Consider the following 115343-nt stretch of genomic DNA (forward strand, 5'->3'; position numbering starts at 1 on the left):
GCTTCACCGGAGCCATCTATCCAGACGGTCATAAAACCGGCCTCTTTTTCGTGGAGGCGCTTCATCCGTTCGAGGTCCTCGTATCCGCCGGCTTCGAAGTGGATCTTGCATCCGAAACCGGCACTTTCGGATTCGACTACAACTCCCTGCAGCCTCCCTTCCTCTCCGGAAGCGACAAGGCCGTCTATAACAACCCCGACCATCCCTTCATGGCTAAACTAGCAAAGCTGAATAAGGCCAAGGATATAAAGCTGGGAGAGTACGGTGTTTTCTTTGCGTCAGCAGGCCACGCAGCGCTTTATGACTATCCGACCGCAAAGAGCTTGCAAGCAATCGCTGCGGACGTCTGGAATCGCGGAGGCATCGTCGGTACTGTGTGCCATGGCCCAGCAATCTTGCCGGGAATCATCGACTCCAAGACCGGCAAGTCGATCGCTGAAGGCAAGACGGTGACAGGATTCATGATCGAGGGTGAGCTCGTCTTCAACATCCTCGACAAGATGAGGCACGATAAGGTCGTTCCGGTTGTCGAGGCGGTTACCACAGCTGGCGGCTATTACAGCACTGCGATGAGTGCTTTCGATGACTATTCCGTTACGTCGGGTCGCCTTGTGTCGGGGACAAATCCGGAGAGCGGTCGCAGTACCGCAGAAAGGATAGTGAGACTGTTCGATAATGGGATGCATCCGTAAATTCTTTGCTCTTTTTCTTTTCGATTTCCCTTAGAGACGAGAGGAGCTAGCTCATCGAATTCCTGTTGCGTTCTGATGGCTTTCGGCATTCACGTGCGCTGAAGGCGAGAGAATGTCACCACCGAAGATGCTCACCTTGCCATTATTGCTCTCCTGGATATCAACCAGCGACTTGCCGGACTGAGCAAGCGTGGCTAGGTAGGACGTCTCCTTGTAGAACGACCCTGCGGTCAGTGCGCCGGGTTCATAATTCAGCCAATAGAACGGGGAATGCACATGGGGATAAGAGAGTATCTGAAGAACGGTCCGCTCGGGTTTGGCGCAGCGCCGTTAGGCAATATGTTTCGCAATATCCCTGATGCCGAGGCGGCGGCTACAGTGCGCGCCGCATGGACAGCTGGAACGCGCTTCTTCGATACAGCGCCCTTTTACGGCGCTGGCCTCTCTGAGATCCGCCTCGGTAAGGAGCTGGGCAAACATAAACGCTCTGATTATGTCCTGAGCAGCAAAGTGGGTCGTCTCATACTCGACGAACTCGAGCAGGACGCGCAGAGCTTCGGCGAGAAGGGCGATCTTTTCAAACATGGTCATCGCAACAAAGTCGTGTATGACTACACAGAACAAGGTACTGTACGATCCATCGAGGACAGTCTCAAGCGTCTCGGAGTTGACCACCTCGACATCGTTTGGATTCACGATGTAGCGCGTGATTTCTACGGAGATGACTGGGTTCGCGTGTTTGAAGTGGCTCATCGCGGCGCGATGGTAGCTTTGACAAAGCTGCGAGATCAGAAGGTGATTAAGGCCTGGGGTCTCGGCGTGAACCGTGTGGAATCCTGCGAGCTTGCCATCGACATGACTGAGATCCACCCTGATGCTTTTCTGCTCGCCGGTCGCTATACGCTCCTCGACCACGAGCTTGCTTTGCAGCGACTGATGCCCGCCTGCGAGGCGAAGAAAGTGGACATCGTTGTAGGCGGCCCGTACTCCTCCGGCGTTCTCGCAGGAGGTAAGCACTTCGAGTATGCTCCCGCCTCTCGGGAGATTCTCGCGAAGGTCGACAAGATCGAAAGCCTTTGCAAGAAGTTCGAAATTCCAATCAAAGCTGCGGCTCTTCATTTCTCACTAGCGCACCCAGCAAGCGCCGCCGTCATTCCAGGCGCGAGCAAACCAGAACGGATCTCCGAGGATCACGCAGCGATGAACACAGCGATCCCTGGCGAATTCTGGGAGGAGTTACGGAAGCAAAAACTCGTCTCACCGCTTGCTCCCCTCCCGACTGACCACAAATGAGGAGACCGTCGAATGCGTTTTTTTCGTCGGTGAACTGGGTCAGTTCGGCGAAATCGAGAGCGCCTTTAAGGCATCCTCCCACGGGCTCAACCGGTTGGAGGAACAGCTTGCGGGCGGTAAATCAGCATAGTTTGCGACTATATAAGTGGTCTTTCACCATAATCTTTCACCCAAGATAGGAGGATTACCCATGGCAAAACGGACACAACAGGAGTTGGAGGAGCGTCAGTTGGCGGCTCACTCGCAACACACAGATATCGCTGCAGAATCGGTCAAAGAGATTGCTGCTGCCCTCACTGCGCTGCTAGCAGATGTATTCGCGCTTTACGTCAAGACAAAGAACTTCCATTGGCATATGAGCGGTCCGCACTTCCGTGACTATCACCTTCTACTCGATGATCATGGCGACCAACTCTTCACAATGACCGACGATATTGCGGAGCGCGCTCGCAAAATCGGAGGGACTACCCTACGGTCCATCGGCCACATCGCGCGCACCAAACGGATCGCTGATAACGATGCTGACTATGTTACCCCACAAGATATGCTCAGCGAACTCTGGGAAGACAACAAATCGCTCGTCCTCTCTATGAGAAGTCTGCATAATCTCTGCGACGATGCCGGCGATGTCGCTACGACAAGCGTACTTGAGAACTGGATCGATGAAACCCAAAGGCGATCGTGGTTTCTGTACGAGATAGCTAGAAGTTGATCTGCCAAACGTCTACTAGTCTCCCTCCCCTCATCAAAAAAGGTGGTGAACACTTGTCTTCGGTTTGGGTGGCCCGTTATTGGGCCCCCGCTTGAGATCTGCTCGCACTGGGCATGATGGAGCATAAGATGACTCAGCAATGCACGCACCTTGATACGATTCGAGATGTCAGGCCTAACGCTCAGGGCTGTGAGGAGTGCTTAAAGACTGGCGACACTTGGGTTCATCTGCGCATGTGTCTCCACTGCGGCCACGTTGGCTGCTGCAACAGCTCCAAGAACAAGCACGCGACCAAACACTTCCATTCGACGAAGCACCCCATAGCGCGCTCGATCGAACCGGGGGAGACCTGGGCCTGGTGCTATGTGGATGAACTCTTACTCGCTATCGAAGAACCAAGATGAGCAGACGTCGGGTTCGGCAACTCACATTAGCACCCAACGTGGTATGAAATCGGAACTGCTGTCGGCATCGCCTAGGGTAGCCTCATCCCATCAGGCCAGCCGTCTAAATACATGTCCGAGGGATGACTCCAATCTTTGGCGAGCGCGCAGCGAACGAGACTTCCCCGCTGCTAGCGATATTCCCAAAGAGGATGCTACCTGCTCGTGAGAAAGTTCCTCAAGATAGCGTCTGCTCGCATTGTTGCAGGTTAGCAGGCAGAGCACGATCACCAGCTTTGCATTGCGCCACGAGTACCTATTCTGAAATCGCTTTGATCATAAAGTTCCTGCCCGTCATAGGAAGTTAGTTCCATCCTTCGATCGCTACCTCCCCAGATTTCGATATCGCTCAGAACCCTCCGGACGGAGCGAAAGCACCAAACCTGGTGTTCAAGTCCCCGTGAAACGCTGTGCGCCTGAGCATCGGTTTCTTATGAACTTGCGCCGTCGGCGAGATATGTGCCACCGGAGCTTGAGTTTTTACTTCACGACCTTCCTTACGGATCGATTTGAGCTTCATGGACATCCGCACAAGATCGGCCAGAGAATTTGCATGCATCTTCCTCATCACCCGGCCGCGATGAACCTGATACGTGTTCTCCGCGACGCCGAGTTCTGCCGCAGCCTGCTTGTTAAGCAACCCTGCCACTGTGTGGTGAAATACTTCCGTCTCTCGGGGGGTGAGGGTTCGCCAGCGGGTAAGTAAAGACACGCGCTCCAGACGTTCGCGGCGGGATCTCTGATCCCGTGCGAAAGCAAGTTCAACAGAGGCGAATAATTCCGCGGGATCGACTGGCTCGAGCAACACATCAATCGCTCCATCCTTGACCGCACGAACGCACGATGCTAAATCGCCATGTGCCGTTACAAAAATGACGGGAGGAGCGCCGGTGTGCGCTAAGCTCCTCTGGAACTCCAGGCCGCTAATGTCGGAAAGGTTCAGATCGACAATAAGACATGCCATTTGATCGGCCCTCTTCGCCCTGGTATACGCGGCCGCAGAATCGTAGGAGACAACATCCACACCGTGTGAGCGGATAAGCTCCGTGAGGTTCTGCTCTTTTGTTAGATCGCTGCTGACAACATATACAACTGTTCCTGTGGATTGCATCGAAGCACCACCTGTCGTAATTTAGTCACGTCTCGTTTCTAAAAAGAGCCTTCTGCGCGGGCATTGCTCTCAAACATCTCTTCGAAGCGCGGCACCGCCTACACGAACTTCCAAACACAATTGCTTGTGGCCATTTCAGTTAGTAAGCGAATGACGCGATGGGGATACCTACAGAGCGTCAAGCCATTCAGCAACCACCCAAAGCTGGCGTCGCCCTAAACCGGAACTCTTTGCGAACTGTACTGAACATAGCCGGACAGTCCTCGAATGCAAACCTTCCCATGAGGGTTAATTTCTTTCCTCTTTCGTAGAGGGCCGCAATTCCACTTTAGTGAACGCCTCTGTTGCACTCGTCGGCGTGTTTTGGAGCTGGCCGAGTCCGAGAGCAGATCGTAATTCCGTCTCAGAACATTGAAATCGGCGTCACTAAGAAGAGAGTGATGCATACCGCAGTGTCACCTGCGGCTCTATCAAGAGTCAGAACCGAGCACTATAGAGTCATCGCGATACTACTTTTGGATAGTTTTTTCATCCTCGTTTTTGGGCTCGCAATCCCTCCACCGATGGCGTTTATGCTGTCATTCCTCGATGCAGAGTAGACAACCATCTTTCTAGGGGTCGAGGTAAACTCGATCGCGCACTACTGTTGCTGGTCTCTATCTGGAGTTCCGCAAGGGACGGAGCTTATACCGCAGTTCGACGCTGACGCTTTATATATGGTGTATCTACAGGTATCGAATAGATCTCCGGTTCGTAGCGAAAGTTTGCGCGACCAAACAGACTGCCGTCTGCTTGATTGTTTACTGTGCCGCATGCCGGCAACCTACCGCATTTGCGAGAGGCTTGTATATTTGTCCCCTGATACTCGTAGCACCGTCAACAACTCGCCCTGTGATGAGCTTGGACTAGCCGAGTCCCTAATGTCTGCATTCAACAAACATGGAATAGTAAGTTCATTATTGCAAAGGTAAAAAGAACCCAGAGGTAGAAAAAACCGTGAGCGATACAAATACGACACCAAGCAATCTGAAGGGCAATATGGCTGGACTCGCGCAGCTCGCACAGGAAGAACAGACTGTTGCCACAGAGCACCATGATGGTTATCAAGACGCGGTCCTCCTCAGGAATATCCAATCCGAAATTGAGGATCTGAACACCGAGGTTTGGCACGAACGAGAGCAACTGAAAGCGTCCGGTTCGTAAGTTATCCCGAGAAGGATTGGCTATGTCTGACTCCCGTAGATTGAGACGCAGCGATCATGCATCATCGTTACCCGTCCGAACGATTTGCGGATCAACGATTCGGAACGCTTCTATCACTAGCTCTTGGGCAACGATCCGACGACAACCTTGTACTGTAGGTATCGCGCCGTAGCGCACTGAATCAGTAACCGAACAAGAGCATCGCAAAAAAGGAGAACACATGACTTCAGCATCTACGTTTGCCACGATAAACCCGGCAACTGAAGAGCCCATCGAGAGTTTTTCCTACTTCACACCGAAGGAAACAGAAGACGTTGTGGCGCGCGCTGAGAAGAGTTATCAATCCTTTAGAAAAGGATCCGTGTATCAACGCGCGCAACTCTTCTCAAACCTCGCAGCGTCCTTGAGGAAGAAGAAAGATCGGATTGCAACAGTGATCACAACCGAGATGGGGAAAATCCCCGTTGATGCCAAAGCGGAAATTGAGAAGTGCGCTTTGGAAGCAGACTGGTATGCCGAGCATGGGCCACGGATGTTTGCGGATGCACCCGCTGCAACAGGTAAAGCGGAAGCATACGTTTCGTATCTGCCACTCGGACCGATACTTGCGATCATGCCGTGGAATCTTCCGATATGGCAGTTGACGCGCATGGCAGTTCCGACGATCTTGGCGGGCAACGTCGTCCTGGTCAAGCACTCACCCAATACGCAAAGGAGTTCGCTCGAGTTCGAACACGCAATGCTCGAGGCAGGCTTCCCAGAAGGGGTATTTCAGAATCTGATTTTGAAAACTGAAGATATCGTCAACGTCATCAATGACTCGCGTGTCCGGGGAGCTTCCGTCACTGGGAGCGTGCGAGCAGGTTCTGCAGTCGCCTCAGAAGCCGGGAAGGTGATCAAGTCAACCATCATGGAATTAGGTGGCTCTGACGCCTTCATCGTCTGTAAGGATGCCGATATTCCGAAAGCCGTCGTGGCGGGCATCACGAGCCGGTTCAGTAACGCAGGTCAGGTGTGCCTGGCTGCGAAGCGATTCATCTTGGTAGAAGAGATCGCAGACAAGTTTGAGAAGTTATTTGTAGAGGCTGCAAAAAAGATCAAGGTCGGAGATCCAACAGACCCGTCAACCCAAATGGGTCCGATGGCACGCGTCGATCTTCGGAACTCTCTTCACAAGCAGGTGGAGGAGAGTGTTGCAAAAGGCGCGCAGGTGCTTTGCGGGGGCAAGCTTCCGGAAGGCAAGGGAGCGTTTTATACGCCCACAGTACTCAGCGGAGTGGCTCCTGGAATGCCGGCGTTCGACGAGGAAACATTTGGTCCCGTCGCCGCCATCGTCCGCGTTCCCAACATTGAGGCGGCAGTTGACGCGGCGAACGCCAGCGAATTCGGTCTGAGCGGAAATATATGGACCAGTGACATTGCTGCGGCCCGGAAAATCGCTCGTGATCTTGATACCGGTGGAGTCTTCATCAATGGCTTCACCGCGACCAATCCTCGGGTTCCCGTTGGCGGCGTCAAGAACAGTGGATACGGCCGAGAGCTTTCTCACTTCGGAGCCCATGCTTTTGTCAATCCGCAGACTGTCTGGATCGAGAGTTTGTAAGCCCGATTGGAAGTCCAACGTTACGGAGCTACAAGCGGCTGTCGCTGAGGGGGTCGCTGCAGGGAGTGTAACTATGAGCAAGGCAGCATTCATAGGACTGGGCGCGATGGGTTCGCGCATGGCAGCGAACCTGCTCAAGGCGGGTCACGAGATCACTGTTTCCGACCTGGCTCCGGAAGCGGTAAAACGCTTGGCTGACTCTGGCGCGAAGACCGCGGCTTCCGCGCGAGAAGCGGCGGAAGGCAACGATTTCGTCCTCACCATGGTTCGTGACGATGACATTTCGCGGAAGGTATGGTTGGATCCAAACACCGGTGCACTGGCAGGCATGAAGCCGGGAGCTATCGCGATTGAGTGCTCGACAATAACCCCTGCGTGGGCTCGTGAGCTTGGCGATGCTATCGGCAAAACTGGAATCAAAATGCTGGAAGCTCCGGTATCTGGCAGTACTCCGCAGGCACAAGATGCCCAATTAGTTTTCATGGTCGGAGGTGACGCGGACACGCTGAAGCTGGCGGTGCCGCTGCTCAAGAGCATGGGGTCTGCCGTTCAACACGCGGGACCGGCGGGCGCCGGAGCGCTGGCAAAATTGGTAACAAACACTCTGATGGGATCTCAGTTAGCCACCTTGGCGGAGATGATTGGGATGCTCCGTAAGCAGGGCGTCGATCCGAAGGAAGTTCTGAATGCGGTGGCCGCTACGTCGTTGTGGAACCCGCACCTCACCAGCGATACGGAGTCCATGCTGAGTGGCAATTTTGAGTCGCGCTTTCCGGTGAAGCTTCTCTTGAAGGACCTCAATTACACGGTGAAGACGGCGGGAGGAGATTTGTCCGTGCCAACAGTGAGTGCCGTTCGGGATGTGTTCCAAAGAGCCCTGGACGAACAGCTTGGAGATATGAACATGACTGCTGTTGTGAAGTTATTCGATAAGAAACCTGAGTTTTCTGCTGGTTCTATTCCATAGCTAAGAAACGACGTTCGTCGACATCAACGCAAGATTTTCAACACACTAACTTCTCGCTCCCCGGTTCTCCGCTGAGAGCCGCGTCAGCGGAACTGTGTCTGCCAATGAGAGCCCCGATCCACTGCGATACAGGGACCTACTAAATCAAGAACAGGAGAATGTTATGAAAAAGGTATTGATTACAGGAGCGGGCACTGGCTTTGGACATGAAGCTGCGATCCGTTTAGCGGAAAAAGGCTTCGATGTCATCGCCTCTGTGGAGATTTGGGCGCAGAAGGAAGCCGTAGAGCGAGCTGCGAAGACCCGGGGAGTAAAACTGCAGGTCGAGAAACTCGACGTTACGAATGCCGGTGACCGGAAGAAAGCGCTGGATTGGGACATCGAAATTTTAGTGAACAACGCCGGTGTCTTAGAGGGCGGAAGTGTTTTAGACATTCCCGGATCTAACATGCGCAATGAGTTTGAAGTCAATGTGATTGGGCCTTTGTTGCTGACGCAAGGAATTGTGAAGCAGATGGTAAAACGCAAAAAGGGTCGAGTGGTTTGGGTGTCATCGAGAGAGGGTTTGAACGTCAATCCCTTTACCGGGATCTATTCAGCCTCTAAGCACGCTGTTGAAGCCGTCGCACAAACGATGGCTCTGGAACTCCAGGAGTTCGGTATCGAGGTCGCAACCGTCAACCCAGGTCCTTTCCTTACGGGTTTCAACGACCGTGGTTTTGAGACCTGGAGGAGCTGGGAAGATGATTCTTCTACAAGGCTGTTTGACTACTCAAAGTTGGCGTTTCCGCGTGCGCAGTTTGATCCAGAACCGGTCTACGCACGCTGACGGCGGTCGCCGCGGGCGAGGTGGATACTTTTCGCAATCTGGAGCCGAAGTCCATGCTCGAAGAGACAAAGAGCCTTATCGAAGCTCCCTGGGGCAAGAAGATTCGAGACGGTCTTGGAACGCGGCCACCGGCCCTTCAGAAGTCCTTCGAGATGAAGCCTGAGACCCCCGTCTAGTTACGGGGTGCTAGACCGGGCGTAGCACGAAAGCAAACAACATAAACGAAGGTGGATTTGGTGGAGGAAAGTCTCGCAGATCAGATCCGCCACCTCTACAAGGTGAACCTATGGCTTACGTCGAAGACACACAAATTAGTGATGGTCATTACAAAGTGGGCACGGTTCTGGACGAAGGCAAGTGGCGCGTCGAGACTGACTCGATGGGCCAAGTCAAAGTGCCGGCGGATCGACTGTGGGGCGCTCAGACGCAACGCTCACTGATCCACTTCTCCATTGGGAACGACCACATGCCCATCGAGGTGTACCACGCATACGGTTATGTGAAGAAGGCGGCGGCAATCGTCAATGAGAGCCTTGGCAAACTATCAAAGGAAAACGCCGACCTCATCGTAAAGGCCGCCGATGAGGTGATTGCTGGCAAGCTGGATGAAAACTTTCCGTTGTACGTTTGGCAAACTGGCAGCGGCACACAAAGCAACATGAACGTGAACGAAGTCATCTCCAATCGTGCGATCCAGATCGCAAATGGAACGCTCGGGACAAAGCAGCCGGTGCATCCGAATGACCACGTCAATATGTCGCAGTCGTCGAACGACACCTTTCCGACAGCGATGAACATAGCAGCAGTCAAAGAGATTAGAGACGGTCTCTTGCCAAAAGTGAATGCACTTGTGGTTGCGATGGAGAACAAAGCTAATCAGTGGCAGCATGTCGTAAAGATCGGTCGCACACATCTAGAAGATGCCGTTCCGCTGACCGTTGGCCAGGAGTGGTCCGGTTATGTCACTCAGGTAAAGTACGCGCTCCAACGGATTGAGCATTCCCTTGGCGGGCTTTATCAACTTGCTTGCGGCGGAACGGCTGTTGGCACTGGCCTGAACTCGCCCCCGGGATTTGACGTTGCCATCGCGAAGCAAATCGCTGAGCTCACGAACGAAACCTTTATCACGGCACCTAATAAGTTCGAAGCTCAAGGATCGCTCGATAGTATGGTGGCTGCTCACGCAGCCCTGCGCGGTCTGGCAGTGTCATTGATGAAAATCGCCAATGATATGCGTTGGCTTGCTTCTGGACCCCGATGTGGTCTTGGTGAATTGATTCTCCCTCCAAATGAGCCTGGATCTTCGATCATGCCCGGCAAGGTCAATCCAACACAGTGCGAGGCCATCGTGATGATCTGCATTCAGGTTATCGGTGATGATGCGGCGGTGGCGTTCGCTGGTTCGCAGGGGAACTTTGAGTTGAATGCCATGCGACCGATCATCATCAATAACTTTCTACACTCCGCGCGCATTCTCGCCGACGGGTGCGAGAAGTTCCGCATTTACTCAGTGGAAGGCACTCAGGTCAATGAGAAGAAGGTTGCTGGGTATGTACAAAATTCGTTGATGCTTGTAACGGCCCTAAGCCCTGTAATCGGCTACGACAAGGCTTCGCAGATCGCGCACTACGCGACGGACAACGACCTCACCCTGAAACAAGCCGCCCTGAAGCTGGCATTTGTCACGGAAGCTGACTTCGATCGGATTGTGGATCCGTCGACCATGGTCCACCCCCAACGCCGCCCCAGCCAGCTGATGAAATCGGGGCTTCAACTCAAGACAATCTTTGGATAAAAGGAGAAACAAAATGGCGACCGCTAAACACGGGATAGAAGTGCTGCATGATCCGGCGCTGAACAAGTCAACTGCTTTTACCGAGGCCGAGAAGCAATCACTCGGAATAATCGGCCTGGTCCCCGACGTAGCCGAAACCGAGGATACACAGTTGAGCCGGGTCTTGATGCAGCTCGGTCATAAGAGCACAGACCTCGAGCGCTATATCTACCTGGTGAACTTGCTCGATCACAATGAGATTCTGTTCTATCGGACCGTCATGTCCGACCCGGTAAGATTCCTACCAATCGTCTACGACCCAACCATTGGGGAAGCGTGCCTAAAGTTTGGGCACATCTATCGGCAGACGCGCGGCATGTATCTGTCGATCACACGCCGCGGCAAAGTTAGAGAAATCTTGAAGAACTGGCCGCAGAAAGATGTGCGATTTATCTGTGTGACGGACGCCGGCCGCATTCTAGGGCTGGGAGATCTTGGCGCGAACGGGGCAGGAATTCCAATCGGCAAACTGCAGTTATACACCGCCTGCGCTGGAGTGCCGCCACAATACCTTCTGCCAATGTATCTCGATGCAGGCACGAACAATGAACAGTATTTGAAGGACCCCTTGTACCTCGGTATGCGCAAGACCCGTCCGTCAACGGAGGATCTGTTCTCCTTCGTGGATGAGTTCGTCGAGGCCGTGCAGGAGGTGTTCCCTAAGTGCTGCATTCACTTCGAAGATTGGACCGGTGTCGATGCGGTGCACCTTCTCGAACGTTACCGCGACAAGTACTGTGTCTACAACGACGATGTCCAAGGTACCGCCGGGATCACTCTTGCAGGGATGATCAACGCGACGAAACTGAAGGGCACACAGCTGAAGGACGAAAAGTATCTGTTTCTCGGTGCTGGCTCAGCTGCTATTGGCCTTGCAAATCTGCTTTGCACCGCGCTTGTTGCCCAAGGTCTAACGCTCGCACAGGCCCAGGCACAGGTTTACATGTTCGACGTCCACGGGTTGCTGGACTCAACACGCAAAGATCTTGTGGATTTCCAGCAACCTTACGCCCATCAGCATGAACCGACAAAGGACTTTGTCGCCGCTATCGAGGGCATAAAGCCAACTACGATCATCGGCGTGAGCACGATTGGGGGAGCCTTCAGTCAAAAGGTCATCGAGGCAATATCAAGAGTTACTGAGCGGCCAGTGGTCCTTGCTCTTTCTAATCCAACCGAGCATGCGGAGTGCACGCCAGAGCAGGCTTATACATGGTCAAAGGGTAAAGCGATCTATGCTGCTGGAGTGCAGTTTGCCCCGGTTCACTTCAACGGGCAGACACTCCTCCCTGGGCAAGCAAACAACTTTTACATATTCCCGGCTGTTGGTATGGCGATCTTCGCCACCCAGGCGAAGCGTGTCACAGATGAGATGTTCATCGAAGCGGGTCAAGCCGTGGCGGACCAGGTACCACCGGAACTACTTAAACAAGGTCTGCTCTATCCACAGCAATCGAACATTCTGGAGATCGAGATTCAGACAGCCGCGCGTGTGGCGAAGTTGGTCTTCGATGCAGGATTAGCTCGCGTCCCCCGTCCGAACGATATGGTGGCTTTTATCCGCCAACATGTCTACACGCCGAAATACAACAGTCTGGAAGCTTAGCCGGATATACCGCCGTGGGGAGGTGAGCAGCAGATGACGATGGATAGGTACGCCCGACCGGAGGACTGGCTACCCTTCGAACTCGCCTTCGTTGGGGGATATCGCGATGAAGGCAGTTTCATTCCGCGCTTCCGCAGTCGTAAGCCGTGGAGTCTTGGCTTCCACAGTTTTATTGCGGTTTTGCTATATCTCTCAGGGCTTAGTGCTGGGGCCCAAAGCACGACACACGAGCAGACGAGTCCATCCGTTGAGGGGCCGAATCACACCTACCTGTCCGCCTTCCCCTCCCCCGAAGCGTTGAGTGCCTCGTCTCTCGACGCACAGTACGCGCTGGGAAGTTGGGGTGGGTTGAGGAGTGAACTTGGACGGCGAGGCGTGGTGCCAACTGTCCTTCTCATCAGCGATCCCTTTGGGAACGTGCATGGCGGCGAGCGGACTGGCACTTCAGCTTATAACCTCTTCGGTGTTGACGTACGTTTTGATACTGCGCCTCTTCTGGGATGGAAGGGAGGTCAATTCGACATTGGAGGGGCAGTAAACTGGGGCACGAGCTTGTCACGCAGTTACATCGGCAACAGCTTTCAGGTCCAGTTGGCCGACTGTGCAGGAAGTCAGCCGCGACTTACGTACCTGTCGTTTACGCAAACGCTGCTCGAGAATCGGATGAGCGTCCGCGTTGGGAGGCTAACCCTCAATTCGGTCTTTGGCGAAGAATTTTTGGGGTCTGAATACTTCAAAAGCTTTGCCTCGATCGGCTTCAATTTAATTCCCGAGGGTGTGTTCTTTAATGTGTCGGGCGCGGCCGGTTACCCGCGGACAACTTGGGGAACGAGGTTAAGATACTCGCCGACACCCGGATTCTACGCTCAGGCGGCTGCTTACAACTCAGACTCCAATCAGCTAAATGGGGCTCAGCATGGCATTGATTTCTCATTACATGGTCCACTGTTCGCGATCGGCGAGATCGGTTTCAGGCACTTCGCACTAGGCAATGCTTCCAAACCGACCGGCAACATCAAAGCTGGGGGATTCTACACAGGCGGTACCCAGTACACCGTCTCCAGCGGCGTTTTGAAACCAGTACATGGTCTCTATGGCTTTTACGCGCTGGGTGATCATCAACTGTGGCGACTAAAGACACCATCAGGGTCGCCTAGGGCTGAGGCCGAGCTCTCACGATGGGGAGATGCAGAGCATCAGCGCCATGTAGGCGTATTCGCGTCCGTCGTCGTAGTGCCTGAGCCGCGCACAAACGTCATGCCCTATTTCTTCAACGTGGGCGCAGTGAGCTACGGACTGAACCCAAGGCGGCCGAGAGACTTCTTCAGTGTGGGACTCGCTTACGGATCGAACAGCCGAGGTCCGGTGTCCTTAACTCCGATTTCCACCAGCGGGCAAACCACTTTTCCTGTTCCGCCGAATGAACAAACTCTGGAAGTAAATTATGGATTCGCAGTGAGACCGGGTGTGATTTTGCAACCGAGTCTGCAGTACATCCTGCATCCGAAAGGACTTGTTTCGATCCCGAATGCGCTTCCTTCGGGTGTACCGGTGCCCAATGCCTTAGCCTTGGGTATCAACACAGTGATCAATTTTTAGCTACAGACTAAATCTGGACAAAGCCAAAGGAGAAAGAAGATGCCAAAACTGTTTGTTCATGCACCGCAAGGAACCTTTACGGCCGAAGCTCGTTCTCGGGTGGCTGCCGCGCTCACTGATTTAGGTATTACTTGTGAGCGCCTTGCTGATACAGCGAAAGTTCGTGCTGGGGTTTGGGTGTTTTTCACAGAGCATGCTCCCGACGCCGTATTTAGCGGCGGTCAGATCGCGCAGAACCCGCTGATTGCATTGATCGCTAACACGCTGGAAGGCGGCCTCGATGACCATTCTAAGAAGAAGCTGATCGCGGACGCGACCGCCATTCTTCGCGAACATGCCGGAGCAAACGGCGATCAGCTGCCAGTGTACGTGGTCATTCACGAGGTCCCCGAACTTGACTGGGGCATGTATGGACAACAGGTCTCGCTTGCAGCACTGCGCTAGCGCCCGCTCACCGTTGCTCACTTCCGTAGGGATGTTCAAGGGGTATTGTTCGGATGATCTCAGGGGAGGCGCGTAGATGAGGTGGGAGCTCCGTTGTCATTCCGTGGAAGAGCGAAGACGCAGCCTGAAGAAGGCATTTGTTGCGGCAATTTTTTCAGGCGTGGTGATGTGCGTTTTTGCTGGGGGTTTTGGCAAAAACGGGTGTTTTTTTGTGGTGTTTTGGTGGTGAAAACGTGGTGGATTGCGTGGTGAACGTGGTGTTTTGGCGGCCGGTTTTTGGGGCTGGAAAAAATGCGCCAGGTTTTGGGGATTTATTTTCGGTTGTTCCCTTTTTGGGAATGAGGTTGGGGTGGGCTACTGTTCTTTTCCTGGTTTCCTGTCGGAGGCCCTTTGGTGATGGGGAATGCCCGAGGAGAACTTCGATGAGCGGCAACGATCCGTCGCACCCCAGTTTCAAGCAGAAGATCAAACATGAGCTGATCGAGTTCTGGGTGATCGCTTTGTACCTGATGTTCTTCTTCTGTGCGCTGGTGGCGTACACGATGCTGCTGAAGAAGTATGGGTCAGCAACGACGCTATGAAATTCGGCTTCGCGATCGTCAATGCGCTGGTGATCGGCAAGGTGATTCTGGTGGGGGAGATGATGCACCTGGGCAGGGGCTATGAGAAGAGGCCGCTGTGGCAGTCTGTGCTGTTGAAGTCGGTTGTCTTCTTGGTGCTGGTGCCGGTGTTTCACATCGTTGAAGGGATGGTGAAGCGGATTATTCACGGGCAGCCGCGTGGGGCGGTCTGGCACCATCTGCAGATGGAGGATATGGTGGCGCGGACGCTGGTTGTCTTCTGCGCATTCATTCCCCCTGTTTGGGTTCAGGGAGCTTCGCAGAGTGATGGATGAGCAAGCTCTATGCGCTGGTGCGCGGACGCGAAGTTGCTGAGAGTTCGGAGTCGCCTTGGTCACCGTTAGCTCCCCACCGTTCGTAGGATTGGCCGTTCGACATGGTATTTTATTGATGAAGTCAGGGTGACTGTTGAGTCACCGAGTTTGGGCAGGCAGATTAGCGCCAGCGTTCACGGCACTTTTCGAGATTCGATGATTAAAAATAAAACTTGATTTGTCGATTGTTAGGTCATATTATGACCTACATGAAGCCACTCCCCATCTTCAACCTCCCAAACCCTCACGATGAGTTGTCTGTTGCGGCTCATAAGACAGCCGTCTTGGATTTCTATGATGATCTGTTCAAAGATGTCGATGCGGCTCTTAGAGATGCGCTTCCCAAGGTCCTGAGTATTTTCGGCCTTTACGAAGGGCCGGTAGATTTGGCGGTTCACGCTCCCAACACGCGTTATCTTGTGCGTCAGTCATTGGAGAAGAAAAGTGGCATAGCTCGCGATGAGGATGAGGTTTTCTTCGACATGATGCGAGTGTCAAACTGCGGACTCTGCGTCAAGACAGCATACGGCGAGATACGCGTGCTGAAAGCTCCCAGTGACGGACTTCCAAAAGCGACCAGCGACGCTCGCGTCCGCTTCATAACCAACAATCAGATGGCCTTTTCGTTCGCGGAAGACGCAGCCTCAAAGCCGCCGAGTCTCAATATCTTTATTTTGTGGAGAATGGATGCGGAGTTCAAATATATAGGCATGGATATTGCGTGTCCTCGTCGAACGCATGACAAGGGTGATATTGACTGCTATTGGATTACCAAATGGAATGGCGAAAACACCATTCAGCTGGTCGAACCGATTCGGACAGTAACTGCGGATCTAGACGAGATCACTGCGCTCCCCATCGATGAGACAAAGTCAAAGAACTGAAAGAAGTGATTTATGCAGGATTCTCTCTTTGAGATTAAGCTGCCGCTCGTAAACGGTTCGCGGGTTAAGCAAGCTCGCGAACTGCTCGGCTTGACCCAGGCGAGCTTAGCTGAAGCTGTTTACGTTGATCAAACAATGATCGCTCACATAGAACGAGGAAATAAGCAGCCGACCGCAGACTTGCTTGACACGATGGCCGAACTGCTCGGTTTCCCTCCTGCATTTTTCAGGCAGCAAGATTGCGTGGAGATGTCAAAGGGAAGTCTCTTGTTTAGATCCAAGGCTGTCATAGGTAAGAAAGTAATTGCACAGGCTCATGAGTACAGCCGTCTCAGCTTAGAACTAGCCCTACGACTCGCAAACTACGCGAAGTTGATCCCGGTAAATGTGCCATCTTTTCGAGACCCCATAGAGGCGGCTCGTGAACTAAGGATCAGCTTGAATCTTCCTATGGGTCCGGTTGAAGAAGTGATCCGAGGTATCGAGCGACTCGGGGTTCTGGTGCTTCCTCTACCAGAGATAAGAGACTGCGATGCTTTCGCGACTTGGGCGGGACCCGAGAGAGCCATTCCGGTGATTGCTATATCAGCTGGTCGCCCTGTAGACCGACTGCGACTTAGCGCCGCCCATGAGTTGGGGCACCTCACACTGCACCGCACTTTACACATAGCATCAAAGGAAAACGAAGAAGAAGCCTACGCGTTCGCCGCAGAGTTTTTAATGCCTGCCGCAGATATATACTCAGATTTTACTGCGCAAAAAATTAGCCTCTTTCGCCTTGCAGAACTCAAAGCAAAGTGGCGGATATCCATGCAGGCCTTACTAAGGCGATCGCGGCAATTGCAAATTACTAATGATCGTCAATATCGCTATCTTATGATGCAAATTTCTCAACGCGGATGGCGATTAGAAGAACCTTCTTTCAACGCAATCGCAGAACGCCCGAGAGCGCTCAGGAAAATTTCCGAAGTCGCATTTGGTGGGAGCGACAGCTGGGAGCGGTTGGCCAAAGAATTTAATCTCAGCACCTCGCTAGTATCTGCAATCTTGGGTGCATGCGACCCTCCGAAAGAGAAGGTGGGGCAGCCAGCTGAGGAAAGAAGATCGAACGCCAATAATTTGGTGACTTTTGAGCGGCGGGCAATTTAACGCATCTAGGCCGGGTAGTTCTACTTTGGTTTCCCTAGATAAAGAGAGCCATTGTTGATACTGCGCTGGGATCCACATCTTCGATAGCTCTGCTAAGACGGTTTACTAGTCGATACCGCGGCTGTTGACGATATGATCCGATCTTTCATTCCATCGACTAAACGATCTGACGAATTAATTGTTTCTTTCTCCCTATTTTTCTCTCTTCTCGCAAGACGTCTATGATCTGTGACCGACCATAGTAGATCCTTTGTCTTAGCATCGTAGATGTGAACAGATAGTTGCGGATCTACTAACCGGCTACTGACGATTTGAGTTTGACCAGTGTAACTATTCGTATAGCTAGAAACACGCGTGCCATCGTCTTCGACGAAATATCGCAACTCAATGACTATGTCGGCCGACACAGGTGATCCGACAATCTCGAACCGCCCCCAGTCTTTGATCTTTGCATAGAACTCATCGAAGGCGAGAGCGCTCCCTCCTCCGTTGGTCACGAAAACCTTTTTCGCAGAGACTACCGAAGCTGGTAGAGGCGCTTCAGGAACATCCTTCCGGTGTTTATCCGAAGCGTAGGTGGCCATCGGCAAAAGAAAAGGAATGGCTAATAGAACTTTCGATAGGAATTTTCGCACGGAATTACCTCGGTCTATATAAAGGGGCGCAGCAATCGCCGCGGACTGTGCAGATTTTCGAAGGGGGATTGCCAAATCCAGAAAGAACCAAGAAGAGTGAAGCAAGAGGGTAGCGCATTTTTCGTACGACCTAATCTCAGCAAGTTAGAAGTCAATACGAAAGCTACGCTGTCTCCATTCATAAGACAAGTAACACCTTCGTAACTTTGCTACGAAAGTCGCAGACGATCCCCTTTCGGTCTGCGTGCGTCATGACTTCCGCATCTAACTTGAGGTACGCGAAAAGAGGAGTGAATTAATGTCTCATCCAGATCCCGCACGGCCGCATGAACATGAAGAGGTTGAGAAGTCCAAAGTTCGCACCGCTCATGCGGAGCACGTCGAGCCAGAGAAAGGCCCGCATGATCCGAAGGAGATTAATCCGAAGATGTCGTCCGATATTCATTACTGGGCGAAGGAGTTTGGTGTGACGGGCGATCAGCTGCATGAGGCGATCCGCGTGCATGGTACGCATGTGGAGAAGGTTCGCGCGGCGCTGAATCATCACAAGAGCTAACTGATACCGAGATGACCGCTTTCGTGACTGCTTATCGCCACGGAGGCGGGCATTGTTTCTGCGTATTCGAAGCAGGAACGGCCAATTTTATTATTGGTTTATTTTTCATGTACTTGCGACGAAAGTGCACCAGGTATGAGGCGGTGCAGGCTGGCGGGATTGAGTCGCTTAGGCGAATATAAAGCGAACATCCTATGGCTGCCGCTCATGCAATTCGTCTTCAGATCGAAGCCAAGCTGGCTCAGCGTGTGCCTGCTGCGCTGACGCTCAAGATCAAGCATGCCCCGGAGCTGTTCGCCACGGGTGTGACTGCAGTCGATGAGATGCTGGGCGGCGGTGTTCCGCGTGGGTGCATCACGGAGGTCAGCGGAGCAGCCTCGACCGGGAAGACTTCCTTTGGTCTGTCGACGATCGCTTCGATTACGCAAGTTGGCAACGCCTGTGCGTGGGTGGATGTGAGTGATGCGCTCTCGCCGGAGGCCGCGGCTGCGGCGGGCGTGGAGCTGAGGCGTTTGCTGTGGCTCCGTGTGTCTGCCGAGCGTGGAAAGAGAGTGGCAGACAAGCCCTGGTCGCGGCTGGAGCAAGCGTTGAAAGCGACTGATCTGTTACTGCAAACGGGAGGCTTCGGAGCCGTCGTGCTCGATATGAGCGATGTGCTGCCTGAACATGCAAGACGCATTCCGCTAGCTACCTGGTATCGCTTTCGGCTGGCCGCAGAGCAGGCACGCACCGCATTGATCTTTCTGACGCAGTCGCCTTGCGCTAGTAGTTGCGCGTCGTTGGCGCTGCGTTGCGAGCCAGGTGAGGCGGTGCCGTTCAGCAGCAATGGCGAGACGGCGCTGTTTGAGCGACAACAGTACGAGCTAGTACGTGAGCGCAACCGCAATGACGCCACAGCTTTTATGCAGCGGAAGCCTGTGCAGCGCGTGAACTGGCGGGCAGAGACGCTTTGGTCAAGGGTGCGATGATGTATGCCGTTCTCCATCCACCGAATTTTTTCGCACAGGCTGCGGTGCATCAGCGCCCGGAGCTGCGCAAGAGACCGTTTGTGGTGCTCGATGGTGAGGCACCGACGGAGATGGTCTTTGCGGCAAATAAGGCGGCGTGCTCATTAGGCGTCGAGATTGCGATGACTCGGCTGCAGGTTGAGGCATTCACCGGAGTGGTCGTGCTCCGTCGTGTGATTGAGCATGAGCTTGCCGCGCATGCGTCTCTTCACCATGTCGCGTGCATGTTTTCGCCACGCATTGAGTTGGTGGAGGATCGGCCTGGTACGTATGCGTTGGACATTCGCGGGATGGATCTTTTGTACGGTGATGCAGGGCAACTCGCGGATAAATTGCGACGGAGTGCCATGGCAGCGGGCTTTCTCGTCAATGTCGCTGTTGCAGAAAACTTCCATGCGGCGGTGTCAGTTGCATGTGGTAGGACTGGCGTCTCCGTTGTGCCGCCCGGTTGCGAGGCGCACGCCATCGGGGAGCTTCCGCTCGCGACGCTGCGACTTCTGCCGGAGCATGAAGCTACCTTTGCGGCCTGGGGTATTCGCACCTGTGCGGAGCTGGCGGCGCTGTCTGAGACAGATTTGATCGCGCGTTTCGGACAGGGCGGGAAGAAGCTCCATTCTCTTGCGTGTGGCACATGGCCACACCTGATGTTCCCGATGGAGCCGAGCTTCGAGGCTAGTCTGGTGGAACGCATGGAACTGGACTTTCCGGTAGAGGAATTGGAGCGTCTGCTCTTCCTGCTCTCCCGCATGACGACGGCACTGTTGGAGCGGGTTCGTAGTAAAGCGCGGGCCATAGCGGCACTCCGCGTCGTACTTCGTCTCGACGGCGAAGTACAGCATGAGCGCACGGTGCGTCCCGCATTGCCATTGCAGGATACGCCGACATTGCTCAAGCTCATTCAACTCGATTTGGAGACTCATCCTCCGAGCGCGGCGATTGTGGGCTTGGAGTTACGCGCGCAGTCTGCCATGCCGTACCGAGCGCAGCATGGTCTCTTTCTCCCGCAAGCGCCGGAGCCAGGGCGGCTCGAAGTGATGCTCGCCCGAATGCGGAAGCTGTTGGGCGATCAGCGTGTCGGCTCGCCTGAGTTGACTGACGACCATCGACCGAATGCTTTCCGCGTGGTGCCGTTCGAGCCGTCGCCGCCACGACAAAGTGAGAGGCCATCGTTATCGACGCCTCTCGCTCTGCGCGTCTTTCGTCCACCACAAATGGTTGGCGTTACACTCGCGAACCATGCCCCCGTGCGGGTCTTCTGGAGTGGGGCGGGATATGTTGTTCGTGAGGCGGCCGGCCCAGTCAAGGTAGGCGGACTGTGGTGGTCCGAGGGTCACTGGTGCCGCGAAGAGTGGGATGTCCGACTGGAGAACAGCGGTGCCGAACGGCTTTGCCGCATTGCTTTCGATCCACGTGCTCGCTGCTGGTATGTGCAAGGAACGTATGACTGACTATGTGGAGTTGCACGCCCGGTCCGCTTTTAGTTTCCTCGAAGGCTCATCGATGCCGGAGTTCCTGATCCAACAAGCGGCGCGTTTGGAGATGCCTGCAATGGCGTTGCTCGATCGAAACGGATTGTATGGCTCTGCGCGGTTTCACATGGAGGGACAGCGATGCGGCGTACAGTCGCACATAGGTGCGGAGCTTTCAGTAAGCGACCTAGGCCAAAGTCTCCCGATTGCCTCTTATCTACCGCATCAGCATCCGCCCGAGCCTGTGCGCTTGCCGCTCCTGGTGGAGTCACGCATTGGATACCAAAATCTCTCTCGGCTAATTACGCAGTTCAAACTTCGGGAAAATACGAAGGCTGAAGGTGCTGCTGTCATCGCCGACGTGGAAGAGTACGGTAACGGCCTGGTTTGTCTGACGGGTGGTATAGAAGGCCCGCTTGCGGCAGCATTGGCACAGGGTGGCTATGATGCCGCATATGAGACTGTCGAGAAATTAGTACGGCTCTTTGGTTCCCGGAATGTGTATGTTGAACTGCAACGCCACTTCGACCGTGAGGAAGAACATCGCAACCGTGCGGCGGTTCGCATTGCACGTTCGCTGAACCTACCATTACTGGCGACGGGAGGTGTGAGCTACGGTACTCCGTATGAACGCGAAGTGCTCGATATCTTCACTTGCATCCGTCATCATACGACGCTTGATACTGCGGGTCGCCTTCTGAATCGCAACGCAGAACGGCATCTGCATACGGCGTCCGAGATGCACAAACTCTTCTATGACTACCCCGAGGCCATCGCCAATACCTGCGAGTTATCTGCCAGGTTAGGGTTTCAGTTGACTGGACTTGGATACGAGTTCCCGGCGTACTTGGTGCCGGATGGGGACACAATGGATTCGTTTCTCCGCAAGCGCGTGGACGAAGGTGTGCGCCGACGCTATCTTCCCAAAAATGATTCAGCTCTTTACGAGAAGGCAAAGCTACAAGCGGAGCGGGAACTCCGGTTGGTTGAGAGATTGGGGCTGGCAGGCTACTTTCTGATCGTGTGGGACATTGTTTGCTTTTGCAAGGACAACGGCATTCTCATTCAGGGACGCGGCTCTGCTGCCAATAGTGTGATCTGCTACGCGCTCGGAATTACCATCGTTGATTCAGTTGGCCTCGACCTGCTCTTTGAGAGGTTTCTTTCGGAAGAACGTGGCGAGTGGCCCGATATTGACCTTGATCTACCCAGCAAGACAGATCGTGAGCGCGCTATTCAATATGTGTATCAGCGTTACGGCGAGCTAGGCGCCGCTATGACCGCGAACGTCATCACCTTCCGAAATCGGTCTTCTTCGCGAGAGGTTGGTAAAGCATTTGGCTTCGATCAAAGGACGGTGGCAGAACTCGCCGGCTTGATGAGTGCGTGGGAGTGGAAGGCTCCAAGCGATACGCTGGAGAACAGCTTCAAGGCGGCGGGCCTCGATATGAAGCATCGGCGCATTGCGCATTATCTTCAGAAGTGCGGCGACGTGCTGAACCTTCCCCGCAATCTCGGCCAGCACTCCGGGGGCATGGTTATCTGTCAGGGACATCTGGATTCGGTTGTGCCCATCGAACGAGCTTCAATGCCAGGCCGTACGGTCGTTCAGTGGGATAAAGACGACTGCTCCGATATGGGGATCATCAAGGTGGATCTTCTCGGCCTTGGGATGCTGGCGGTGCTTAAGGATACTGCCTACCTTGTCCCACAGCATTATGGTGAACAACTCGATTATGCCCAGCTACCGCAGGACGATGCGGTATACGAGACCATCGAGCAGGCCGATACCGTGGGTCTCTTTCAGATCGAAAGCCGCGCTCAAATGTCTGCTCTGCCACGTACGAAACCGAAGTGCTTCGCTGATCTGTCGATGCAAGTTGCGATCATCCGCCCTGGGCCTGTGACAGGAAAGTTCGTTAATCCCTATATCGCACGGAGGCTTGGGCGAGAGCCCATTACCTATCTCCATTCGTCCTTTAAGCCATTTCTGGAGCGCACACTTGGTGTGCCGTTGTTTCAGGAACAGGTAATGAAGATTGGTATGGTTGCCGCAAATCTTTCAGGTGGAGAAGCCGAGGAGCTACGTAAGGCGATGGGTGGCAAACGGTCGGAATCTATCATCGCCGGACTGAAGACTCGACTGCATGAAGGTATGACCGCGAACGGATTTGACGCGTCCACGCAGGAAGAAGTGATGCGGGTACTCTCCACTGTGAAAGAGTTCATGTTCCCTGAATCGCATGCCCACAGCTTCGCCTCCATTGCGTATTCGAGTGCCTACACTCGCTATCACTACACTGCTGCCTATACCTGTGCCCTCTTTAACAATCAGCCAATGGGATTTTATTCGCCAGCGACGATAGCGAACGATGCAAAACGGCATCGCGTCAAGATCGTACCTATCGACATACAGCGTTCAGACTGGTTCTGCACGCTCGAAGAACTAAGCAACGCTGACCACACTCGATTTGCAGATCCTTTTGCTGTACGCATGGGGCTGAAGTATGTGAAGGGATTGCGGCAAAAAGTTGGAGATGCCATCGTGGAGGCCCGTATTATGGAAGGCCCATTCGCCTCTGAGTACGATTTGTGCCGTCGCGTACCGTCAATCAAAAAACCAGAGCTGGTTCTGCTGGCGAAGGCGGGAGCCTTCAACTGGACCGGAGAGAAACACCACCGACGTGCCGCTCTATGGAATGCCGAGCGTGCAGGTCAACAGACTGGGCCGCTCTTCGAGAACATCCCGGACGAACATGAGTTCCAGACTGTTGCTCCGCTGCGGCCTATGACAACCGAAGAGCGGTTAGTCGCTGATTTTGAAAGCACCGGAGTAACGCTTGGCCCGCATCCGATGGCGTACCACCGAGCAGAGATGAATGATGCTGGTGTTCTGCCGGCCGCGAGTTTGAAAGGGGTGTCGGACGGCATGTACGTGAGCATTGCGGGAGCAGTGATTGCGAGGCAGCGTCCTGGAACGGCCGAAGGGTTCATATTCCTCAGCCTGGAAGATGAGACAGGCATCTCCAATGCCATTATCAATCCTCATCTATATGAACGGAACCGCATCGCCGTTACCCGTGGAAAGTTCCTTCGAATCGGGGGCACACTCCAAAATCAGGACGGTGTCATCAACGTGAGAGCGTCAGCCTTATACGTTCTAACGCTTAGCAATGTGCAAGTGAGGTCGCATGATTTCCATTGAAGTTCAGTTCTCATAGTCGCAACGTCGCCTTCGCGATATAGTGCAGGTTCCGAAGGAGATCAGATTTCGGTTCAGGCGAGAGACGTATGAGTCTGGCTTCATGGTGCAAGACGCTGGCTCTCCCACCCCAGGGAAAGATCTGTAAACGCTGACAAGGTGAGCAAGGGTGAGTGGTTTCCAGCGAGGATCGCTTCGTAGAGTGCCGGAGAAAGAGCGCTAATCGAAGGACCCCAGAGCCGTAACGTTTTGTTGAGGCCGGCTTTAGTCGCAAACTGCTCCAAGTTCGTCACTTTTCCGGAGACGACCCATTCGACCATGTTCTCGCCTGAACGACGGCGCGTACCAAAGAAGCGATTGGAGCGTCGCTCTTGCAGGACCGATCTTTGGGTCCAACAACGCAATCGGATAAAGTGAGGCATATTTGTTTCGAGTGAAGGTAGACCCCAAGATGGGCAATAGAAGAAACACACGCTCGGAGCCTTAGCGGTCGTCCTTGGTCTGCGGCTGTGTTCTGATGATTCGAGAAACGCAGCACACAGTCAGAGGCTTATCCGAGTAACTTTTCAAAATCTCGTCTGTTGGCTTTAATCGGCTACAGCGATCCTGAGAAGACGTACGCCGTGGGCAGCAACGCTCTCGTTGTACTGCTCTCCGCTCATGGTCACGGACTCATGCTTCCACAGGTCACGCACGGCGAGATTCTTTCCGGAGTAACCGGAGGGCAGGCTGCTCCACCGCAACGCTGCCGGCATGGCTGTGCCGCCGCGGTTAAAGACTGCGACGATGAGCGATCCGTCCGCAAGGACGCGGGTCAGAGTCTCCATCTGGCCATTGACGGAGAGCGATTGGACGGGTTTCGCGGCGGGATCCTGGTCGATGGCGATGATCTCCTTGTTCATCAGGATTGATTTGGTTTCGTCCGACATCGACCGCAGGTCGTTGCCTGCGATGAGGGGAGCAGCGAGCATCGACCAGAGGCTCATGTGGGTACGGTACTCATCGGCGCTCATGCCACCGTTGCCAATCTCGAGCATGTCCGGGTCGTTCCATTGACCTGGGCGAGTATAGGAGGAGATTGAGATCTGGCTGAAGCCGATCTTTTCCATCGAATCCCACGTGTCGCGGATATCGCCAGTGGTACGCCACAAATTGCCGCCGACCTTGTTGCCCCAGGTCCAGACGTCGGTCAACCCGTACTGGCACAGACTATAGACCATTGGTCGGCCGGCATGTCCGAGCGCCGTTCCCATCTTCTGGTAGAGGCCCTGCTGATTGGGTTCGGTAATGTCGTAGATGGCGCGGGCGCTGCAAAGGTCGTACTTCAGATAGTCCATACCCCATGCAGCGAAGGTTTTGGCGTCCTGCTCCTCGTGACCAAAGCTGCCAGTGTATCCAGCGCAGGTGAGTGGGCCGGGCGACGAGTAGATGCCGATCTTGAGGCCTTTTGAGTGGACGTAGTCGGCGAGTGCCTTCATGTCGGGAAACTTCTTATTTGTCAGAATATTTCCCTCGGTGTCGCGGCCTGCCTGCCAGGTATCGTCGATGTTGATGAAGACATAGCCAGCATCTTTCATGCCGCTCGAGACCATCGCATCGGCCATCGAGCGAATGTCGGCATCGGTAATCCTGCCGGCGAACTTGTTCCAACTGTTCCAGCCCATTGGCGGAGTTTTGACCAGGCCATTGCCAGGAAGATCATGCAGTGGCGGCAGGGGAAGAGGAGCAGGGGGCGCGGCGGCCTCTTTGGTAGAGCGAACCGCGGTGCCGGTGACGAGCTGGCCCTCCCATCGGCGCCATTCAAGCTTGATCTTGCCATCGTTGTAGGTTCCGTCGTAGACCGTGGAAGCGGCAGTGGACCCAGTGGCGATCGGCGACCCGGCGACGGCGGGTGGTGGAGAGGTTACGAAGTGCAGGTGCCCTGCTGTGTACGTGCCGTTCAAAGGATTGCCACCGGGGTAGCGTCCAAACACTTTGCCGGTGAGAGTCTCTCCGCTGAGGTTCAACTGAAAGTAGGTATGACGGACATTTCCGTCGGGGCTTGGCAGCTGCAGATCCCAGTAGCCGTTAAGATCAGTCTGGGCAAAGGATGGCGCCGCCGAGAGAAAGGCCACGAGCAGGAGGCGAATTGGCCAGGTGGAGGAGTGTTGATTCGCTATATAGGGCATTAGGTCTTCAACCTTTTCAATTTGGTCAGGTATCGATGTTGGTGGATCACCCAACAGTCCGCGCGATTTTGAACTGCAGGTTTGTTGCCAAATTGTCGCACGGCGGAATCACATGTTAAGAAAGAGATGCATGCTTGACGCGGGCAGCCCGACATCAACCTGTACCGAATCTAAATCGTTGTCCAAAACCAAACAGCATTAAAACAGATTTGTCGGAACGATGCCCCGCATGATTTAGACACTGATTTCCCGATTGACCGCGATCCGGCACGGGAACTGATTGCGCCCTGATGTGAATCTATCGCGGCGTATTCGGATTGTCGATGATGAACATTCTAAAAAATTCAGCTTGCGTGGCCAGCTATCTCCGAGTCATTCGGCTGGAGAATTCAGGACACGTCTAGCGATCGATCAGCTTCGCGTGTGTTGCAGGGTATCGCTCACCTTCAATCTGAATTGCAGAAGAGGCCTCTTCGAGCGATTGCAAATCGTCTCTGGTGAGTTCGATGGCCGCGCCTACGAGATTCTCTTCCAGTCGTGAAAGCTTGGTCGTGCCCGGAATCGGAACGATCCATGGCGCCTTAGCAAGCAGCCATGCAAGGGCGATCTGTGCAGGCGTCGCTTTTTTCTGATCTGCGAACTTCGTGAGGACCTCGACGAGGACCTGATTCGCTTTACGGTTTTCTTCGCTGAAACGGGGGACGATAGCGCGGAAATCGGTCCTATCGAACTTGGTGGATGAGTCGATCTTGCCGGTAAGGAAACCTTTGCCAAGTGGGCTGAACGGGACGAAACCGATGCCAAGTTCTTCCAGTGTGGGCATGACGGATTCTTCGGGTTCGCGCCAGAAGAGCGAGTACTCGCTCTGCAAGGCTGCGACCGGTTGCACGGCATGAGCGCGGCGAATAGTCTTTGCACCTGCTTCGGACAGTCCGAAGTGCTTCACCTTGCCTGCCTCGATAAGATTCTTCACGGCGCCGGAGGTTTCCTCGATGGGGGTGCTGGGGTCGACGCGATGCTGATAAAGGAGGTCGATCGTGTCGGTTTGCAGACGCTTCAGCGAGGCTTCCACGACCTGCTTGATGTGGTCAGGGCGACTGTTGGTGGCAGTCCACTTGCCATCGTTCCTGGGATCGGGCTCAAAACCAAACTTGGTGGCGATGACTACTTCTTTTCGGAACGGCGCGAGAGCTTCACCAACGACTTCTTCATTGGCGTAGGGGCCGTAGACTTCGGCGGTGTCAAAGAAGGTGACGCCACGTTCAAAAGCGGCCCGTATGAGCTTGATAGCCTCCGACTTCTCTGTGGCGGGCCCCAAGCCAAAGCTTAAGCCCATGCAACCCAGGCCAAGTGCTGAAACTTCGAGGCCACCATTTCCGAGTGTTCGCTTCTGCATAATTTCTCCTGTCGCTACTTGCAAACGCTCATGAGTATGATTCATGAATGATCAGACAAGATCTTGCTGAGCTATCGGCGTTTGCGATCGTTGCGGAAGAGCGCAGCTTCACCCGCGCAGCCACCCGCCTTGGCGTTTCGCAGTCCGCTCTCAGCCACTCCATACGAGGACTGGAAAAGAAGCTGGGCGTTCAGTTACTGGCACGAACCACGCGGAGCGTCTCCGCAACTGCAGCAGGAACAGCGTTGCTACAAGAACTTGCCCCCGCTTTGGAGCGTATTAAAAGCGCCGTCGCTGAGACGATGAAGCAAAGAGAGCGCCCGGCCGGTCGCATCCGACTCATCATCCCACGGACCGCGGCTGAGATGGTGCTTCTGCCGAAGCTTGCGGATTTTGTACGCGACTATCCGGAGATCGTACTGGAGGTGACCTCGTCTAACGATCCTGTCGACCTGGTCGCGGGAGAGTATGACGCAGGTATTCAACTCGGCGAATTCATTCAGAGAGACATGATCGCTGTGCCGTGTGACGAAAGAGATGCGCCTTGCCGTGGTCGGCTCTCCAGAGTATTTCGAGTCGAACACCATCCCCCGTCACCCACAGGACCTGAAAGATCATTCCTGCATTGGATTCCGTTTTAGCAATGGTCTTTACCGGTGGGAGTTTGAGAAGGGTCGGAAGGCGCTCACGGTCAGCCCCCAAGGCCCCGTATCGTTCGACGATCCGGACCTCGTCATCCAAGCGGTACTCGACGGCGTCGGGATTGGCACGGCAATGGAAGAAACTCTTACGGCATTGATCGCGAAGGGGCGCTTGATTCACGTTCTCAACGACTGGTGCCCATCGTTTCCGGGATACTTCCTCTACTATCCCAGCCGCAGGAATCAATCTGCTGCCCTTGCCGCTTTGATCGACAGGCTTCGTGTGTAGGAATGGACCTCGAAGTGACTTCGAAATGGATAATCGTAGTCGGACATTATTACTGCAGGTCGCAGAATGAGAAAACCGGATAGCCTTGAAGTTCGAGTCTTCCGCGTTAGTCCAGCTGTGACCTCTATCGGGCCATAATGCGTCTCGACTTGGCACCGACCTCTTAAGCCTTGACTGTACCCTCCGTCATTGACTTCACCTTCCAAATATGGGTAAATTACTGGGTCTTCTCCGCGCAACGTTCGGTGATTTTGCGCCAGGCCCCGTATCTCAAGGGGGATTACTGTGACTGCAGGACCCACATGGTCTCATCGCAGCTTCGTTGAGGACGCGCCCTCTGACTGGTCCACGTCCTATTCGCAGTTCTTGGCACGCGCCTCAGCGCACTCCTCCAGAACTCTTCAACTCTACCAAGAGGTCCTCGTCTGCGTTAGCCAGGGGCGGCTTACAGCCACTGTCTTCGAGGAGTATTATCCACGCTTCATCAAGGAAAACGGCTCCGCCTACACAGAACGTCTTACGGCCCTCGGTGCGGAGTTCCTTAACCGTCTTGCACAACTGAACAGTTCCGGTCCGGCCATTCGAGATGAGGTCGAGAGCGAAATTCCCGCGCCGATCTTCGAGCCCGGCAATCCCTCGCGCTGGTTCGAGCAATATGCGGAGTACGCCGGCCAACTCAACGCACGCGCTGTGAAGGCTTATCGGAGGCAACTGGACCGTGTTGCTTTGGGCGAGGTCACTCCAGAAGATGTGCAGCAAAAAGTTGTGGGCCAGATGTCCAATCAACTCCCGGAACAGATGCAGCGTGTCAGCCAGTTGTACTTCGCCGTGATAGATCAGCTAAACGAGATTCGAGCTCGCTACGAAGAAAAGTACTTCCTCGGCGTGCTCGCCTTAGCTCGGCGCCGCGAGGAAGATATATCCATTACCCTCCCTTTGTCTGGGCCACAAGGAGGGATAGCCTTCGCCTCCTTCAACGTAACGAATACAACCTCCGCGAAAACCCCGATTCATTACGTCGTCACCGAAATTCGCCGGGCCGACGGGGTGGGGGCCGCATTCGCTCCGGCAATTGCCGTTCGTCCGGAGATCCTGGAACTTGCACCCGGAGAAGAGCAGACGATCTCGCTCTCACTGCAACTCGCAACGGAACAGTACGAACGTGATGCCCCATACATCGGATTTTTCTATGTCACGGGCGACGGCGATCTGCGCGTCGAGATGCGGCTGCGCATTGTGGCAACCGAGGCCGTCGAGAATGCAGCCTAAAGGATCAATATGACCCAAACCGAAGTTCAAAGAATCGAACAACCCCGCGTTCGAGGCGAACCGATCGCGATCGTCGGTATGCGTGGACGATTTCCCGGAGCGAACGACCTCGACAGTTATTGGAAGAACCTGGCCGAGGGTATTGAGTCTATTTCGATTCTCTCCCAGCAGGAGATGCGAGCCTCCGGCATTCCCGACAGCATCTCGCGCCTTCCGGGCTATGTCAATGCTTCCCCGGTGCTTGACGGTATCGATCAGTTCGACGCGCAGTTCTTTGGTTTTTCTGCTCGTGATGCCGCGCTCACAGATCCCCAGCACCGTCTGTTCCTCGAGACCGCATGGGAGGCTCTAGAAGACGCCGGCTACGATCCCGAGACCTTCTCCGGACCCATCGGTGTCTTCGGTGGCGCGGAGATGAGCACCTATCTCTACCACCTCTCGCAAAACCAGGATGCCTTGAAGTACATCGATGGCATGCAGCTGATGGTAACGAATGACAAGGATCATCTTTGCACGCAGGTGTCATATCGGTTAAACCTGCGTGGCCCAAGCATCACCGTCCAAACTACGTGCTCCACGTCACTGGTGGCGATCTCGATGGCCTGCGAGAGCCTGCATCACCACCGCTGCGACATGGCTCTCGCTGGCGGGGTGACGGTACGGGTTCCCCAACGCGGCGGTTACTATTACGCACCCGGCTCCATCCTCTCACCCGACGGACACTGTCGTCCCTTCGATGCCAACGCACAGGGAACCATTGTGGGCAGTGGCGTAGGCCTTGTCGTGTTGCGTCGGCTTGCGGATGCACTCGAGGACAAAGACAACATTCGCGCCGTTATCCTTGGCACCGGGATCAACAATGATGGCAACGACAAGGTCGGCTATACGGCGCCCAGCAGCCGCGGCCAATCGGAAGCCATACGGGCCGCGCATCGCATGTCCGGCATATCACCGAGATCCATAGGCTATGTCGAAGCGCACGGAACAGGCACCATTCTTGGCGATCCTATCGAGATCTCCGCACTCACGGAGGTTTTTCGCGCCAGCACCAAGAGCCGCGGGTTCTGCGGTATCGGTTCCGTCAAATCCAACTTTGGTCATCTGTCGTGTGCCGCCGGTGTCGCTGGCCTGATCAAGACAGTCCTCGCGCTCGAGCACGGAGCTATTCCGCCGACGGTCCACTTCACTGCGCCCAATCCGGCAATTGACCTGACCGCCAGCCCTTTCTATGTCACCAAGAAGTTGAGTCCGTGGGAACGGAACGGCACCCCTCGCCGCGCAGGGGTCAGCTCCTTCGGCGTTGGCGGCACCAATGCTCATATCGTGGTTGAAGAAGCTCCCGCCCCAGCGCGATCAAGGCCAGCGCATTCCTTTCAGCTTCTGACGATCTCTGCGCGCAGTGAAGCCGTACTGACTCAAATGGCCGACCGGTTGGCGGATCATCTGGAGAGACATCCTGAGATCGCGCTCTCGAATGCAGCTGCTACTCTGCATCTCGGGCGACGCTCCTTCCGCTTTCGCCGAGCCGTCGTGGCTGCACCAGATGATCGCACTCGCACCATTGCAGCTCTAAGAGAGTCCCGTGAGGTACCTGCCGAAGCCGCGCCACAAGATCGCTCTGTCGTCTTCATGTTTCCCGGCCAAGGGTCGCAGCACCCGGGAATGGCAGAAGACCTTTACAACACTGAACCACTCGTCAAGAGCATCATCGATCGTTGCGCCAGCATTTTGAAGGGAAAACTTCAGGCAGATATTCGCAGCCTCATCTTCCCTTCCGCGAAGAAGCAAAAGAACGCCGCTGAGAATCTGAAGGACACCAAATGGGCGCAGCCCGCGCTCTTTACTATCAGCTACGCACTCTCATCGCTATGGCAGTCGTGGGGAATCCACCCAGCCGTCATGATCGGCCACAGCGTCGGCGAGTACGTGGCCGCGACCCTCGCAGGCGTGATGGAACTTGAGGATGCGCTCACAGTCATCTCCAGGCGCGGACAACTGATTTCCAGCCTTCCCCGCGGCTCAATGCTGGCCGTTCTTGGAAGCATTGAGGACGTGCAGCGATTCGCTATCGGCGAAGTGTCGCTGGCAGCCATCAATGCTCCCGGATTCTACGTTCTTTCGGGCCCTACGCCGTCGATCGACAAAACGGAGCAAGCGTTGGTCAGTCAATCTATCTTCTGCCGCAGGCTTCATACGTCTCACGCATTCCACTCAGAGATGATGGACCCGATCCTCGCGGAGTTCGGAGAAGTCCTGGAGGGGATCTCCCTGCATCCACCGTCCCAACCGTTCGTCGCCACGCTCACCGGCAAAATGGCCGGCGGCGAAGTAGCTACCCCAGCATACTGGACGGCCCAATTGCGTCATGCTGTTCGTTTCGGAGATGGCCTGCGCCTCCTATCGGAAGGAAAGACGCCGGCCGGTAAGAGTCCCGTCTTCCTTGAAGTGGGACCGGGCAATGCCTTGTCCATATTCGTCAAGAGCACCGCAAAGGAGACCAGTACAAAACTGGAATGTCTGACTTCTCTTCCAACAGCGGATTCTTCGCGCTCCGACGGAGAAGAGATGCTCACCACTCTGGGCAGTCTATGGGTAGCTGGTGTGCCGGTCGATTGGCAGGCGATCCACCGTTCTGCTCCAGTCCGACGCGTCAGCCTGCCGACCTATCCGTTCGAACGGCAAAGCTATTGGATCGGCGCTCATCCGGACGCGACCACTCCTGTTGTCGAACTTCGCGACACCTCCAAGTGGATGTACAAATCGGTATGGGTATCTTCCAGCCCGTTGAACTTAGACGGCGCATCGCTCAAGGCCCGCCGGTTCGTCGTCTTTGATGCTCCCGACACGGCAGGATCGTCCATCATCGATCTGCTTCGCAACCAGGGGGCTACAGTCCTCGTCGTTCGGCCTGGTAACAGTTTTGCCAAGCTCGCGGAATCGTCGTACGAACTGGACCCCAAGGCGCCCGAAGGATATCGAAATCTCGCGATCGATATTTGTCTCGGCGACGATCGCCTAGCGGGCGTCATCGATTGCTGGAACGCCACTCCCCCAACGAATACTAGGCTCGATGATGCCACGTCTACTACCCTCCTGGGGCCCATGCGCTTCGCCCACGCACTGAGCAGCCAACAAACTGTTCGTCCTCTGCCTGTAATCTTCGTAGCCCGCGGCACTGCGCTCGTTCACCCACAGGACGCGCTCGATCCGCCGCGCGCTATGCAGGCCGGTGTCGCCAAAGTCCTGCCCCAGGAACATCCAGGCCTCCGCGTGGCTCACATCGACGTCGATGATGATGTTTCCATTCCATCGATGATCACGGCGGAGCTTGCCGCGACGCTGCCCGAGCCTGCCGTGGCCATGCGCGGCGGCCTCCGCTTTGTCGAGACCTTTGTTTCTCTTCCCACCGGTCCGCCGAAGGCGCCCCTTGGTTTGCCGGAAAAGCCCGTCGTCCTCATCACCGGCGGCCTGGGGCACATGGGCCTGCACCTCGCCGAGGCAATGTTCTCCGGCTTCGGAGCACGTCTTGTCCTGGTCGGTCGAACCACCGTGCCGCTTCCAGCCGAGTGGGCCGCTGCCAGCCAAGATAGCTCTGTCTCCGAAGCACAGCGCGAGATCTTTAAGCGGTTGGCAGAGATGCGCGCCAAGCGTGATGAGGTTCTTGTTCTCAAGGCCGACCTGAACCGTGCCGACGAAGTCAGCGCCGCCGTCGATGCCGCCTTCGCCCACTTCGGCCAGGTCGATCTCGTCGTCCACGGCGCGGCACGCATCGACGCGGCCGCCTTTGCTTCTGCTGCCGACACCGGCCCCGAGGTAATTGAGGCGCAGTTCTCTCCCAAGATCCGAGGGCTCTTTCATCTCATGTCGGCCTTCACTGACAGACCACCAAAACGTTGGGTGCTGCACTCTTCTGTCTCCGCTATCCTCGGAGGACTGGGCCTAGCGGCTTACGCAGGTGTAAACGCCCTGCTTGATGTGCTCGCGATGCAGCAAGGCGAGCATTGGCTCAGCATCGACTGGGACGCCTGGGATAACGCGGCCGAAGCCCAGAGCGTCAGCATGCCGCTGGCCATCAATCCACCGGAAGGAGGCGACGCACTTTTGCGTCTTCTTTCTTCTCCCGCCGGCTCTCGCGTTCTGGTTGCGGTCAACCTCTTCGACCGCCTCAAAGCCTGGGTGCGGCACAACCAGGGCCCCGAGACTGCAACCGCCGTCGCCCTCGAGCTTCATCCACGCCCTAATCTTCCTACCGCATTTGTTGAGCCTCGTTCCGAAACCGAGCGCACTCTGGCCGAAATCTGGGGACGCCAACTGGGTCTCAATTCGGTTGGAATCCACGACCGCTTCTTCGATCTCGGCGGGCACTCTCTGCTCGCCGCCCGCGTTGCCGCCGAGATATGTGACCGCTTCCAGATCGAGTTGCCTGTACTCAAGCTCTTCCAGGTGCCCAGCATCGGCGAACTCGCAGTCCTTGTCGAAAAAGCGCAGGCCGGCGAAATCGATCCGGGACCAGTAGGTCTTCCGGTTGTCGCAGACACCCCCGACGAATCTGAACTGCAAGGAGATGCCCCCGCGAAGGCAACAAAGGCAAGTTATCGGGAGTTCTACAACGACGTCACCCGGCGCCTTGATCAGTCAGGAGTAGGCGATGCTTCCTTCTTCCTCAACTACGGATATATCAGTCTGAACGGCGAGGACGAATCCCGCTTCGAGGTTCCAGAGCGTGTGTTTAACCGCAACTCGGTCCGGCTAGCCTTCGAGTTGATCGGCGACTCCGAGCTGAAGGGCCAACGCGTGCTTGATGTAGGTTGTGGCCGAGGCGGCACAGTCGCGCTGATGGCTGAGACGTTCGGCGCAAAAGCCGTTGGCGTCGACCTCTCCCCGGAAGCAGTCGCCTTCTGCCGCAGAACCCATCGGCAAAAGACAAAATTTGAAGTGGGAGATTCAGAGAATCTGCCCTTTAAGAACCGCTCCTTCGACGCAGTCACCAATCTCGAGTCATCGCACACCTACCCCAACCTCCGCGCTTTTTTCGCCGAGGTCAGTCGTGTTCTCAAGAAGAAGGGAAGGTTCCTTTACACCGACCTGTTGCCCGCGGAGCGCTGGCTGGAGGTTCGAGCGTTGCTTGGCCCTCTGGGGCTTGCTATCCAGGTCGAACGCGAGATTACTCCAAACGTTTTGGCATCGTGCGATGACGTAGCTGCCACCCGCGCCCAGGCGTTTGGCGGCCACGAAGCGATGATTGACAACTTCCTCGCAGTCCCCGGCTCTGCGGTCTACGAGCAAATGAAGAGCGGCGCATGGGAGTACCGCATCCTACGAGCGGAACGCCAATAGAAGTGCACTCCTAGCAGCAGCACCCGCATAGACATCCGACCCGGTGCGCCCGACAGTGATCCGGTTGCACTGCCACGGCCACAACGAGCGGTCGCACCAGGCATCCTTCAGCTCGCACCGTCGCGTAACCTACCTTGCACGCGTCCACTGTCGCCGGTTGAGGTGGTTGATTTGCGTTTCCATCACCTACGGGCTTGCCGCAGTCAATCGTCACAGTCAGAACCACCGTCTTCTCGCCGCATGGCCCAAGCGTGAATGTAGTCTCAGAGAGCGAGGCCTGCCAGTTCAGCTGTTGCCCGTTCTCACCAAGAAACGGTGCCAGTTCCAGCGTCACAGCGCGTTCCCGTCGCGAATCGTTGTCGAAGGTAATAGAGATCTTGCGCGTCTCGCCACAGCGCGCAAACTCCACAGTATCCGCGCACCGGATACAACAGGAGCACCCGCAGTCTTCGTGGCATCCACATCCCCGCTCGCCCTCATCGTGGCATCCGCATCCATGCTCTCCACGCCGGCCACGCTCCCCACGCCGTCCACGTTCCCCATACCATTCCTGCGAAGGAGTCGGAGATGTTGACGTGCTCGTGCTGCCGCCACCCTGCATCATCCCCATCATCGTCTGCAGCGCGGATGCTGGGTTGCTGTAGAGGTTGGAATAGCCGGTCTGCACGTTGTTGACGTAATCGGGAAAGTTCATCATCCGCATTCTGCCGCTGTCATGGCAGTAGCCGTAGAACATGTGCGGGCCAGCTGACTCGCCGCATGGTTGTGACTGAAAGTGGTGGTGGTTGTGCATGGATCGCTCTCCTCGAATTCCTAGATCGGGGTGCGCCGTAAGGCTTCTACCCCTCAGTTGCCGTTGACCCGAACGCGCAGCCCACCGCCGCCGGCGGAGACCGCCGAAGACGCTTGCTGACCTTCCCGCCCGGGATGATGCTCTTCCGGTGAGTGACAGTTACAAGGCCCGCTCTTGCCCGGACTGTTGAGCAATGTTTCGTATCGTCCTGCGGTCGTGAAGCCGAATAACTCCATACCCATGTAGGTGAATCCGAAATGCTGCGAATACGGCTGTTCCAGCCTGATTGGAGGCAGGGGAGCCAGTTTGATTGTCGAGCAGGAATCGACTGCGATCGGCTTCAAATCTATCGTTGAACCGGTATCAACTTTGAGAGGCTCAATCTTCAAATCGATCGGCTCAATCTTCAAGTCCAATGGTTCAATCTTAAGATCCAGACTGGCCGTACTGTTCGACTTGCTCTCAATAGGTTGGGTGATTGCCATTTCCAGTTCGGTATGGGACTGAATAGGCGTCCCATTCCCGCCAATTTCGAGAGGAAGTGGATTGCCGCTTGGAACATCAACATTGACGGTGCTGCTGGACATCAGTGCCTCCTTTCGGGACTTTCTTGTTGCACTCGCCTACGACCCATTTGATCTTCGATTGCGCTGCGCTCCAACTTTGGCGGTCGTGTAGATATCAACCGATATAGCCGCGTTGTAAAGCTGCACTTTGGTGTGGTACTGATGGATAGGTTTCAAATCAGGCGGCAAATGGAACTCGACGTCGATTGCCGCCTTTTGCCCTGGACGAAGAATTTTAGGTTCCCGCTTGATTACAAGAGAGCCAGCTGGAAGCTCTGACCATTCCTGTAGAAATCCTTTCACCATCGATTCGGCGGAGGCTTTGTCCGCTTTACGCAGACCGATCAGCATACTGCTGACCAGGTCGAACGGTTCAAATAGCGGGACCTCACACTCTGCCCCGATCGGCAAATCAACGTTGCCGGCGTTTTCAAAGATGATCGTTCTTGTATAGGAACTGGGTGAGCCAGCCAGGATTGTGATCTGACGAGGCTGCATCCTTAGATCAATTACCTCTGTCACATGAACCGTCGCGGGTAACGTTCTTGAACCCACGGTGATCGCGACCTCGTAGCTCCCAGGCTGTGTTCGCCGGTCGAGCATAATCTTTCCCGAGATGTTTGCCTGCTCGCCTGGCGAGAGCTTGGCAAAAAAGGAAAACTCACGAAGAGGAAGCCCTGCCGCGCCTAGAAGATCGCCGCCGCTTACTGCAATCGATCGAATCTTCTGCTTGTCCGTACCGGAGTTAACAAGGGGAACGGTGCCCGTGAGCGATCTTGGAGGGCCTGAGAAGAAGAGCCGGGCATTCTCCGGACCCGCAAGCTGAATCGCCTGCTGTTGCGACAACGGCGTGTTACCAGTAGCACCCATAATCTGGAGGTGCCTCCAAGCATCCAACCACTACGCGCCATAATGCTATGGCTCACTACCCGCCCCTGTCAATTGCAGCCATCATTAGCGCCGCTTCGTAGTGCGCGGTGGGTAAAGAGAGGAAATTTCAAAAATACCGTATTGGAAGGGCGTTTCAGGAGTTTGCAGGTTTCTTTTCTTGAGCTGCAATCCACTTCAGGCTCTCCCCTGACATGATCGAATCGCTTCGTTCCACAAACAACGTGTCTGCATCCCGTGCGTCTGCATAGGGGCCTGCCTTCGCGCTGTGCAAGAAGTCTTCGCGCTTCAGGGCCTCTCGTGTAGCTCGATATAAGAGCCAGTTTTGTTGATATTGCCCAAGCTGAATGAATCCCTCAATGATGCCGACAAGTGAGCCGAGAACAGCAGTCGTCCACCTCTGGATATCTCCGGCACCCGATACGGCGACGACTGGGATGGACGCCGCGAAGACAATTTGAGTGGCCTTCAAAGTCTGGTAGTAGGTGCGATTGCGGTGAGCCTTCACCCCGTACCACGAACTTAGCTGAGTGATCCTTTCAAGCGGAGTCACGTTATTCACTGTCCCTCCTTGGCAGGCAGAATATATCAAAGCGTTTGTGGCTGTATCGCGAGGGGTAAGCGACCTACTGCGAGCTGGGATCCTCGCGTTCGGATGACTTACCTATTTCTCGATACGGACCGGAAGAAGATATTCCGTTCCTACCGCTGCTTACTCGGTGGGTGTTCCGATGTAAGCCCAGGCGGCATACAGCTTATAAACCTCGAGGCGTTGGCCGAGGATATCCCCGGGGTATTTGAGAAGATAAGCGATGAAGTCTTTGAGGTCTTCGGTGCTGGCGACCTCCATCGCGTGACTCAGAGTCTGGTTGGCGAACTTCCCTTGCTTGATGGGCTCAAGGCGAACGTTGAATAGTGGAGCTGCGTCATGAATATCCTGGATAATTCTTTGAAAGAGTTTGGCGTCCAGCTCCGGCGTCTCATCTCCATATAAGGTGTCGTAGTCCAAAACGACTTTGTTGTGCGAGTCGATAACGGAGACGTTATACTTTGCAACCGACCAGAGCGAAGAACGATCTGCCAGCTTAGGCACGCGTGCTTTTATGTGGACCACATCTTGTTTGCGCACCATTCCGTCACCTTCAGGCTGGTCAACTTGAATACGCACCAGCGCGGAATGCGGCTCAGTGGAGAGCACTTCGATGGTGCCGAGCTTCGCGATGGGGCGCTCATGACCATCCTCGCTCTTCGAGCGCAGAGACCAGGCGTCGCCCTGGGTTCCTACGACGACTCCATCTTCGGCGCCCTTGTCTATCCGGACTTCGACGGTCTTGTGATTCTCGCTTTGCTGAAGGAGCGCAAGGATCTCGCCGAATATCAATTCACCGTTTACCTCTACTGTCTTCGTGATGCTGCAGACTTTAACCTCCGGATCGCAGCGCACTTCATCTCCGCCATGGCTCTTCGCGAGGGTAGAGCGCGCGCTCCACTCCCACAGATCGGCATATTCCGGGTTTGCGCTGTCACGTGTTCTGAGGATGTAACCAGCCTTCCGATAACCTTCAGCGAGATTGCGTTGGACCTGTGCTTCATCGTAGCCAAGTAAACGCTGAATCTCTGCGCGGACGGCATAGTAGGAAAAATCGCCCGGCTTCATGTTGATGGCGATGTCCGCTAGTTGAAGAGCATCGACATAGTGTTTCTGCTGTTGCGCGAGTTTGGCTTGGTGAATAACGACGCGCGCTTGATACGGGGAGACCTTATAAAGGTGATCGAGAGACCGGCGATTTTCCTCAAGAAAGCGGTTTTGTTCTTTTGGTTCGTTTGGAACGAGTTCGTCGAGCAGATAGAGTGCCGCCTGATTGTCGGGATCGAGTCTGAGGCTCTGATGAATATCAGAGAGCACTGGCTGGAGAGAGCCTGAATCCAACCAGTCGTTAGCCAGGGCGCGGTAGTAGTACGCCGTACCGGACTCAGGGTTCGTCTTCAGGATATGGGTGCAATCACGCTTGAGTTCCAGAAATGCGCTATTTGCTTCTCGTCTGTGGCGAAGCGATGATTGCTCGGCGGCAGTCTGTTCCTTGCGAGCTGCGGCTATCTTCAAAGCATATTGTTGGTCAATTCGGCTCTTGGCAGCCGCCCAACTTGCCGCATCGTTGGAACCCGATTTTTGAAGATTTTGCTGGCGACCCTCCTCTACCTTCTCGTCCGCCTCTAACTTGTCAATGCGCGCCTTTTTTAGCAGATTTTGCTGGCGCTCCTCCTCTGCTTTCTCGTCGGCTTCTAACTTATTGGCGCGTGTCTTCGCAGCGTCTGCAATAGCGTCCTGATTCTTCGAACTCTCTGTTTCGGCGCGACCTGTCTCAAGGAGAACGTCCGCTTTGAGAAGGATTAGCCGTGTTTTTTCGACGTCGCCCGCCTTGGCGAGAGCCTGATCGTAGAGGCTTCTCGCTTTCGCAAAGTCTTTTCTTGCCTTCGCTTCTCTTGCTGCGACCTCCAGCGCTGAGACGTCGGGCTCCTCGTCCTTGAGATTCTGGCATGAGAAAGAAGGGCCGAGCGCGGACCTGGATTGCTGCACCCACTGCGAAATATCGGTGTAGCGGCGATCAGGCCACTTCTTAGCCTTGTCCTCGAATCTTTCGTAGTAGCAGACCGCCCAGTCCTTGTAGCCCGCTCGCTCCCACAGCGCTGCCTGGCTGGCAAAGGCGCTGTAGTCCTTGCAGCGGGCAGCGGAGTCGGGGCACCGAACGCCAAGGTGTAGCCAGGCCCACGTCATGGCGACAAAGTACGCGTCCTTTGCGGCGACCGGCGATAGAGCTCGAGCGCTGAGATCGGCGCGTTGCAGAGCTGCGCGAAAGCCCGCGAGATCTCCGATGTAAGCTTCGAGACTAGCCTGCTCGTAGTAGATGGCAGTAACAAATGTTGGTCCGGAGGCAGCGAGTGTGACTCGACCAGTAGCCCTGGTGATGTCAGGAGGAATTAGAACTTCGCCTCCACTGTCGGAATCGCGGTGGCGCATATCGGTAACGGCATCTCTCGAGTAACGTTGAGCGCTGGCATAGTCTCCCACGGCGGCTGCAGCAATCGTAAGATTCAAATCGTTGATGGGAAAGCCCCGGTCAACATTGTCGCGGATGTAGTGGAAGTCCTGAAGTGCATCGGTAGGTCTATTGAGCAAGATGAGGAGATATCCCCGTTCGGTTCTGGCGGAGGAGTCATTAGGAGAGGCCTCGATAACCTTTGAGAGCAGATCCAACGCATCGGTATAGTCTCCCTGATTCATGAGGAAGTCGCCTTTGCTGCGGCGCCACATTGCAGCTTGCTGGCCAGACGAGTATTCAAGAAGACTGTCGGCCATGCTCTCGAGTTCGGACTGATTCACGAGATTTGCGTCTCTGACACGCAGGCCTTCAAGACGCATCTCCCTGTCTGACATCTCTGCGGATTGTTCCCGTTCCTCTGCGAGCACCTCGGCCTTTTGGTCCGCGAGAGAGGCTGCGTAATATTGCTGTTTTGAAATCTCGGCGATTTTGAGAGCGTCGTTCTTGCCGTTAAGCGCGTTGCGCGCCGTGATTGACTCCCGAACAGCGAGAATCCCAACCAGGAAGAGACCAACGGCGACAACCGCAAGCGCCCCAAGCCATCGTCGAAGCTTAACGGTCGCTTGTGCCTGTTCGTCGATGTGCTTCTGTCGCTCTGCAGCAAGATCCTGGGCTTGTTGAAGTTCACGTCGCCGTCGATCTTCGACGTCCTGCAGCTCTTTGTCGCGGTGGATCTGGCTGGCGGAGAGGAACGCCATGGCATGGTCGAAGTGACCGCCGTAGAGCTCGGCCCATTCCTCCGTTGGCTTCTCGCGCTCTTTCCAATCAAGGGCAGATTGCAGATCGGGGTCGTTCCAAAGACCAGCTTTACCCGCAAGATGGAGAGCAGCTGTCTCTGAAAGACGCCTGTAGAGCTGCGCAGACTGAACCTCTTCATCGGTCCACGCGACTAAGCGCTCCCAGATACGCATCAGGCTTTCATGCGAGATGTCGATGACGGTGTGCTCGTCGAGGTCTTCGTGCAGAGGAGGCATGACGAAAGAGCGGCTGGGCTTGCGGAAGACGTTGAGGACCTCTGTGACCTCTTCGGATGTGGCTCCTGCCAGCCGACAGAGAACGCCGAAGCGGGTTGGTCTACGAACCCCGGGGTCGGTTCTCTTGTCGGTCAGGGCTTTGAAGATCTTTTCGCAGATCTTCTGCGCATGCTCACCGTGCAGCTCTCGATAAGCGCGTTCGGCGTGCTGATCGAGTGCGTGAGACATGGTGCCGATGGTTTCGTAGTGTCGAAGGTCGAGCGGACCACGTGCGCCATCGTCGTTCTCCCAACAAGCCCATGTGCGGTTCAGCGCGTGTTGAAGGATGGAGAGCTGGTCTGGATTGTCGCCCACGTCGTTGACGAGCCGCGTGAGGAGCACCGGCGTAATCTCGGCTCCTCCAACGCTGACAGGACCTTCAATGGCGGCTCGTCGCTCGTCGCGTGTCAGACGTGGGATCAGATATTCGCCCTCGTTGACTGCTTCGGGAAGGCCCGCGAACTCAGCGCAGCTTCCAAGGAAGTCGGAGCGCATGGTTAAAACGACATAGATAGGAAGGTAGGGCTGCGTTCTGGGATCAAGAAGAAGATTGACGAAGGCGGTGGATTCAAGGCTTCGCTGTTTAGGATCGGTTGCGAATTGAGACTCGGATTCACGATAGCGAAAGAGCTCTTCGAACTGATCGACGACGATGAGGAGATTGGTCCTCTCGGGAAGACGGGCATCGTTGTAGACGCGGGAGAGCCCAAGCTTGCTCATGCGAAGGGAAGCTTCGATGATGTCTTCGAGGGATAGGGTGTCGGAGTCGAAGCCACTGAAGAGTAGACCGTCCGGGGCCAGCGCACGCGCCATCGCTCGCAAAGGATTGCCGCCCGGGCGAAACTGCGCGATGCGCCAGGAGCTGCCCGCCTTCGCCATCAATCCGCGGTGCAGCGATGGGCGAAGTCCGCAGTTGACCAAAGATGATTTCCCGCTTCCGGAAGTACCCACCACGGCGAGAAATCTGGTCGCAGAGAGCTTGTCGACCATCGCGTGGACCTGGCTCTCGCGGCCGAAGAAGAGGTGTTCCTCGTCCTCGCGAAATGGCCTTAGCCCCGGGAATGGATTGCGAACCTGAGTTGGAATTATCGTCTCCACGGCCTCACCGAACTTGAATTGTCTCCAGAAGGGTTCTGGCTGCGATCTCAGAAAATCCCCCTAGTCCGTTGATGAGATTGGGTTCTTCCAATTCGATCATCTCGGTTTTTTCGGCGGTCTCGGGGCCGGAGAGGTAAGTAAATCGGAGTAGCTGCGGTTTATCTCGGCGATATCCTCTCGATTTCAGCAAGTCACTATCGACTGCGCGCTTCCAGCTTTCGCCGCCCTTTCCATAAAAGATCAAGGTCGCGCAGCACTCGGCAAGCATCTCTCTCTTTGCGCGATCGACAGTCGCTGCGTCACCCTCGAAGAGAGGAATCTTCACCTCAAATCCCCCACTCTTGAGCGCCTTACGCAAGGGCAGCACCGCCTCCCGGTCCGCCTGATCGCAGATGAGGTAGAGGAGTTTAACATCGCTGGTCGCACAGGATTCGACGGCAGGCTCTTTGGTTTTCTCGAGACCTTCCAGGATGCAGTGTACTTCGGCTTTAAGAACTTCGAGGTCGCCTGTGATCAAGTCCGCGCCGAACTGTGTTTCAGCATCCCGGTGCAAAGCGTCGATGAAGCGCTGCTGCTCCGGATCGTGAGATTCAGTATTTGCGGGAAGCCATATCACCCTGCGCATTCCGCTCTTTTTCGCTTGCGCGATGGATATCTCGTTCTGCAAAATGACGGCGGATCGTCCGCTCGATCCTTCTGGAATGAATCCTGAAGAACCTCCGACAAGATGGATGCTGAAGCTGCATTGCTCCAGCATGGCGGAGACCTGCGAGATAAACTCGGTCTCCTCATTTGGCAACTGCTTGTCTGGAAAGATGGAATATCCGTGCTGCCTGAGGTCCATCTCCAGGGCCTCCCGCGCGTCTTTCTGATTACGACTGCATTGGGCAAGATAGACCTGCGGACGTGGTGCGGCAGGCTGCAGATTGGGTACGATGGCGGCAACGGGATTCTCGATCTGCTTAATAACGTCGATGATGTCGTCGGCCAGGATACAGAGCTTTTCAATGTACAGAGGCGCCTGTTTGGGGAAGTAAAGCGGGTCGAGCTCCATCGGAGTCTTACCCTGCTCATGGTCCTGATACGTGAAAAACTCGTAGCCGAGCATCTCATTCATCATTGGAGGCAGAGGAGCGCCTCGATCAATTGGTAACTTGATTACCTTAATGATGCGAAATTTGTTGCCAATCCTAATCTCGCCGCAGTTTTTGCAAAACTCTTCAACCTCTCGCTGACACCACTTGGACTCGATGTAGCACTTGCTCAGAACGGACACCAGAATCTCGGTCTTCGGAAGCTGGGCCACGATCTCGTCAGCGAAGACGTCGTTTCCGCGAAGCTTCTTGTCGCGCCAGATCTGCGCCTTGTGCCCCATTCGCATCGTAAGGATCGTTTGGAGCGAATCGTGAAAACGGCTCACCCATCCCTCCTGCTCCGACGTCAGGGGCTGGTTATCGAGATGGGCGTAACTGATAAAGATGTGCTTGTCGTATGGCATTGCCCGCCCTCCCGAGGGTGGCTCGCATCGCATTTGGGCAGCAGGATGGCCACACCCAATGATTCACTGTCATCGTGCCGTTCTTGCTTTGCTACATAGAGGTCGTGTTCTGAGTTCGCGGGAGACGACTCGTAACAGTAACCTGCCCTCCATGCGTTCAACGTCTGAGCCGAAGCTCGTCGATCTACAAGAGCACCCTGCGTGGCCCGTACTTCTATTGACTACCCGCTCCGCTGGCAAATCCACGATCACAGAACCCCTTTGAAAAAGGGCTATCGAGGCGAACACAAAGCGGATGGTAGCGAATATAACTCCAACCACCCTTATCGAGCAAGGGTTTGTGTGTCGAGCACGTATGACTGGAAATAGTCACAAGATGCACAGACTAGACATAGAAAGCCTCCTTTCGGAGGCTCTATACGTCTTGAAGTCATCCTCAGCCTCAGAAGGTTAGCTTGAGGGCAAGTTGTATCAAGCGCGGATTGTTTACGGTTGAATTCACCGAACCGAAGAATGGGGACACTGTGCCCGCGGCCGGTGAATTGAAGTTGATGTCGGCGATTGGCGATCCGTATTGCGGGTGATTGAACAGGTTGAAGAACTCAGCGCGGAAGTTCAAGCCCATCTCACGAGGCAAGCGAAATTGCTTGATAAGTGAGAAGTCAGAGTTGACGAAATCGGGTCCCGAGACGGGGACACGATTGGCATTGCCAAGTTCGCCTGGAGCCGGAGCGGCGAAGCAATTAGGGTTGATCCACTGAAACTGGCCATGATTTGCTGCGTGCGTATTGCAGCCGGCAATCTGGTCAGGCCGGTTGTAGTTGAAGCTGTTGCCGCCTTCATTGAAGGTAGTCCCCGACTGATTACTGCTGTCGATCAATGGAACAGGGAAGCCGGAGGAGATCCTTTCAATCAGCGTGACCTGCCAGTCGCCGAGAAGCGTGTTGGTCACAGTGCCCATGTTGCTTCCGAACGTTTTGCCCCTGCCGACTGGCAGGTCATAGATGATGCTCGCAGTGAAGCTGTGATTCAGGTTGATCTGCGAGAGGCCCCAGTCAAGATTTTCCCAGTTGGGCAGAGGAAAGTACGGGGCGCTCAACAACGAGCCCAGACCATCGCTTAGACCATTGTCGTATGTTCGCGAGTAGGTGTAAGCAATCAGCGCGTAAAGACCGTGCTTGGGCGCTTTGGTCTCCGCTTTGATCTGCAGAGAGTTGTAGTGAGTTTTGCCCACATCGCCAAAGAGAATGATCGAGTTGAAGTTCTCAGTGGGGAAGGGATAGATGTAGGGTGCGCCGCCGGGCAGGCAGCCGATCGTATAGGTAGTGTCGACTCCGCAAGCAGAGGGGCTGTTGACGTTGATGGCATTGCCGCTAACCAATATGTGGCCGGCGACCGCACCGGCATAGCCAGCTGTTAGCAGAACATCGCCCGGTAGCTGGCGTTCCACGTTGACGTTATATTGATGAACCCTGCCGGGCTGGAAGTTGGGCGGCTGGTAGTAGAACGTGCCTTCGAAGTTGTCTACAGTCCCCGGCGTAGGCGGAATCGGAAAGCCGTCGGAGAGGAAGAAGGGAGCCGAAACTGTCTGGCCTTGACTAGCGCAGAATGAAGTCGCAAAGGCGCAGCCCGCGCCGGCGAATTGATCCGTCTCGCCGAGGTTGGGAGGATTTTGCCACAGGCCCTGCGCACCCTGGCTCCAGACCGAATCGTGATAAATGCCGAAGCCGCCGCGGAGAACTGTCTTGTCGCTGCCAAGAACCTTCCAGGCGAAGCCTAAGCGCGGTTCATACGCGCCGCCGAACCTATCGATGCCCGCCGATCGGCTTACTCCGTTCTGGCCTGCGATGAGAAGTGTTCTGGTCGATGGGATGTAGTTCGCCATCCGGTCATGGACCTCGGTGATCGGACTTGTAATGGCCCACGCCAGGCCCAGATTGACGGTCAGCGACGGAGTGATCCGCCAGTCATCCTCGACGAAGGGCCTCACGATCTTCCAGCGACGGCCGGTAACTGCGCCATTGAATGTCTGGTCGTGGATGGCGCCTCCGCTAATCCCCATCAGCAGGTCGGCCATGGGATTGCCTGGGGCTACACCTGCTCCGCTGAAGTTTCCTGTGACACCAGGCAGCAGAAAGCCGGATCCAAAGGCTTCAGTACCCACATTCATCTGATTGGCACGGAGGTCGATGCCGACGTGAATATCGTGTTTGCCACGGATCAGGTCGAGATCGTCTTTAAAGGAGTAGATGTTGGTTCCACCCTGAAAGGGGGAGTAGCCACGATCGCCGAGTGACCAGTATCCGCTGGTGGGCTCGATGGAAACGATGCCTTGACTGAAGGATCCTCCCGCAAGTGGGGTGCCATCAGGCGAGCAGCCGGTATTGGCATTGGGAATCCCCAGAAGGGCCGATCCGCAGGTGAAGTTACCCTGTGAGTCGATGTAGTTGAAGATGCGGTCGTACCCGAAGGTGACCTGGTTGAGTGTGTTGGCCGCGAACACATGGCTCCAGCCAAGGCCGACATTGCGTGCGTGATTGATGAGGTTTTCGTTGCTGCCGAAGGCGTTGGCTTCAGCGAGGTCGGGCGCGCCGCCAGGCGCAAAAGAGAACGCCTGGTCGTAGCTGAAGCGGCCAAACACGTTGTCCTTGGACGTGAGCGTATAGTCCAGTCGAATATCGAATTTGGTCTCGTTCAGGACGCGGACCGGCTCGTTGACATAGTTATAGCTCCCACCGGCAGCGTTCGGCGCAGGATAGATATCGAGCAGTCCACGGCCAGCGCTGTTAATCAGGTTTGAAGGAATCTTGTTGCAAGGTGTCCCCGGTGCCTGGCTGCCGTCGGCGTTTGCAGGTATTGGAGTGCCGGAGGCATCGCACTGGAAGTAAGGGTTGGCTGTACCAAACATATTCGGGTTAGCGATCGCGGGACTGAAAGCACCATTGGTGCCTGTCGAAACATTGTTCCCGAATGGGTCGGCCGAGAAGTCGCCATTGCGCATGGCCAGTGAAGGAATCAGACCGGTAAAGGTGATCCCTTGACGCTGATACTTCTGCTCGCCATCCACGAAGAAGAACAGTTTGTTGTGGATGACGGGTCCTCCGATGGAGCCTCCAAATTGGTTCAGATTGAACTTCGGAGTTGTGGTGTCAAAGTCGCCCTTGGCGTCGAAGGCCGTGTTGCGCACAAACTCGAAGAGAGATCCGTGGAAGTCATTTGTACCCGACTTGCTTGTGACCAGCACGGTAGGGCCGGCACGGGAGCCGTATTCCGCGGAATAGGAGTAGGTGAGCACCTTGAACTCCGCGATATCGTCGATCGAAGTTAAGACGCCGATTCCGCCCGCCGTCAGTTCGTTATTGTCGACTCCATCGAGCAGCCAATCGGTGCTGTTGGGCCGGGAACCGCCAACCGACAAAGAGAAGGAGCCGCGCGCGGCCACCTCGCTGTCGGTGCCGGAGGTAAAAAAGCTGTTGGGATTGGTCTCGGCTGTAGCGCCTGCGGTCAGCGTCGCGAGTTGCACGAAGTCGCGACCGTTCAAGGGTAGCTGCGACACCTGCTGCGCGGTAATCACCTGGCCGAGAGAAGGATTCGTGGTCTCGGTCGTTACGGCGTCACCGGAGACTGTCACGGAAGAGACTACGGTCGCGGGTGCGACGGAAAAATCGAGTTCGCGGGCTTCGTCAATCTGGAGACGGAGATCCTTCGATTCCGTGCTCTGAAAACCGGTGAAGTCGACGCGAACGGTGTAAGTGCCGACAGGGAGCAAAGGAACCAGATAGTGGCCAGCGCTATCTGTCTTTGTTGCACGCGTCAGGCCGGTTCCTTGAGACGTAACCGTGACAGTAGCTCCAGGCACGCTCGATCCGGATTTATCGGTGACGTTGCCGGAAAAACTTCCAGTAGCCTGGCCGTACAAAGCCGGGCAAATCACAAACGCGAGAGCAAGCGCAATAACAGAAAAATATAGTTTGAACGAAGTTTTATTAGCTAGGCCATCCGCAGAGTTAGGACACTCTGCCCTCATCATTATGCGTCTCATCACAACCCCTTTCGATAACACGACTGAAGGCGGCTCTTGCGTGTAGAAGAAGACTGCAGTTACAGAGCGAGCACTGCTAAGACAACGAAATTCGACCAGGGCTGAACAATTTCGAGATAGCTGTCGTACTCCTCACAGAGGATGAAAAATTTATGTAATTCGATGGGTACCAGTTGAGGTCACAGCCCAGGTAACGTGATGCTTTACAAATCTAAAAAGTGAGGTACGACTAAGCTACTCAGAAAACTTCCGATGTCAATCTAAAACATGTGACATCGAGCTGAGCTTCAACGAACCTCCGCCATCTCGACGATCACAGACCCCGACGACAGACCCTGACGATAGACTCCGATCACAGGTCTTTCGATGAGGCCCTCACACATAGACCTCCAGCAGGTCGCGACGGTTCGTTGAAGCCTCTCATCCGCAACGGGAGATTCTTGTGTCGACGGACCGCAGCCCCACCATCGATCGCCCAGTCCCCATCGACCATCCGGCGATGGACGCACGCAACACGGACGACGCAGCTACTTCTGTTTCTTCATGAATTCGCGTATTAACGACGCAATCTCGTCTGCATTGACATCAAGTGCGAAGTGTCCCGCGTCAAGAACGTGGACCTCCGCGTTCGGCACGTCCTTGCGATAACGTTCCGGTTCGCCAATATCGAATGACAGATCGTGCTTACCCCATACGACCAGAAGTTTCGGCTGCGTCTTCTGCATCCACCCCTGCCACTTCGGATACGCATCGACGTTGGTGCGGTAGTCATAGAAGAGATCGCTTTGAATCTGCGCCTGCCCCGGCGAATTCAGAAACGCATATTCATCCGTCCAGAGGTCCGGGTCGTAGAGCTCAATCCTCGGATCGTCTCCGACATGGCGCCTCTTCGTGGCTGCAAGCGATAGTAGGTTCTCTCGCAGAGCCGCATCGTGAGCAGGCCGGTCCGTCCAGAATGCCCGGCGTGTCACCCAGTTCGCTCCAAGACCTTCGTTGTGAGCGACGGCGTCCTGCACGATGATGGCCTGCACCCGCTCCGGATGTGCCAGTGTCATGCGAAACCCAACAGGCCCGCCGTAGTCCTGCATATAAAGTGTGTAACGCGACAAGCCCAGCGCTTGCGTAAAGCCGTCCATCACGGAAGCAATGTGGTCGAAGGTGTAATCGAACACCTTCGGATCGGGCCAATCGCTATGTCCAAAGCCTGGATAGTCGGGCGCAACTAAATGATAGTTGTCTGCGAGTCGCGCAAACAGTGGCTGAAACATCCGCGACGACGACGGAAGACCATGCAGTAAAAGAATGGTCGGAGCGTCTTTCGGCCCTGCTTCCCTGTAGAAGATGGAGAGCCCATCGACCTTCACCGTGCGATAAGACACCTGGGCCATTGGTCTCTCCTTTGTCTGAGCTTGCACTGCCGTGTTGAGCATGAGTACGGCTGCGACTGTCGCCATGGTCCGAAGAACTGATTTCATCGTATACATGCTTCCTCCGATTCATCGTTTATCAGGGTGTCACTGGCTTCTTCAACGTCAACCAGATCATCTGTCATCTCGTTCGGAGTTCCAGCGAACAACTGAATCGGCAACGCCAGAGACCTCGGTTACCAACGTCTGCAGAAGCATCTTCGCGTCGGTCTGTCGGGAAAGATTCGCACTCTGCCCAGCCCAAAGTTGCATAAGCTCCGGCTTCGCAGCCTTCTCGGCAAGCGTGACGACGTTCTTCACGAGCGCGCGCTGCAAAGGATAGGGAAGGATATCAACTCCGGGGCGATTGAGCTCTTCGATCAACTGGTTATGTATTCCTCTGGCCAGCCTTCCAGTAAAGCCTCTGGTCAATGTTGTTCTGCGAGCGTCACCACTCAACAGTGCTTTGCGATGATGCATGTTCGCACCGGACTCTTCACTCGCCAGAAAAACTGTACCCATCTGTACGCCCTCAGCGCCAAGAGCGAATGCCGCGACAACTCCCCGAGCATCAGCGATACCTCCTGCAGCAACAACGGGGACGGAAACGGCGTCTGCAACCTGAGGCACAAGCGAGAACGTTCCGGTCAATGAATCCTCGGAAGAACGCAGGAAAGAGCCACGATGACCACCTGCTTCAAAGCCGGAGGCGACGATCACGTTGACTCCCGCCTGCTCAAGAGCGATCGCTTCGTCTGGCGTCGTCACAGTTCCCATCGTAACGATGCCCTGCGCACGGCATTCGTCGAGAATCTCCTTCGGAGGAACTCCGGCGATAAAGCTGAAGACGGGAACCTTCGCATCGAGCAAAACCCGCGCCTGATCTTCGAACTTGATCGGTGCGTAAGGCTTATAAGTTGGAAGCGTGCCGCCCAAAGCTTGAATGTGTCCCGCAATCGGCCTCAAGCTTCGCGCAAATGCTTCGCTACCAGAAGTGAATGCACCCTCATCTTCCATCGAGACCCACAGATTCATAGCGAAAGGTTTGGTGGTGAGCGCACGAATCTCAGCAATTACATCCTTGATCGCTGAAGGGGCCAAGCCGTGCGCGCCGAAGGAGCCGAGGCCACCAAAATTCGAGACAGTCGCCGTCAACTGCTGCGTCGACAAGCCACCCAGCGGCCCTTGAATGATAGGGAATTCAATCCCAAGGCTTGAAGAGACTCGCGTCTTCTTCCATTGCGACGGCGAACTGGTAAGAGCCTGCTCCATCACTAGACCTCAAAAAGCGAAAGGCAGAGGCGTTTAGCCTCTGCCTGAAGTTTTCTACTCTGAAACTTCGAAGATGACATCGAGTTCTACCGGCACACCAAGTGGGAGGCTGGCGATTCCAATTACCTGTCGAACAGACGTCTTGTCTACGCCAAACACATCTCGAAACAGATCCGAAGCCGCATCCGCAACTCTGGGCTGATCGAAGAAATCGCCGGAGGTCGCGATGAACACGCCAAGCCGAACAACGCGGGTCACTCGATCAAGCGATCCCAGGTGTTCCTTAGCTGCAGCAAGTACGTTCAGCGCCGCTGTGTAAGTCGCATCCCGTCCGGCCTCGACGTCGAGTTCCTTCCCAAGCCTGCCGACATACTTCGGCTTGTGATCGACCACCGGGAGCATTCCGCTAAAGAACAGCAGATTGCCCGTCTGCACCGTCTCAACGTAACTCCCTAGCGGTGTAGGCGTGGCCGGAAGCCGAATCCCAAGGTCCAGCAGTCGGCGTTCTGCACTGCCCGGCTGCGAACCTTTACTGCTTACCACTTGCCTGAGTGCGCACCGCCGTCCACATGCAGCACCTCCCCGGTGACGTGACGTGCTTCGGTCAGATAAACAACCGCATCTGCAATGTCCTTCGAGTCGGAGATCGTTCCCATGGGTGAAAGAGTCTTCAGAAAGTCCTTCGGGTTGTTAGTGTGGAGCGGGGTGTCGACGACGCCAGGTGCAACCGCGTTGAAGCGGATGTTGTTTTTCGCATACTCGCTCGCGAGACTCACGGTAATCGCCTCAAGTCCACCCTTGGTGATCATCGGGATCGAAGCCGAAACACCCGCGATGGGGTTCACGACCAACGAGGACGTGATGCTTGTCACGCTGCCGCCGGTGCCCTGCGAGAGCATCTGCTTGACCGCGGCCTGGGTGATGAAGATGAACCCTTCCAGGTTGGTCGCGACGAGACCGCGGAAATCCTCAATGGTGAAATCCGTGAAAGGCTTAGCTGCGAAGATGCCTGCATTGTTGACAACGTGGTCGATGGAGCCAAACTTCTCAATTGCAGTCTTTACGACCTTCTCTGCCGTTGCCGCCTGACCGATGTCCCCGTCAACGAGCGCCAGTTGAGACGACGGCTTAAAGCCCGCCTTAGATACGCTGCGCGATGTTCCAACTACGTTATAGCCGCGGTCCAGAAACGCCTGAACAACCGCTGCTCCGATGCCTTGGGACGCACCGGTTACGATCACTGTCTTTTTGTTTTCCATTATTGCTCCTCACGTATCACAGAGCCCATAAATCGGTCTTATAGATCTGTCTCTGCGCGTTTGACTGTAACCAATAAAACTAAAGTCAAACGTTACATAAGAACAGATTCTCCCAGCCCCTACTAGGATTCACAAACACGCCAATCGGATTTTGCTTTTTTTGTGAAATTAACCGTAAAAAGCTGGATCTTGCTCACAGGCGCAGACTTCGGAGAGGTACTTCAATCGTCAGCGAAACAACCACTCAGCCACGCTCCGTAGGCGCGTGCTCTCAATGCAGTCTAAGCAACATCATCATTGTTTCGCACGCGCTCGGAATGCCGCTACCTTTGACCTGTTGCCGCAGGTCTGAGGGCTACACCATCGTCTCCGGTGAGACTTGGTGCGGTCATAAAACCAGAGCACGCACTGACCGCCTTCGCAGTGACGAACTAGATCAAAGTCTCCATGGGACAACAGTTCCGCTACTGACTCAGCAACGGGTGCCAGATACTGTTCAATCGTTTTCTGGCTGTACACGCGCTCGAACTGAACATCTGTTCGCGACTTCGCGCTGAGCACACAATGGCTGTCTGAGTGTTCAAGAAAGCCGTTCATCTCGTCGAGTGGGAGCGCCTTTTTTGCTTTTCTCGCCTCGACGGCTCTCCGGGCGATCTCTCTTAAACTTCGTGCCTTTCGAAGCAGCACGCCAGCCGGCCATACGGTTGAAGGCAGCGTATCGCGCAATCCCTCCCGGACAATCCATGCAGCAACGTCTTCATCGTTCTGCCAGGTGTCGGTCAGTTCATCCCCAACCATACGAAGGGTATTGATGAAGTTGATGGCTGGATGGTCGCCCGCAAAATCGGCAGGAGAAGCTACGTACGCCGTCTCGGCTGCCCGGGTTTTCATTTGGTTGCCCATTTAACACTGTAACCTTGCTTATATCGTATACAGGTTACACCAATTCCTTCGACATAACCAGCGCTCCGCTGTCTCTAAGCGAAGACACGAGAACCAAGACACGGCTCCATCTGTGGGCGCCTCTCTAAACCTCAGATGACTGCGCGGAAGGCAGTGGCAACGCTCTCACGCGCCACCTTGAGAGCACCGGCAACCGATTCACCTGCGGCTATCGTATGAGCGAGTGCCGATCTCTTCCGTGCTCCCGGATGTTTTACCGCAACAGTCTCAATTCCACCACCGAACAGCGTGTATCTCTCTTCCATCTGATCGAGCGCGGAGTTCAACTCCCCAATGACTGCCTCAGCCTCATCAGCAACGACGATCAGCTCGACGTTAATCTTTTTATAGAGCATCTGAAACACCTCAAGCCCCAATCTTATGCCTATCGGCGTACGATTTCGATGCGCAGCCCTTTATACCGCGTTCGTCTTCAATCTGTGTGCTCTAAGCTTCAACACTATGTTTGAGATATCTCTTATGAGAAAAAGATCAAGAAAGCCAATGACACGTCGAGCGTTCCTATCTTCAGGCGCAGCCATCGCAGCGTCGTCGATGCTTTCGCGTGCCCTATCGGCACAGGCGATCGCTGGCGACTCTGTCGTGTCTGAGTCTAAGCTGGCGGCTGATCCAATGCGCCCACAGTTTCATCTGCTCCCAGCCAGAAACTGGATGAACGATCCAAACGGCCCCATCTACCTCAACGGCCGTTATCACATGTTCTTTCAGTACAACCCTCTCGCTGCAACGTGGGGCGATATGAGTTGGAATCACGCCGTAAGCAACGACATGCTGCACTGGTCCCATCTTCCGATCGCGCTAACCCCAACCCCAGGCACTCCCGATTCCTTCGGATGCTTCTCAGGTTCAGCGCTGCAAGTAGACCAGCGCGTGTACGTCATATACACCGGCACAAAAGAGAGCACTTCCGATCTCGCCACCATTCGCGACGGAAAAGACAACGTTCAGGAGTCGCAATGCCTGGCCTGGTCCGACGATCCCAATCTCGTCATCTGGACCAAAGATCCGCAACCGGTCGTGCCGCTGCCACCCGAAGGCATAAAGATTACAGGCTTCCGCGATCCGTCGGCGTGGAAACAGGGCGAATGGTACTACCTGACAGTCGGCGCGGGTATTGCGAAGGTTGGTGGTTGCGTTCTCCTCTATCGTTCGAAAGATCTCAAGAGCTGGGAGTATCTGCACCAACTCACAAGCGGATCCTGGAATGGAATCCACACGGAAAACCCATGCGACGACGGCGAGATGTGGGAGTGTCCCGAACTCTTCGCGCTCGATGGCGGCCATCTGCTAATCTACTCGACCTTGGGAAAAGTCTTTTGGCAATCTGGCGTACTCGACGAGAGGACCATGAAATTCAGTGCATCGAAGACCGGGTTGCTGGATCTCGATGCGTTCTACGCTCCGAAGACGCAACTCGACGCGCAGGGCCGCAGGATTCTCTGGGGCTGGATTCAGGAGCGTCGACCCGAAGCCGCGATGCGCGAGGCCGGATGGTCGGGAATGATGAGTCTGCCGCGTGTCTTGAACCTCGACAAAGACGGCACCCTTCGAATACAGGTACTGCCACAGACAGCGGCACTCCGCGCAGGCGTTGTCCCGCATCAGGAATCACGCAGTGGAACACAAAAAATTCTACGGAACGCCTCCGGCGAAGTGATCTGCTCCGGGCCTCGGAGCAAGAGCTTCGAGTTTACCTTAAGCACGGGCTCCTCCGAACTGCTTCACGTTCGTTACTTCGCCGAGAGTCACACCTTCGTCGCGGATGGCGAGAACATCGCGCTCGAACCAAACGACGAGCCCACTCTGCACGCGTTCGTGGATGGATCAGTCATTGAGTTGATCGTGAGTGAACGCATTGGTTATACAAAGCGCTTTTATTACACTGGATCGACCGCACCGGACATTCAGGCGCACACAAACGAGAGTGAAGTAAAGATGGATGCGTGGAAGATTGCCCCGATATCGCATAACCGCCTCACAACGCCCGCTCGAAATGGGTAGCGCAAGTATTTGGAGAACACTTTGAACCGTTATCTACTGAAAGCAACGATCGTAGGCGCGCTGGGTGGTCTGCTCTTCGGCTTCGACACTGCCGTTATCGCCGGCACGACGCAACAGCTGTCCGACGTATTTCATCTGACGCCATTCTCTCTTGGCCTCACCGTCTTCATCGGCCTCGTAGGCACCGTGGTCGGTGCGATGGGATCAGGTGTCCTCGGGCAAAAGATCGGCGGCCGCGACGCTCTGCGCATCATGGCGATCCTCTACACCATCTCAGCAGTCGGTTGTGCGTTTGCCTGGAGTTGGGATGTTTTGATGGTGGCACGATTTGTTGGCGGCCTCGGCATCGGCGGTTCGTCGGTGTTAGGTCCCGTCTACATCGCTGAGTTGGCGCCTGCCAAATACCGAGGACGTATGGTCGGAATGTTTCAGATCAATATCGTCATTGGCATCCTGCTGGCGTACCTGTCCAACTACATCATCACCACCCGCAACCTGGGACCACTCCAATGGCGTTGGGAGTTTGGCGTGGCCATCGTCCCGTCCATTCTCTTCCTGATCATGCTCTACGGAATACCACGCAGTTCGCGGTGGCTCGTCACGACCAATCAAACCGACGAGGCGCGTGAAGTGTTGGAGATGATGGGTTCACCCAACTCCAAAGCCGAGCTGCAGGAGATCATCGATTCCATTCACCTCGAGCGAGGTGCAAAGCAGGAGCCTCTCTTCAATGGCCGCTACAACAAGCCGATCTTTCTTGCCATCTCTGTCGGTCTCTTCAATCAACTCTCCGGCATCAACGCAATCCTCTACTACTCGAACTACATCTTCGCCTCCGCCGGCTTCAGCTCAAACTCCGCCGCTCTTCAAACCGTCGGCGTAGGCCTCGTCAACCTGCTTGCTACATTCCTGGGCATGAGCCTGATCGACAAACTCGGCCGAAAGACACTTCTGCTGATCGGCGCAATTGGAATGACCGTCGCGCTATCAGGCGTCGCCGCCGTCTTCTACACCCACGCGCATCAGGGTCTATTGGTCTGGCTGCTCGTGCTCTTCATCATCTTCTTCGCGATCTCGCAGGGATCGGTCATCTGGGTATACATCGCAGAGGTGTTCCCATCCCGCGTGCGATCCAAAGGCCAGAGCCTCGGATCGTCGTCGCACTGGATTATGAACGCACTGATCGCCGGAGCCTTCCCTCTGGTTGCCGCGAGGTCGCAGGCTGCCCCCTTCGTCTTCTTCGCCGCGATGATGCTCCTGCAGTTCTTCATCGTTCTCACGGCCTACCCCGAGACAAAAGGAAGCACCCTGGAGGCGATTCAGTCGAATCTAGGCATTCACTAGAGCAGCACCATAGCTGATGAAGAGTTGCAGTTGCTCCTTTGTTTGTCATTCCCGAAGGGAATCTGCGTTTGCCGTCAGCACCATAAAGGGAAGAGCCAAGAGGGCACAGCCGATCGGGGGAGGATCCTGGCCGCTAACAGGTTACGATTCCCAAAATGGAAGGTCCTCAAAATAAATCCAGAATCCGTAGCACATTTTTCAGCTTCAAAAAAGCGTCCGTCAACGAACCACGTTTACCACGCATTCCACCACAAATTCACCATCGAAATACCACAATATGTCACCTCGTTTTTCGAAAAACCCCTATAAACATGCACTTTCGCCATCATCCGTACCAGCAAATAAAATCCGGCAAAAAAGACGACTAAAACCGCCTTGGTCACTTGGAACAGAGGAGAGTGATTACAGATTTTGATTGAGAAGTGCGGAGAGATTTCCTTTATAGGCAGCAAGCTTGGCCTCGGCAGCGTGGCGGTCAATAGAGAGCTTTTGCATAACAATGGCGGTTTTGATAGTGCCGCCTTCGCTGAGAAGCCTTGCGGCGGCGGCTTGATCAACGCCGGTCGCTGCGGCGATGATGCGTTCGGCTCGGTCGACCAGCTTCGCGTTGGTCGTCTGCATGTTCACCATGAGGTTGCCGTAGACCGCGCCAGTCTTGATCATAACGCCGGTAGAGATCATGTTGAGGACGAGCTTGGTTGCGGTTCCGGCCTTCATGCGCGTGCTCCCTGTAAGGATCTCCGGACCGGTGATGGGAGCGATAGAGATGTCAGCGGCCCCGGCCATCTGCGAGTCGGGAACGCAGGTGAGCGCGATCGTGAGGGCGTCGAACTTGCGCGCATACGCGAGCGCCCCGAGGACGTAGGGAGTGCGGCCACTCGCGGCGATGCCGATGAGTGTGTCTTGTTCGTTGCCGTTTTGTGCGAAGCCTGCGGCTGCGAGGTCGGCTGCGCCTTGCTCGGGTGAGTCTTCAGATTGCTCGCTGGACTTGCGGAGTGCGGTGTCGCCGCCGGCGATGATGGCGTGGAAGAAGTCTGCGGGGACGGAGAATGTTGGTGGGCACTCACTGGCGTCGAGGACGCCCAGGCGTCCGCTGGTGCCTGCTCCGATGTAGAAGAGACGGCCACCGTTGTTGAAGCGCTGGGCAATGGCGTCGATGGCTTTGGCGATGTCGGGGAGGACGATGGTTACTGCAGCGGCCACTTTCGCGTCCTCATCGTTGATGAGGCGGAGCATGTCGAGTGTAGGGAGTTGGTCGATGTGTTCGGTGCGTGAGTTGCGGGCTTCGGTGGTGAGGGCAGCGAGGTTCATGGGTGATTCCATGATGGGGTATGCCACGTAATGAGGCAATGGATGGTTGAAGTCGTGAGGAAGATGCCAGATTGAAGACACTATTCCTAAGACTTTTGGGTTGATTTGTGGAGTACGTTTCACTCCGCGAATGCGACCCCTTTGCGATGAGTCTGCAAAAGGATGGGCGTCGTGGTATCTAGCTGAATTTGCTTGCTCTGACTGCGTTTTCGCGCGTAATGACTCAGAGCTGAAACTTTCAAAAAATTTAAAAATGTGCTAGCGTACGGGGCATGCTCCCCGCCTTTACTGATTTTCGCGACCCTAACTCGCTTGCATCCCGGATGCGAGCACGACGGAATCGGTGGTTCCGATCCCGGATTGAAAGTCTACCCCGCCCTATGACGATCCTTGATGTTGGTGGTACCCCAGCGGTTTGGGAGATCATTAACTTCGCGGATCAACCGGACATTCAGATCACGTTGTTGAATGTTTCGGAGTTCAAGACTTCACACACCAACATAACCAGCGTTGTGGGAGATGCGAGAGATCTTCACCAATATGCCGATAATCAGTTCGATGTGGTGTATTCGAACTCGTGTATCGAGCATGTTGGAGGTATTGAGGATATGCGGCGCATGGCGAACGAGATGCGGCGGGTCGGCAAACGATATTTTCTGCAGACGCCGAATCGCAACTTCCCGGTCGAGCCGCACTTCGTGTTTCCGATGTTTCAGTTCCTGCCGCTTCCAGTGCAGGTTTTTCTCGTGCAACACTTCAGTTTGGGCTGGTTCCGCAAGACGCCGGACCGTGAGAAGGCAGAGAAAGAAGTTCGAAGCATTCAACTCATCTCAAAAAAAGATGTTCAGATGCTCTTTCCTGATGCGAATTTTGGGGAAGAGAAGTTTGCCGGACTCACCAAGTCCCTGCTCGCGTACACGGTTTAGTTACTCTCTTCGGCCAGATCTCACCTGTAGCTCTGCGTGATGTTTTACTTCTGCCGGCCCCTAAAAAGAGATAGATTGTGCACCCGTTTTACGGGATCGCGAGACTGCGTGCCGTTTGGTTTGGGTCGGCGTAGAATGCTGACGGAATCGAAGGAGGGCGGTATGCGGAGGCGTGTGTCTGCAGTTTTTGTTGCGTTGGGTCTGCTGGTCGTGATGGGTGCGTTTGCGAAGGACGCAATCGGAAAGAACAAAAACGACAAGAATCTACCGCTTTACATCCTCAATGCGCACACGGTTTCGGTGATGATTGATCCGAGCGCGGGGATGTCGGTGGACGATCCGCGTGCGAACGAGGTGGCGCGAAAGGATGTGGAGACGGCTCTGCAGAACTGGGGACGGTTCATGCCTGTGATCTATCCAAATGCCGATCTGGTAATTGTGATTCGCAAAGGGCACGCGAAGATGGTCGACGATACGATCGTCGGGCCGCCACCGAGTAATCGGCCAGGCGTGATCATTCCGACGAACAGCGGCATGTCGGTTGGGGCGCAGCATGGCACGCAAACGGGTGGAATGGGGTCTGGCGTCCCCGATGCGACCTCTCAAGGGTCTTCTCCACATACGCAGATGGAGGTTGGAGCGGTGGAGGATTCGTTTCTTGTCTACGACGGTACGAGAAAGGATCCAATAGACAGCCCGCCTGGGTGGAGATACACCGCGAAGGATGGCCTGCGTTCCCATGGTGTTCCGGCAGTGGACGAGTTCCGGAAGGCCGTAGCGGCGGCGGATAAGGCCGCGGCTGCGAAGAATCCGTAACTGCTTGATCTTTCAGGCCCATAATGGCTAAGAAAGCTGCGGTGACGTGGGCGCAGGTGTGGGTTTCTGCGTTCTTCTGCACCTGGTGAAAGGCTTTCGAGAGATCCGGGGCTGAATTGGGTTCGAATGCAGCGTTTTGCGGTTTGGAGCCGTAAAATAGAAGAGATAACGCAAAACGCAAAGGACGATTGAGGCAGATGGTTATGGGAACGCAAGAGGTTTTGGCAGGACAGGTTGAAGCAGCGGCGAAGGCTGCTGGGCTGGTTGTAGTTTCGAGTTCGGTAGGACAGGATTTTTCGGGCAATCCGACGACGCGTTTCATGCTCGCGCTGGTTGCCGATAAGACGAAGACTCAGGTGTTGGAGCTGAGCGACAAGTTCGATTTTAGCCGCGCGGATATGTTGGCCGAGGTTGGTACTTATCTCGCAGAGACGGCGAAGCGGCTGAAGAATCCGAACCAGGACTACTACCTGACGCTGCATGGACTGCCGCTGAGCTTTGAGAAGTTTGCATGGCCGTTCCATGAGTCAACCTCGGGCGCGGATACGTTCCTGGTGCATGGCGAGGTTCATCTGCAGGATGGCGAGGGAAGCCCGCTGCATGCGAAGGTAGCGGCGTCGATGACGGTGACGTTTGCGGAGATCGTGAAGGCTCCGGAGCAGCCGTTTTCGGAAGGGTTCATCTATAACGCTGTGCGGAAGACGATGGATCAGGGACAGCTTGAACTGGTGAAGAGCGGTAATCGGCAGCCGGTTCCGGTGACGACGCGCTTCTATAGCCCGTGGAAGAAGCGGTTCAACTTCAACGACACGACCGAAGGACAGCGACAGGAGTATCTGGCGGCGAAGGTGTTCTGGCTGTCGGGTGTACTGGGTGGCAAGCAGCCGGTGTGGTTGCTGGATCCGCGGGATGCGCAGTATCTGAACTCGACCGTGGAGGAGTTGAAGAAGACGGTGGCGGCGTTGGCTGGCGAGGGGATTATTCACCTGGCGGCGGATACCGAGTATGCCACGCCGACGGAGGCTCTGATGGGGCACCGTTCGCAGTATGCGGCTGAACTAGCGCATGCATTGGCGTTCATCAAACCGACGTTCAACGAAGAGATGCGCGGCGGCCATACGAATATGTAGTTTCTTCGGGATTGCTGGGGTTATTGGCTTGATTTGCCAGCAATTTCGGGGTTGTGATACTGTCCCTCTGGCCTTCAGGTGCAGTTTGACCTGAAGCGAATGAGGAAACACCACAATGAAGAAACTAATTCGAATTGCAACACCACTGATGGCAGTGGCATTGATGAGCGGTGCGCCATTTTTTGCGCACGCGCAGCAGATGACAGAGACACAAACCAAGGCGCAGGAGTGGAACACGCCACCGGCTGGAACTCCTGAGGCGCAGCAGGGCTATCGGGATGGAATCCAGGCGGCCCAGATGGATAAGGCAGCGAAACGGAAGATCGACGCGAAGTCGTCTCACCTGTATCAGCATCCTCCGGTGAAGGGCGCGGCTCGCGATGAGTATCGCACGAGCTTTACCGCTGGGTATGACGCTCAAGTGAAACATAGCTCAGGCGAATAAGTTGGTGCGACAATCTGGTGAGAAGCCAGATGGTCGAGAGACAAAAGGGTTCCCGAACGGGAGCCCTTTTCTTTCTGTGGCTGATTCAAAATTCGTGTGGGCAGACAGGGGTCCTTCACTGCGTTCAGGATGACGACGTTGATGGTGGGTGCGGCAATAGTAGAGATGGCGGAAGTAGAGCGCCATCTCTCTTTGCCGTTTGCTGAGGCTAGAGTGCAGGCTGGGTTGAGAGTGAGGTGTGAGTGATTGCGGCCCCGCAGTGGGTGCAGTAGGCTGCTGCGGATTCGACGGGGCTGTTGCAGGCGGGGCAGTGCGTGACCGCGAATGCAGCGGGTGAAGCGTACGGGCTGGCAGTGCCGAGGATCTGGTTGGAGATGTAGATGGCCTGGGCGGCATTGTACTGGCGGACGCGGCCAGGCATGAAGAAACATTCGAACCAGGCGATGACCATGGGGATACCAGTCCACGAAAGCAGAAGATAGATGACGCCGGCGGTGTTGCGGCGCAGATAGAAGTGATGGATGCCGATGCCGCCGAGGAAGAGCGCGAGGAGGACACCGATGGTCTCGTCTTTGCTGGCGCGCTTGTATTCGGCGTAGAACCAGGCACGCTGATGCTCGTTCATGTTTGCGGTGTAGATAGAGTCGGTGGTCTGCATGTTCGTTCCCCTCAAAGATGACAAAGAGATGTACGCGGGGCGAGGAAGCCAGGTTCCCCGGTGCTTGGCCGAGTGGCAGTTACCAAGTAGTCTACGACTCGAATGGTCGCAATCTACAGGGGTTTTTAGTGGGTGTAGTGTTTCGACAATCGCGTTGCCTGAGGCAACGGAGTGACGCGATGGCGAGTCAGATTATCAAGAAAGCAGGAGGTAGGTATGCAGCCGGTTCACAATGGACAATGCGGACTATGTAATCACTTTGGCGAGCACCATGCGAAGAGTTCGGTGCTGGTCACGATTCTTACGAGCAAAAAGGCCGATGCAGACCTCCTGGATGAGTGCGGACATCCGAAGCATGCGGCGCTGCACCTGAAAGTGTCGCCAATCAGTGGATGCGACGGGTTTGTGCCGGCGGCGCAGGCTTAGGAATTTGGAACGATAATGTCCTGCCGGACGGCCCTCCTGCGCGGAGGGCCGTGACTTCGTGACTTATATACCTGTGGGGCAGGATGATCAGTATGGCATCCCGTTGGTCGGCGGTTACATTGCCTTCTTCGGGGGGGCTCCTGCTTTGTTTAGCGGCGATTCATGCCTAGCAGACTGAGGAAGAAGCTACCGAAGATGGCTTCAACGCCCAGCATGAAGCAGGTCGCCGACGGTAGCGTGAGGCGAAGCATCCGTTGCGGGGAGAGATCGCCGAATCCGGCTCCGTGCCAGATGTTGACGGCATAGCCAAGGATTCCGAGACCGACCAGAAGGAGAATGCAGCCGAAGATCAGGCCAACTTCGAGATTGATGTAGTTGAAGATGCGTTCGAACTTTGGGTTGGGCGGCAGGAAGCCCTCCTGCGTGCCGAAGACGCGGGCACTGACGGCGAAGACTGAAATGTGGGCTCCGATGAGGACCAGCCCGAGGGAGTAGGTCAGAGTGTCGACGTCGAAGGTCCAGCGCCCAACTGTCTGTGGGCCTGGCAAGAGCCAGAGCGAGAGAAGGGCACCCACGAAAAAAGTGATGATGCCGGGATAGAGGAAGAGCCAGCGAGGGCTGAAGAGAAGAAGGAAGCGGAGATGACGCCATCCGTCACGCCAGGTGCGGAGGTGCGGGGCGCGGCTGCGACCGTCGGGTGAGAGGGTGGTGGGGACTTCGGCGAGGCGGAGGTTTGCGAGGGAGGATTTGACGACCATCTCGCTGGCAAACTCCATGCCGGTGGTGCGGAGGTTGAGGCCTAGCATGGCGTCGCGTCGGAAGGCGCGGATGCCGCAGTGAAAGTCGCGAGCTGGAATTTTGAAGAAGATGCGGCCGATGGCGCTGAGGACTGGGTTGCCGAGGTAGCGGTGGAGCGGAGGCATCGCTCCGGGTTTGATCTCCCCGCTGAAGCGATTGCCCATGACGAGGTCATTGCCTTCTTCGAGTTTGGCGAGAAAGCGGGGAAGTTGGCCGAAGTCATAGCTGGCGTCGGCGTCGGCCATGAGGACGTATTTGCCGTGGGCGGCCTCGATGCCTGCCATGAGCGCTGCGCCGTAGCCTCGAACGGGGACGGGAACGACGCGAGCACCTTCGTCGGTGGCGATCTCTTGCGAGCCGTCGGTGCTGCCGTTGTCGGCGACGACGACCTCGCCGGAGATGTTGTTGTCGCGGAGGGCTGCGACGGCTTGGCGGACGCAGAAGGCGAGCGTTTCTGCTTCGTTAAGGCACGGCATAAGGATGGTTACGGCCAACTCGCTCATTGTTTGCATGTTACCAAAGTGCTTTTAGTCGTTCGACGTACGGGAAACCGGGTTTTCAGTTCGATTTGAGGGGTCTCATATCCGAGGTAAACGAGGGTCGGGTATCGGGAAGATTCAGAGGAAAGACGTAGAAGGGAGTCCGGCCGAGTTGATACCAACCAAAGGGGATTAGCGCTGCGGTGAGGTCGGTGGCGAAGTAGCCAACGATGGCTTTGGCACCCTGTTGGCGGACGATCTCGACGGCCTGATCGCGGTTGGGCATCGCGATGAAGGATGGGTAGAGGGGGGCTGTCGGCTCGTAGATCTCGGTGGTGATTCGGACGCCCGCGAGACGCGCCCAGTATTGGTCGTAGACGCATGCGGTAGTTCCTATGCAGGCGATGGTGTCGCCAGGGACAACGCCAAGTTCGTTGAGGGCGTGAGCCGCGCTGAAGATGTCGCTGTCATACCAGCCGGTGGTCGAATGTGCCTTGACGAGAGTGCGACGTAGCTCGGCGACCTGTCGCAACGACTCTCCCAGGGGGAGAAGAGCCAGCAGCAAAACGGCAGCAGAGGCAGCGGCGGGTGTTGCGAACTTATCCGAAGAGAGACGGAGGCGCAGCATGGCGAAGAGAGAGAGGACGATCAGGATTATGCCGATGGTGATGTAGCGGTCCTCAATGTGCACTAAGCCGTAGATGCCGATGATCGAGAGTCCGAGCAGAGCGGGAGCTAGCCAGAAGTTGTTCTCAGAGGCACGCCATTGTGGATTGAGTTGTGTGCCGAGGAGGAGTAATACGGCGAACAGGATCCAGGGTTCGGGATTGTTTGTGAGGTAGCGAAGGAGGCGCATCGCGCAGTCGCCGATGACTGCAATCTGCAGGTGGAGATTCATGTGCGTCTTGAGGTGATCATTCCAATACGACGGATCGAACCAGTCGGGATAGGTGCCGTAAGGAAGGCGTTTGTAACTGAAGATGGGCGGCGACTGGAGGAGCTGATCTTCAGGGTGGAGCAGATTAACTTCTGCGGAGCCGTTGCGTGAGGCGGCGTTGGGTTCGAGGTGCATTCTTTTGGTGCCGCTGACGAGCCATGCGTAGTTGAGATTGCCGGAGTCGCCAAAGTCGAAGCGGCCCTTTTGGAGGGACAGCGCAGTGATGTATGGGCCTGCGACTACGAAGAAGCAGACAATAGCCAGAAAAGCTGCTGTTGCAATGCGGGTAGGAGTGTGTCGCTGCCGGAAGAACTGGAAAGCAACGAGTGCGGCGATACAAAGGAGGGTGAAGACGAATGCAAAAGATTTGGTGAGATAGCCAAGACCGAGTGCGAGGCCCATGAGTCCGGCGTATCGCAGGTGGTTGGTGGTGAGGTGCTTCAGCAGAGCGGCGACGGCGAAGAGAAGGAGCGCCTGGAGGAGGGCGTCGGGATGGATCTTGCCCATGCTGAGTTCGCGTTGGCTGGAGACGATGAGGAGGGCGATGCCGAGATAGCGGAGGCAGTAACGGTCCAATAGAAAAGATGCTGCGCTCGGCTGGGTCACGCTTTCGCGGATGTCGCGGAGTTGAATGAGGGCATCGGTGAAGACGACGACGGCGAGCATCTCGAGGAGAAAAATGCCGAAGTTGACGATATAGTATGCGCTGAGTTCGGTGTAACGGGTGGCGTGAAAGAGATCGTGGCCGAGAGCGAGCAAGGATGGGTAGAGCGGGTTCCAGTAGCCGTTGACGACGGCCGCCCAGTGGTGCGAGCGAATGAGATCGCCGATGTCCATGTAGGCGACACCGTCTCCGTCGATGTGGTAGGGATCGTACCGGGCGTAGCCGGAGGTGACGAGTGCGGCAAGGAGGCAGTATGCGGGCCAGAGGCGTCGCATCCAATTACTTATGGTGCCGAACGGCTTTTCAGCTGCGGGATTTTGAGAGGACATATTTGCGCAGAGACATTGCAGGTAGCTCGATGAGGTAACGGGTGAGCAGGCAGAGAACGATGGTCGCAGCAAGTACGGCTACGATACGAACGATGTAGTTGGCGTAGTCTCCGGGTTGGAGTTGGCCACGAAGATGGTCATAGAGCATCAGAACGTACATGTGAGTCATGTACATTGCATAACTTATCAGGCCGAAGAATGTAAGCAGCGGAGACCTGAGCCAGGAGATGCTGCCGCGCCCTGTATGGGTGATGAGGAAGGCGATGATCGAGCCACTCAGGAGAGTGATACCGGTCTGGCGGAATGCTGCCAGAAAGGCGATGGTCCGGGCCTGTTGGGCGGGAAGAAGCCACATCAGGAAGAGAAAAATACCAGCGAAAAAGGCGAGTGCGATGGCACCGTTCTCCGTGGCGGAATTTTGCCGGGATCGATCTCGCTGGTAGAGCCAGCAGGCGAGCACCGCACCGAAGGCCAGGGCGTCGCAGCGAAAGAACGTCAGCCTGAAGTTGTAGTGGCCGAATGCGGCAGCAACGAATCGAAGTAAGACCGCGGTTAGTCCGATGCCTAATGCCCAGTGGCGAAGTTCGGCGACAGAACGCCGACGGACAACGGTGGGCCAGATGAGATAAAACTGCTCCTCGATGGCGAGAGTCCAAAAAGGACCGGCTGTTCCGACGTGAAAGAGCCATGCGAAGTTCGATAGGAATAGCGCACAGAGGATGACGTAGCCTCTGGAGCCGGGCATAAAGAATAGAACTCCGAGCATACAAAGAATATAGAGCGGAAGGATGCGAAGGGCGCGCTTCCAATAGAAGTCATGGTAATACGCGAGGGATTCGCGAGCGGGGAGGAGGAGCGAGGTGATGAGAAAACCCGAAAGGACAAAGAAGAGATCGACGCCTGAGTCTCCCATGCTCGAGATCGTCCAAAGAAAGTGGACGGGTTGATTCCATCCGACTGGAGATAAGGAGGCGAAGCAGACGTGGTGAAAGAAGACCATGAGGGCTGCGATGCCGCGTACGCCGTCAAGTTCGCGGATATGCTGCAGATGCGATGACGTTGACGTTGCAGGCTTGTCGATCATCAGCGGTTGCGCAGACAAGGTCATAGGATCAGTGTACTTGCGATCGGATGCGATGATAGCTGGGAGTTATCGTCCATGAATGGGATGAGATAACGCATAAAGGCCTCGCATTCGTAGCGAGGCCTTTATGTGTGTTGATAGTTCGGCTTCTGTACGTACCCTACATATCCTTGACGCCGTCGACGAAGGCCTTCAGCTTGCGGCTGCGGCTGGGGTGACGGAGCTTGCGGAGGGCTTTGGCCTCTATCTGGCGAATGCGCTCGCGGGTAACCTGGAAGGACTGGCCAACCTCTTCGAGGGTGTGCTCGGAGCCGTCTTCGAGGCCGAAGCGCATCTTGATCACACGCTCTTCGCGGGGGGTCAGGGTGCGGAGGACCTGAGAGGTGTACTCCTTCAGGTTGACGCTAATGACGGCGTCAGCCGGAGAGACGGCCATGCGGTCTTCGATGAAGTCTCCAAGGTGCGAGTCTTCCTCTTCTCCGATGGGGGTCTCGAGGGAGATGGGCTCCTGCGCGATCTTGAGGACCTTGCGGACCTTGGCGACCGGGATATCCATGCGGCGGGCGATCTCTTCGCTTGAGGCTTCGCGGCCAAGCTCCTGCACGAGCTGACGGCTGGTGCGGATGAGCTTGTTGATGGTCTCGATCATGTGCACCGGGATACGGATGGTGCGGGCCTGGTCCGCGATGGCGCGGGTGATGGCTTGACGGATCCACCAGGTGGCGTAGGTCGAGAATTTGTAACCGCGACGGTACTCGAACTTGTCGACGGCTTTCATGAGGCCGATGTTGCCCTCCTGAATGAGGTCGAGGAACTGGAGACCGCGGTTGGTGTACTTCTTCGCGATGGAGACGACGAGGCGAAGGTTGGCCTCAATGAGCTCGCGCTTGGCGCGCTCGGCATCCATATCGCCCTGGATCATCTCGCGCTGGGTGCGCTTGAGATCGACGAGCGAGATGCCTGCGTCAGCTTCGACGCGCTCTAGGTCGGTGCGGCAGTTCTTCTGCTGGCGGCGATACTCTTTGCGCAATTCCTCGGACTTCGAGGCCTCGTGCTTAGTCTCGAGGGTCTTGATCTGACGCTCGAGGGTCCGCATGGCATCGACGGTCTTGTTGACCTTGTCGAGGAGGCGCTTCTTTTCGCCGTTGGTGTACTTGAGCTCGCGAACGATGCGGTTGATGTAGACGTGCTCGCGGCCGATGAGCCAGCGGTGCTTGCGGACATCTTTGGCCTTGGCCTTGGCGTCCTTGCCGGTCGGAGCTGTGAGCTTTTCTTCGAGGCCGTGGAGCTTCTTCTGGTGCTTGACTATGACGTCGATGCGGCCTGCGGTGGCGCGGACACGGGCCTGCAGGATCTCTTCGGTAAGCTCTTCTTCGTCAAAGGTGACGACTTCCTTGATGTTGCGGACGCCGCGACGGAGGTCTTCGCCGAGGCCGACGATCTCGCGGATGACGATGGGCGAGCGCGAGATGGCCTTCATGACTCGAAGCTGGCCGCGCTCGATGCGCTTGGCGATCTCGACTTCGCCCTCGCGGGTGAGCAGCGGGACGGTACCCATCTCGCGGAGGTACATGCGGACGGGGTCGTTGGTCTTTTCAAGGGTTCCAGGCGAGAGATCAAGCTCTACGTCGTCGGACTCTTCTCCGGCTTCGGGCTCGTACTTATCGCGGCCGCTGCCGCGCTCTTCGCCGTTGAGGACGTCTATGCCCTGAGTGTTAATGGTGGTGAGAAGGTCATCGAGATCGTCTGGGGTGGTGATATCACCGGGGAGCAGGTCGTTGACCTCGCCGTAGGTGAGATACCCCTTCTCTTTCCCTGTGTCGATGAGCTTATCTATGTCGTCTTCGTACTTGTCAATTTCTTCAGCCACGGCTGTGCGCACTCCTGCGAGAGATTCTGGTAGATGGGATGCCGCAAGTGTTAGTTATGGTGTTCAGGCGGACTGATCCCTTGGTTGTAACGTAATGGGCGGGGAGCAGATTGCGGTTTAGACCGCGTTGGCCAGCCGTATGACCTTTAAAAGGTCAGGGCATTCAAGGGCACACTTCCCCAGCGAATCACAGAATACCACACTATTTAGACGCCTTCCGAGGAAAAAAGATTCGCTGGAGCGGCGCGAAGTGGCTCACCTTTTACACCATCCTGGTGGCGGGGACAGCGGCGGAGATGGATGTCTTTGCCGGCAGAGCCGTAGTCGTGGTGGCAGTGGCTGCAGCGGAGGTGGTAGATGGTCTGGCCGGGGAAGGATTCTGAGGGAAAGCCAGTGCGGGCGATGACTATCTGGCCGTGCTTGTTCTTGTATCCGGGAGTTGTGGTCTGGAAGTTATTCATTTTTAGAGGGAAGCGTGGTTCTGTGTGCCAGGTGGTGGGCCTTGGCCATTTTCGTGGTTTCCATCCCGATCACGAGGCTTAATGTGCTCTCTCGGTGGTGGGGGCGGAGACGATTTGGTCTATGTCGATGTTGTCTAGCTTTCGAAACCGGGTTTGGAGCGGCGGATTCGGGCCAGGAGGGTTGCAGGGTGGAAGTCAGAGGGGATGCGAAGCATGCTGGCGAGAAAGGCAGGGAGGGTATCGTGCGCGACGCGCAGGCATGCAGGGACAACGTAGAGGTTCATGACCAGCTCAGAGATGAGGAGAGAGGCGGCGGCACCGTACAGGCCGTACAGCCGGGCGAAGACATAACAGAGGAAGCAGGCGAGAGCAGTACCGAAGAGGTAGTAGCTCGCCAGCCGCTGGTGCTGATTGGTGGAGGTCATCAGAGTAGCGCTTGTGGACCATAGGGCATAGAAGACGACTACCAGAAGGAGGATGGCAAGCAGGGGGCGGCTGGGCGGGACGTGGCCGCCTGTCCAGTGAGTGAGGAACCAGGGGCCGAAGGTCATCATGACGGCAACGATGAGTATGGCGGCAAGAAGCGCGAGCTGGCAGGCGCGGCGGAGCAGGGAGCGGGTGAGTTCGAAGTTTCCCGCGCCGAAGGCGATGGACATCTCGGGTTCGAAGGTGCTGTTGACCATCTGGACCATCTGGATTGCGACGCGGGAGACAGTACGGGCGGTGCCGAAGATGACGACATCCGTGGGGCCAAGAGCATAGCTGACGGCGAGAAGGGTTCCCTGCAGGTTGAGCGCGTTGCCGAGGGGAAATCCCATGAAGGCGATAGCCGGGCGTGCGAGTCTGCGGATCTCGGAAAAAGAGGCGTGCTGCCAGCCGAAGCGCATCCAAGGGATGTCGCGGTGAACGAGGATGCAGAGGAATGTGGTGCATGCGACGTTGGCGATGGCGTAGACAAGCGCTGTGGCACGAGGCCCGGTCCCGAATATGACGGCAATGATCATGCAGGCGAAGGCGAAGAGAGTGAGCGAGCTTTTGAGGAGCGAGCCGAAGGCATATCGGCCTATGCTGCGGTAGGCGGATTGCAGAAGCTGCTCAAGTTGGCCGAGCAGAACAGAGACACCGAGATAGAAGATGATCCACTTCGTATCGGCCTCGCCGAGGTTGGTGAGTTTGAGCAGGCGGGAGGCAGGGAGATAGTAGAGCAAACCGCTGAGCAGGATGATGGTGCCCACGCAAAGGATGCAGATAAGCCACCAGCAGCTCTGGAAGACACGGAGTGCGCTTTGCCGGTCCTGGCGGGCGACCATCATGGTCATCTCATTGCCCGCCACGTTGCCAAAGCCGATGTTGCTGAAGCTGAGATAGGCGGGTATGGAGTTGACGATCATCCATTCGCCATAAAGGGGAACGCTCCAGAAGTGGAGGAAGACGGGGACCTGTACGAGCTGAATGATTGTGGACGCAAGGCGGCCGACCCAGTTTGTGAGGAAGCCGAGAATCAGCCGGCGTTTTGTAGAGCGGTCCATGGTCATGCTTATGTCTGTTCCTTGACTGTGAGGCCAGTCTATTGTGAGAACACTAGAGCCAGCAGGATCTTCCGTAAGATTCTGATGAAGGTTTAATGCTGGCGTAGCTTGCGATCGATGTGAAGCTTCTCTGCTGTTAGTTTAGTCAACATCTCGTGGTCGCCGCGACGGTCAGCCTCGGCGATGAGGGTGCGAAGCTCACGTTGACGGCGCTCGAGCTGGCGACGTTCCAGGGTGTGGAGGGCATTTTCGACCTGCTCGGTCATGGATTGAGTGTTGGAGGAGGCGGTGTCGGGGTCATCTGCGTGTTGGAGGGTATGGGCCAGGAGGGCGCGGCTGGGTTGATCGGGTGCGGCATCGAGAGGGTTGGGTGGTGCTGGCGCGTTGGAGAGGGATTCGAGGAGCGCGGCGGCGGGAAGGCTGTCGTACCACTCGGGATGTTGGATTAGTTGTTCGGCGGCTAGTGCACGAGCCGGGTCGTGTTCGGGAAGGACGAGGGCGCGGATCAGGACGCGCTCGGTTTCGCTGGCGGGATCCTGGGAGTGAGAGCGGACGCTTTCGACGCGTTGGGCCGCAGCTTGTTTGAGCTCCTGACGGAGGATGGCTGAGTCGATGGTGAGTTTTTGTGCGGCGTCGGCGGCGAACTCATCGCGCTGAATGCGGTTTGGCATGCGGCGAATGTGAGGGAGGAGGAAGTTGAGGGCTTTGACCTTCGCATCTGGGGTGCGGCCAGGGAAGAGATGGCGCGCGCGGTCGATGAGGTAGTCGGAGTGGCGTTTGGCGGTGCGGAGGGCGGCCATGTAGGCCTGGATGCCTTGCTCGCGGACGAAGCGGTCGGGGTCCAGGCCGCCTTCGAGGGTGATGACTTTAACTTCGAAGTCCTCTTCGGTGAGGAGGGAGATGGATTTTTCTGCTGCGTTAGCGCCGGCCGTGTCGGGGTCGAAGTTGATGACGACGCGTTTGGTGAAGCGGCTGAGGAGGCGCACCTGCATCTCGGTGAAGGCGGTGCCAGAGGTGGCGATAACGTTTTGCACGCCGGCCATGTAGACGGAGATGCAATCCATTTGGCCTTCAACGAGGAGAGCGAAGTCGTGGGCGCGCATGCCGGCCTTGGCTTTGTCGAGGTTGAAGAGGACCTGGCCCTTGGTGTAGAGGGGAGTCTCGGGGGAGTTGAGATACTTGGCGATGTCGCGGCCTTTTTCGTCTTGCGCGTCGAGGGCGCGGGCGGTGAAGGCGATTGTCTTGCCTTGTTCGTTGGCGATGGGGAAGGTGATGCGCTTGCGAAAGCGTGCGTAGAGCTGGCCGGGGGAGCCGTCGGATTGCTCCTTTGCGCTGAAGAGGCCGCTGGCGCGGAGGACGTCGTCGGGAAAGTGTTTGGCGAGCTGCTCGCGCATGTGGTTGAAGTCGTCGGGTGCGTAGCCGATGCGGAACTTCGCGATGGTTTCGGCGTTGACGCCGCGGCCGGTGAGGTATTCGCGGGCGCGGGCGGCTTCGGCGGACTTGAGGCCGGCTTCGAAGTATTGAGTTGCGACTTCGTGGATGTCGATGAGTTGACGACGCAGGCCAGCCTCGCGTGCTTCTTCGGGGGAGCTGAACTCGCGCTTGGGGAGAGGGATTCCGCACTTGGTGGCGACGACGCGAATGGCTTCAGGAAAGCTGATGTTTTCCATCTTCATGACGAAGGTGAAGACGTCGCCTTTCTCGTGACAGCCGAAGCAGTAGAAGTAGTTGTGTGTTGCGTTGACGGAGAAGGAGCCGGTTTTTTCTTTGTGGAAGGGGCAGAGGCCGGAGTAGTTCTGCGCGCCGGATTTGCGCAGCTTGATGTAGTCGCCGATGATGCGGACGATGTCGGCCTGCTGCTTGACGGTTTGGGCGAAGTTGTCGGACATGCTTGTGGCGAGGGAGGTTTGGTCGATGTTCCGGGCAGGTTGATTGAGTCTGGTTTCTCGTCTCTGTATGAGTTTAGACGGAGAAAAAATCTGGCGGTGGTGTGAAGTGAGTTTTCACGATTTTGTTGAGGTTTTTGAAGGGGGTTTTGAAAAGAGTGGGGTGCAGATGTGGTTTTTTGGTGGTGAAAACGTGGTGATTTGCGTGGTGAACGTGGTGAATAAAAACACTGTTTGCGCGTGACGAAAAATACGCCACGGATTTGAACTTTATTTTTTCTGGTTCCCTCCGGAATGGAACTGCTGCGCGGTTGCGAGGTCGATACCTACAACCATTGAGGGATATCACCCTCAATTTCCAGAGGCCTACGGTAATTGTGCGGAACTTCCTCGCACGGCTTGTGTTTGCACGGAATGTGAATGAACGAATGGCTGTTGAGTTCCAAGCTATTCAACAACTTGAGTGCCACGGCATACGTCGTGAGCCGACTATAGGATAGACATATGCGTTTATTTTCCAGTTTAGTTCGTAAAGTTGTCGTGGGTGCGGCGCTCGCTATTGCGCCAGCCGCATCGTTTGCCGGGGTCTTTATCTCGGTGGGAATTGCACCGCCTGTGTTGCCCGTTTATACGCAGCCAATCTGCCCGGGTGATGGCTATCTTTGGAATCCTGGCTACTGGGGTTACGGTGATGCGGGCTACTACTGGATTCCGGGTGTGTGGGTTCGGCCGCCACAGGTTGGTGTGCTTTGGACGCCGGGCTACTGGGGCTGGGGTGGTAGTGCTTACATCTTCCACGCTGGGTATTGGGGGCCGCACGTTGGCTTCTATGGCGGCGTGAACTACGGGTTTGGTTATGGCGGCGTTGGCTTCGGCGGCGGACGCTGGGAGGGCGGCCGCTTTGCGTATAACACCGCGGTCGTCAATGTGAACCGGACTGTGATTCACAATACGTATATCGACAACACGGTGATCAACCGCACGACCGTCTACAACCACACGAGCTTCAATGGCGGCGCGGGTGGCATACAGGCGCATGCGACGGCACAAGAAACTTCGTACGCACATGAGAACCACTTTGCGGCTACGGCTGAACAGAACAATCACATGCAGATGGCGCACGCGGATCGGAATAACTTTGCTTCTGTGAATGGCGGACATCCGCAGACTGCAGCTTACTCGCGGCCGGGCGTTAGGGCTGAGAATCAGCAGCAGCGCATCGGCCAGGGAGTGCAGTCGGGGCAGTTGACTTCTCACGAGACGGCTAACCTGGAGAATCGCGAATCGAGCATTCATAACCAGGCTGCGGCAGATCGCGCTACGAATGGCGGACATCTGACGGCGCAGGAGCATCAGCAGATCAACCAGCGGCAGAATAATGTGAGCCGGTCAATTAACGAGGATAAGCACAACGCAAATACGCAGGCTCATCCGCACGCGGAAGAGCATGGCGGTGGCGGGCACGAACATAAGTAATTTTTCAGGAACGATAGAGTGGCCGGCGATTTATTCGCCGGCCGCTTTTTTTTGCTTCGCGCCTAGAATTGTTTGAATGGGACGTGAGCAGGTGTTAGATCGAGTCGTCGTGGTGTTGGTGCGGGCGCGCAATCCGAATAATATCGGCGCGGTGGCGCGGGCGATGCACGATTTTGGGTTTCGCCATCTTCGGATCGTGAATGAGTATGCGGTGCCGTTTGAGACGGCTCGGTCGGCGGTGGATGCTGCGGAGGTGATGGCCGGGGCTGTGGAGTTTGCGAGCGTTGCTGAAGCGGTTGCGGATTGCACGATGGTGGTCGGGACGACTGCTGTGGGGGAGCGGGCGCTGCAGCATCCGTTGGTCGTGCTGCCGGAGGCTGCGGGGAAGATCGGCTCGGAGGTGGACGGCGAGGGGAGGGTTGCGCTGCTGTTCGGTTCGGAGAAGACTGGGCTGAGCAATGATGAGTTGAGTTACTGCCATTGGCTGTTGACGATTCCGATGGAGGAGCATGAGGAGATTCGGCATCCTTCGATGAATCTTGGGCAGGCGGTGGCGGTTTGTTTGTATGAGCTGGTGCGTGTGCATGGTGAAGTTGCGGTGAGTGATGTTTCTGCGGGGGCTGATGCTGGTGAGGTGGAGCGTCTGACTGTGCTGCTAACCGAGGTGTTGGAGAAGACGGGGTATACGAAGCGTCATCCTGCTAACTGTGATGAGGCTCAGATTCGAAGGCTTGTTTTGCGGATGGGGGTGACGGCGAATGATGCGCCGGTGTGGATGGGGATCTTGCGGCAGGTGTTGTGGAAGGTGCGTGAGTGATTTCACTTGGACGATTTGCCGATTTCGTTTAGGTGACGATAAGAGCGTTTATGGGTACTAATCTGATTGATCGCCTGAAGTGCGACTCTGCAGGGGCGATAGCTGCTAACTTCTGAGATATGCTGATCGAGTGATCTTTCTAAGGCCTTCCTGGTCGTTCATCGCAATAGCGTTCTATGCATCGATCGGGCTGGCACCGGCAGGGAGCAAGCCCATTAAGAAGGCCGCGATGGAGGTTTGCGCGGACTATTCGGGTGTTGGAGATTTGGCTCAAGCCACTGTCTTTAGCGATGGCTACCAAGTCGTTATTACTCGTCGCTCAGGTCAGACGATGGAACTTAGTGAACGACAATCTGCGTCGGCTACACGCGCAGTCTCCAAATGCCATCTCGCCATATCTGCCAATTCTGAGAAGGCTGCTATTGCTTTCGCGACGGCATCGGGCATCTTTGTGCGGTTGATCGATCTACCCCGCGGCGAATTCGCACAAAGCGTCGAAGTCCCTCACGTATTTCCCATTCAGTTCGATATATATGGGCTGGGGTTCATCGGTCACACCAGCCAGTTAGCCATCTCTCAAGCTCACTACCAGTCGACAGGTGAACCGGAAATCATCACTCAACAAGTTAACAGTTCAGGAATCCTTGAACAGGATAGACACCGCGCCACAGGCTATGCCTACAGCGAGATCTATGCGTCTTCCTATGATTACGGAAGAGACCGCGTATGGTTTTTGTGTCCCCCGGTATCCGTCAGAATTGATAGACAACCGCGATGCACACTCACTTCTGCTTCTCTTACTTCAAATGATGAGCCTGCTTTAGAGGTTCCACCACCGCCCGACGATAGAGTAATCGGCAGTGGTCAACCGAACCTTGGGTCACCGTCTAATGACTCTATTGCGATGCTCGCACGGCACCGACTTTGGGTTTACAGCTTTACTTCTAAAGCATTCCATCAGATGAATATCCCGGAGACGGCCCGTCACATTAGATGGTCTGAATTTCCTAGGGCACCGAAGTTCACAGCAGACGGTCGCTATGCAGCTATACCCGTCGACATGTCACATGGATTCTTATTTGAAGAGGGCGGAGTATCCCATGGCACGAAGATATTGTTGGTGGACATGAACGCTCTCTCGATCATTGAGACAGTCCAGCCAGAGCACGAGCAATCTTTAGTGGACTTCGCACTGCGGAATGACGAAGACTCGCTAACACTGGCTACCAACTGGGGCAAAGATTGGCAAGTCTCTAGGACGCCCCTTTCGCGCCTTCTAAAGTGACATGGCGCCGAGCCAGGCATATGCTCGACTTTGCCTCGCCAACTCGAGTTCAACCTAACATCCTAGAGCGTCAACTTCGAAAACCATCCGAATCAGTACCGAGAAGTCGGCTTCGCGTCATCGATGTCGGTTGTCTGTGACGCGGCGTATTAGACACATGCAACGTGACCTCCCCTCATAATCTGGACGCCGGATGGCTGCTGACACGATTTCATATATCACCGGAGCGTTAGCGGGCTGTAGACTAGGCGTTATCGTAGCCAGTTCATTAGTGGTGCGCCCGGAGGAATGAAAGCGTGTTTGTGAATCGATTGTCGATAGTTGCGGGGATTGTGGCGGGGTGCTGTTTGACTGTGAGTGGGATGGCGCAGGGAAAGCAGCTTACGGCCGAGGACTATGCGCGGGCTGAGAAGTTCATGGCTTACAACGTGAATTCGCTGGTGTACCACGGTGTGGCTCGGCCTACTTGGATGGGGGATGGACGGTTCTGGTATCGCGACAATGGGCCGGATGGAGTTACGTTTATCGTGGTCGATCCTGTGAAGGGGACGAAGACGCCTGCGTTCGATCAGGCGAAGCTCGCGGCTGCGCTGACGAGCGCGACGGACGGCAAGATGAAGGCGGATGCACAGCATCTGGTGATCTCCGAGATTGAATTTTCGAATGGAGGTAAGACGGTTGTCGTGGGGAACGGGTCACGGAAGTTTCGCTGCGATTTGAGTGGTGCGGGAGTTTGCACGGAGGTGATCGCAGCAGGTGCAAAGGCTGGGAATACGGGGCATGGAGATCTTTCTCCTGATAAGACGAAGGCAGCTTTTATTCGCGACTGGAACCTTTGGGTGCGGGATGTCGCGACTGGCAAGGAGACTCAGCTGACCACGGATGGCGTGAAGGACTACGGGTACGCTACGGACAATGCCGGCTGGCAGATGAGCGATAACGCGATTGTGCTGTGGTCGCCTGATGGGAAGAAGATTGCGACGTTTCAACAGGACCAGCGGAAGACCGGCGAGATGTATATGGTTCCGGTGACGAATGGGCATCCGGAGCTGAAGGCCTGGAAGTATCCGCTGGTGGGCGATAAGGATGTGACGATGATCGAGAGGGTGATCATCGATGTGGATAAGGCGAAGGTGATTCGGTTGAAGATGGCTCCGGATCAGCATCGTTCGACGATCTGCGATGACGTGAGTTGCCGCGGTGGGAGCGGATGGGATGACGTGCAGTGGAGTGCGGATGGGAAGACGCTGGCGTTTGTTTCGACCTCGCGGGATCACAAGCAGGAGCGGATGCGGATTGCGGATGTTGCGTCTGGTGACGTGCTTGATGTGATGGGGGAGAAGGCGGCGAAGTTTTTTGAGAGCGGTAACGACAAGGTGAACTGGAAGTATCTTTCGAAGACGAAAGAACTGTTGTGGTTCAGTGAGCGGGATGGCTGGGGACAGATGTATTTGTATGACGCCGAGAACGGCAGTCTGAAGAATCAGATTACGCATGGTGAAGGGAATGTGACGCAGGTGCTGCATGTGGATGAGGCCGCGCGGAAGATCTACTTCCTGGGTGTGGGGAAGGAGACGGGACGCGATCCTTATTTTTCGCATTTCTACAGCATTGGATTTAATGGGAAGGATATGAAGCTGTTGACGCCGGAGAATGCGGATCACGCGGTGACGATGTCGGAGGATGGGAAGTACTTTGTGGATGTGTACTCGACTGCGACGGAGCCACAGACGGCGGTGGTGCGGGATGACAGCGGCAAAGTGGTTGTGGATGTGGCGAAGCAGGATATCTCGAAGCTGGTGGCTGCGGGATGGGTTCCGCCGGTGCCGATTGTGGTGAAGGCGAGGGATGGGAAGACGGACCTTTACGGTTACATGTTCAAGCCGACTAACTTCGATGCGTCGAAGAAATATCCGACCGTGAATAGTGTGTATCCGGGGCCGCAGACGGGGTCGTGCGGCGGGCGTGGGTTTCAGGCGGCGCATCGTGACTGGCAGTCGCTGGCGGAGCTTGGATTTGTCGTGGTGTGTATCGATGGGATGGGGACGCCATTTCGGTCGAAGGCGTTTCATGAGTTTTATTTTGGGGACCTTGGGGATAACACGATTCCGGATCAGGTGTCAGGGATGAAAGATCTGGCGGCGAAGTATCCGTGGATCGATCTCGATAAGGTGGGGATGTATGGGCACTCGGGTGGCGGGAATGCTACAGCTGCTGCGATGTTTCACTTTCCTGATTTCTTCAAGGTGGGGATTGCGGAGAGTGGGAACCATGACCAGCGTGACTATGAAGATGATTGGGCTGAGAAGTGGAACGGGTTGCTGGTGAAGAACGCCGATGGCACGACGAACTATGACAGTCAGGCGAATCAGTATGTGGCGAAGAATTTGAAGGGGCACCTTCTGCTGGCGCATGGTTCGATGGATAACAATGTGCCGATGAATAACACGTTGCTGGTTGTGGATGCGCTGATCAAAGCGAATAAGGACTTCGATCTGTTGATTATTCCGAATGTGGCGCATGGGTATGCTGAGGCGAGTCAGTATATGACGCGGCGGCGGTGGGATTATTTTGTGAAGAATCTGGCGGGGAATGTGCCGCCGTATGAGTATGAGATGAAGTCCTATGCAGCGGCTATGACGGCGATGCGTAGTGGACCTTCTGATGGAGACGATGTTGATTTAGATCAGTAGCTTTTGACAGACACGGCCGGCAGAGTGTGCTGCTTACTCTGCCGGTTTTTTTATTCGACGATTTTTCCGTCGTTGCTGGAGGTGGTAGATGGTCGCGCTGAGGAGACTTGCCAGCCGTTGCTGGTGTTGGTGAGCGTGGCATGGCCGGATTGGGGAGCGGCGAGGTCTGTCTGGATTTGGGGGTAGGCGGTTTGAGTCTCGGCGGCCTTGGCCCAGTCGGGTGTGTCGGAGAGGGTGTAGTGGTAGTCGATCTGTGTGGTTGCGCCTACTGCATCGGTGGTGGCGGTGGAGCCGTCGATGGTTGAGACTTTGCGATGGCCGTAGCAGAAGTTGCCGTAGCCGGGTTGATTGACGTCGGCGGTCCAGGCGGAGCGGCCCTTGTCGGAGAGATCGTAGTTGTTGACCTGCTTGCTGGCTATGATGAGAACTTTTTTCTCGGCGGTGGTGCGGACGAGGAGACCTTGATCGACGAGGGCATCGTAGCCGGAGGTCTTGGTGGCGTTTGATGTGTCGGCCTGTACGGGGAATTTGATCGGGTCGGACCAGAGGCAGGCGGGGTGGGCGCTGTAGTAAGTATTGATCGCGCTGGTGAAGTTGATGGTGTTGTCGGCTTTCTTGTTGCAGCCAGAGGCGAGGAGGATGGCTGCGCCGCATAGGGCGGCTGTTCGGATTGCGGGGCGGATTTGCATGGGGTCTCCTGATTCTTTTTCTTTACTTTGGTGGGATGCAGGAGATGAGGATGTCGTTATTCGGGGAAATGGTTGCATGTTGTTTTGAGAAAGATTTGGGATTGCTGGGGGTGTACCGCTTTTTCGTGTCTGCTGTGTACTGTCATCGCGGACGGTGGCTCGTGTAAAGGCAAAAGCAGATTCCTCCGCTGCGCTGCGGAATGACAACAAAAGAGCGGGCAACGGCAAGTGCAAGTGCAACCACAAATGCAGTCGCACCTGCAATCGCACCTGCAATCGCAACTGCAACAGCAGATTCCCTCCGGGGATGACAACAAGAAAGGCAAATGCAACGGCAACGGCAAATGCAACGGCAAATGCGGGTTTCTTTTCCCCTCGACTAGCTTGGGGTCAGAATGACAGGCTTTTGAGGGTAACGAAGATTTGCTAGAGCCAGCCTTTGGTGCGGGCTATGCGGGCGGCGTCTACGCGGTTGGAGGCGCCCAGCTTGGCGATTGCTTCGGAGAGGTAGTTGCGGACGGTGCCTTCTGAGAGGTGGAGTTCGGTAGCGATCTCGGTGCTGCTGCGGCCGTCGCCGGCGCGTTGCAGGATCTGGCGCTCGCGGTCGGTGAGAGGGTCGAGCTCGGCGTTCCAGGCTTCGGCGGCGAGGGCGGGATCGACGACGCGCATGCCGCGGTGGACGCGGCGTACTGCGTCGGCTAGCTCTTTGGCGGGGCGGTCTTTGAGGAGATAGCCGCGGGCGCCGGCGTCGAGGGCACGGCGAAGGTAGCCGGGTCGAGCGAAGGTGGTGAGGATGATGGTGCGGACGTTGGGATGGTTGGTGGCGAGGTTCGCGGCGAGTTCGAGGCCGGTCATGTGGGGCATCTCGATGTCGGTGACGAGGACGTCAGGTTTGAGGCGGCCGACGGCGTCGAAGGCCTCGCGGCCGTTGGCGGTGGTGGCGACGACGGAGATGTCGGCCTCGAGCTCGAGGAGTGCGGAGAGTGCACCGAGGACCATGGCCTGATCTTCAGCGAGGACGACGCGGATCGAAGGGCTGGTCATAGGTCGTGTCTAAAAATACCTTGGAGCAACGGTATATGGCGAATAGGTAAGAACAGACAACTACTAAATACATTCCCTCCCCATTCGACTACGCTCAGGGTCAGGCTGACGACGGTTGGATGGTGATAGACATTTTGAGAATGACGACTTCAACAAAACATATACGGTAGCGCAGAGCGCGGTTCATAAGGCAGCCAAAGGCACTTTGTCGGGTTGTGGGATGGTTTGTAACGGCGCTTGGGGGAGTTCGATGAGGAGGGTGACGCCGGGTTCGGCTGTGATTGAGAGTCGGCCGCCGAGAGTTTGAACTCGCTCGCGCATGCCGCGAAGGCCGTTACCCTCGTTCAGCTTCGGGTGGGCGCCGTTGTCGTTGATGAAGAGCGAGTGGTAGCCGTCTTCGGATCTGGCGAAGCGTATGCGGCAGTGTGTGGCTTGTGCGTGGCGGACGATGTTCGTGACTGCTTCGCGGAGGGTTAGGCAGAAGACAGTCTCTTCGGTTGCGTTGAGTTGAGGGACGGGAGACTCACAGGCGAGGCCGACGCCTGCGGCCTGAAGTGCGTTGCGGGCGCGTTCCATCTCGGCGGTGAGGCCTTGGGAGCGATAACCGCCGATTGCCTCGCGCACTTCGCTGAGCGCGGTCCGCGCGGTTCGTTCGACGTCGGCGATCTCTTGCACTGCACGTTGTGGGTCGAGTTCGACGAGACGTCCGGCGAGTTCGGCTTTGAGGACGATGACGGAGAGGGTGTGGCCGAGGACGTCATGAAGGTCACGTGCGATACGTTCGCGCTCTGCAACGGCGGCGAGTTCGACGTTCTCTTCCTGGGCGAGACGGAGTTTGCATTCGGTTCGCTTCTGCTCGGCGAAGAAGATGTTGCCACCGCCGATGAGCGCGAGAAGGAAGATCGCGATGAAGACGTTGGGCCATCCGATGTATAGGAAGTGGCCGGGAGTGTTGAAGAGATAGCCTTCGATGATGATGAAGAGAGATTCGACGATGAAGAGAGAGACAATTTTGGGGGTGGATTCGATAACGAAGGGCAAGAAAGCAGCGGCGTATACGAAGAAGGTGGAGCCTCCCCCGTTCCAGGGAAAGGTAACCAAGCCGAGTACGAAGGTGGCGGCGATCAGCCAATAGCGAATTGGTCCGCTCTCGTTTTTGGGGTTGACGTAGGCGGTGAAGACACCAATGAAGATCGCGAAGACGGTGAGGGTACCCAGCCACAGGTTCCGGCGCGGCTCGAGGATGGGGTTGATGAAGAGAAAGCCGGAGTAGGCGATCCAGAGCCAAGCCCATCTTTGATCGTTCTTCTTCAACACGATGTCGACGGATTTCATAGATGTGGTCCCGGTGTGAGTGCAGTTTACGCTGTTACGGCACGGTTGTGACTATGCGTTTTGTTCTTTGCGATGGAAGATGATGCGGCTGATGCCGAGCATGACCAGGGTGAAGCCGATGAGCGCGTTCCAGTGTGTGATGAGGGACATGGTGTCGCCATAGTGGAAGATGCCGAGCATGAGTTGCGAGAGATGGTAGGTGGGCAGAAGGGGCGCGATGCCCTGCAGCCAGTGAGGCATGAACTTGATGGGAACCCAGAGGCCACTGAGGAAGGACATGGGGAGATAGATGAGGTTGATGATGCCGGGTGCGGCGTTGGCGGGGACGAGGAGTGCGATGAGGAGGCCCATGCTGGCGAAGCTGATGGAGCCGACGATGGTGATGCCGAGCATCTTCGCCAGTTCAGCCGGTGAGAGGTGGACGTCGCCGAACGATGTGCCGATGATGGTGAGGATGCTGACGATGATGATCCCGAAGGCTACTGCGGAAGAGCATTTTGCGAAGAGGTAGGCCGAGACGGGCATGGGGCTGGCGCGTTTGAGCTCGAGCCATCCGGCGGCGAGGTCGGATGAGAGGCCAACGCCGATGCCGAAGAGAGCAGCACCGATGAGGCCAAAGCAGGCATAGCCGGCGAGCATGTACTTCGCCATGTGGACGTTGCCGTCGAAGGCGTGGCGGTTGGCGAGGCCGAAGATGATGTAGAACATGACGGGAAAGCCGATGGTTGCTAGAGAGAAAGAACGGGTGCGGGTGAGTTTTACGAACTCGTAGCGGCTCTCTTTGCGGAAGATGCGAGGAACGTTGGTTTTGCTGGGCTGGAGGATGGCGGCGGTGGACATTGGAGTCTCCTTTGTCTGGATGTGGGGCGGGTGAAAGAACAACGACAAAAGCAAATACGGGGGTCCTTCGCTGCGCTCAGGATGACAACGTTTTTTGGCGTGCGACTTATTTAGTGCGATGACTTCTCGTTCTCGCGATGACGGCAGTTTTTGAGCTTGTAATTAGCTTTTGGTAAGGGCTAGAAAGGCGTCTTCGAGGGCTGGGCTGGCGATCTCGAGGCCGCTTAGAGTTTCATCGCGCGACAGCATCTCGCGGACTACGTTTTCTGCATCGGTGGCGGTGACGACTGTTGTTCCGCTGATGAGCTCGACGGCGGTTACGGTCGGGAGTGCGCTCAGTTGGTCTTCTGAGAGCTTGGTGTGGCAACGGATTTTGCGGCCACCGCTGTTGCGCTTGATCTCGGCTGGCGTGCCTTCGCTGATGACGCGGCCTCTGTTGATGACGATGATGCGGTCGGCGAGGGCGTCGGCCTCTTCGAGGTAGTGGGTGGTGAGGAGGACGGTCTTGCCCATGGCGGAGAGGACGCGAATCTCGGCCCAGAGGGCGCGACGGGCTTCGATGTCCATGCCGACGGTAGGCTCGTCGAGGAAGATGAGGTCGGGGTTGCCGCAGAGCGCGAGGGCAAAGAGGACGCGCTGTTTCTGGCCGCCGCTGAGTTCGCCGAAGAGGCGGTCTTCGATGCCCTGAAGTTTTGCGATGCGGACGATGTCGGCGATGGGGAGTGGTCGCGGGTAATAGCTGGTGAAGAGGTCGAGGTGTTCGCGGACCTTGATCATCTCGGTGATGCGTGAGACTTGAAGCATGGCGCCGACGCGAGTGCGGGTGGTGGCTTCGCGTGGGTCGGCACCGAAGACACGGGCTGTGCCGGAGGTTGGCGCGATGAGTCCGAGCAGCATTTTGACTGCGGTGGATTTGCCGGCGCCGTTGGGGCCGAGGAGAGCGACGACTTCGCCGGGGCGGAGGGCGAGGGTGAGGTTGTCGAGGGCGGTGGTTGATCCGTAGCGTTTGGTGAGGTTGATGAGTGCGGCTACGGGCTTCCCGTGGGGGGGAAAGGGTTGGTCGAAAGGATCTGGGGAAGGTCGTTCCGTCTCGTATGCGATTGCAGTCAGCGGCATGATCGATCTCCTGTGGGGGCTTATAGGAACGATGATGCGATGGTTTGCGCGGGGTTAGTAGTGTTGGGCGTCAGGAATCTGAGATGACAGATGTCATGCTGTGTGCCACAAAAGGCAGGCGAAGGTCCGGAAAAGGCTACTGACAGCTTTGGGTATGGTTGCGTGGTAGAAATTGGCAATGGAAGCTAAAACAGATCGGCCTGCGTGGAAGACTTTGTTGGCTTTCGCGATTATCTATTTTGTGTGGGGATCGACTTTTCTTGCGATTCGCATTGGGGTGCATGAGGTTCCGCCGCTTCTGTTTGCAGCGATGCGGTTTGTGGTCGCGGGGGCTGTACTCTTTGGATGGATGCTGGCAAAGGGCGAGCGCTTGCCGAGTGGACGGCAGTGGGGGTCGGTGCTGGTGATCGCTTCGCTGATCTTCGTGCTCGACTATGGGTTGCTGTTTTGGGCGGAGCAGCGGATTGCGTCTGGTATTGCTGCGGTGATGTTAGCGATGATTCCGGCGTTTATGGCGTTGGCGGAGATTATTTTTTTGAGGACACAGAGGCTGACGGTTCGTCTGGCGTTGGCGCTGCTGATCGGGATCTGTGGGGTGGCGGTACTGATGAGCCACTCGTTTGACCTGGGTGGGGCGGCGATTGAGACGACTGGCGCGCTCGCGCTGATTGTGGCATCGATGAGTTGGGCGGTGGCTTCGATATTGACGCGTCTGCTGCCGCTGCCGGAGTCGAAGGTGATGAGCTCGGGAGCGCAGATGCTAACTGGAGGGCTGCTGCTGGTTGTTGCTGCAGCCGCGTTTGGAGAGTTTCGCGGATTTCATCCGGGGAGTGTCTCGCGTGGGGCCTGGCTGGCTCTGCTGTATTTGATTGTTGCTGGGTCCATTATTGGGTTTACCGCGTATGTTTGGTTGATTCATCATGAGTCGCCGACGAAGGTGGCAACCTATGCGTATGTGAATCCGGTGGTGGCGGTGGTGCTTGGGTACTTTCTGGGTGGTGAGGCGCTTGGGTTGCGAACGATTCTTGGGACTGTTTTTGTTTTGATTAGCGTGGTGGTGATTACTACTGCGAAGAAGGTGGATGCTTCGAGCTGACTGGGTAAGGGCTTAGGGCGTGCAGCGCGCACGGCGCGATCTGCCATCGAGGTGACGCGCCTTTGGCGCGATTTTCTGCTCATTTTTCGTTACATGTAGTCGACGCCGTATTGGACTGGGATTTGCGTGAAGGCGATGCGGGTGGGTGCGGATTCGCGGGCGGGGAGCATGCCGGCGAAGTGCAGCGTGGTATGGCCGTACTTGAGGTTGAGCTTGTCCATGGTGGCGGAGAGGCCGGCGCGGTTGTTGGGGTCGGCAAAGAGTTCGGATTGATGCTCGTCTTCGGGGATGAGGTTGCGGAGGGTGACGCCGACGAAGAAAGGCTTTTGATGATCGGGGCCTTGAGGGCGCTGCGCCCAGACGCCGCGCAGGACTTCGAGAAGGGTGAGAGTGTCCTGGCAGTCGCGGAAGCGCGCTTCCATAGCCCAACCAGAGTGCTTGATGCCGGAGTAGTGCTTCTTCGATTTCATGCGCTCGGCTTGGGTGGTGGTGAGTTGGTAGCGGATCGAGACAGAGAGGGAGGCGGTGTAGAACTTTTCCATGCGGAGGCGCATGGCGGCTTTGTGTAGGAGCTTGTGGGCAACGGCCCAAGCGCCCTGCTGCGAGCGGAACTCGGGGCCTAGGACGTGGGAGTGGCCGAGGGATTTTTGGATGCCGGCGGAGACGGGAGCGCCGTCGTCGCCACTCTCTGCGCCGCGCAGCCAGTGGTAGAGGCGGTCTCCCCAGACGCTATCCCAGAGCTTGTGCATAGCGGGGCGGTCGAGAGCGAGAAGCTGCTCCATTGTGGTGATGCCTTTTTTGTTGAGACGGATCTCGGTGCGGGCGCCGACGCCGGGTAGGTCGCGAAGGTCGAGGTGAGCGATGGCTCGGGGTAGTTGCGATGGGAGGAGACCGATGAGGCCGTCGGGCTTCTGCATGTCGCTGGCGATCTTGGCGAGGTAGCGGTTGGGTGCCATGCCGATGGAGCAGCGAAGGGCTACACCTACGTTTTTGTAGATGGACTGTTTGATCTCGAGGGCGATCTTGCGGGCGCGGGGCGGCTCCTGTTCGCGGCCGATGAGTTCGCAGACCATCTCATCGATGGAGGGGGTGTGGGAGACGGGGCAGGCGAGTTCGACGGCTTTTGCGATGTCGTGGGAGTACTTGGCGTACTCGGCGTGGTTGCCGGCGATGAGGATGATGTCCGGGCAGATTCGTTTGGCTTCGCCCACTTGGGTGCCCGTTTTGATGCCGAGAGCTTTTGCCTCGTAACTGGCGGCGATGCAGGAGGTGGTGTCGGCCATGGTGGGGACGACTGCGAGGGGCCGCCCGCGATATTCGGGGTGGAGCTGTTGCTCGACCGACGCGAAGAAGCTGTTCAGGTCGATGTGCAGGAAGTGAAACCGGTCGGGTTGTGGGTCGGCGGACACGCGGATAGGGAAATTATATTCGCCTTTTATTTGCTTCCGCTTCTATTTCTGGACGATGGCGTATGTGATACCGAAGGGATCGCTGAAGTCGAGGCAGTTGGTGCTTTCACGAAGGATGACGCAGCCATTCGCTACCAAATCTGACTTTATGGCGCCAATGTCCGGAACGGTAAAGTTCGGAAGCGGGGGCCGAGTGTTGAGTTCTTTATCGATGCAGAGGCGGAAGAGGCCGGTGTCGTATTCGAGGTGGATTTCGGAGCGGTTCACGAGGGTGAACTTCATTACGTTGGTGTAGAAGTTCTCGGCTGCCGTGAGGTCTTGCAGATGGATGGCGACGCAGTCGGCTGAATTGAACATACCGGGTATCTCCCACTCGAATAGGATGTCGATGTAAACACTTTGAGATGGAAGCTGTCCAGTGTATTTTGTGACGGAAAGACTGAGCTGGTGGGGCGCTGCTAGAATTCCGTTCTATGGCAGCAGCTGAGCATCCCGTTCAATCAGATATTCCTGTGGCGAAGTCTAACAATCATCAACGTAAACTCGCGGAGCTTGCTGCACGGCACGCCATCGCCGAGGAGGGTGGAGGCGAAGAGCGGCGCGAGCGAGAGCGCAAGTCCGGCAAGCTGTCGGCCAGAGAGCGCATCGATTTTCTTCTTGATGAAGGGACGTTCGAGGAGACCGACAAGTTTGTAACGCATCGTGCGACGGACTTTGGCATGGCTGAGCAGCGTGTGCCTGGCGATGGATTCATTACCGGCTATGGGCGCGTGCATGGCCGGGTGGTGTTTGTGTTTGCGCAGGACTTTACGGTGTTTGGCGGGTCGCTGTCGGAGGCGAATGCCGCGAAGATCGTGAAGATCATGGATATGGCGATGCGTGTGGGCGCGCCGATTGTGGGTTTGAACGATTCGGGTGGAGCGCGGATTCAGGAGGGCGTTGTTTCGCTGGCGGGATATACGGATATTTTTCTGCGGAATACGTTGGCTAGCGGAGTGGTGCCGCAGATCTCTGCGATTCTGGGGCCGTGCGCAGGGGGTGCGGTTTATTCGCCGGCGATTACAGACTTCACCGTGATGACAGAGAAGACCAGCTACATGTTTGTTACGGGGCCGGACGTCATCAAGACGGTGACGCATGAGGATGTGACGAAGGACGCGCTGGGTGGAGCGTTGACACACAATGAGATCTCGGGTGTGGCGCACTTTATGGCGCATGATGACCAGGAGTGCCTGGCTACGGTGCGGGAGCTGCTGAGTTTTCTGCCCTCGAATAATTTGGATGACGCGCCGCGGAAGGTGACGCAGGATGACGCGGCCCGCGCCGATGTTGCGCTGGACACGATTATTCCGGAAGAGAGCAACCAGCCGTATGACATGGTGGATGTGATCTCGCGGGTGGTTGATGATGGGTACTTCTTCCAGGTGCAGGAGCACTTTGCCCGGAATATTGTGGTTGGATTTGCGCGCATGGCGGGGCGTTCGGTGGGTATCGTGGCGAATCAACCTGCGTTTCTTGCTGGAGTGCTGGACATCAATGCCAGTGTGAAGGGCGCGCGGTTTGTACGGTTCTGCGATGCGTTCAATATTCCGTTGATTACGTTTGAAGATGTGCCGGGATTCATGCCGGGGATTCAGCAGGAGCATGGTGGGATTATTCGTCATGGGGCGAAGCTGTTGTATGCGTTCGCTGAAGCGACTGTACCGAAGCTTACCGTAATTACGAGGAAGGCTTACGGCGGGGCTTACTGCGTGATGAGCTCGAAGCACCTTCGGACGGACGTGAACCTTGCGTGGCCGACGGCGGAGATTGCCGTGATGGGCCCGGAGGGTGCGGTGAATATCGTTTATAAGCGGGAGCTCGACCTTACCGTGCGACGTGCTGAGGCGGTGTGGCCGCAGGGTAAGGCTTTCACGGAAGAGGAAAAGCTTGCTGTGCTCGCTGAGGCGCGCAAGGATAAGGTGGATGAGTTCCGCGAGCGGTTTGCGAATCCTTACGTTGCTGCTGAGCGTGGATATATTGATGCTGTGATTCGGCCGAGCGAGACTCGTAGGAGGTTGAACTCAGCGCTCGATATGCTGGCGACGAAGCGGGAGAAGAATCCTGCGAAAAAGCATGGAAATATTCCGTTGTAAGCTGACGCCTCTATTGTGAACTGATGGGTTAGCTTGCTTCTGCGAAGGCCCTGCCTTTTGTTTCGGGGATCCAGATCCAGAAGAACGCTGCGAGCAAGAAAGAGATTGCGCCAGCGGCAAAGGCGGCTCCGAAGCCGTGTCTTTGCGCGAGAGAACCTACGGTGAATGGGGCGGCTGCACTGACGATTCGGCCTGCGTTGTAGGTGAAACCCTGTGCAGTCGCACGAATCCTGGTGTCGTAGGTCTCTGCGGTTACTGCAGCGAAGCCTGTGAAGTAGCCGGTTCCGAAGAAGGCAACGAATGGGCCGAGGATAAGCAAGAGTAGAGGCGCGCGCGTTGTTCCATAAAAGAACAAAAGCGCGGACGCTACCAAGAGATAGGTGATGTAGGTTTTCTTGCGTCCGACTACGTCGCTTACGAAGCCGAATGTGACGTATCCGAACCACATGCCCACCTGCATCACGATGACGACGATGGACATGGCTGCGGAGGTAAGGCCAATGCCTCCATGCGAGACGGGAAGAGAGAGGAATGCCGGCACCCAGAGATTGAAGCCCCACCATGCGAAGAGGCAGCACGCATTCATTAGTGTGAGAACGATGGTCGAGCGTAGCAGGCGGCCGCGAAAAAGTTCGGTGAAGCCTCCGAAGGTTGAAGAGATTGTGGTGCGGGCTTTCTTCCAGACTTCGGGCTCCTCGATGTCGCGACGAATCCATAGTGTGAAAAATGCAGGCAGGACGCCGACGAGGAAGACAGCGCGCCAGCCTCCGACCGGCATTACGACTGCTACGACGAGGGCAGCGAGCGCGTAGCCGATGGCCCAGGAGCTTTGCATGAAGCCGAGTGCTTTGCCGCGATGCTGTGCTGGCCAGGTTTCGGAGACTAGTGAGGCTCCGCTGGCCCACTCGCCGCCCATGCCGAGGCCGAGGAGGATGCGGAAGACTGCGAGTTGACCGAAGTTGTGTGCGAGGCCACAGGCGGCGGTGAAGACGGCGTAGATCAATATGCTCGCCATCAAGGCTCGCGTGCGGCCGAAGCGGTCTGCGATGATGCCGAAGGTCAGGCCACCGACAGCAGCGGCTAGGAGGGTGACTGATCCGAGGATGCCTGCGGTGCCTTTGCTGAGGTGCAGGTCGGCCATGAGCGAAGCAAGCACCAGCGAGTAGAGCATTACGTCGAAGGAGTCGAGCATCCAGCCGAGAGATGCTGCGAGTAAAGTTTTCTTTGCTGAACGCGGAGCTTCGCGCCACCAGTCGAAGGTGCCTGAATGTGTTGCTGTGGGTTGAGCTTCCGCTGATAGATCGCTCATTTGGGTGTGGCCTGGTTGGAGGGTGATGGAGTGGGGCCGAATCCGCCGCCGCCGGGAGTTTCTATGCGTAGACGATCTCCTGGATGCAACTCGATTCGGGCTTTTGATGGAAGTAGTTCGGTGGTTCCGTCTGTGCGGGTGATTGTGTTGCGGCCGGGCGATCCGGGCTGGCCACCTTGTGCGCCGTATGGTTGGCCGATGCGACGGTCGGTGAGTAGCGTCACTGAGGTGTCGGCGAGTGTTTCGTACTCTCGGATGAGACCTTCGCCGCCGGGATATTGGCCTGCTCCTCCGCTGCCGTGTCGGAGGGCGTAGGTTCGTATGCGTAACGGCAGATGATGCTCGAGCGCTTCGATGGGTGTGTTGCGGGTGTTGCTCATGTGGGTGTGGACGCCGCTGATGCCGGGCAAGCCGTTGCGTCCTCCCATGCCACCACCGGCGGTTTCGTAGTAGGCAAAGGCAGCACCGGTGTGGGGGTTTGTTCCGCCGAGCGTGACGTTGTTCATCGTTCCCTGGCTGGCGGCGGGAATGACCTGCGGCAGCGCTTGCGAGAGCGCGCCGAGGACGACGTCTGTGATGCGTTGCGAGGTTTCGACGTTGCCGCCTGCGACTGCCGATGGATGTTGAGCGTTCACCACGGTACCGGGTGGCGCGATGACGTGGATTGGTCGCGAGATACCGGCGTTGAAGAGGACGTCTTCCTGGACCAGACAGCGAAATGCGTAGAGGGTGGCCGAGAGTGTGATGGCGAGGTTCGCATTGACGCCGCCGCTGGTCTGGTGGTCGGAGCCTGTGAAGTCGACCTCGGCGGAGTCGCCGTGGATTCGGATTGCGACGCGAATGAAGACGGGAGCGGAGCTGAAGCCGTCGTTGTCGAGGTAGTCTTCGAAACGGTACTCGCCGTCGGGGATGCTGGCGATGGTTCGGCGGAGAACTCGCTCCGCGTAGTCTTGTGTTGCGGCGGCGTATTGAGCGACGCGTTTGAGACTGTATTTTTTTGTGATCTCACGGAGGCGCGTTTCGCCGACGCGGTTTGCGGCGACCTGGGCGGTGAGGTCGCCTTCGCGCTCGTCGGGCGTGCGGACGTTGGCGAGGATGAAGGACATCAGCTCGCGGTCGAGGACTCCTCGCTTGATAAGTTTTATCGGGGGGATGATGAGGCCTTCTTGAAAGACCTCGCGAGCGAGCGGCATTGAGCCTGGGCTCATTCCGCCTACGTCGGAGTGATGGGCACGGTTGGCTACGAAGAAGGCTGGTGGGCCGGTTCGTTTGAGGAAGAGTGGCGAGACCAGCGTGATGTCAGGGAGATGAGTGCCGCCGCGAAAGGGATCGTTGAGGATGACGGTGTCGCCTGGTTCCATTGCGACGTGATCGATGGCGGCACGGACGGATAGAGGCATTGCACCAAGATGTACCGGGAGGTGGTCACCCTGTGCGATGGTTTGGCCTGCGGAATCATAGATGGCGCACGAATAGTCTAGGCGCTCTTTAATGTTTGGGGAAAAGCCGGTGCGGCAGAGCGTCACTCCCATCTCCTCAGCGATGGAGACGAAGAGATTTTTGAAGATTTCGAGTTCGATTGGATCGAGACGCATTGTTCGCCTTCAAGTTCGTTGTGATTGCTTGTGTGGTCTTTGACGTGTTGCTATGAGAGTGCCGACACCGTCGATTGCAAGATCGAAGTGTGGGGGGATGATGGTGGTGGATTGTCCGCTGACGATCAGAGCGGGCCCTTGGCCTTGCATTCCTGCAGCGAGGAGCTCGCGGTGGTAGACCGGAGTTGGGATTGGCTTGCGTGCAAAGCGTGTTGCTCGCATTGAGGATGGGGTTGGTAGTTCGCGAGGATTGACTGCTGGGGTGGGCAGAGTTGGTTTGCGAGTGCGGCCGACCGATTTCACTCGGAGGTGAACGATTTCGGTTGCGCGCAGAGGATCTGAATATCCGTAGAGCTGCTGGTGTTGGCGATTGAACTCTGCTTCGTAGCCGCTTTTGAATGGGACGGTGATCTCGTAGGCCTGACCTTTGTATCTCATGTCTAGGTCGCGTTCGATGACGATGTCGTCTTTGGCGAAACCCTCTGATTGAATGTCGGTGATAGCTTGGTCAACCAGTGGCTTGAACTGGAGTTGCAGCTCGTCTTCGGTGATCTGCGCGGTGGGCCTGAGTATTGTGAGGGAGTAGTCCTTTGTGACGTCGGCTAGCAGCATGCCGAGCGCTGAGAGTACTCCGCTGTGTTCGGGGATGAGTACAGTTTTGATGTCGAGCAAGTCGGCGATGTCGCAGGCATGCAGGCCGCCCGCGCCGCCGAACGCCAGGAGGGCAAAGTCTCTGGGGTCGTGGCCGCGCTGCACTGAGACGACGCGGATGGCGTTCTCCATGTTGGTGTTGGCGATTCGTACGATGCCTTCGGCCAGGGCGATGACTGATAGACCCAGTTGTTTTGCGAGCTGCTTTGCAACTTCGCGCGGGCGGTCGAGGTTGAGAGCCATTCGACCGCCGAGAAAGTATTCGGGGTCGAGACGGCCGAGAAGCAGGTTTGCGTCGGTGACGGTTAGCTCGGTGCCTTTGCCGTAGCATGCAGGGCCGGGATCTGCGCCGGCGCTGCGTGGTCCGACACGTAGAGAGCCGCCGGAGTCGATGTAAGCTATCGATCCGCCTCCGGCTCCTACGGTGTGGATGTCGAGTACGGGAAGGCGCACGGGGAAGTCGCCGACAGTCGATTCCATCGTGGTGCCGATCTTTTCGTTTATGAGGCTTACGTCGGTTGAGGTGCCACCCATGTCGAAGGTGATGAGTTTTGAGTAGCCGGATGCGTTGCCGATTGCGTGGGCTCCGACTACGCCTGCGGCTGGCCCAGAGAGGATCGTTTGGACGGCTGCTGTCTTTGCTCGCGCTGCGGAGATTGAACCGCCGTTGGACTGCATGATGCTGAGAGAATTTTTGTTCAGGCCGTCTTCCAGGCTGGTTAGATATCGCGCCATGAGCGGTGTGACGTAGGCGTTGACTACGGTCGTGCTCCAGCGTTCGAACTCGCGGTACTCGGGGAGAACCTTGTGTGAGGTTGAGACGATGAAGCCAGCGTCTTCCAGGGCCGAGGAGAGACGTTCTTCGTGGATTGGGTTCGCGTAGGAGTGGAGGAGGCAGACTGCAACCGAGTCGATGGTCTTTGTGTGGAGTGTGTCGATCAGTGCTTTGATTTCGGATTCGAGCAGCGGCTCGAGAGTACTGCCGTCGGCGTTCATGCGTTCTACTACGCCGAAGGTGAGGCCTTCGGATATCAACGGGCGACGCGACTGGACCATGAAGTTATAGAGTTGCGCACGGGTCTGGCGGCCGATCTTGAGCACATCCTCAAAACCTTTGGTTGTTACGAGTGCGGCGCGTGCTCCTTTGCGTTCGAGAAGAGCATTTGTTGCTACGGTGGATCCGTGGATGATCTCGGCTGACTCGGCTGGCGTGATCAGTTCTGCGATGCCGGAGAAGATTGCCTGGGATGGATCGTCGGGGGTTGATCGTACTTTGTGGACTTTTATTCCGCGCTCGTCGAGGCGCAGGAGGTCTGTGAATGTTCCGCCGGTGTCTATGCCAAGTCGAATCATCGTCAACACTACCCTATCAACAGTTTCTATCGAAGCTACAAGAGCTGTGACAGCAAGTGTGGCTGTTATTGGGTTGTGCCGGTCAGGAAGATTTGGTCGGAGTGAGATGCGATGACACGATAGAGGCCGAATTGACGGGAGTTTTGTCCGCGGAGCTCGAAGAGTAGGCTGGCGCGGTTGCTGGCTTCGGCATCGACTACATCGACGAAACGCATCTGGGGGGAGCGATCGAGATGGGCTGCATCGGTCACGCTCTTGATGGCGGGTTTTAACTCGCCTAAGCCGTCGGCCTGGGCGACGATGGTGACGTAGCGCAAGGCTGCTCCTGTGCCTATTGTGTGGGCAGAATAGATGTAGGTTGCGGCACCGCCGTAGCTGAGGGTGTATGCCTTGAGCTCTTCGTCGAGCAACGGTATGGGCGCGGCTGCTGGAGTTGCGGGATGGTGGGTGCGGACGGGCGTGGTGGTTTTGGCGGCAGGTTTAGGTGTGGGAGTGGCGGTCTTTGTGGGAGTTGACATGTACGCGGCAAGCTGTGCACGCGCCATGTCCTGCATCTTTTGAAGCACGGCGGCGTGCTGGGTGGCATCGTCCCACTCAAGCGCGAAGGGGTGCACGTCTCGATTGGCTGCGTCGGATACGGCGATCATCTGATGGAGATCCGAGGGGATGCCAACGAGCTTGGGTAGATCGGAGTCGGTCATGGCGCTGGTTGGTTTGCCGCGATGCAGATTGGGTCGGTCGGGGTCTTCGTTCAAAGAGCCGGTTCCAGTAACGCTGTCAGTGTTATTCCGAGTTTTTTTGGCTTCTTCGGGGGTGTGGCGCTTAAGGGTTGGTCGATCAGGATCATTCGATGAAGGGGGATCACCGGCAGTTGTAGATCCTGTTGACCCACTGTCGGTCGTGGTGGTGTCGCCGGGGGTCCGGCGGGTCATGGTTGGCCGGTCGGGATCGTCTGTTGGCGTGCTTCCGGTTGTCGTTGTTGTTCCTGTGCTGCTGGTTTGAGTTGCAGAGGAGTCGGAGCTGGCTGGGGTACTGTCGCGGCGCTTCATGGTGGGGCGATCCGGGTCGTCAGCAGGAGTGCTGCTTGATGCTGTTGTTGTTCCGGTGCTGTTAGTTGTGCTGTCTGTGTCGGAGGACCGGCGTTTCATGGTGGGCCGGTCTGGGTCGTCGGTGGATGCGGTGCTTGTTGAACTTGTGTCTGGCTTCGATGCCGGCTTGCTTTGATCGGTGCTGGATGTTGAGTCTGCGCCTGTTTTGGTGGTGAGGTGGGGGCGGCTCGAGTCGTTGGAACTGGTGAGCACAGGCAGTGTCTTCGACGGCTTCAATGCCGATGCAGTTCTACGCGGGGCGGTGAGAGGTTTGACGGTTCCGTAGCCGAACCAGCCGTCGTCATAGGCGAGATCGCCAGTGGAGGTTGTGGCCTGAAGATGCTTTGCGTAGGCGAGGTCGAGAAATCCCTTGTCTATTCCGGCGTCCTGGAGTTCGTAGACGTTTCCGCTGAGCAGAGCGAAGGGGACGGGACGGGCGATGTAGACACCGGCGTCTTCGAGTTTGCCCTCGATGAAGAGAGAGACTGGGATGAGGCGGCTGGCGGTGGGTTTGGCGAAGTCGCCGGTCCACTCGTAGACGCCGACGGCGCGGACGACCTGCTCGGGCTTGGAGACCTTGTGCATCTGGGCCCAGATGGGGGGGCAGGTGTATGTGCTTGTTACGAGAAGGGCGGCAATGAAGCGATGGGGGATGTATCTCATAAGCCTGTCATCGAGATTAGACGCTATCGGCTGGGCAAAGTCCTATCTTTGCAGGTGGGTGCTGGTTTGTGTGGACGAAGTGGCTGAAGCGGCGGCCAGCGACAAAGTCCGCTAACATTCTGCCATGGACTCTTCGGTGTTGCTCGAAGTGAACGATCTGTCGATTGGATTCGGTCAGCATCGTGCGGTTAAGGGTATCTCTTTCTATATCAATTCTGGTGAAACGCTTGGGTTGGTGGGGGAGTCGGGGTCGGGGAAGTCGGCGACCTCGCTGGCGGTGCTGCGGCTTTTGCCTGAGAGTGCACGGATTGCTGGGGAGATTCGGTTTGAGGGTGGGGATTTACTCGCGTTGCCGGAGGAGGCGATGCGGAGGCGACGGGGACGGGAGATTGCGATGATCTTTCAGGAGCCGATGACGGCGCTGAATCCTGTCATGCCGGTGGGGGCACAGATTGCAGAGGCGGTTGCTGCGCATCATCCGGAGTTGGCGAGGAAAGCGGTGCGGGTGCGGGTGTTAGAGGCGATGGAGGAGGTTGGTCTGCCGGAGGTTGAGCGGAGAGCGAAGGACTATCCGCATCAGTTTTCGGGAGGGCAGCGGCAGAGGATCTTGATTGCGATGGCGATCGTGAACCGGCCGAGGTTGCTGATTGCGGACGAGCCGACGACAGCGCTGGATGTAACGGTGCAGGCGCAGATTTTGGCGCTGCTGAAGGAGTTGCGGCGGGAGCATGGTCTGGCGATGTTGTTTATTTCGCATGACCTTGCAGTGGTGTCGCAGGTGGCGGATCGGGTAGCGGTGATGCAGCAGGGGGTGATCGTCGAGCAGGCGGAGGCGGGGCAGCTTTTTCGGGCGCCGCAGCATGCTTATACGCGGCGGCTGCTGGCTTCGGCTCCGACGATGAAGACGGATCGGACTAAACCGCTTGCGTCTGGATCAGAAGCGTCTGGGACACTTACTTTGGGATAGGCGTTTTTGGACGTTGGAGTTGGTTCGGGCTGATTTCCCTGAATGGGTAAATGTCTATAAACTTAAAAATTGGTCGTTGGGCCAATTTGATTGCATGCGCGCGCTTATTGTTTCAGACATTCACGGGAACCTAGAAGCATTGAGAGCAGTTCTTGCCGCAGCAGAGCCGTATGACGCGCTATGGAATCTTGGCGATGTGGTTGGCTATGGCGGGAGTCCGAATGAGGTGGTGAGCCTGATTCGGGCCAAGGCGCAGGTGAATGTGCGGGGCAACCATGACCGAGTGTGCTGTGGGCTGACCTCGGCGCTTGGGTTCAACCCTGTGGCGAGGGCTGCAGCGGAGTGGACGAAGGCGGAGTTGACGTCCGAGAATCTCGAGTGGCTGAGGGCGGTGCCGCAGGGGCCGGTGACACCGGAGGAGCCTGGAGTGACTTGCGTGCATGGGTCACCGCTCAATGAAGACCAGTACATTTTGAACATGCGGGATGCGTGGGCCCCGCTGCAGCAGATGACGACTGCGATTACTTTCTTTGGGCATACGCATCTGCAGGGAGGGTTTTCGCAGAAGGGGCATGAGTGGCACGAGATTAAGACTCAGTTTCGGACGAAGAATGCCGCGGAGAGCTGGAAGATGCCGATTCCAGAGGGGACGCGACATTTGATCAATCCGGGTGCTGTGGGGCAGCCGAGGGATTGCGATTGGCGGGCGGCGTTTGTGATCTATGACTCGGAGGCGAGGGAGATTATTTATCATCGCGTGCCGTATGACCTGACGGCGGCGCAGGGACGGATTTTGATGGCGGGGTTGCCGGAGCGGCTGGCTGCCCGGCTGCGCGAAGGACGTTAGTTCGCGGATTTTTTCCGGCGTGGTTTTTGGGTGGGGTTTTGCGAAAAGTGGGCGCAAAACTTGGTTTTTCGTTGGTCACAACGTGGTTTTTGGGTGGTAAAACGTGGTGATTTGCGTGGTGTTTTTGTGGTGAGAAAAAAGCGCCAACTTTTTGAAGATATTTTTTTGATCTCTCAGGCGCAGATGTTGCCCAAGCTCTCACAAGGAAAGGTCGCCCCCTCGAACTGACTGCAGTCGGGTGGGAGTCTGCTCGTATCTCGGCCCTGAAACTGTGTCGCTACTTCCACTCCCAGACTTTTGAGACGGTGGAGCCCGTGGCGTCTACTTCGTATTCGAAGGCACCGCAGGCGTTGTTGAGGCGGGAGAGTTTTGGGACGCTGTCTGGAAGAACAACATGCCTCTGTAGCTTATTGAACCACCTGGGCCGAAGTGGCCAACGCCCGTACCGGTCCAGGTGATGCTGTCGCCGTCCTGGGTCAAGTTGAATCCCTGGCCATGGCCAAAGGTGGAGCCGTCCGGACGGACGACCGATGTATAGCTGCCGATACCGGTAGTGGGGACACCAAGTATGGGGCCGCTGTCTTCAAACGAGACTTCCGCAGTGGGAGGGTCGATGGATAGGACACGTCTGACTAGTCTTTTGCCGGTGGTTTGGACGATTAGATCTCCTAACATGGGTACACCTCATCTTTCGTTTAGGTTTGGCATGTTGTTCCCGGGGTGGGCAATTCTATACCTTTGATTGAAGGTTGGTTTGAGCTGATAAACGGCAGATGCAACGTGCTGATTCCTTCGTCAAGGTCAGATTGCTCTCGGACCAAACCTCTCGCGATGAGGGTGCGCGAGGCCTCGTTGTCGATGGAGGGCGCGTCGTCCGGTGTGCGGATCTGCGGTGTGAATCGGAGCGATGATCAATGGAATCTACTTACTCGTCTGTCGCCTGATGAGATTGATGATTTTGTTGAGTGATCGAGGGGAGTTGAAGAAACGTGACGAATTTATCGACGATGCGTGCGGCGGTGCTTAAGGAGTACAACTCGCCTCTTCGGTTGACGGAGGTGGCACGGCCCAGGGCTGGTGCGGGGCAGGTCCTGGTGCGGATTAAGGCGAGCGGCGTGAATCCTCTCGACACGAAGATTCGAACGGGTAATGGAGGTCATGCGAAGCAGACTCCGCCGGCGGTTCTGGGGATGGATCTGGCGGGAGTCGTTGAGGAGATTGGTGCTGGAGTGACAGGCTTTCGTGCGGGCGATGAGGTTTACGGGATGGCTGGCGGGGTTGGCGGGCTGCAGGGAACGCTGGCGGAGTTTGCTGCGGTGGATCCGGAGCTGCTTGCGAAGAAGCCTAACGGCTTGAGCATGAGGCAGGCTGCGGCTCTGCCGCTTTCGTTCATCACGGCGTGGGAGGGGCTGGTGGATCGCGCCGGTGTTCGCGAAGGGCAGCGGGTGTTGGTGCATGCGGGTGCGGGCGGAGTGGGGCATGTGGTGGTGCAGATCGCGGCGGCTCGAGGAGCGACGGTGTTTGCGACGGTGTCCGATGAGAAGAGGGCGATTGTTGAGCGCTATGGGGCTACCCCGATTGACTATCGTTCGATGAAGGTTGAGCAGTATGTTGCGGAGCATACGGGTGGGGATGGGTTCGACGTGATCTACGACACGGTGGGAGGGGCGACGCTGGATGACTCCTTTGCTGCGACGAAGATCTATATGGGGCACGTCGTGAGTTGTCTTGGATGGGGGACGCATAAGCTCGCGCCGCTGTCGTTTCGTGGGGCTACTTATTCGGGGGTGTTTACGCTGCTGCCGATGTTGACTGGTAAGGGCAGAGGGCTTCACGGGGAGATTATGCGAGAGGCGACGAAGCTAGCAGAGGCCGGAGCGCTGACGCCGCTGATGGATGAGCGGCGTTTTACGCTGGAGACGGCGATGGAGGCGCATGCGCTGGTGGAGAGCGGGAAGGCGCTGGGGAAGGTTGTGGTGGAGGTCGGAAATTAGGACTTTTACTTGAACTTACTCAAGTTATGTATATCCTGTCCTGGACCGATGGTGAATCGGTCTGACTCAAGCGCAGCAAGTTTATGTGAGGTCCTGTGCGTCGTTCAGTTCTGATTGTCTCAGTGCTTGTTGTTTGCGCTTCCGGAGTTCTGCTCGCACAATCGGCTACAGCTGCGCGCAGACTGGAATCAATTCCTCTGGAGCTGGAGGCGAATCCGGACGCTGCTCATGATCCTCAATGGGCGACAGAACTTGATACCATCGTGCAATCAGCGACAGTAGATGACGTAAAACGAGTCCTTCCGGCCATCGTGAGTTTGACCGAGTCGTCTCATCCAAAGCTTCGAGCCACTGCGCTTCTCGTAATGTTTGCGATTGTTACCGGAAGCAAAGATGCCCTTACAACTGATGAAGCCATCGTGCCCTACCTGCCTCGTTTAGAACCACGACTTATGGATTCGTTCTCCCCTTGTCGGGGAATGTCGCTTCTACTATTCCAGGCGTTTACAGCCATTAGGCCTGTCGCTCCGGTGTTGATCCAAGCGGCACTTACAGTGTTGAAAGATCCGCAGAGTACGCATGCAATGTCCAATACGACTCCTGGTTCATTGCCAAGAAGTGGGCCTTCACCGGGGCCGCAAATGCTATGGATACTTCTTCCTGCTGCTGCTACTTTTTACCTCGATCCCGCGACAAACTTTACAGAGGGGCGCGATTCCCCTGAGGTGCAGTCAGCGATCATTGAATTTCTGCACCGTTCGGATCAGACACCGGAATCGCTCTCCGAGTCGATTCGAGCACTCACCGTTTCGCAGGTGCAAAACCCTGATGTTAACGCTGCACTGCTGCCGTTACTCAGTTCAACCGATGTAGACCTGCAAAAAGCCTTGCTAGGCCAACTCGCGAGACTGACTTTTACTCCAGATGATTTCGCCTCTGCCCGCATCCGCGTCAAATCGATCGCAACCGACCCAAACAGTCCGGCGGACTTACAAAAGCTCGCTGGTTCGCTCTTGTCATGTTGGTCGAATGATCGACATCACGGTGTCTGCCCAGTGCTCTAGCTGCAGTGAAGATTTTACCGGGCATGGGGCGCTTGGGAAGGTTGGTGGTTGAGGTTGCTAAGTAGCTGTCTGCGGGTGCGTGTGGCCGGTGATGCTGCCGTTCAAGATGCTCATTCAATGAGCGGGCCGATATACGAGGCCGATCACAACTCCGACGACGATCCACTCCACCGAGTATGCGACGGCTTGTTGTGCGGTGAGCTTTAAACCGATGTTCAGATTGACGTAGTTGTGAATCACAAAGGCGCAGAGCGAAAACACCGCGACCAGAAGGCCGAATCGCGCACCTTCAGCGATGCCCGAGCCGCCGCGGTAGAGCATCGCGTAGATGATCGTCAGGACAACCATCGCGACGAACATTGCGATCATCCCAACCGGCATAACGCTCTTGATCGCATCTTGCGACCGGTAGACGGCGGGATACTTCATGAACTCGGTTCGCAGTGGCAATAATGCGAACGAGAGTCCGCCCAGGAGAAAGTAAGCTATGAAGGCGCAGAAGGCCGCGAGGAAGATGCGTGGGAGGTTCATGGGCGATCCTCTTCAATCAGGAGATGTAATGAGGCCCAGTCATTCGCAAGCTTGCGCTCATCGCGCGAGCCAACTCATGATACCCCTTCTATCTCGCCAACTGAGGAAGCGACTGCACCAGTGAAGTCGCTTCATGTCGTCATAAGCGTGAAAGCTTCTCCTGCCTGATCTTCCAGTCGTCCGACAAGAACATACGTGGCCCTACCTCGATGAGGCGCGGCATCATATTGAAGACGGCGATCCGGTTCCACGGCCCGCCATTCCGCATGCGGAAACCTTTCTCATTGAGGTCGCTGACGATGCTTGAATAGGAGAAGTCCTGTCCGAGCAGATCCATCATGAGCATCAGGACCTGATTTTCACGGGGATCGACCTCCAGGCGCTGGCAGTCATCCGAGATGCGCAGGCCGTATGGGATGCTTTCGTTGAAGGCGCCTTCTGTAGGAGACTCCCGGTCGGGCAGCTCCCTTCGCCACTCGATCGAGACCATCTGCCAGCCGGCCGCTGTGCGTTGTTGGATCACCTCAGGACTAAACGGGCCTGAGATTACGTCGCGAATCCGTTCAAAATGAGCCATGAGTCAGCCTCCGTGAAGGTTACGGTTTGACGGAAGTAGGAGGCAAATCACCCGCCAAACTGCATTCGCCCGCAACTGCTTCCCTCACATCGAATTAGCAGCCATTACCCGACCAAGCTGAACTCGCGGGTCGTCCACTTCCGCAAATTGCTGTCCGCTTTTGAACGCCTGACGTTAGCCTAAGCAACAACTGGCTCGCTTCATCTTGGTAGTCGCACGTTCTCCGCGGCAACCAATGAGAAGATAGAAGGAGCATGCTTCAACTCTCCTCTGCCGGTAAACGCTTCGGCCAAAAACTCCTCTTTGAAGACGCGAACTGGCTGATCACGCCGGACGAGCGCACTGGTCTGGTCGGCGGTAACGGCACGGGCAAATCCACGCTTCTCAAGATCCTCGGCGGCATGGAGTCTCTTGATTACGGCGTCATTACCCGTAATAAAGGCGTTACGCTGGGCTATTTGCCGCAGGACGGCCTCGCGCTTCGTGGCCGCACGGTCTTTGATGAGTGCCTCTCGGTCTTCGACCATCTGCACGAGCTTGAGCGTGAGTCGATTGAGTTGACGACGGTGCTCTCAGAAGCTGACCCGAAGTCGAAGCAGTATCTCGCTGCGGCGGAGCGATACTCCGACATCGCCGACCAGTTGCATGTGCACGATATCTACAACCTCGACTCGCAGGTGGGCGCCGTTCTTGGTGGGCTTGGATTTACCAAAGAGGATTGGGGGCGGAATACGGAAGAGTTCTCTGGTGGCTGGCAGATGCGTATTGCGTTGGCGAAGCTGCTGCTGCAGAAGCCGTCTCTGTTGTTGCTTGACGAGCCGACGAACCACCTCGACATCGAATCGCGCAACTGGCTGGAAGGCTATCTTCACGACTACCCAAACGCCTACGTTCTGATCTCGCATGACCGCTACTTTCTCGACGTTACCGTGAATAAGACCGTGGAGCTGTGGAACAAGCGCATGCATACGTACCACGGCAACTACGAGAAGTACGTTGCGCAGAAGGAAGAGCGGCGAACGCAGTTGATGAATGCGTACAAGAATCAGCGCGACCGGATCGACGCGCTTGAAGCCTTCATCAACCGCTTTCGATATCAGGCGACCAAGGCCAAGCAGGTACAGTCGCGCATCAAGGAGCTGGAGAAGATCGAGCGTATCGAGGTGCCTGAGGATGAGTCCACGATTCACTTCAGCATCCCGCAACCTCCTGCCAGTGGCCGCACTGTTCTTGAAGTGAATAACCTGAAGAAGGTTTATCCGACGCCCACCGGCGGCGAAAAGCTTATCCTCGACGATCTCAGCTTCACGATTGAGCGTGGTGACCGCATCGCGCTTGTGGGTGCGAATGGCGCGGGTAAATCTACGTTGATACGGCTGCTGAGCCATCAGGAAGAGGCTACTAGCGGGACGATACGCGAGGGCCATAATGTGCTCTCGGATTTCTTCGCGCAGGATCAGTACAAGGTGCTCGACCCCAACGCGGGGATGCTCGACGACATCAGCTCGGCTGCGCCCAAGGTTCCTGTGGTTGAACTGCGTTCGTTGCTTGGGTGTTTTATGTTCTCGGGCGACGATGTGTTCAAGAAGCTTGGGGTTCTCTCGGGTGGTGAGCGCAATCGGTATGCTATGGCGAAGATGCTTGTGTCGCCGAGCAACTTCCTTCTGCTCGATGAGCCTACGAACCACCTTGATCTTCGCGCCAAGGATGTACTGCTGGACGCCATTCGCAACTTCACCGGCACTGTTCTTTTCGTTTCGCACGATCGCTACTTTATTGACGGTCTTGCCACTCGCGTCTTTGAGGTAGAAGACCGCCGCCTCCACATCTACCCCGGCAACTATGAAGATTACATGTGGCGGAAACAGGGTGGACCTGAAAAAGTAACTGAGCAGATTACAAGTTCTCTTGCTCCTGCGCCTGTGGCACCGGCCCCTATTGTTGAAGCTGCACCCGCGCCGATAACGCCTGCGGCGTCGAACATCAAGCGCTTGAATCCGATCAAGCTCAAACAGCTTGAAGACCGGCTTAGCCACGCAGAAGAGGAGATTCCTCGCCTCGAATCTCTCATTGCTGCCGCCGAGGAGCGGCTTGGGAACTTCACCTCTGCTGATCAATCGCAAAAAGATGCGGCGGAACTTGATGAACTCCGTACAAAGCGAGCCACGCTCCTTGCTGAATGGGAAGAACTCTCTCTCACTCTCGAGGAACAACAGACTGCGTGAACCTCATTATTCAAGCTCGTTAACTTGTACAGATACCTTTCGCAAGGCGTCCTGCAAGGTGCCCTTGAAGATGAGAATCTTCATCTCATAGTGCGCGTGTGCACCATGCGGTAAAGGAACCTGGGGATCAACATGTTGGCAGGTTAGTTGCGGGTTCGTCCAGACGTTCCCAGGATCGCGCGAAAAGCTAGCCGCAACCCACGTTTCATCCTGGGACAGAGTTGCAATCATTGGTGTATCAACGCGATCAGGGCTATAGCGATAGGTAATGCCATCGTCGCGTCTCTGAACAAGGTCAGTCGGGACGGGAGCGGTGTAGGAAGCTAGATAGCGAACCGGGAACCACTCGGTAAGCGGCATAGTCAGTCGTTCCGGCGTGCGAAAAGCGAGAAGCGCGAAGCCGTCTTTGTGGTGAACGTAGGTTCGCTCCAGACGAGGATCGTAGAAGACTGCGTGAAAGCGTGGATCTGTGATTGCTGTCGCCATGTCGTAGTCGGTCGCGCCGCGGTTGACGAAGTCGTAGTGGAAGAGGATGCCATCATCGACCAACGTCGCTCGCGCTACGAAGTGGATCTGGCCGAAGTCGGTTTCATATTCAAGAGCATTGCCGACCTTCTTCCATCTTGGCGCCTTGCTCGCTGGATTGTGATCGTAGATGTAGAGATGCTGTGCCTCGATCTGGCCGTGAGAGCGAACGGTGACATGCTCCGGCAGGAGAATCTTGAAGGTGCGATCGTTGGGAGGCCCGTCCGGTATGGTGACAGATAATGCCGGGTCTTTATCTGCTGCGTCAATCGTCATCTTGATGCCCGCAGGGTTCTGGATCTCGGGTGCTTGGGCTCGGACGGCAAGCGGGAAAAAGGTGCTTGCAAAGAGGATGAGCGCGCAAGGTGGCATGGAGAGAAGGAGCTGATTGGCCCAGGCGGAGTAGCCGACGTGAGAGAGTAGGGTTTGACCGGATATCGGCACGGCGAAAGTATATCGCTGGGCCAAAGTGAGGATGTTTTGAGAGGGATGGGTGGTACAGCAGATTCCTTCGCTTCGCTGCGGAATGACAACAAAAGAACAGGCAACGGCAATAAAGGGTGCGGAGATGGCGTTGTCGCTTGTTCGTTGGAGCTTGTGATTGGGCTTATTTACTGCTGTCTACCGCTTTTGACGACTGATGTGCGTCCAATCTGGAGGAGTTCGATTTGAACGCGACTGGTGAGGAACGAGTTGTGGTGGAAGAACGCCGGCGGTGGTGGCGAAGGCGGTGGGTGATGTGGACCGGCGTGGTTTTTGTTGGGATTGCGATTGCAGGTGCGTTGCTGGTGGCTTGGGGGTTGCGTCAGATACAGCCGATGCTGCGGAAGAAGGTGGTGGAGACGCTCTCGGCCCGGTTCAACAGCCCGGTGGAGTTGGATCGGCTGTCTCTGTCGATGACGAAGGGCATCCTTGTGAGTGGAGGTGGGCTGCGGATCTTGTATCTCGCGGGACCGACTAAGCCGGATTCGAGGCCGAATGCGCCGCCGATGCTGAGCGTGGATAACTTTGAGTTCGGCGCTGGATGGCGCGAGCTGATAAAGCCGACGACGCGGCTGGTGACGGTGAAGGTGAATGGTCTGCGGGTGAATATTCCGCCGAAGGGGAACAGGGGGGACCTGGATAATCCGAAGCGGAGGGGGCAGTCGGCGCTGGGGATTGTGGTGGATCGGATTGAGTGCACGGACGCGAAGGTGACGCTGGAGACGAACAAGCCGGGGAAGAAGCCGCTGGAGTTTGCGATCAGCAGCCTGGTGCTGACGGATGTGGGGGCAAAGAAGCCGTTGAACTACACGGCGGTGCTGGTGAATCCGAAGCCGGTGGGGAATGTGCGATCGACGGGGCACTTTGGGCCTTGGCAGGACGATAATCCGCGGGACACGCCGCTTGATGGTAACTATGAGTTCACGCAGGCGGACCTGTCGTCGATTCATGGAATTGAGGGGATTCTGGCGTCGAAGGGGAGATTTGCCGGGACGCTGGGGGAGATTGCGGCGGAGGGGGTGGCGGATGTGCCAGCGTTTCGGCTGGATGTGAGTGAGCATGCGCTGCCGCTGCACACGGAGTTTCGTGCGGTGGTGGATGGGATGACGGGTGATACGCGGCTGGAGTCGGTGAGGGCGCGGGTGGGACATTCGGAGCTGACGGCTTCGGGGTCGGTGACGCGAGCGGTGGGGGCACCGGGACATACGACGGATCTGCATGTGGTGATGGAGCGCGGACGGATCGAGGATATGCTGACGCTGTCGTTGAAGGGGAGTCCGGCGTTGATGCGGGGGGCGCTGGCGACGAAGACGCATATTCTGATTCCGCCGGGGCCGGTGAGCGTGTCGCGGAAGATGCGGCTGGAGGGGACGTTTTCGATTCATGATGCGCTGTTGAACAACGAGAAGATGCAGCAGCAGTTGAATGCGATGAGCGAACGGGCGCGGGGGAATCCGAGGCTGGCAAATGCGCAGGATGCGGAGACGGTGTCGTCTTCGTTGAGCGGGACGTTTTCGCAGGCGGATGCGGTGATGCAGATTCCGCAGCTGGAGTACGAGATGCCGGGAGCGCAGGTGACGATGGTGGGGCAGATTGAACTGGTGGGGAGCAGGTACGAGTTTCATGGAAAGGTGAGGACGGCGGCGACGGCTTCGCAGATGACGACGGGGTGGAAGAGCCTGCTGCTGATTCCGTTCGATGGGCTGCTGAAGAAGAATGGGGCGGGCGTGGAGTTGCCGATTCAGATGTCGGGCGTGGGGTCGGCGTATGATCTGCGGCTGGATTTTCCGCATAACACCGGGATATCGGTGGGGGCGACAAGTGGCCCGAAATGAATACAGTGCGCGAGGAGGAACTTCCGGTGGTGCTCCGGTTGGAGGGGGTGGTTGGAGACAAGGGCGGGTCGCTCTGCTAGTGTCAGACTTGAGGATTAAATGCCCGGGAGTGCAGCCGGGAAGTTTTTGGAAGCAGGAAGGTTTACTTGGAGTTTGATGTCCGGACAGCCACAACTTTTTCAACCCACTGAACCGACGGTGGAACCTCGGCCGGTAAACGAGAGCGAACCTGCCAAGAGGACAGCTCCCGTGTGGCTGCAGCGGCTATCGTTGTTCGTGCTGGTGCTGTTCTGCGTCTATCTGGGTGTGCTGGTGATGGTGCTGCCGTGGTGGACTCGGATATGGGATCGGAATGCGTTTATTCTGGCGAGGCCGTGGTTAGCGGCGGTGCTGCATAATGGCGCGGTGCGGGGGATGATATCGGGGCTGGGGCTGCTGGATATCTGGATCGGGATCTCGGAGGCGGTGCACTACCGCGACTACAGGGGATGATCGACTGCGGGAGTTCTACCAACTGGATGAAGAGATGACGAAGCCAAAGTTGACGGACGACGAGCTGGAGCAGGCTCCGCTTGCGTATGAGAATGGGGATTTTTTGAACTCGCCGGATGGGCGGATGCTGCGGATTCTTGCGGAGTATCAGGAGCCGATGGCGCGGTTTCGACGGGAGCGGATTCAGGACACGGTGGTGTTCTTCGGGTCGGCACGATTTCGGGCGCTGGATGTGGCGAGCTCGGAGTTGGAGCTGCTGGCGAATACAGGTTCGACGCAACCGGCGCCGGAGCATGAGCAGCCCGCGACGGCTGAGGAGATTGAGAGCGGGGTGGCGAGTGCGCTGAAGCTGCGGTTGGCCGAGGCTGCGGTGGAGATGGCGCACTACTACGAAGATGCGCGGAAGCTGGCGGGGATGGTGGCTTCGTGGTCGAAGACTCTGCCGGGGCGGCGGCACCGGTTTGTGGTGACTTCGGGAGGTGGGCCGGGGATTATGGAGGCGGCCAATCGCGGGGCGTATGAAGCAGGGGCGAAGTCGATCGGGTTGAACATCAGGCTGCCGTTTGAGCAGCATCCGAACCCTTACATTACGCCGGCGCTGAGTTTTGACTTCCACTACTTCTTCATGAGGAAGTACTGGTTTGCTTATCTGGCGAAGGCGTTGGTGGTGTTTCCGGGTGGGTTTGGGACGCTGGATGAGATGTTCGAGCTGCTGACGCTGGCGCAGACGAAGAAGCTGGCGAAGAAGATCACGGTGGTGATCTATGGGTCGGCTTACTGGAAGAATGTGATCAATCTGGAGTTGCTGGCTGAGAAGGGCGCGATCGCGACGGCGGATTTGGAGTTGTTTCAGTTTGCGGATACGCCGGAGGAGGCGTTTGCGCTGCTTACGGCCGGGTTGACAGAGAATCATCTGGAGTCGGACTACGAGCGTGAACAGGCGCGGCTGGAGAAAGAGGAGATTCCGGATCATCCGGCGCCAAATGCTCAGGAGATGATGGGGCCGGATATCGCGAAGACGCGGTAGGTGGTTTGTTGTCGGGTTGGTTTGAGGCGTGTTCTGGCGGATACGTTCGGATCACGGAGAGGTTGTTCGTAAACGTTGATATCGATTCGGAACTCTAATAAGGAACGGATTTTTTTCATAGTGCTCGCGTGTTTCGTCTTTCCGGCGACCGTAGTGCTTTCGCTGCTGCCCAACGGAGAGAAGACTGCTCTTCATACCAAGGGCAGGTTTCATTCGGTGGGGCACTTTGTGATCTTCGGGCTCCTTGCTTATGCTGCGGGAAGAACGACTCGATCGGTGCAGGCTCGGATCTTCCTGTTCGCCGGCGTGCTGCTATTTGGATTTGGAGTCGAACTTGCCGAACATCTGACCTATAAGGCTGCGCTGGAGTGGACGGATGTGTTGATCGACTTCCTTGGGGTGCTTGTGGGGACGCTGATTGCATTCCTAGGTGCATCGAGTGAGGGTTGATTCGCAGCGCCCTGCTCGTTTTACGGGTGACCGTGCGGCTGCGGATTGCGTAGGAGATGATGTCCGCATTTTTTGGTTAGAGACAGCGGGGGCTTCACTTCTCTCAAAATGAAAGAGTTGTAGGCTGCTTTCCTTTCCAAGTGACCTTATGATGAGGTTATCGGAGGGTGCGCGACGTGTGTTTTTCGGCGGCAGCAAACTTTACGGGCAGCGCGGTTCTGGGGACGATTGGGGTGCTCACCTTTACGAAGGTGAAACATCGCAGGGAGCTGTTGTTTGCTTCGCTTCCGACGCTGTTTGCGGTTCATCAGTTTATTGAGGGGTTTGTGTGGCTGGGGTTGGATGGGGTGTTATCGCCTGCGGTCACGCATAATATGGGCGCGGCGTTTATGTTGTATGCGCAGGGGCTGCTGCCGTTTCTTATGCCGCTGAGCGTGGTGCTTTTTGAGCCGAATATGAAGAGCCGGCGGCGAATGGTGCCGTTTCTGGTGGTGGGAGCGTTGACTACACTTTATATGCTTTGGGCTCTGGCAGCTTATCCGACGCAGATCTACGTGCGTGGCAACAGTATTGTGTATATGAACCCTGCGACGAACTTCACGGCGGTCGCGGTGTTCTATGTGATCGCGACGTGCGGGTCGCTGCTGTTTTCGAAGGTGAAGGACATGGTGATCTTCGGCGTGGCGAACGTCACGATTTTGCTCGTGGTGATGGCGGTAAAACGGTATGCGTTCACTTCGCTGTGGTGCGCGTATGCGGCGGTGGCGAGCGTGATTATTCTGACGTACTTCTGGAAGAGTAAGGATCTCAGACCGTTTCGATATCTCGGGGCGATGTGACGAAGTATGGAAGGCGGCTCGAATCTGCAAGGGCTTTTTGACGCTACAACCTTTGGGGAACCATTGAAGGCACGGGATTTAGGGATATTGAAGCTCCATTGTTGGTGCAGTCATATCCACGTCACATAGCGATTCGATACTGCACTCGTAAGCAGCCTGAAAATCTGGGGGTAGCCGATGAGCCAGTCGAGCATCTCGTATCTGTGGCGCGAACCGGAGGCGGCGAAGGGCTTCACGACGGGCGTGTCGCTGCATAGCCATACGAATCAGTCGAAAGAGACGCTGGATTTCATCTCGGAGCTGTCGAAGGACTGGAGCTTTCTGCAGCCGATTATTCATTGGGGAGAGCGGCGCAGTAAAAGGCTGTCCGGTATCGATGCCAATTATGCGAAGGCTTACTGGACGCCGCCGTTGACGCCGAGTCTGGCGTTCGATCTGGAGCGGAGACAGATCGAAGACAAGCTGCAGATTCAGAGTCTGGTCTCGATCACGGATCACGATGATATTCAGGCGCCAATGTTGCTGCGCTCGGTGCCATCGTCACGGCATATTCCGGTGTCGGTGGAGTGGACGGTGCCGTTTGGTGCGACGGCGTTTCACCTAGGGATTCATAATCTGCCGAGCGCGACGGGTGCAGCGTGGATGGAACGGTTGGCGGAGTTTACAGCGATGCCGGTGATGACGCGTCCCCCGAAGCTGTTGACGGAGATGCTGGCTGAGCTGGATGAGATTTCGGGAGTGCTCATCGTCTTCAACCATCCGCTTTGGGATCTGTACCGGGTGGGTAAGGAGAAGCACGAAGTTTTGGTAAATGAGTTTCTGGCGGTGAATGGTCAGTACGTTCACGCGCTGGAGTTGAATGGGCTGCGCGACTGGAAGGAGAATCGCGAGACCTCGACGCTGGCTGGGAAGTGGAACCAGTTGGTGATCAGCGGCGGCGACCGGCACGGCGTGGAACCGAATGCAAATGTGAATCTGACGCGGGCGACGAGCTTCAATGAATTTGTACACGAGGTGCGGCGCGAGCGAGAGAGCCATGTGCTGTTCATGCCGCAGTATGCAGAGCCATGGAAGCACAGGATTCTGCAGTCGACGCTGGATGCGATTCGAAACTATCCGGAGTTTCCGGAGGGTTCGCGGAGATGGGATGAGCGGGTCTATCATCCCGACGCGGATGGGGTGATCCAGCCGATGACGCGGCTCTGGATGAATGGTCATGCTCCGGCGTACTTTCGGGCTGTGCTGGTGATTGTTCGGATGATGGGTGCGGGACCTGTCTCGAGCGGACTGCGGATGGCGTGGAATGACAGCGTCGAGATGCGGGCCACGCTGGCTAAGATGGACGCTTCGATCTGAATGGCGGGGTGAGGCCTGAGGCGCGACTTCGGGAGATTGTCGTGCGAATCGGCAACGGTGCGGGGTAGTCTAGAGCGATGCGTACGCCGCGTGTTGCCTATCTTCCGGACTCCTTTCATGAGGTCAATGGAGTAGCGCATACCAGCCGCAACTTTGTGGCTTATGCGCAGCGGCATGGGTTGCCCTTTTTGTGCGTGCGGGCGGGTACGCGGGAGATATCGTTCGAACAGGTTGGAGAGCTGCGGACGCTGGAGTTGGAGCGTAGCCGAGGTTCGGTGCGGATGGAGAAGGACCTCGAGTTCGACACACTGTTCTGGCGGCATGGCGGCGCGATACGGCGGGAGCTGGAGCGGTTTCGTCCAGGCGTGATTCACATTACGGGGCCGAGTGAGCTGGGGATGTTCGGCGCATACTTCGCGTGGGAGATGGGGATCCCGTTGGCGGCGTCGTGGCACACGAACCTGCATGAGTATGCGGCCCGCAGGATTGGCTGGTTGACTGGACGGTTTCCGGAGGAGTCGGGGGCGACGATCGAGCGCGGGGTTGAGGGCGGTGCGCTGTGGGCTACGTCGCGGTTTTATAAGTTGGCAAAGGTTTTGTTCGCGCCGAATGATGAGCTCTGCGAGATGTTGGAGCGGGAGACGGGAAGGCCGTGCCACCTGATGCAGCGGGGTGTGGATACGGAGTGGTTTTCGCCGGCGCATCGAACACGCGAAGCGAGCGATAGAACCGTGGTGCTGGGATATGTAGGGCGGCTTTCAGTTGAAAAGAATGTGGCGCTGCTGGCGAGGGTGGAGCGGGAGCTTCGGGCGATGGGAATGCGTGATGTGCGATTTCTCGTTGTGGGACACGGGAGCGAAGAGGCTTCGTTGCGCGGAGAACTTATAGAGGCTGAGTTTGCCGGGGTGTTGCGAGGAACTGGTCTAGCGGAGGCGTACGCAAATATGGATATTCTGGTATTTCCCTCGCACACGGACACGTTTGGGAATGTGGTTTTGGAGGCGCTGGCGAGCGGTGTGCCGGCGGTGGTGACTCTCGATGGCGGCCCGAAGTTTATCGTGCGCGATCAGGAGACTGGATTTGTAACGAAAGATGATCTTTTTTCGGAGGCGGTCGCGAAGCTGGTCGCAGACCGAGAGCGGCTGGAGCGAATGCGGCTGGCAGCGCGCGAGTATGCGCTTCAGTGCAGTTGGGATGCGGTGTTCGAGCGAGTGTATGCGGGATACGAGACAGCGTTGCGGCGAGCGGCCGGCGACTACTGATCGTTCATGTTCTGCTGTGCTCGCTGAAAGGCGTACTTGTTGATGTGAACCCAACCCCGGAAGGGGAGGTTAACGTCGGCGATGGCGAGCAGCACCAGCGTGATGAGCAGAGTGAAGAAAAAGACCTGGAGCGCGTGAAGACGAGGGTTCGCTGAGCCGAATAGAGCAGCCGAGGCGATAGTCAGAAATCCACCGACGATAAGAACTGCCCAGAAGATGGTTGGGAGGCGGTAGGCGCTTTGCAGCAGGCGGGTGCGGCGGTGTTCTGTGAGAGAACTTAGCTCTGAGATGGCGTGGTCTTCGGCGACTACTTCGGTAGGGGTCTCTATCTTTGCGGACATCAAGGTCTTCCACATCGCTTGATTGATGCGGTGGCTCTCATCCGGTATCTGAGCGTTGGCCATCTCGGACCAATCCTGATTGACGACCGCGTCGGCGTATGCGCGCGCTTGATTCTCAAGCAACGTCCGTTGCTGAGTGGGGAGGCCCTCGGCTAACCGGTAGACATTTCTGAGGGCGTTGGCTTCGAGATCTACGTTGATGTTCGCCTCGCCGAAGGTGGTCCATACCGTGTAGAGCATGAAGCCGAGGATGACCGCGTATGTCGTGCCGAGAATGTTGAGCTGCCAGCCGATGAGATCGTTGTGGACGCGGCGTTGGTCGCGCGGCCAGAGGCGGTCCAATAGCACCATAAACAGCATGGACGCGGTCATGGTGACGATGAGAATGACGATGTTTTGTGTGAGAGTCAGCATGGGCGGTGAAGTTCTCCGGGCGATTTCCAAGCTTATACAATTTTCGGCAATTTTCTTCGGTTAAATTGCGACGGTATTGATCAGGCGAGGTCAGGCGTTCGCGGCCCTGTCGACTTAGCCGATGCGTCTGTGTCGGTAAAGCCAGTTTCAGACTGTTGTGTGCAGATTAGACAATTTTCTTTATGGAGTAGAAACTGCAAACGCAGATTCCCTGCGGGAATGACAAACAAAAAAGCGGAAGCGACTCTACCTCAGCTGCGGCATCGCTCTAGTAGTGCAGTTCGCCGATGTAGGCGGTGTATGGAGGGAGCGTCATGGACTCCAGGTGCATCGTGCCCATGTTGTCGTCGGATCGGAGGACCGTGCGAAGGAAGCTGCCGCGTAGATGAAGGCGTGTGATGTCGGCTTTGAGGGAGAGCGGCACTGGTTGAGCGGTGAGGTTCAGGAGGATGACGAGAACGGGCGAGATGGAGGAGACCGTTTGAGGCTTGCGGACCATGACCAGAACGTTTTGATCGTCGCGGTTGATGGTGATCAGAGAGCCGGAGTTGAGTGTGGCGTTGCCATGGTGGAGGGAGCTGAGTTGGCGATACCAGTTGAGAAGCGAGTCGGGGTTGGCGTCTTCCAGTGCCGCGTTAGGAGAGGTTGTAGTCTCCAGCGCTGGAGCTGATTTATTTTTTTCTGGGGGAGCCTCCCAGTTGATGAGTGGAGTCGTTGCGTCGCGCACGCCTAACTCCTGACCGTAGTAGAGGAGGGACTCGGCGCGGGTGGTGAAGAGGAGAGTCGCAATGAGCTTGGCGATGGCGACGTCGTGTTGGCTGTCGCCGTAGCGGCTCATACTGCGTTTGTAGGTGGGGCCGTCGGTGGCTAGGAGGGGCAGGCTGTGGCCAGCTTGCAGGATGTCTTGTAAGGTCTCGATGGCTGGACGAATGATTGTTGCGTTGAGGGTGGTGCTGGTGCCGGGACGGGTATCCAAGACGAGTTGCGGGAACTGCGGATTGGATGGTCTGTAGGTCCGTTGGCGAAGATCGGGTGTGAGCGTGGGGTCGGCGTCCGCGATGACGATGCGCTCGCCGAGATAGCTGCCGGTGGCTCCGCGGAGAGTGAAGGCTTGAGCGTGCGCGTTGTCGTCGGTGCCGGTGACGTGGAAGCCAGCGATGCCGCGGTTGAGCCAGAAGCGCGCGACGTTGGGAAGGTCGGTGTTGGGGATGGCGGGGTCGAGGTCGAGGAGGACGCGGATGTGACGACGGCTGGCCTCGCGGATGAGGTCATCGAGATCGTCGAGTGTGCCTAGGGCGGGATCGATCGCTTGGGCGTGGGCCGGGTCGGGCTGGATGGGTGTGAGGAGGATCGCGTCGGTGCCGAGGGAGTGGATGTAGTCGAGGCGCTGCGTGACGCCGTGGAGGCTGGTGCCGTTGTTGGGGTTGAAGTTTGCGGGATTCACCTGATAGATGACGGCGTGCTTCCACCAGAGGTCGGTGGTGATTCCGGAGCCGACCCAGCCTGGGCGGGCGAGAGTTTGAGTGAGCGCGAAAGGCGGAAAGATGGCGGCGCAGGCTAGGCAAAGGGAGAGGAGTCGGCGGGGAGTCGGCATGGATAGGGGCATGTTGCTTGCTAGCTTGATGCTACGCGAGAAGGTTGGTGAGCGGGAATGATGGTTTGTGTGCGTGAGGATTCTACAGAGCTTGCGGTTTGTATTGGCTCTTGTGTTTGGTGAGATGAGGCTCTATGGTCAAAAGAAAAAGGAGATTTGCATGAGAGGTTTTGCCGCTGTGTTGACGGGGGCTGTGCTGTTTGCGGCTCTGCCTGGCTTTGCGCAGTTTAATGCTCCTGATACGCCATCACTACCGTCGATGCCTGCTGTTGCGGGCCAACTTGCGGCGAAGTATAAGGCCGACGCGGACAAGATTCTGAAGGCCAGTGAGACGGATGATGATGGCTATGTCGCGTTGACGTATTTGTGCGATCACATCGGCAAGCGGTTAAGTGGAACTCCGCAGTTGAATACCGCAGTGGAGTGGGGCGCGGAGTTGATGCGGAAGGCGGGGTTGCAGAATGTGACGGTGCAGCCGGTGATGGTGCCGCGATGGGTGAGGGGGAATGAGTCGGCTGCGATTGTGGCGCCGGTGACGAAGCCGCTGCATATGCTGGGGCTAGGGATGAGTGTGGGGACGCCGAAGGATGGGATTACGGCGGGTGTGGTGTTCGTGCCGAGCTTCGCGGCGCTGGATGCGATGACGCCGGAGCAGGTGAAGGGGAAGATCGTGGTGTTCAATCCGGGATGGCATGGCTATGGGGTGAACGTGATGTATCGGGCGCTTGGTCCGTCGAAGGCGGCGGCTAAGGGCGCTGTGGGTGTGTTGGTGCGGTCGGCGACGGGGTTGGCGATGCAGACGCCGCATACGGGCGCGCTCCACTACGACGAGAAGGTGACGAAGATTCCGGCGGCTGCGATCTCGGTGGAGGATGCGCTGATGATCGAGCGGCTGGCGAAGGAAGGGCCGGTGACGGTGCATCTGCAGATGGACGCTCATATGGAGGCTGATGTGCAGGCCGGCAATGTGATGGGCGAGATTGTCGGGAGTGAGCATCCGGAGCAGGTGGTGTCGATTGGTGGACACATCGACTCGTGGGATGTGGGGCAAGGAGCGCAGGATGATGGTGCGGGAATTATGGGGGCGTTTCAGGCGGTGACGTTGATCCATAAGCTGGGGCTGAAGCCGAAGCGTACGATTCGCCTGGTGTTCTGGGTGAATGAGGAGAACGGCGAAGCTGGTGGGAGAGCTTATCGCAAGTTGGTTGGCGACAAGATCGGCGATCAGGTGGCAGCGATTGAGGTGGATGAAGGAGCAGAGAAGCCGCTTGGTATGGGTTTTGGTGGCTTTGCGTTCATGATGCCTGGAGCTCCAGCGTTCGATGTGACAAAACTTTCTGCGGATGAGAGGCGGTCGTTCGAGGTGCTGCAGGATATCGCGTCTCTGCTGGGGCCGATTAGAGCGGATACGGTGTCGCCGGGCGGGGGTGGATCGGATATCGAGGCGATTACCGATGAGGGCGTTCCGTCGCTGAGTCCGCGGACGGAGGCTACGCACTACTTCGACTGGCACCATACCGAGGCGGATACACTGGACAAGGTTGATCCGGTGGAGTTGCGGAAGAATGCGGCGATGCTGGCGGTTGTCGCGTATGTGCTGGCGGATATGGATGGTCGGTTGGTGGGGACGAAGGCGTCTCCGAGGTAGCTTGCGGTGGTCT

The 115343-nt window shown here is 56.5% G+C and carries 96 protein-coding genes (1 of these 96 only partly in view); 52 read left to right on the forward strand and 44 right to left on the reverse strand.

Annotated elements, in window-relative coordinates:
* On the forward strand, positions 1-692 hold the 3' portion of the coding sequence (locus tag RBB82_RS11340) for a hypothetical protein (RefSeq protein WP_433975239.1). 43 nt of this gene lie to the left of the window's left edge; the window shows 692 of its 735 coding nt (coding positions 44-735); the start codon falls outside the window, past its left edge; the stop codon is at positions 690-692.
* Between the two features lie 51 nt (positions 693-743).
* Here RBB82_RS11340 and RBB82_RS11345 read toward each other — a convergent pair whose 3' ends face one another.
* Positions 744-968, reverse strand: coding sequence for a hypothetical protein (locus tag RBB82_RS11345; RefSeq protein WP_433975240.1), 225 nt, complete (start codon positions 966-968; stop codon positions 744-746).
* On the opposite strand from RBB82_RS11345, the gene RBB82_RS11350 reads away from it, so the two are divergent.
* From RBB82_RS11350 to RBB82_RS11360, 3 genes are all read left to right on the forward strand, one after another.
* Positions 969-1985, forward strand: a complete 1017-nt coding sequence (locus RBB82_RS11350) for an aldo/keto reductase (protein ID WP_433975241.1) — start codon at positions 969-971, stop codon at positions 1983-1985.
* Between the two features lie 190 nt (positions 1986-2175).
* Positions 2176-2697 carry a Dps family protein gene (locus RBB82_RS11355; protein ID WP_433975242.1) on the forward strand — a complete coding sequence of 174 codons (522 nt, stop codon included), beginning with the start codon at positions 2176-2178 and terminating at the stop codon, positions 2695-2697.
* Positions 2698-2825: 128 nt separating this feature from the next.
* The gene (locus RBB82_RS11360; protein WP_433975243.1) at positions 2826-3101 is read left to right on the forward strand and encodes a ubiquitin carboxyl-terminal hydrolase 14; all 276 of its coding nucleotides are present in this window, start codon (positions 2826-2828) and stop codon (positions 3099-3101) included.
* Positions 3102-3191: 90 nt separating this feature from the next.
* Here the strand turns inward: RBB82_RS11360 and RBB82_RS11365 are convergent, their stop codons facing one another.
* A complete protein-coding gene (locus tag RBB82_RS11365; protein WP_433975244.1) occupies positions 3192-3371 on the reverse strand; it encodes a sigma factor-like helix-turn-helix DNA-binding protein in 180 nt (59 codons plus the stop codon).
* Between the two features lie 118 nt (positions 3372-3489).
* Entirely contained in the window at positions 3490-4251 is a 762-nt protein-coding gene (locus RBB82_RS11370) for a response regulator transcription factor (protein ID WP_433975245.1), read from the reverse strand.
* Between the two features lie 996 nt (positions 4252-5247).
* On the opposite strand from RBB82_RS11370, the gene RBB82_RS11375 reads away from it, so the two are divergent.
* The 17 genes from RBB82_RS11375 to RBB82_RS11455 all read left to right on the forward strand — a co-directional run bounded on the left by RBB82_RS11375 (position 5248) and on the right by RBB82_RS11455 (position 24175).
* On the forward strand, positions 5248-5454 hold the full coding sequence (locus RBB82_RS11375) for a hypothetical protein (protein WP_433975246.1): 207 nt from the start codon (positions 5248-5250) through the stop codon (positions 5452-5454).
* Between the two features lie 220 nt (positions 5455-5674).
* Entirely contained in the window at positions 5675-7057 is a 1383-nt protein-coding gene (locus RBB82_RS11380) for an NAD-dependent succinate-semialdehyde dehydrogenase (RefSeq protein WP_433975247.1), read from the forward strand.
* A gap of 73 nt (positions 7058-7130) precedes the next feature.
* A complete protein-coding gene (locus RBB82_RS11385; protein ID WP_433975248.1) occupies positions 7131-8024 on the forward strand; it encodes an NAD(P)-dependent oxidoreductase in 894 nt (297 codons plus the stop codon).
* A 163-nt stretch (positions 8025-8187) separates the two neighbouring features.
* Positions 8188-8853 (forward strand): SDR family oxidoreductase, encoded by a 666-nt coding sequence (locus RBB82_RS11390; RefSeq protein ID WP_433975249.1) that lies wholly within the window; start codon positions 8188-8190, stop codon positions 8851-8853.
* 53 nt (positions 8854-8906) lie between these two features.
* Entirely contained in the window at positions 8907-9029 is a 123-nt protein-coding gene (locus tag RBB82_RS11395; RefSeq protein ID WP_433975250.1) for a hypothetical protein, read from the forward strand.
* 110 nt (positions 9030-9139) lie between these two features.
* On the forward strand, positions 9140-10648 hold the full coding sequence (gene fumC, locus RBB82_RS11400; RefSeq protein WP_433975251.1) for a class II fumarate hydratase: 1509 nt from the start codon (positions 9140-9142) through the stop codon (positions 10646-10648).
* Positions 10641-12293, forward strand: a complete 1653-nt coding sequence (locus RBB82_RS11405; protein WP_433975252.1) for an NAD-dependent malic enzyme — start codon at positions 10641-10643, stop codon at positions 12291-12293. The genes fumC and RBB82_RS11405 overlap by 8 nt, the downstream gene beginning before the upstream one ends.
* Positions 12294-12332: 39 nt before the next feature.
* A complete protein-coding gene (locus RBB82_RS11410; protein WP_433975253.1) occupies positions 12333-13892 on the forward strand; it encodes a carbohydrate porin in 1560 nt (519 codons plus the stop codon).
* A 39-nt stretch (positions 13893-13931) separates the two neighbouring features.
* Entirely contained in the window at positions 13932-14336 is a 405-nt protein-coding gene (locus RBB82_RS11415) for a tautomerase family protein (protein WP_433975254.1), read from the forward strand.
* A gap of 176 nt (positions 14337-14512) precedes the next feature.
* Entirely contained in the window at positions 14513-14917 is a 405-nt protein-coding gene (locus tag RBB82_RS11420; protein ID WP_433975255.1) for a hypothetical protein, read from the forward strand.
* Positions 14914-15231 carry a hypothetical protein gene (locus RBB82_RS11425; RefSeq protein WP_433975256.1) on the forward strand — a complete coding sequence of 106 codons (318 nt, stop codon included), beginning with the start codon at positions 14914-14916 and terminating at the stop codon, positions 15229-15231. The genes RBB82_RS11420 and RBB82_RS11425 overlap by 4 nt, the downstream gene beginning before the upstream one ends.
* A gap of 239 nt (positions 15232-15470) precedes the next feature.
* The gene (locus tag RBB82_RS11430) at positions 15471-16154 is read left to right on the forward strand and encodes a hypothetical protein (RefSeq protein ID WP_433975257.1); all 684 of its coding nucleotides are present in this window, start codon (positions 15471-15473) and stop codon (positions 16152-16154) included.
* 12 nt (positions 16155-16166) lie between these two features.
* Positions 16167-17303, forward strand: a complete 1137-nt coding sequence (locus tag RBB82_RS11435) for a helix-turn-helix domain-containing protein (protein ID WP_433975258.1) — start codon at positions 16167-16169, stop codon at positions 17301-17303.
* Between the two features lie 933 nt (positions 17304-18236).
* Positions 18237-18494 carry a DUF3606 domain-containing protein gene (locus RBB82_RS11440; RefSeq protein ID WP_433975259.1) on the forward strand — a complete coding sequence of 86 codons (258 nt, stop codon included), beginning with the start codon at positions 18237-18239 and terminating at the stop codon, positions 18492-18494.
* Positions 18495-18688: 194 nt separating this feature from the next.
* A complete protein-coding gene (locus RBB82_RS11445) occupies positions 18689-19462 on the forward strand; it encodes an ATPase domain-containing protein (protein WP_433975260.1) in 774 nt (257 codons plus the stop codon).
* Positions 19459-20949: a DNA polymerase Y family protein gene (locus tag RBB82_RS11450; protein ID WP_433975261.1), complete on the forward strand. Its 1491-nt coding sequence runs from the start codon at positions 19459-19461 to the stop codon at positions 20947-20949. Before RBB82_RS11445 ends, RBB82_RS11450 begins: the two co-directional genes overlap by 4 nt.
* Positions 20855-24175, forward strand: a complete 3321-nt coding sequence (locus tag RBB82_RS11455) for a DNA polymerase III subunit alpha (RefSeq protein WP_433975262.1) — start codon at positions 20855-20857, stop codon at positions 24173-24175. The genes RBB82_RS11450 and RBB82_RS11455 overlap by 95 nt, the downstream gene beginning before the upstream one ends.
* A 584-nt stretch (positions 24176-24759) precedes the next feature.
* On the opposite strand, the gene RBB82_RS11460 is transcribed toward RBB82_RS11455, so the two are convergent.
* Positions 24760-26340, reverse strand: a complete 1581-nt coding sequence (locus tag RBB82_RS11460) for a glycoside hydrolase family 27 protein (protein WP_433975263.1) — start codon at positions 26338-26340, stop codon at positions 24760-24762.
* 400 nt (positions 26341-26740) lie between these two features.
* Entirely contained in the window at positions 26741-27736 is a 996-nt protein-coding gene (locus RBB82_RS11465) for an aldo/keto reductase (protein WP_433975264.1), read from the reverse strand.
* Between the two features lie 47 nt (positions 27737-27783).
* Between RBB82_RS11465 and RBB82_RS11470 the strand changes: the two genes are divergently transcribed.
* The 4 genes from RBB82_RS11470 (at position 27784) to RBB82_RS11485 (ending at position 35272) form a co-directional block, all read left to right on the forward strand.
* A complete protein-coding gene (locus RBB82_RS11470; RefSeq protein WP_433975265.1) occupies positions 27784-28377 on the forward strand; it encodes a LysR family transcriptional regulator in 594 nt (197 codons plus the stop codon).
* Entirely contained in the window at positions 28274-28666 is a 393-nt protein-coding gene (locus RBB82_RS11475; RefSeq protein ID WP_433975266.1) for a LysR substrate-binding domain-containing protein, read from the forward strand. The genes RBB82_RS11470 and RBB82_RS11475 overlap by 104 nt, the downstream gene beginning before the upstream one ends.
* 285 nt (positions 28667-28951) lie before the next feature.
* Entirely contained in the window at positions 28952-29935 is a 984-nt protein-coding gene (locus tag RBB82_RS11480; protein WP_433975267.1) for a hypothetical protein, read from the forward strand.
* Positions 29936-29944: 9 nt separating this feature from the next.
* Positions 29945-35272 (forward strand): SDR family NAD(P)-dependent oxidoreductase, encoded by a 5328-nt coding sequence (locus tag RBB82_RS11485; protein WP_433975268.1) that lies wholly within the window; start codon positions 29945-29947, stop codon positions 35270-35272.
* 10 nt (positions 35273-35282) lie between these two features.
* Here RBB82_RS11485 and RBB82_RS11490 read toward each other — a convergent pair whose 3' ends face one another.
* The 13 genes from RBB82_RS11490 to RBB82_RS11550 all read right to left on the reverse strand — a co-directional run bounded on the left by RBB82_RS11490 (position 35283) and on the right by RBB82_RS11550 (position 53506).
* Entirely contained in the window at positions 35283-36065 is a 783-nt protein-coding gene (locus RBB82_RS11490; RefSeq protein ID WP_433975269.1) for a hypothetical protein, read from the reverse strand.
* Between the two features lie 53 nt (positions 36066-36118).
* Positions 36119-36652: a hypothetical protein gene (locus RBB82_RS11495; RefSeq protein ID WP_433975270.1), complete on the reverse strand. Its 534-nt coding sequence runs from the start codon at positions 36650-36652 to the stop codon at positions 36119-36121.
* 36 nt (positions 36653-36688) lie between these two features.
* The gene (locus RBB82_RS11500) at positions 36689-37501 is read right to left on the reverse strand and encodes a hypothetical protein (RefSeq protein ID WP_433975271.1); all 813 of its coding nucleotides are present in this window, start codon (positions 37499-37501) and stop codon (positions 36689-36691) included.
* Between the two features lie 154 nt (positions 37502-37655).
* The gene (locus RBB82_RS11505) at positions 37656-38081 is read right to left on the reverse strand and encodes a DUF4231 domain-containing protein (protein ID WP_433975272.1); all 426 of its coding nucleotides are present in this window, start codon (positions 38079-38081) and stop codon (positions 37656-37658) included.
* Between the two features lie 150 nt (positions 38082-38231).
* Entirely contained in the window at positions 38232-42731 is a 4500-nt protein-coding gene (locus tag RBB82_RS11510; RefSeq protein WP_433975273.1) for a hypothetical protein, read from the reverse strand.
* 4 nt (positions 42732-42735) lie between these two features.
* Positions 42736-44229, reverse strand: coding sequence for a toll/interleukin-1 receptor domain-containing protein (locus RBB82_RS11515; RefSeq protein WP_433975274.1), 1494 nt, complete (start codon positions 44227-44229; stop codon positions 42736-42738).
* A 442-nt stretch (positions 44230-44671) separates the two neighbouring features.
* Positions 44672-48259 carry a carboxypeptidase regulatory-like domain-containing protein gene (locus tag RBB82_RS11520; protein ID WP_433975275.1) on the reverse strand — a complete coding sequence of 1196 codons (3588 nt, stop codon included), beginning with the start codon at positions 48257-48259 and terminating at the stop codon, positions 44672-44674.
* 539 nt (positions 48260-48798) lie between these two features.
* Positions 48799-49746 carry an alpha/beta fold hydrolase gene (locus RBB82_RS11525; protein WP_433975276.1) on the reverse strand — a complete coding sequence of 316 codons (948 nt, stop codon included), beginning with the start codon at positions 49744-49746 and terminating at the stop codon, positions 48799-48801.
* A gap of 66 nt (positions 49747-49812) precedes the next feature.
* Positions 49813-50949, reverse strand: coding sequence for an NAD(P)H-dependent flavin oxidoreductase (locus RBB82_RS11530; protein WP_433975277.1), 1137 nt, complete (start codon positions 50947-50949; stop codon positions 49813-49815).
* Positions 50950-51003: 54 nt separating this feature from the next.
* Positions 51004-51492, reverse strand: a complete 489-nt coding sequence (locus RBB82_RS11535) for a RidA family protein (RefSeq protein ID WP_433975278.1) — start codon at positions 51490-51492, stop codon at positions 51004-51006.
* Positions 51486-52208: an SDR family NAD(P)-dependent oxidoreductase gene (locus RBB82_RS11540; protein ID WP_433975279.1), complete on the reverse strand. Its 723-nt coding sequence runs from the start codon at positions 52206-52208 to the stop codon at positions 51486-51488. Before RBB82_RS11540 ends, RBB82_RS11535 begins: the two co-directional genes overlap by 7 nt.
* A gap of 294 nt (positions 52209-52502) precedes the next feature.
* On the reverse strand, positions 52503-53099 hold the full coding sequence (locus RBB82_RS11545) for a CGNR zinc finger domain-containing protein (protein WP_433975280.1): 597 nt from the start codon (positions 53097-53099) through the stop codon (positions 52503-52505).
* Between the two features lie 143 nt (positions 53100-53242).
* Complete coding sequence (locus RBB82_RS11550; protein WP_433975281.1) at positions 53243-53506, reverse strand: hypothetical protein; 264 nt, start codon at positions 53504-53506, stop codon at positions 53243-53245.
* A 148-nt stretch (positions 53507-53654) separates the two neighbouring features.
* On the opposite strand from RBB82_RS11550, the gene RBB82_RS11555 reads away from it, so the two are divergent.
* Both RBB82_RS11555 and RBB82_RS11560 read left to right on the forward strand, forming a co-directional pair.
* A complete protein-coding gene (locus tag RBB82_RS11555; RefSeq protein WP_433975282.1) occupies positions 53655-55172 on the forward strand; it encodes a glycoside hydrolase family 32 protein in 1518 nt (505 codons plus the stop codon).
* A 21-nt stretch (positions 55173-55193) separates the two neighbouring features.
* Positions 55194-56516 (forward strand): sugar porter family MFS transporter, encoded by a 1323-nt coding sequence (locus RBB82_RS11560; protein WP_433975283.1) that lies wholly within the window; start codon positions 55194-55196, stop codon positions 56514-56516.
* Positions 56517-56918: 402 nt separating this feature from the next.
* On the opposite strand, the gene murQ is transcribed toward RBB82_RS11560, so the two are convergent.
* Positions 56919-57827: an N-acetylmuramic acid 6-phosphate etherase gene (murQ, locus tag RBB82_RS11565; RefSeq protein WP_433975284.1), complete on the reverse strand. Its 909-nt coding sequence runs from the start codon at positions 57825-57827 to the stop codon at positions 56919-56921.
* A 380-nt stretch (positions 57828-58207) separates the two neighbouring features.
* Here murQ and RBB82_RS11570 point away from each other — a divergent pair, with 380 nt between their 5' ends.
* From RBB82_RS11570 to RBB82_RS11585, 4 genes are all read left to right on the forward strand, one after another.
* A complete protein-coding gene (locus RBB82_RS11570) occupies positions 58208-58753 on the forward strand; it encodes a class I SAM-dependent methyltransferase (protein WP_433975285.1) in 546 nt (181 codons plus the stop codon).
* A gap of 162 nt (positions 58754-58915) precedes the next feature.
* Positions 58916-59569, forward strand: coding sequence for a hypothetical protein (locus RBB82_RS11575; protein ID WP_433975286.1), 654 nt, complete (start codon positions 58916-58918; stop codon positions 59567-59569).
* 203 nt (positions 59570-59772) lie between these two features.
* On the forward strand, positions 59773-60699 hold the full coding sequence (locus tag RBB82_RS11580) for a hypothetical protein (RefSeq protein WP_433975287.1): 927 nt from the start codon (positions 59773-59775) through the stop codon (positions 60697-60699).
* Positions 60700-60814: 115 nt separating this feature from the next.
* A complete protein-coding gene (locus RBB82_RS11585; protein WP_433975288.1) occupies positions 60815-61144 on the forward strand; it encodes a hypothetical protein in 330 nt (109 codons plus the stop codon).
* Positions 61145-61352: 208 nt separating this feature from the next.
* Here the strand turns inward: RBB82_RS11585 and RBB82_RS11590 are convergent, their stop codons facing one another.
* The gene (locus tag RBB82_RS11590) at positions 61353-61802 is read right to left on the reverse strand and encodes an NINE protein (protein WP_433975289.1); all 450 of its coding nucleotides are present in this window, start codon (positions 61800-61802) and stop codon (positions 61353-61355) included.
* A gap of 216 nt (positions 61803-62018) precedes the next feature.
* Here RBB82_RS11590 and RBB82_RS11595 point away from each other — a divergent pair, with 216 nt between their 5' ends.
* Complete coding sequence (locus RBB82_RS11595; protein ID WP_260735441.1) at positions 62019-62228, forward strand: hypothetical protein; 210 nt, start codon at positions 62019-62021, stop codon at positions 62226-62228.
* Between the two features lie 149 nt (positions 62229-62377).
* On the opposite strand, the gene RBB82_RS11600 is transcribed toward RBB82_RS11595, so the two are convergent.
* The 7 genes from RBB82_RS11600 to dnaG all read right to left on the reverse strand — a co-directional run bounded on the left by RBB82_RS11600 (position 62378) and on the right by dnaG (position 72268).
* Positions 62378-63538: a glycosyltransferase family 2 protein gene (locus RBB82_RS11600; protein WP_433975290.1), complete on the reverse strand. Its 1161-nt coding sequence runs from the start codon at positions 63536-63538 to the stop codon at positions 62378-62380.
* 46 nt (positions 63539-63584) lie between these two features.
* Positions 63585-65381, reverse strand: coding sequence for a glycosyltransferase family 39 protein (locus RBB82_RS11605; RefSeq protein ID WP_433975291.1), 1797 nt, complete (start codon positions 65379-65381; stop codon positions 63585-63587).
* A gap of 28 nt (positions 65382-65409) precedes the next feature.
* Positions 65410-66543 (reverse strand): acyltransferase family protein, encoded by a 1134-nt coding sequence (locus tag RBB82_RS11610; protein ID WP_433975292.1) that lies wholly within the window; start codon positions 66541-66543, stop codon positions 65410-65412.
* Positions 66544-66679: 136 nt separating this feature from the next.
* Complete coding sequence (rpoD, locus tag RBB82_RS11615; protein WP_433975293.1) at positions 66680-68389, reverse strand: RNA polymerase sigma factor RpoD; 1710 nt, start codon at positions 68387-68389, stop codon at positions 66680-66682.
* 206 nt (positions 68390-68595) lie between these two features.
* Complete coding sequence (locus RBB82_RS11620) at positions 68596-68850, reverse strand: hypothetical protein (RefSeq protein WP_433975294.1); 255 nt, start codon at positions 68848-68850, stop codon at positions 68596-68598.
* 134 nt (positions 68851-68984) lie between these two features.
* A complete protein-coding gene (locus RBB82_RS11625; RefSeq protein WP_433975295.1) occupies positions 68985-70385 on the reverse strand; it encodes a lipopolysaccharide biosynthesis protein in 1401 nt (466 codons plus the stop codon).
* A gap of 86 nt (positions 70386-70471) precedes the next feature.
* Positions 70472-72268, reverse strand: coding sequence for a DNA primase (gene dnaG, locus RBB82_RS11630; protein WP_433975296.1), 1797 nt, complete (start codon positions 72266-72268; stop codon positions 70472-70474).
* 106 nt (positions 72269-72374) lie between these two features.
* Here dnaG and RBB82_RS11635 point away from each other — a divergent pair, with 106 nt between their 5' ends.
* From RBB82_RS11635 to RBB82_RS11655, 5 genes are all read left to right on the forward strand, one after another.
* Positions 72375-72509 (forward strand): hypothetical protein, encoded by a 135-nt coding sequence (locus RBB82_RS11635; RefSeq protein WP_433975297.1) that lies wholly within the window; start codon positions 72375-72377, stop codon positions 72507-72509.
* 260 nt (positions 72510-72769) lie between these two features.
* Positions 72770-73741, forward strand: coding sequence for a YXWGXW repeat-containing protein (locus tag RBB82_RS11640; RefSeq protein WP_433975298.1), 972 nt, complete (start codon positions 72770-72772; stop codon positions 73739-73741).
* 76 nt (positions 73742-73817) lie between these two features.
* The gene (locus RBB82_RS11645; protein ID WP_433975299.1) at positions 73818-74558 is read left to right on the forward strand and encodes an RNA methyltransferase; all 741 of its coding nucleotides are present in this window, start codon (positions 73818-73820) and stop codon (positions 74556-74558) included.
* Between the two features lie 130 nt (positions 74559-74688).
* The gene (locus tag RBB82_RS11650) at positions 74689-75843 is read left to right on the forward strand and encodes a hypothetical protein (RefSeq protein ID WP_433975300.1); all 1155 of its coding nucleotides are present in this window, start codon (positions 74689-74691) and stop codon (positions 75841-75843) included.
* Between the two features lie 296 nt (positions 75844-76139).
* Positions 76140-78536, forward strand: a complete 2397-nt coding sequence (locus tag RBB82_RS11655; RefSeq protein WP_433975301.1) for a DPP IV N-terminal domain-containing protein — start codon at positions 76140-76142, stop codon at positions 78534-78536.
* 50 nt (positions 78537-78586) lie between these two features.
* Here the strand turns inward: RBB82_RS11655 and RBB82_RS11660 are convergent, their stop codons facing one another.
* From RBB82_RS11660 to RBB82_RS11680, 5 genes are all read right to left on the reverse strand, one after another.
* Positions 78587-79225 (reverse strand): hypothetical protein, encoded by a 639-nt coding sequence (locus RBB82_RS11660; RefSeq protein ID WP_433975302.1) that lies wholly within the window; start codon positions 79223-79225, stop codon positions 78587-78589.
* A gap of 426 nt (positions 79226-79651) precedes the next feature.
* Positions 79652-80269 (reverse strand): response regulator transcription factor, encoded by a 618-nt coding sequence (locus RBB82_RS11665; RefSeq protein WP_433975303.1) that lies wholly within the window; start codon positions 80267-80269, stop codon positions 79652-79654.
* A 183-nt stretch (positions 80270-80452) separates the two neighbouring features.
* Positions 80453-81604 (reverse strand): sensor histidine kinase, encoded by a 1152-nt coding sequence (locus RBB82_RS11670; protein WP_433975304.1) that lies wholly within the window; start codon positions 81602-81604, stop codon positions 80453-80455.
* A 51-nt stretch (positions 81605-81655) separates the two neighbouring features.
* Entirely contained in the window at positions 81656-82444 is a 789-nt protein-coding gene (locus RBB82_RS11675; RefSeq protein WP_433975305.1) for an ABC transporter permease, read from the reverse strand.
* Positions 82445-82606: 162 nt separating this feature from the next.
* On the reverse strand, positions 82607-83560 hold the full coding sequence (locus tag RBB82_RS11680; RefSeq protein WP_433975306.1) for an ATP-binding cassette domain-containing protein: 954 nt from the start codon (positions 83558-83560) through the stop codon (positions 82607-82609).
* Positions 83561-83738: 178 nt separating this feature from the next.
* Between RBB82_RS11680 and RBB82_RS11685 the strand changes: the two genes are divergently transcribed.
* Complete coding sequence (locus tag RBB82_RS11685) at positions 83739-84656, forward strand: EamA family transporter (RefSeq protein ID WP_433975307.1); 918 nt, start codon at positions 83739-83741, stop codon at positions 84654-84656.
* 89 nt (positions 84657-84745) lie between these two features.
* Here the strand turns inward: RBB82_RS11685 and RBB82_RS11690 are convergent, their stop codons facing one another.
* Entirely contained in the window at positions 84746-86065 is a 1320-nt protein-coding gene (locus tag RBB82_RS11690; protein WP_433975308.1) for a DNA polymerase thumb domain-containing protein, read from the reverse strand.
* Between the two features lie 42 nt (positions 86066-86107).
* Positions 86108-86422, reverse strand: a complete 315-nt coding sequence (locus RBB82_RS11695) for a VOC family protein (RefSeq protein ID WP_433975309.1) — start codon at positions 86420-86422, stop codon at positions 86108-86110.
* Between the two features lie 116 nt (positions 86423-86538).
* Here RBB82_RS11695 and RBB82_RS11700 point away from each other — a divergent pair, with 116 nt between their 5' ends.
* Positions 86539-88200, forward strand: a complete 1662-nt coding sequence (locus RBB82_RS11700) for an acyl-CoA carboxylase subunit beta (protein ID WP_433975310.1) — start codon at positions 86539-86541, stop codon at positions 88198-88200.
* Positions 88201-88228: 28 nt separating this feature from the next.
* On the opposite strand, the gene RBB82_RS11705 is transcribed toward RBB82_RS11700, so the two are convergent.
* The 4 genes from RBB82_RS11705 to RBB82_RS11720 form a co-directional block, all read right to left on the reverse strand.
* Positions 88229-89509 carry an MFS transporter gene (locus RBB82_RS11705; RefSeq protein ID WP_433975311.1) on the reverse strand — a complete coding sequence of 427 codons (1281 nt, stop codon included), beginning with the start codon at positions 89507-89509 and terminating at the stop codon, positions 88229-88231.
* Positions 89506-91104 carry a hydantoinase B/oxoprolinase family protein gene (locus RBB82_RS11710; protein ID WP_433975312.1) on the reverse strand — a complete coding sequence of 533 codons (1599 nt, stop codon included), beginning with the start codon at positions 91102-91104 and terminating at the stop codon, positions 89506-89508. Before RBB82_RS11710 ends, RBB82_RS11705 begins: the two co-directional genes overlap by 4 nt.
* Before the next feature lie 9 nt (positions 91105-91113).
* Positions 91114-93108, reverse strand: coding sequence for a hydantoinase/oxoprolinase family protein (locus tag RBB82_RS11715; RefSeq protein ID WP_433975313.1), 1995 nt, complete (start codon positions 93106-93108; stop codon positions 91114-91116).
* 65 nt (positions 93109-93173) lie between these two features.
* Positions 93174-94859: a hypothetical protein gene (locus RBB82_RS11720; RefSeq protein WP_433975314.1), complete on the reverse strand. Its 1686-nt coding sequence runs from the start codon at positions 94857-94859 to the stop codon at positions 93174-93176.
* A 124-nt stretch (positions 94860-94983) separates the two neighbouring features.
* Between RBB82_RS11720 and RBB82_RS11725 the strand changes: the two genes are divergently transcribed.
* Positions 94984-95826, forward strand: a complete 843-nt coding sequence (locus RBB82_RS11725; protein ID WP_433975316.1) for an ATP-binding cassette domain-containing protein — start codon at positions 94984-94986, stop codon at positions 95824-95826.
* Positions 95827-95920: 94 nt separating this feature from the next.
* Positions 95921-96673 (forward strand): metallophosphoesterase family protein, encoded by a 753-nt coding sequence (locus RBB82_RS11730; protein ID WP_433975317.1) that lies wholly within the window; start codon positions 95921-95923, stop codon positions 96671-96673.
* A 321-nt stretch (positions 96674-96994) separates the two neighbouring features.
* Here the strand turns inward: RBB82_RS11730 and RBB82_RS11735 are convergent, their stop codons facing one another.
* Positions 96995-97348, reverse strand: coding sequence for a hypothetical protein (locus RBB82_RS11735; protein ID WP_433975318.1), 354 nt, complete (start codon positions 97346-97348; stop codon positions 96995-96997).
* A 314-nt stretch (positions 97349-97662) separates the two neighbouring features.
* Between RBB82_RS11735 and RBB82_RS11740 the strand changes: the two genes are divergently transcribed.
* Both RBB82_RS11740 and RBB82_RS11745 read left to right on the forward strand, forming a co-directional pair.
* Positions 97663-98667: a zinc-dependent alcohol dehydrogenase family protein gene (locus RBB82_RS11740; protein WP_433975319.1), complete on the forward strand. Its 1005-nt coding sequence runs from the start codon at positions 97663-97665 to the stop codon at positions 98665-98667.
* Between the two features lie 95 nt (positions 98668-98762).
* On the forward strand, positions 98763-99731 hold the full coding sequence (locus RBB82_RS11745) for a hypothetical protein (RefSeq protein WP_433975320.1): 969 nt from the start codon (positions 98763-98765) through the stop codon (positions 99729-99731).
* A gap of 114 nt (positions 99732-99845) precedes the next feature.
* On the opposite strand, the gene RBB82_RS11750 is transcribed toward RBB82_RS11745, so the two are convergent.
* The gene (locus RBB82_RS11750; protein WP_433975321.1) at positions 99846-100262 is read right to left on the reverse strand and encodes a hypothetical protein; all 417 of its coding nucleotides are present in this window, start codon (positions 100260-100262) and stop codon (positions 99846-99848) included.
* A 139-nt stretch (positions 100263-100401) separates the two neighbouring features.
* Positions 100402-100839, reverse strand: a complete 438-nt coding sequence (locus tag RBB82_RS11755) for a hypothetical protein (RefSeq protein WP_433975322.1) — start codon at positions 100837-100839, stop codon at positions 100402-100404.
* A gap of 254 nt (positions 100840-101093) precedes the next feature.
* On the opposite strand from RBB82_RS11755, the gene RBB82_RS11760 reads away from it, so the two are divergent.
* The gene (locus RBB82_RS11760; protein ID WP_433975323.1) at positions 101094-103064 is read left to right on the forward strand and encodes an ABC-F family ATP-binding cassette domain-containing protein; all 1971 of its coding nucleotides are present in this window, start codon (positions 101094-101096) and stop codon (positions 103062-103064) included.
* A 6-nt stretch (positions 103065-103070) separates the two neighbouring features.
* On the opposite strand, the gene RBB82_RS11765 is transcribed toward RBB82_RS11760, so the two are convergent.
* Positions 103071-104033, reverse strand: a complete 963-nt coding sequence (locus RBB82_RS11765; RefSeq protein ID WP_433975324.1) for a hypothetical protein — start codon at positions 104031-104033, stop codon at positions 103071-103073.
* 224 nt (positions 104034-104257) lie between these two features.
* On the opposite strand from RBB82_RS11765, the gene RBB82_RS11770 reads away from it, so the two are divergent.
* From RBB82_RS11770 to RBB82_RS11800, 7 genes are all read left to right on the forward strand, one after another.
* Positions 104258-105907 (forward strand): hypothetical protein, encoded by a 1650-nt coding sequence (locus RBB82_RS11770; protein ID WP_433975325.1) that lies wholly within the window; start codon positions 104258-104260, stop codon positions 105905-105907.
* 156 nt (positions 105908-106063) lie between these two features.
* Positions 106064-106399: a hypothetical protein gene (locus tag RBB82_RS11775; RefSeq protein WP_433975326.1), complete on the forward strand. Its 336-nt coding sequence runs from the start codon at positions 106064-106066 to the stop codon at positions 106397-106399.
* Positions 106400-106433: 34 nt separating this feature from the next.
* The gene (locus RBB82_RS11780) at positions 106434-107426 is read left to right on the forward strand and encodes a TIGR00730 family Rossman fold protein (protein ID WP_433975327.1); all 993 of its coding nucleotides are present in this window, start codon (positions 106434-106436) and stop codon (positions 107424-107426) included.
* A 120-nt stretch (positions 107427-107546) separates the two neighbouring features.
* Positions 107547-107876: a hypothetical protein gene (locus RBB82_RS11785; RefSeq protein WP_433975328.1), complete on the forward strand. Its 330-nt coding sequence runs from the start codon at positions 107547-107549 to the stop codon at positions 107874-107876.
* A 167-nt stretch (positions 107877-108043) separates the two neighbouring features.
* Positions 108044-108715 carry a DUF6629 family protein gene (locus RBB82_RS11790; RefSeq protein WP_433975329.1) on the forward strand — a complete coding sequence of 224 codons (672 nt, stop codon included), beginning with the start codon at positions 108044-108046 and terminating at the stop codon, positions 108713-108715.
* 177 nt (positions 108716-108892) lie between these two features.
* Entirely contained in the window at positions 108893-110071 is a 1179-nt protein-coding gene (locus tag RBB82_RS11795; protein WP_433975330.1) for a hypothetical protein, read from the forward strand.
* A 77-nt stretch (positions 110072-110148) separates the two neighbouring features.
* Positions 110149-111333, forward strand: a complete 1185-nt coding sequence (locus tag RBB82_RS11800) for a glycosyltransferase (RefSeq protein ID WP_433975331.1) — start codon at positions 110149-110151, stop codon at positions 111331-111333.
* On the opposite strand, the gene RBB82_RS11805 is transcribed toward RBB82_RS11800, so the two are convergent.
* Positions 111327-112088 carry a DUF4239 domain-containing protein gene (locus RBB82_RS11805; RefSeq protein WP_433970643.1) on the reverse strand — a complete coding sequence of 254 codons (762 nt, stop codon included), beginning with the start codon at positions 112086-112088 and terminating at the stop codon, positions 111327-111329. The genes RBB82_RS11800 and RBB82_RS11805 overlap by 7 nt on opposite strands.
* Positions 112089-112356: 268 nt before the next feature.
* On the reverse strand, positions 112357-113694 hold the full coding sequence (locus RBB82_RS11810; protein ID WP_433970645.1) for an alpha-amylase family glycosyl hydrolase: 1338 nt from the start codon (positions 113692-113694) through the stop codon (positions 112357-112359).
* Positions 113695-113842: 148 nt separating this feature from the next.
* Between RBB82_RS11810 and RBB82_RS11815 the strand changes: the two genes are divergently transcribed.
* Positions 113843-115330 (forward strand): M20/M25/M40 family metallo-hydrolase, encoded by a 1488-nt coding sequence (locus tag RBB82_RS11815; protein WP_433970646.1) that lies wholly within the window; start codon positions 113843-113845, stop codon positions 115328-115330.
* The last annotated feature ends 13 nt before the right edge of the window (positions 115331-115343 follow it).

The sequence above is a fragment of the Tunturiibacter lichenicola genome, from assembly GCF_051013355.1.
Taxonomy (GTDB): domain Bacteria; phylum Acidobacteriota; class Terriglobia; order Terriglobales; family Acidobacteriaceae; genus Edaphobacter; species Edaphobacter lichenicola_F.

Bases quoted from the DNA above. Each gene is read 5' to 3' on its own strand.
- RBB82_RS11600 (WP_433975290.1), bottom strand. From the start codon at position 63,538: ATGCAAACAATGAGCGAGTTGGCCGTAACCATCCTTATGCCGTGCCTT.
- RBB82_RS11580 (WP_433975287.1), top strand. From the start codon at position 59,773: ATGGGAACGCAAGAGGTTTTGGCAGGACAGGTTGAAGCAGCGGCGAAG.
- RBB82_RS11670 (WP_433975304.1), bottom strand. From the start codon at position 81,604: ATGAAATCCGTCGACATCGTGTTGAAGAAGAACGATCAAAGATGGGCT.
- RBB82_RS11350 (WP_433975241.1), top strand. From the start codon at position 969: ATGGGGATAAGAGAGTATCTGAAGAACGGTCCGCTCGGGTTTGGCGCA.
- RBB82_RS11460 (WP_433975263.1), bottom strand. From the start codon at position 26,340: ATGCCCTATATAGCGAATCAACACTCCTCCACCTGGCCAATTCGCCTC.
- RBB82_RS11610 (WP_433975292.1), bottom strand. From the start codon at position 66,543: ATGACCTTGTCTGCGCAACCGCTGATGATCGACAAGCCTGCAACGTCA.
- RBB82_RS11530 (WP_433975277.1), bottom strand. From the start codon at position 50,949: ATGGAGCAGGCTCTTACCAGTTCGCCGTCGCAATGGAAGAAGACGCGA.
- RBB82_RS11430 (WP_433975257.1), top strand. From the start codon at position 15,471: ATGACCTACATGAAGCCACTCCCCATCTTCAACCTCCCAAACCCTCAC.
- RBB82_RS11495 (WP_433975270.1), bottom strand. From the start codon at position 36,652: ATGTCCAGCAGCACCGTCAATGTTGATGTTCCAAGCGGCAATCCACTT.
- fumC (WP_433975251.1), top strand. From the start codon at position 9,140: ATGGCTTACGTCGAAGACACACAAATTAGTGATGGTCATTACAAAGTG.
- RBB82_RS11675 (WP_433975305.1), bottom strand. From the start codon at position 82,444: ATGTCCACCGCCGCCATCCTCCAGCCCAGCAAAACCAACGTTCCTCGC.
- RBB82_RS11805 (WP_433970643.1), bottom strand. From the start codon at position 112,088: ATGCTGACTCTCACACAAAACATCGTCATTCTCATCGTCACCATGACC.
- RBB82_RS11665 (WP_433975303.1), bottom strand. From the start codon at position 80,269: ATGACCAGCCCTTCGATCCGCGTCGTCCTCGCTGAAGATCAGGCCATG.
- RBB82_RS11520 (WP_433975275.1), bottom strand. From the start codon at position 48,259: ATGATGAGGGCAGAGTGTCCTAACTCTGCGGATGGCCTAGCTAATAAA.
- RBB82_RS11525 (WP_433975276.1), bottom strand. From the start codon at position 49,746: ATGAAATCAGTTCTTCGGACCATGGCGACAGTCGCAGCCGTACTCATG.
- RBB82_RS11370 (WP_433975245.1), bottom strand. From the start codon at position 4,251: ATGCAATCCACAGGAACAGTTGTATATGTTGTCAGCAGCGATCTAACA.
- RBB82_RS11640 (WP_433975298.1), top strand. From the start codon at position 72,770: ATGCGTTTATTTTCCAGTTTAGTTCGTAAAGTTGTCGTGGGTGCGGCG.
- RBB82_RS11425 (WP_433975256.1), top strand. From the start codon at position 14,914: ATGAAATTCGGCTTCGCGATCGTCAATGCGCTGGTGATCGGCAAGGTG.
- RBB82_RS11715 (WP_433975313.1), bottom strand. From the start codon at position 93,108: ATGATTCGACTTGGCATAGACACCGGCGGAACATTCACAGACCTCCTG.
- RBB82_RS11395 (WP_433975250.1), top strand. From the start codon at position 8,907: ATGCTCGAAGAGACAAAGAGCCTTATCGAAGCTCCCTGGGGCAAGAAG.
- RBB82_RS11695 (WP_433975309.1), bottom strand. From the start codon at position 86,422: ATGTTCAATTCAGCCGACTGCGTCGCCATCCATCTGCAAGACCTCACG.
- RBB82_RS11575 (WP_433975286.1), top strand. From the start codon at position 58,916: ATGCGGAGGCGTGTGTCTGCAGTTTTTGTTGCGTTGGGTCTGCTGGTC.
- RBB82_RS11710 (WP_433975312.1), bottom strand. From the start codon at position 91,104: ATGCGTCTCGATCCAATCGAACTCGAAATCTTCAAAAATCTCTTCGTC.
- RBB82_RS11680 (WP_433975306.1), bottom strand. From the start codon at position 83,560: ATGCCGCTGACTGCAATCGCATACGAGACGGAACGACCTTCCCCAGAT.
- RBB82_RS11380 (WP_433975247.1), top strand. From the start codon at position 5,675: ATGACTTCAGCATCTACGTTTGCCACGATAAACCCGGCAACTGAAGAG.
- RBB82_RS11440 (WP_433975259.1), top strand. From the start codon at position 18,237: ATGTCTCATCCAGATCCCGCACGGCCGCATGAACATGAAGAGGTTGAG.
- RBB82_RS11550 (WP_433975281.1), bottom strand. From the start codon at position 53,506: ATGCTCTATAAAAAGATTAACGTCGAGCTGATCGTCGTTGCTGATGAG.
- RBB82_RS11735 (WP_433975318.1), bottom strand. From the start codon at position 97,348: ATGTTAGGAGATCTAATCGTCCAAACCACCGGCAAAAGACTAGTCAGA.
- RBB82_RS11475 (WP_433975266.1), top strand. From the start codon at position 28,274: ATGCGCCTTGCCGTGGTCGGCTCTCCAGAGTATTTCGAGTCGAACACC.
- RBB82_RS11755 (WP_433975322.1), bottom strand. From the start codon at position 100,839: ATGGCTCATTTTGAACGGATTCGCGACGTAATCTCAGGCCCGTTTAGT.
- RBB82_RS11795 (WP_433975330.1), top strand. From the start codon at position 108,893: ATGAGCCAGTCGAGCATCTCGTATCTGTGGCGCGAACCGGAGGCGGCG.
- RBB82_RS11595 (WP_260735441.1), top strand. From the start codon at position 62,019: ATGCAGCCGGTTCACAATGGACAATGCGGACTATGTAATCACTTTGGC.
- RBB82_RS11625 (WP_433975295.1), bottom strand. From the start codon at position 70,385: ATGACCATGGACCGCTCTACAAAACGCCGGCTGATTCTCGGCTTCCTC.
- RBB82_RS11570 (WP_433975285.1), top strand. From the start codon at position 58,208: ATGACGATCCTTGATGTTGGTGGTACCCCAGCGGTTTGGGAGATCATT.
- RBB82_RS11545 (WP_433975280.1), bottom strand. From the start codon at position 53,099: ATGAAAACCCGGGCAGCCGAGACGGCGTACGTAGCTTCTCCTGCCGAT.
- RBB82_RS11500 (WP_433975271.1), bottom strand. From the start codon at position 37,501: ATGGGTGCTACTGGTAACACGCCGTTGTCGCAACAGCAGGCGATTCAG.
- RBB82_RS11515 (WP_433975274.1), bottom strand. From the start codon at position 44,229: ATGCCATACGACAAGCACATCTTTATCAGTTACGCCCATCTCGATAAC.
- RBB82_RS11700 (WP_433975310.1), top strand. From the start codon at position 86,539: ATGGCAGCAGCTGAGCATCCCGTTCAATCAGATATTCCTGTGGCGAAG.
- RBB82_RS11645 (WP_433975299.1), top strand. From the start codon at position 73,818: ATGGGACGTGAGCAGGTGTTAGATCGAGTCGTCGTGGTGTTGGTGCGG.
- RBB82_RS11465 (WP_433975264.1), bottom strand. From the start codon at position 27,736: ATGCAGAAGCGAACACTCGGAAATGGTGGCCTCGAAGTTTCAGCACTT.
- RBB82_RS11810 (WP_433970645.1), bottom strand. From the start codon at position 113,694: ATGCCCCTATCCATGCCGACTCCCCGCCGACTCCTCTCCCTTTGCCTA.
- RBB82_RS11800 (WP_433975331.1), top strand. From the start codon at position 110,149: ATGCGTACGCCGCGTGTTGCCTATCTTCCGGACTCCTTTCATGAGGTC.
- RBB82_RS11385 (WP_433975248.1), top strand. From the start codon at position 7,131: ATGAGCAAGGCAGCATTCATAGGACTGGGCGCGATGGGTTCGCGCATG.
- RBB82_RS11450 (WP_433975261.1), top strand. From the start codon at position 19,459: ATGATGTATGCCGTTCTCCATCCACCGAATTTTTTCGCACAGGCTGCG.
- RBB82_RS11760 (WP_433975323.1), top strand. From the start codon at position 101,094: ATGCTTCAACTCTCCTCTGCCGGTAAACGCTTCGGCCAAAAACTCCTC.
- RBB82_RS11585 (WP_433975288.1), top strand. From the start codon at position 60,815: ATGAAGAAACTAATTCGAATTGCAACACCACTGATGGCAGTGGCATTG.
- RBB82_RS11555 (WP_433975282.1), top strand. From the start codon at position 53,655: ATGACACGTCGAGCGTTCCTATCTTCAGGCGCAGCCATCGCAGCGTCG.
- RBB82_RS11590 (WP_433975289.1), bottom strand. From the start codon at position 61,802: ATGCAGACCACCGACTCTATCTACACCGCAAACATGAACGAGCATCAG.
- RBB82_RS11445 (WP_433975260.1), top strand. From the start codon at position 18,689: ATGGCTGCCGCTCATGCAATTCGTCTTCAGATCGAAGCCAAGCTGGCT.
- RBB82_RS11725 (WP_433975316.1), top strand. From the start codon at position 94,984: ATGGACTCTTCGGTGTTGCTCGAAGTGAACGATCTGTCGATTGGATTC.
- RBB82_RS11815 (WP_433970646.1), top strand. From the start codon at position 113,843: ATGAGAGGTTTTGCCGCTGTGTTGACGGGGGCTGTGCTGTTTGCGGCT.
- RBB82_RS11685 (WP_433975307.1), top strand. From the start codon at position 83,739: ATGGAAGCTAAAACAGATCGGCCTGCGTGGAAGACTTTGTTGGCTTTC.
- murQ (WP_433975284.1), bottom strand. From the start codon at position 57,827: ATGAACCTCGCTGCCCTCACCACCGAAGCCCGCAACTCACGCACCGAA.
- RBB82_RS11485 (WP_433975268.1), top strand. From the start codon at position 29,945: ATGACCCAAACCGAAGTTCAAAGAATCGAACAACCCCGCGTTCGAGGC.
- RBB82_RS11455 (WP_433975262.1), top strand. From the start codon at position 20,855: ATGTCCGACTGGAGAACAGCGGTGCCGAACGGCTTTGCCGCATTGCTT.
- RBB82_RS11660 (WP_433975302.1), bottom strand. From the start codon at position 79,225: ATGCAAATCCGCCCCGCAATCCGAACAGCCGCCCTATGCGGCGCAGCC.
- RBB82_RS11605 (WP_433975291.1), bottom strand. From the start codon at position 65,381: ATGCGACGCCTCTGGCCCGCATACTGCCTCCTTGCCGCACTCGTCACC.
- RBB82_RS11355 (WP_433975242.1), top strand. From the start codon at position 2,176: ATGGCAAAACGGACACAACAGGAGTTGGAGGAGCGTCAGTTGGCGGCT.
- RBB82_RS11705 (WP_433975311.1), bottom strand. From the start codon at position 89,509: ATGAGCGATCTATCAGCGGAAGCTCAACCCACAGCAACACATTCAGGC.
- RBB82_RS11775 (WP_433975326.1), top strand. From the start codon at position 106,064: ATGTCCGGACAGCCACAACTTTTTCAACCCACTGAACCGACGGTGGAA.
- RBB82_RS11490 (WP_433975269.1), bottom strand. From the start codon at position 36,065: ATGCACAACCACCACCACTTTCAGTCACAACCATGCGGCGAGTCAGCT.
- RBB82_RS11750 (WP_433975321.1), bottom strand. From the start codon at position 100,262: ATGAACCTCCCACGCATCTTCCTCGCGGCCTTCTGCGCCTTCATAGCT.
- RBB82_RS11720 (WP_433975314.1), bottom strand. From the start codon at position 94,859: ATGAGATACATCCCCCATCGCTTCATTGCCGCCCTTCTCGTAACAAGC.
- RBB82_RS11435 (WP_433975258.1), top strand. From the start codon at position 16,167: ATGCAGGATTCTCTCTTTGAGATTAAGCTGCCGCTCGTAAACGGTTCG.
- RBB82_RS11730 (WP_433975317.1), top strand. From the start codon at position 95,921: ATGCGCGCGCTTATTGTTTCAGACATTCACGGGAACCTAGAAGCATTG.
- RBB82_RS11410 (WP_433975253.1), top strand. From the start codon at position 12,333: ATGGATAGGTACGCCCGACCGGAGGACTGGCTACCCTTCGAACTCGCC.
- dnaG (WP_433975296.1), bottom strand. From the start codon at position 72,268: ATGTCCGACAACTTCGCCCAAACCGTCAAGCAGCAGGCCGACATCGTC.
- RBB82_RS11540 (WP_433975279.1), bottom strand. From the start codon at position 52,208: ATGGAAAACAAAAAGACAGTGATCGTAACCGGTGCGTCCCAAGGCATC.
- RBB82_RS11470 (WP_433975265.1), top strand. From the start codon at position 27,784: ATGATCAGACAAGATCTTGCTGAGCTATCGGCGTTTGCGATCGTTGCG.
- RBB82_RS11390 (WP_433975249.1), top strand. From the start codon at position 8,188: ATGAAAAAGGTATTGATTACAGGAGCGGGCACTGGCTTTGGACATGAA.
- RBB82_RS11620 (WP_433975294.1), bottom strand. From the start codon at position 68,850: ATGAATAACTTCCAGACCACAACTCCCGGATACAAGAACAAGCACGGC.
- RBB82_RS11415 (WP_433975254.1), top strand. From the start codon at position 13,932: ATGCCAAAACTGTTTGTTCATGCACCGCAAGGAACCTTTACGGCCGAA.
- RBB82_RS11780 (WP_433975327.1), top strand. From the start codon at position 106,434: ATGACGAAGCCAAAGTTGACGGACGACGAGCTGGAGCAGGCTCCGCTT.
- RBB82_RS11360 (WP_433975243.1), top strand. From the start codon at position 2,826: ATGACTCAGCAATGCACGCACCTTGATACGATTCGAGATGTCAGGCCT.